112 protein-coding genes (2 of these 112 cut by a window edge) are annotated in these 114,153 nt (G+C 74.7%); 42 read left to right on the forward strand and 70 right to left on the reverse strand.

Annotation, left to right across the window (positions count from 1 at the left end; translation table 11 throughout):
• The 4 genes from EV188_RS18820 to EV188_RS18835 all read right to left on the reverse strand — a co-directional run.
• Positions 1-1,182 carry the 5' portion of an MFS transporter gene (locus EV188_RS18820; RefSeq protein WP_133827850.1) on the reverse strand. The gene continues 252 nt to the left of window position 1, outside the view, so the window shows 1,182 of its 1,434 coding nt (coding positions 1-1,182); it begins with the start codon at positions 1,180-1,182; the stop codon falls past the left edge of the window.
• Positions 1,179-1,784, reverse strand: coding sequence for a TetR/AcrR family transcriptional regulator (locus EV188_RS32660; protein WP_243741821.1), 606 nt, complete (start codon positions 1,782-1,784; stop codon positions 1,179-1,181). Before EV188_RS32660 ends, EV188_RS18820 begins: the two co-directional genes overlap by 4 nt.
• Before the next feature lie 94 nt (positions 1,785-1,878).
• Positions 1,879-2,733 carry an amidohydrolase family protein gene (locus EV188_RS18830; protein ID WP_133827851.1) on the reverse strand — a complete coding sequence of 285 codons (855 nt, stop codon included), beginning with the start codon at positions 2,731-2,733 and terminating at the stop codon, positions 1,879-1,881.
• Positions 2,734-2,756: 23 nt separating this feature from the next.
• Positions 2,757-3,584, reverse strand: coding sequence for a class II aldolase/adducin family protein (locus tag EV188_RS18835; protein WP_133827852.1), 828 nt, complete (start codon positions 3,582-3,584; stop codon positions 2,757-2,759).
• Between the two features lie 89 nt (positions 3,585-3,673).
• Between EV188_RS18835 and EV188_RS18840 the strand changes: the two genes are divergently transcribed.
• Positions 3,674-4,147 (forward strand): group II truncated hemoglobin, encoded by a 474-nt coding sequence (locus EV188_RS18840; protein ID WP_133827853.1) that lies wholly within the window; start codon positions 3,674-3,676, stop codon positions 4,145-4,147.
• 1 nt (position 4,148) lies between these two features.
• On the opposite strand, the gene EV188_RS18845 is transcribed toward EV188_RS18840, so the two are convergent.
• From EV188_RS18845 to EV188_RS19005, 33 genes are all read right to left on the reverse strand, one after another.
• Positions 4,149-4,961: an SGNH/GDSL hydrolase family protein gene (locus EV188_RS18845; RefSeq protein WP_208114274.1), complete on the reverse strand. Its 813-nt coding sequence runs from the start codon at positions 4,959-4,961 to the stop codon at positions 4,149-4,151.
• Positions 4,954-5,340, reverse strand: a complete 387-nt coding sequence (locus EV188_RS18850) for a VOC family protein (protein ID WP_133827854.1) — start codon at positions 5,338-5,340, stop codon at positions 4,954-4,956. The genes EV188_RS18845 and EV188_RS18850 overlap by 8 nt, the downstream gene beginning before the upstream one ends.
• A gap of 28 nt (positions 5,341-5,368) precedes the next feature.
• Positions 5,369-8,917: a DNA polymerase III subunit alpha gene (gene dnaE, locus EV188_RS18855; RefSeq protein WP_133827855.1), complete on the reverse strand. Its 3,549-nt coding sequence runs from the start codon at positions 8,915-8,917 to the stop codon at positions 5,369-5,371.
• Positions 8,918-9,214: 297 nt separating this feature from the next.
• Positions 9,215-9,850 (reverse strand): hypothetical protein, encoded by a 636-nt coding sequence (locus EV188_RS18860; protein ID WP_133827856.1) that lies wholly within the window; start codon positions 9,848-9,850, stop codon positions 9,215-9,217.
• 153 nt (positions 9,851-10,003) lie between these two features.
• Entirely contained in the window at positions 10,004-10,846 is an 843-nt protein-coding gene (gene dapA / locus EV188_RS18865) for a 4-hydroxy-tetrahydrodipicolinate synthase (RefSeq protein WP_133827857.1), read from the reverse strand.
• A 33-nt stretch (positions 10,847-10,879) separates the two neighbouring features.
• Positions 10,880-11,260: a cupin domain-containing protein gene (locus EV188_RS18870; RefSeq protein WP_208114275.1), complete on the reverse strand. Its 381-nt coding sequence runs from the start codon at positions 11,258-11,260 to the stop codon at positions 10,880-10,882.
• A 28-nt stretch (positions 11,261-11,288) separates the two neighbouring features.
• Positions 11,289-12,269: a malate dehydrogenase gene (locus EV188_RS18875; protein WP_133827859.1), complete on the reverse strand. Its 981-nt coding sequence runs from the start codon at positions 12,267-12,269 to the stop codon at positions 11,289-11,291.
• A 98-nt stretch (positions 12,270-12,367) separates the two neighbouring features.
• Positions 12,368-13,648 carry an NAD(P)/FAD-dependent oxidoreductase gene (locus EV188_RS18880; protein ID WP_133827860.1) on the reverse strand — a complete coding sequence of 427 codons (1,281 nt, stop codon included), beginning with the start codon at positions 13,646-13,648 and terminating at the stop codon, positions 12,368-12,370.
• 163 nt (positions 13,649-13,811) lie between these two features.
• Complete coding sequence (locus EV188_RS18885; protein WP_133827861.1) at positions 13,812-14,447, reverse strand: hypothetical protein; 636 nt, start codon at positions 14,445-14,447, stop codon at positions 13,812-13,814.
• Between the two features lie 80 nt (positions 14,448-14,527).
• On the reverse strand, positions 14,528-15,457 hold the full coding sequence (locus EV188_RS18890; protein ID WP_133827862.1) for an RluA family pseudouridine synthase: 930 nt from the start codon (positions 15,455-15,457) through the stop codon (positions 14,528-14,530).
• Complete coding sequence (gene lspA, locus EV188_RS18895) at positions 15,454-15,999, reverse strand: signal peptidase II (protein ID WP_208114276.1); 546 nt, start codon at positions 15,997-15,999, stop codon at positions 15,454-15,456. Before lspA ends, EV188_RS18890 begins: the two co-directional genes overlap by 4 nt.
• The gene (locus EV188_RS18900) at positions 15,996-17,546 is read right to left on the reverse strand and encodes a potassium/proton antiporter (RefSeq protein ID WP_133827863.1); all 1,551 of its coding nucleotides are present in this window, start codon (positions 17,544-17,546) and stop codon (positions 15,996-15,998) included. The genes lspA and EV188_RS18900 overlap by 4 nt, the downstream gene beginning before the upstream one ends.
• A gap of 109 nt (positions 17,547-17,655) precedes the next feature.
• Positions 17,656-19,026 (reverse strand): hypothetical protein, encoded by a 1,371-nt coding sequence (locus tag EV188_RS18905; RefSeq protein ID WP_133827864.1) that lies wholly within the window; start codon positions 19,024-19,026, stop codon positions 17,656-17,658.
• Between the two features lie 68 nt (positions 19,027-19,094).
• On the reverse strand, positions 19,095-20,039 hold the full coding sequence (gene wag31, locus EV188_RS18910) for a DivIVA-like cell division protein Wag31 (RefSeq protein WP_133827865.1): 945 nt from the start codon (positions 20,037-20,039) through the stop codon (positions 19,095-19,097).
• A 515-nt stretch (positions 20,040-20,554) separates the two neighbouring features.
• The gene (locus EV188_RS33235; RefSeq protein WP_424922940.1) at positions 20,555-21,184 is read right to left on the reverse strand and encodes a cell division protein SepF; all 630 of its coding nucleotides are present in this window, start codon (positions 21,182-21,184) and stop codon (positions 20,555-20,557) included.
• Between the two features lie 338 nt (positions 21,185-21,522).
• The gene (locus tag EV188_RS18920) at positions 21,523-22,245 is read right to left on the reverse strand and encodes a YggS family pyridoxal phosphate-dependent enzyme (protein ID WP_208114277.1); all 723 of its coding nucleotides are present in this window, start codon (positions 22,243-22,245) and stop codon (positions 21,523-21,525) included.
• Positions 22,242-22,934: a peptidoglycan editing factor PgeF gene (gene pgeF, locus EV188_RS18925; protein ID WP_243741855.1), complete on the reverse strand. Its 693-nt coding sequence runs from the start codon at positions 22,932-22,934 to the stop codon at positions 22,242-22,244. Before pgeF ends, EV188_RS18920 begins: the two co-directional genes overlap by 4 nt.
• Positions 22,935-23,019: 85 nt before the next feature.
• Positions 23,020-24,384 carry a cell division protein FtsZ gene (gene ftsZ / locus EV188_RS18930; protein WP_133827867.1) on the reverse strand — a complete coding sequence of 455 codons (1,365 nt, stop codon included), beginning with the start codon at positions 24,382-24,384 and terminating at the stop codon, positions 23,020-23,022.
• 281 nt (positions 24,385-24,665) lie between these two features.
• A complete protein-coding gene (locus EV188_RS18935; protein WP_166659970.1) occupies positions 24,666-25,556 on the reverse strand; it encodes a cell division protein FtsQ/DivIB in 891 nt (296 codons plus the stop codon).
• 10 nt (positions 25,557-25,566) lie between these two features.
• The gene (gene murC, locus EV188_RS18940; RefSeq protein WP_208114278.1) at positions 25,567-27,057 is read right to left on the reverse strand and encodes a UDP-N-acetylmuramate--L-alanine ligase; all 1,491 of its coding nucleotides are present in this window, start codon (positions 27,055-27,057) and stop codon (positions 25,567-25,569) included.
• A 2-nt stretch (positions 27,058-27,059) separates the two neighbouring features.
• Entirely contained in the window at positions 27,060-28,163 is a 1,104-nt protein-coding gene (gene murG, locus EV188_RS18945) for an undecaprenyldiphospho-muramoylpentapeptide beta-N-acetylglucosaminyltransferase (RefSeq protein ID WP_133827869.1), read from the reverse strand.
• 32 nt (positions 28,164-28,195) lie between these two features.
• On the reverse strand, positions 28,196-29,515 hold the full coding sequence (gene ftsW / locus EV188_RS18950; RefSeq protein ID WP_208114279.1) for a putative lipid II flippase FtsW: 1,320 nt from the start codon (positions 29,513-29,515) through the stop codon (positions 28,196-28,198).
• Positions 29,512-30,972, reverse strand: coding sequence for a UDP-N-acetylmuramoyl-L-alanine--D-glutamate ligase (gene murD / locus EV188_RS18955; RefSeq protein WP_133827870.1), 1,461 nt, complete (start codon positions 30,970-30,972; stop codon positions 29,512-29,514). The genes ftsW and murD overlap by 4 nt, the downstream gene beginning before the upstream one ends.
• Complete coding sequence (gene mraY / locus EV188_RS18960; RefSeq protein WP_133827871.1) at positions 30,965-32,032, reverse strand: phospho-N-acetylmuramoyl-pentapeptide-transferase; 1,068 nt, start codon at positions 32,030-32,032, stop codon at positions 30,965-30,967. Before mraY ends, murD begins: the two co-directional genes overlap by 8 nt.
• Positions 32,029-33,501 (reverse strand): UDP-N-acetylmuramoyl-tripeptide--D-alanyl-D-alanine ligase, encoded by a 1,473-nt coding sequence (locus tag EV188_RS18965; RefSeq protein WP_133827872.1) that lies wholly within the window; start codon positions 33,499-33,501, stop codon positions 32,029-32,031. Before EV188_RS18965 ends, mraY begins: the two co-directional genes overlap by 4 nt.
• On the reverse strand, positions 33,498-34,982 hold the full coding sequence (locus EV188_RS18970; protein WP_424922935.1) for a UDP-N-acetylmuramoyl-L-alanyl-D-glutamate--2,6-diaminopimelate ligase: 1,485 nt from the start codon (positions 34,980-34,982) through the stop codon (positions 33,498-33,500). The genes EV188_RS18965 and EV188_RS18970 overlap by 4 nt, the downstream gene beginning before the upstream one ends.
• Positions 34,983-35,205: 223 nt before the next feature.
• Positions 35,206-37,122, reverse strand: a complete 1,917-nt coding sequence (locus tag EV188_RS18975; protein ID WP_133827873.1) for a peptidoglycan D,D-transpeptidase FtsI family protein — start codon at positions 37,120-37,122, stop codon at positions 35,206-35,208.
• Entirely contained in the window at positions 37,122-37,835 is a 714-nt protein-coding gene (ftsL, locus tag EV188_RS18980; RefSeq protein ID WP_133827874.1) for a cell division protein FtsL, read from the reverse strand. Before ftsL ends, EV188_RS18975 begins: the two co-directional genes overlap by 1 nt.
• On the reverse strand, positions 37,832-38,833 hold the full coding sequence (gene rsmH / locus EV188_RS18985) for a 16S rRNA (cytosine(1402)-N(4))-methyltransferase RsmH (RefSeq protein WP_133827875.1): 1,002 nt from the start codon (positions 38,831-38,833) through the stop codon (positions 37,832-37,834). Before rsmH ends, ftsL begins: the two co-directional genes overlap by 4 nt.
• 227 nt (positions 38,834-39,060) lie before the next feature.
• Complete coding sequence (mraZ, locus tag EV188_RS18990; protein ID WP_133827876.1) at positions 39,061-39,492, reverse strand: division/cell wall cluster transcriptional repressor MraZ; 432 nt, start codon at positions 39,490-39,492, stop codon at positions 39,061-39,063.
• A gap of 584 nt (positions 39,493-40,076) precedes the next feature.
• Positions 40,077-40,475, reverse strand: coding sequence for a DUF3040 domain-containing protein (locus EV188_RS18995; RefSeq protein WP_133827877.1), 399 nt, complete (start codon positions 40,473-40,475; stop codon positions 40,077-40,079).
• 128 nt (positions 40,476-40,603) lie between these two features.
• Entirely contained in the window at positions 40,604-41,914 is a 1,311-nt protein-coding gene (dinB, locus tag EV188_RS19000; RefSeq protein ID WP_341770780.1) for a DNA polymerase IV, read from the reverse strand.
• Entirely contained in the window at positions 41,911-42,657 is a 747-nt protein-coding gene (locus EV188_RS19005; protein ID WP_243741822.1) for a class I SAM-dependent methyltransferase, read from the reverse strand. The genes dinB and EV188_RS19005 overlap by 4 nt, the downstream gene beginning before the upstream one ends.
• A gap of 93 nt (positions 42,658-42,750) precedes the next feature.
• Between EV188_RS19005 and EV188_RS19010 the strand changes: the two genes are divergently transcribed.
• A complete protein-coding gene (locus EV188_RS19010; protein ID WP_133827879.1) occupies positions 42,751-43,587 on the forward strand; it encodes a ParA family protein in 837 nt (278 codons plus the stop codon).
• A 7-nt stretch (positions 43,588-43,594) separates the two neighbouring features.
• On the opposite strand, the gene EV188_RS33010 is transcribed toward EV188_RS19010, so the two are convergent.
• Both EV188_RS33010 and EV188_RS19020 read right to left on the reverse strand, forming a co-directional pair.
• The gene (locus EV188_RS33010) at positions 43,595-44,164 is read right to left on the reverse strand and encodes an SAV_6107 family HEPN domain-containing protein (RefSeq protein WP_279536757.1); all 570 of its coding nucleotides are present in this window, start codon (positions 44,162-44,164) and stop codon (positions 43,595-43,597) included.
• Positions 44,165-44,227: 63 nt separating this feature from the next.
• Complete coding sequence (locus tag EV188_RS19020; protein WP_133827880.1) at positions 44,228-44,521, reverse strand: hypothetical protein; 294 nt, start codon at positions 44,519-44,521, stop codon at positions 44,228-44,230.
• 316 nt (positions 44,522-44,837) lie between these two features.
• On the opposite strand from EV188_RS19020, the gene EV188_RS19025 reads away from it, so the two are divergent.
• Positions 44,838-45,458: a GNAT family N-acetyltransferase gene (locus EV188_RS19025; protein ID WP_133827881.1), complete on the forward strand. Its 621-nt coding sequence runs from the start codon at positions 44,838-44,840 to the stop codon at positions 45,456-45,458.
• A gap of 35 nt (positions 45,459-45,493) precedes the next feature.
• Positions 45,494-46,207 carry an LppM family (lipo)protein gene (locus EV188_RS19030; RefSeq protein ID WP_208114280.1) on the forward strand — a complete coding sequence of 238 codons (714 nt, stop codon included), beginning with the start codon at positions 45,494-45,496 and terminating at the stop codon, positions 46,205-46,207.
• Between the two features lie 34 nt (positions 46,208-46,241).
• Here EV188_RS19030 and EV188_RS19035 read toward each other — a convergent pair whose 3' ends face one another.
• Positions 46,242-47,129, reverse strand: coding sequence for a methylenetetrahydrofolate reductase (locus EV188_RS19035; RefSeq protein WP_133827882.1), 888 nt, complete (start codon positions 47,127-47,129; stop codon positions 46,242-46,244).
• A gap of 132 nt (positions 47,130-47,261) precedes the next feature.
• Between EV188_RS19035 and EV188_RS19040 the strand changes: the two genes are divergently transcribed.
• The 4 genes from EV188_RS19040 to EV188_RS19055 are packed head-to-tail and all read left to right on the forward strand — an operon-like array spanning position 47,262 to position 51,220.
• Complete coding sequence (locus tag EV188_RS19040) at positions 47,262-48,410, forward strand: polyprenyl synthetase family protein (protein ID WP_133827883.1); 1,149 nt, start codon at positions 47,262-47,264, stop codon at positions 48,408-48,410.
• Positions 48,407-49,894 carry a phytoene desaturase family protein gene (crtI, locus tag EV188_RS19045; RefSeq protein WP_133827884.1) on the forward strand — a complete coding sequence of 496 codons (1,488 nt, stop codon included), beginning with the start codon at positions 48,407-48,409 and terminating at the stop codon, positions 49,892-49,894. The genes EV188_RS19040 and crtI overlap by 4 nt, the downstream gene beginning before the upstream one ends.
• A gap of 7 nt (positions 49,895-49,901) precedes the next feature.
• Entirely contained in the window at positions 49,902-50,864 is a 963-nt protein-coding gene (locus tag EV188_RS19050; RefSeq protein ID WP_133827885.1) for a phytoene/squalene synthase family protein, read from the forward strand.
• Positions 50,861-51,220 (forward strand): hypothetical protein, encoded by a 360-nt coding sequence (locus tag EV188_RS19055; RefSeq protein ID WP_133827886.1) that lies wholly within the window; start codon positions 50,861-50,863, stop codon positions 51,218-51,220. Before EV188_RS19050 ends, EV188_RS19055 begins: the two co-directional genes overlap by 4 nt.
• Here EV188_RS19055 and EV188_RS19060 read toward each other — a convergent pair.
• Both EV188_RS19060 and EV188_RS19065 read right to left on the reverse strand, forming a co-directional pair.
• Positions 51,189-51,554: an Rv2175c family DNA-binding protein gene (locus EV188_RS19060; RefSeq protein WP_243741823.1), complete on the reverse strand. Its 366-nt coding sequence runs from the start codon at positions 51,552-51,554 to the stop codon at positions 51,189-51,191. The two genes, EV188_RS19055 and EV188_RS19060, sit on opposite strands and share 32 nt — an antisense overlap.
• A gap of 51 nt (positions 51,555-51,605) precedes the next feature.
• Entirely contained in the window at positions 51,606-52,280 is a 675-nt protein-coding gene (locus EV188_RS19065; protein WP_133827887.1) for an alpha/beta fold hydrolase, read from the reverse strand.
• Between the two features lie 92 nt (positions 52,281-52,372).
• Between EV188_RS19065 and EV188_RS19070 the strand changes: the two genes are divergently transcribed.
• Positions 52,373-53,659: a protein kinase domain-containing protein gene (locus EV188_RS19070; protein WP_208114281.1), complete on the forward strand. Its 1,287-nt coding sequence runs from the start codon at positions 52,373-52,375 to the stop codon at positions 53,657-53,659.
• Between the two features lie 67 nt (positions 53,660-53,726).
• Here the strand turns inward: EV188_RS19070 and EV188_RS19075 are convergent, their stop codons facing one another.
• The 3 genes from EV188_RS19075 to EV188_RS19085 form a co-directional block, all read right to left on the reverse strand.
• Positions 53,727-55,127 (reverse strand): class II 3-deoxy-7-phosphoheptulonate synthase, encoded by a 1,401-nt coding sequence (locus EV188_RS19075; RefSeq protein WP_133827888.1) that lies wholly within the window; start codon positions 55,125-55,127, stop codon positions 53,727-53,729.
• Between the two features lie 75 nt (positions 55,128-55,202).
• Positions 55,203-55,715: a polyadenylate-specific 3'-exoribonuclease AS gene (locus tag EV188_RS19080; RefSeq protein WP_133827889.1), complete on the reverse strand. Its 513-nt coding sequence runs from the start codon at positions 55,713-55,715 to the stop codon at positions 55,203-55,205.
• Positions 55,716-55,739: 24 nt separating this feature from the next.
• A complete protein-coding gene (locus tag EV188_RS19085; RefSeq protein ID WP_133827890.1) occupies positions 55,740-56,429 on the reverse strand; it encodes a lysophospholipid acyltransferase family protein in 690 nt (229 codons plus the stop codon).
• A gap of 269 nt (positions 56,430-56,698) precedes the next feature.
• Between EV188_RS19085 and EV188_RS19090 the strand changes: the two genes are divergently transcribed.
• Positions 56,699-57,508, forward strand: coding sequence for an alpha/beta hydrolase (locus EV188_RS19090; RefSeq protein ID WP_133827891.1), 810 nt, complete (start codon positions 56,699-56,701; stop codon positions 57,506-57,508).
• Complete coding sequence (locus EV188_RS19095) at positions 57,505-58,077, forward strand: DUF308 domain-containing protein (RefSeq protein ID WP_133827892.1); 573 nt, start codon at positions 57,505-57,507, stop codon at positions 58,075-58,077. Before EV188_RS19090 ends, EV188_RS19095 begins: the two co-directional genes overlap by 4 nt.
• 1 nt (position 58,078) lies before the next feature.
• On the opposite strand, the gene EV188_RS19100 is transcribed toward EV188_RS19095, so the two are convergent.
• From EV188_RS19100 to EV188_RS19120, 5 genes are all read right to left on the reverse strand, one after another.
• Positions 58,079-59,023 (reverse strand): ROK family protein, encoded by a 945-nt coding sequence (locus EV188_RS19100; protein WP_133827893.1) that lies wholly within the window; start codon positions 59,021-59,023, stop codon positions 58,079-58,081.
• The gene (locus EV188_RS19105) at positions 59,017-60,219 is read right to left on the reverse strand and encodes a hypothetical protein (RefSeq protein ID WP_133827894.1); all 1,203 of its coding nucleotides are present in this window, start codon (positions 60,217-60,219) and stop codon (positions 59,017-59,019) included. Before EV188_RS19105 ends, EV188_RS19100 begins: the two co-directional genes overlap by 7 nt.
• Positions 60,216-61,448, reverse strand: coding sequence for an ArsA family ATPase (locus EV188_RS19110; protein ID WP_133827895.1), 1,233 nt, complete (start codon positions 61,446-61,448; stop codon positions 60,216-60,218). The genes EV188_RS19105 and EV188_RS19110 overlap by 4 nt, the downstream gene beginning before the upstream one ends.
• The gene (locus EV188_RS19115) at positions 61,449-61,877 is read right to left on the reverse strand and encodes an SRPBCC family protein (RefSeq protein WP_133827896.1); all 429 of its coding nucleotides are present in this window, start codon (positions 61,875-61,877) and stop codon (positions 61,449-61,451) included.
• Between the two features lie 108 nt (positions 61,878-61,985).
• On the reverse strand, positions 61,986-62,381 hold the full coding sequence (locus EV188_RS19120) for a polyketide cyclase / dehydrase and lipid transport (RefSeq protein WP_243741825.1): 396 nt from the start codon (positions 62,379-62,381) through the stop codon (positions 61,986-61,988).
• Between the two features lie 135 nt (positions 62,382-62,516).
• Between EV188_RS19120 and EV188_RS19125 the strand changes: the two genes are divergently transcribed.
• Positions 62,517-64,307 (forward strand): AMP-dependent synthetase/ligase, encoded by a 1,791-nt coding sequence (locus EV188_RS19125; protein ID WP_133827897.1) that lies wholly within the window; start codon positions 62,517-62,519, stop codon positions 64,305-64,307.
• 119 nt (positions 64,308-64,426) lie between these two features.
• Here EV188_RS19125 and EV188_RS19130 read toward each other — a convergent pair whose 3' ends face one another.
• From EV188_RS19130 to EV188_RS19150, 5 genes are all read right to left on the reverse strand, one after another.
• Positions 64,427-65,572: a glycosyltransferase family 4 protein gene (locus tag EV188_RS19130; protein ID WP_133827898.1), complete on the reverse strand. Its 1,146-nt coding sequence runs from the start codon at positions 65,570-65,572 to the stop codon at positions 64,427-64,429.
• A gap of 50 nt (positions 65,573-65,622) precedes the next feature.
• Positions 65,623-66,507 (reverse strand): alpha/beta fold hydrolase, encoded by an 885-nt coding sequence (locus tag EV188_RS19135; protein ID WP_133827899.1) that lies wholly within the window; start codon positions 66,505-66,507, stop codon positions 65,623-65,625.
• A gap of 53 nt (positions 66,508-66,560) precedes the next feature.
• Positions 66,561-67,601 (reverse strand): C40 family peptidase, encoded by a 1,041-nt coding sequence (locus tag EV188_RS19140; RefSeq protein WP_133827900.1) that lies wholly within the window; start codon positions 67,599-67,601, stop codon positions 66,561-66,563.
• Between the two features lie 239 nt (positions 67,602-67,840).
• Entirely contained in the window at positions 67,841-68,182 is a 342-nt protein-coding gene (locus EV188_RS19145) for a hypothetical protein (RefSeq protein ID WP_243741826.1), read from the reverse strand.
• 38 nt (positions 68,183-68,220) lie between these two features.
• Positions 68,221-69,606: an NYN domain-containing protein gene (locus EV188_RS19150; RefSeq protein ID WP_133827901.1), complete on the reverse strand. Its 1,386-nt coding sequence runs from the start codon at positions 69,604-69,606 to the stop codon at positions 68,221-68,223.
• A gap of 73 nt (positions 69,607-69,679) precedes the next feature.
• Here EV188_RS19150 and EV188_RS19155 point away from each other — a divergent pair, with 73 nt between their 5' ends.
• Together EV188_RS19155 and EV188_RS19160 are read left to right on the forward strand one after the other, a co-directional pair.
• A complete protein-coding gene (locus EV188_RS19155) occupies positions 69,680-71,422 on the forward strand; it encodes a DEDD exonuclease domain-containing protein (RefSeq protein ID WP_133827902.1) in 1,743 nt (580 codons plus the stop codon).
• Positions 71,423-71,471: 49 nt separating this feature from the next.
• Entirely contained in the window at positions 71,472-71,750 is a 279-nt protein-coding gene (locus EV188_RS19160) for an Lrp/AsnC family transcriptional regulator (RefSeq protein ID WP_133827903.1), read from the forward strand.
• Here EV188_RS19160 and trpD read toward each other — a convergent pair.
• The gene (trpD, locus tag EV188_RS19165; RefSeq protein WP_243741827.1) at positions 71,747-72,826 is read right to left on the reverse strand and encodes an anthranilate phosphoribosyltransferase; all 1,080 of its coding nucleotides are present in this window, start codon (positions 72,824-72,826) and stop codon (positions 71,747-71,749) included. The genes EV188_RS19160 and trpD overlap by 4 nt on opposite strands.
• Positions 72,823-73,203, reverse strand: coding sequence for a response regulator (locus tag EV188_RS19170; RefSeq protein WP_243741828.1), 381 nt, complete (start codon positions 73,201-73,203; stop codon positions 72,823-72,825). Before EV188_RS19170 ends, trpD begins: the two co-directional genes overlap by 4 nt.
• Positions 73,204-73,480: 277 nt before the next feature.
• Between EV188_RS19170 and ctaE the strand changes: the two genes are divergently transcribed.
• The 4 genes from ctaE (at position 73,481) to qcrB (ending at position 77,957) form a co-directional block, all read left to right on the forward strand.
• Complete coding sequence (gene ctaE, locus EV188_RS19175) at positions 73,481-74,104, forward strand: aa3-type cytochrome oxidase subunit III (protein ID WP_133827905.1); 624 nt, start codon at positions 73,481-73,483, stop codon at positions 74,102-74,104.
• Between the two features lie 168 nt (positions 74,105-74,272).
• Positions 74,273-75,043 carry a cytochrome bc1 complex diheme cytochrome c subunit gene (qcrC, locus tag EV188_RS19180; RefSeq protein WP_243741859.1) on the forward strand — a complete coding sequence of 257 codons (771 nt, stop codon included), beginning with the start codon at positions 74,273-74,275 and terminating at the stop codon, positions 75,041-75,043.
• Positions 75,040-76,281 (forward strand): cytochrome bc1 complex Rieske iron-sulfur subunit, encoded by a 1,242-nt coding sequence (gene qcrA, locus EV188_RS19185; protein ID WP_424922936.1) that lies wholly within the window; start codon positions 75,040-75,042, stop codon positions 76,279-76,281. The genes qcrC and qcrA overlap by 4 nt, the downstream gene beginning before the upstream one ends.
• Complete coding sequence (qcrB, locus tag EV188_RS19190; RefSeq protein WP_279536758.1) at positions 76,278-77,957, forward strand: cytochrome bc1 complex cytochrome b subunit; 1,680 nt, start codon at positions 76,278-76,280, stop codon at positions 77,955-77,957. Before qcrA ends, qcrB begins: the two co-directional genes overlap by 4 nt.
• Before the next feature lie 639 nt (positions 77,958-78,596).
• On the opposite strand, the gene EV188_RS19195 is transcribed toward qcrB, so the two are convergent.
• Together EV188_RS19195 and ctaC are read right to left on the reverse strand one after the other, a co-directional pair.
• Positions 78,597-78,995 carry a cytochrome c oxidase subunit 4 gene (locus EV188_RS19195; protein ID WP_133827907.1) on the reverse strand — a complete coding sequence of 133 codons (399 nt, stop codon included), beginning with the start codon at positions 78,993-78,995 and terminating at the stop codon, positions 78,597-78,599.
• 7 nt (positions 78,996-79,002) lie between these two features.
• Positions 79,003-79,893, reverse strand: a complete 891-nt coding sequence (ctaC, locus tag EV188_RS19200; RefSeq protein WP_481726161.1) for an aa3-type cytochrome oxidase subunit II — start codon at positions 79,891-79,893, stop codon at positions 79,003-79,005.
• A 319-nt stretch (positions 79,894-80,212) separates the two neighbouring features.
• Between ctaC and asnB the strand changes: the two genes are divergently transcribed.
• Positions 80,213-82,120 carry an asparagine synthase (glutamine-hydrolyzing) gene (asnB, locus tag EV188_RS19205; RefSeq protein ID WP_133827908.1) on the forward strand — a complete coding sequence of 636 codons (1,908 nt, stop codon included), beginning with the start codon at positions 80,213-80,215 and terminating at the stop codon, positions 82,118-82,120.
• 95 nt (positions 82,121-82,215) lie between these two features.
• The gene (locus tag EV188_RS19210) at positions 82,216-83,202 is read left to right on the forward strand and encodes an adenosine kinase (RefSeq protein ID WP_133827909.1); all 987 of its coding nucleotides are present in this window, start codon (positions 82,216-82,218) and stop codon (positions 83,200-83,202) included.
• Positions 83,203-83,268: 66 nt separating this feature from the next.
• On the opposite strand, the gene EV188_RS19215 is transcribed toward EV188_RS19210, so the two are convergent.
• Entirely contained in the window at positions 83,269-83,640 is a 372-nt protein-coding gene (locus tag EV188_RS19215; RefSeq protein WP_133827910.1) for a HesB/IscA family protein, read from the reverse strand.
• A gap of 180 nt (positions 83,641-83,820) precedes the next feature.
• A complete protein-coding gene (locus tag EV188_RS19220) occupies positions 83,821-85,017 on the reverse strand; it encodes a glycerate kinase family protein (protein ID WP_133827911.1) in 1,197 nt (398 codons plus the stop codon).
• A gap of 45 nt (positions 85,018-85,062) precedes the next feature.
• On the opposite strand from EV188_RS19220, the gene EV188_RS19225 reads away from it, so the two are divergent.
• From EV188_RS19225 to EV188_RS19240, 4 genes are read left to right on the forward strand one after another with little or no spacing between them, the layout of a single operon-like run.
• Positions 85,063-85,719 carry a DUF3043 domain-containing protein gene (locus tag EV188_RS19225; RefSeq protein ID WP_133827912.1) on the forward strand — a complete coding sequence of 219 codons (657 nt, stop codon included), beginning with the start codon at positions 85,063-85,065 and terminating at the stop codon, positions 85,717-85,719.
• The gene (gene cobU / locus EV188_RS19230) at positions 85,716-86,243 is read left to right on the forward strand and encodes a bifunctional adenosylcobinamide kinase/adenosylcobinamide-phosphate guanylyltransferase (protein ID WP_133827913.1); all 528 of its coding nucleotides are present in this window, start codon (positions 85,716-85,718) and stop codon (positions 86,241-86,243) included. Before EV188_RS19225 ends, cobU begins: the two co-directional genes overlap by 4 nt.
• Before the next feature lie 23 nt (positions 86,244-86,266).
• Positions 86,267-87,265: a nicotinate-nucleotide--dimethylbenzimidazole phosphoribosyltransferase gene (locus tag EV188_RS19235; RefSeq protein WP_243741831.1), complete on the forward strand. Its 999-nt coding sequence runs from the start codon at positions 86,267-86,269 to the stop codon at positions 87,263-87,265.
• Entirely contained in the window at positions 87,262-88,017 is a 756-nt protein-coding gene (locus EV188_RS19240; RefSeq protein ID WP_243741832.1) for an adenosylcobinamide-GDP ribazoletransferase, read from the forward strand. Before EV188_RS19235 ends, EV188_RS19240 begins: the two co-directional genes overlap by 4 nt.
• 64 nt (positions 88,018-88,081) lie before the next feature.
• Here the strand turns inward: EV188_RS19240 and EV188_RS19245 are convergent, their stop codons facing one another.
• Positions 88,082-89,182 (reverse strand): branched-chain amino acid aminotransferase, encoded by a 1,101-nt coding sequence (locus tag EV188_RS19245; RefSeq protein ID WP_133827914.1) that lies wholly within the window; start codon positions 89,180-89,182, stop codon positions 88,082-88,084.
• Positions 89,179-90,540, reverse strand: a complete 1,362-nt coding sequence (locus EV188_RS19250; RefSeq protein WP_133827915.1) for a PLP-dependent cysteine synthase family protein — start codon at positions 90,538-90,540, stop codon at positions 89,179-89,181. Before EV188_RS19250 ends, EV188_RS19245 begins: the two co-directional genes overlap by 4 nt.
• A 29-nt stretch (positions 90,541-90,569) precedes the next feature.
• On the opposite strand from EV188_RS19250, the gene EV188_RS19255 reads away from it, so the two are divergent.
• Both EV188_RS19255 and EV188_RS19260 read left to right on the forward strand, forming a co-directional pair.
• Positions 90,570-91,229, forward strand: a complete 660-nt coding sequence (locus tag EV188_RS19255) for a DUF2461 domain-containing protein (RefSeq protein WP_133827916.1) — start codon at positions 90,570-90,572, stop codon at positions 91,227-91,229.
• Positions 91,230-91,269: 40 nt separating this feature from the next.
• Positions 91,270-91,848: a VldE C-terminal domain-containing protein gene (locus EV188_RS19260; RefSeq protein WP_133827917.1), complete on the forward strand. Its 579-nt coding sequence runs from the start codon at positions 91,270-91,272 to the stop codon at positions 91,846-91,848.
• Here the strand turns inward: EV188_RS19260 and EV188_RS19265 are convergent.
• Both EV188_RS19265 and gcvT read right to left on the reverse strand, forming a co-directional pair.
• The gene (locus tag EV188_RS19265) at positions 91,843-92,355 is read right to left on the reverse strand and encodes a cupin domain-containing protein (protein ID WP_133827918.1); all 513 of its coding nucleotides are present in this window, start codon (positions 92,353-92,355) and stop codon (positions 91,843-91,845) included. The two genes, EV188_RS19260 and EV188_RS19265, sit on opposite strands and share 6 nt — an antisense overlap.
• A 10-nt stretch (positions 92,356-92,365) precedes the next feature.
• The gene (gene gcvT, locus EV188_RS19270) at positions 92,366-93,472 is read right to left on the reverse strand and encodes a glycine cleavage system aminomethyltransferase GcvT (protein WP_243741833.1); all 1,107 of its coding nucleotides are present in this window, start codon (positions 93,470-93,472) and stop codon (positions 92,366-92,368) included.
• Positions 93,473-93,544: 72 nt separating this feature from the next.
• On the opposite strand from gcvT, the gene EV188_RS19275 reads away from it, so the two are divergent.
• The 6 genes from EV188_RS19275 (at position 93,545) to lipB (ending at position 101,632) form a co-directional block, all read left to right on the forward strand.
• Positions 93,545-95,062, forward strand: coding sequence for a leucyl aminopeptidase (locus EV188_RS19275; RefSeq protein ID WP_133827919.1), 1,518 nt, complete (start codon positions 93,545-93,547; stop codon positions 95,060-95,062).
• Positions 95,063-95,194: 132 nt separating this feature from the next.
• Complete coding sequence (gene lpdA, locus EV188_RS19280) at positions 95,195-96,571, forward strand: dihydrolipoyl dehydrogenase (RefSeq protein ID WP_133827920.1); 1,377 nt, start codon at positions 95,195-95,197, stop codon at positions 96,569-96,571.
• Between the two features lie 31 nt (positions 96,572-96,602).
• Positions 96,603-98,522, forward strand: a complete 1,920-nt coding sequence (gene sucB, locus EV188_RS19285; protein ID WP_133827921.1) for a 2-oxoglutarate dehydrogenase, E2 component, dihydrolipoamide succinyltransferase — start codon at positions 96,603-96,605, stop codon at positions 98,520-98,522.
• A gap of 166 nt (positions 98,523-98,688) precedes the next feature.
• Positions 98,689-99,582 carry a TIGR01777 family oxidoreductase gene (locus tag EV188_RS19290; RefSeq protein ID WP_133827922.1) on the forward strand — a complete coding sequence of 298 codons (894 nt, stop codon included), beginning with the start codon at positions 98,689-98,691 and terminating at the stop codon, positions 99,580-99,582.
• Entirely contained in the window at positions 99,579-100,886 is a 1,308-nt protein-coding gene (locus tag EV188_RS19295; protein WP_133827923.1) for an NAD(P)/FAD-dependent oxidoreductase, read from the forward strand. Before EV188_RS19290 ends, EV188_RS19295 begins: the two co-directional genes overlap by 4 nt.
• Entirely contained in the window at positions 100,883-101,632 is a 750-nt protein-coding gene (lipB, locus tag EV188_RS19300; protein WP_133827924.1) for a lipoyl(octanoyl) transferase LipB, read from the forward strand. The genes EV188_RS19295 and lipB overlap by 4 nt, the downstream gene beginning before the upstream one ends.
• A gap of 22 nt (positions 101,633-101,654) precedes the next feature.
• On the opposite strand, the gene EV188_RS19305 is transcribed toward lipB, so the two are convergent.
• Positions 101,655-102,302 carry a TetR/AcrR family transcriptional regulator gene (locus EV188_RS19305; protein ID WP_166659971.1) on the reverse strand — a complete coding sequence of 216 codons (648 nt, stop codon included), beginning with the start codon at positions 102,300-102,302 and terminating at the stop codon, positions 101,655-101,657.
• Between the two features lie 111 nt (positions 102,303-102,413).
• On the opposite strand from EV188_RS19305, the gene EV188_RS19310 reads away from it, so the two are divergent.
• Both EV188_RS19310 and EV188_RS19315 read left to right on the forward strand, forming a co-directional pair.
• The gene (locus EV188_RS19310; protein WP_133827926.1) at positions 102,414-103,070 is read left to right on the forward strand and encodes a cysteine hydrolase family protein; all 657 of its coding nucleotides are present in this window, start codon (positions 102,414-102,416) and stop codon (positions 103,068-103,070) included.
• 94 nt (positions 103,071-103,164) lie between these two features.
• Complete coding sequence (locus EV188_RS19315; RefSeq protein WP_133827927.1) at positions 103,165-104,157, forward strand: LLM class flavin-dependent oxidoreductase; 993 nt, start codon at positions 103,165-103,167, stop codon at positions 104,155-104,157.
• Here the strand turns inward: EV188_RS19315 and EV188_RS19320 are convergent.
• Positions 104,154-105,104: an LLM class F420-dependent oxidoreductase gene (locus EV188_RS19320; RefSeq protein WP_133827928.1), complete on the reverse strand. Its 951-nt coding sequence runs from the start codon at positions 105,102-105,104 to the stop codon at positions 104,154-104,156. The genes EV188_RS19315 and EV188_RS19320 overlap by 4 nt on opposite strands.
• Positions 105,105-105,197: 93 nt before the next feature.
• Between EV188_RS19320 and lipA the strand changes: the two genes are divergently transcribed.
• Together lipA and EV188_RS19330 are read left to right on the forward strand one after the other, a co-directional pair.
• A complete protein-coding gene (gene lipA, locus EV188_RS19325; protein ID WP_133827929.1) occupies positions 105,198-106,208 on the forward strand; it encodes a lipoyl synthase in 1,011 nt (336 codons plus the stop codon).
• A gap of 47 nt (positions 106,209-106,255) precedes the next feature.
• Positions 106,256-107,002: a DUF4191 domain-containing protein gene (locus EV188_RS19330; RefSeq protein ID WP_208114283.1), complete on the forward strand. Its 747-nt coding sequence runs from the start codon at positions 106,256-106,258 to the stop codon at positions 107,000-107,002.
• 4 nt (positions 107,003-107,006) lie between these two features.
• Here the strand turns inward: EV188_RS19330 and EV188_RS19335 are convergent, their stop codons facing one another.
• Positions 107,007-107,516: an RDD family protein gene (locus EV188_RS19335; protein WP_208114284.1), complete on the reverse strand. Its 510-nt coding sequence runs from the start codon at positions 107,514-107,516 to the stop codon at positions 107,007-107,009.
• A gap of 229 nt (positions 107,517-107,745) precedes the next feature.
• Here EV188_RS19335 and glnA point away from each other — a divergent pair, with 229 nt between their 5' ends.
• Positions 107,746-109,167, forward strand: a complete 1,422-nt coding sequence (gene glnA / locus EV188_RS19340) for a type I glutamate--ammonia ligase (RefSeq protein ID WP_133827931.1) — start codon at positions 107,746-107,748, stop codon at positions 109,165-109,167.
• A 57-nt stretch (positions 109,168-109,224) separates the two neighbouring features.
• Here glnA and EV188_RS19345 read toward each other — a convergent pair whose 3' ends face one another.
• Both EV188_RS19345 and EV188_RS19350 read right to left on the reverse strand, forming a co-directional pair.
• Positions 109,225-109,422 carry a hypothetical protein gene (locus tag EV188_RS19345; protein WP_133827932.1) on the reverse strand — a complete coding sequence of 66 codons (198 nt, stop codon included), beginning with the start codon at positions 109,420-109,422 and terminating at the stop codon, positions 109,225-109,227.
• Between the two features lie 25 nt (positions 109,423-109,447).
• Positions 109,448-109,792 carry a hypothetical protein gene (locus EV188_RS19350; RefSeq protein ID WP_133827933.1) on the reverse strand — a complete coding sequence of 115 codons (345 nt, stop codon included), beginning with the start codon at positions 109,790-109,792 and terminating at the stop codon, positions 109,448-109,450.
• A gap of 184 nt (positions 109,793-109,976) precedes the next feature.
• Between EV188_RS19350 and EV188_RS19355 the strand changes: the two genes are divergently transcribed.
• The 5 genes from EV188_RS19355 to EV188_RS19375 form a co-directional block, all read left to right on the forward strand.
• Positions 109,977-110,402, forward strand: a complete 426-nt coding sequence (locus EV188_RS19355) for a DUF6069 family protein (RefSeq protein WP_243741834.1) — start codon at positions 109,977-109,979, stop codon at positions 110,400-110,402.
• Positions 110,403-110,434: 32 nt separating this feature from the next.
• Positions 110,435-110,782 (forward strand): YciI family protein, encoded by a 348-nt coding sequence (locus tag EV188_RS19360; RefSeq protein WP_243741835.1) that lies wholly within the window; start codon positions 110,435-110,437, stop codon positions 110,780-110,782.
• Between the two features lie 45 nt (positions 110,783-110,827).
• Positions 110,828-112,024, forward strand: coding sequence for an RNA polymerase sigma factor (locus EV188_RS19365; protein WP_133827934.1), 1,197 nt, complete (start codon positions 110,828-110,830; stop codon positions 112,022-112,024).
• Positions 112,025-112,137: 113 nt separating this feature from the next.
• Positions 112,138-113,472, forward strand: coding sequence for a S1 family peptidase (locus EV188_RS19370; RefSeq protein ID WP_133827935.1), 1,335 nt, complete (start codon positions 112,138-112,140; stop codon positions 113,470-113,472).
• 173 nt (positions 113,473-113,645) lie between these two features.
• Positions 113,646-114,153, forward strand: partial view of a Uma2 family endonuclease gene (locus tag EV188_RS19375; RefSeq protein WP_208114285.1) — the 5' portion only. The gene runs 50 nt beyond the window's last position; the window shows 508 of its 558 coding nt (coding positions 1-508); it begins with the start codon at positions 113,646-113,648; its stop codon lies off the right edge, out of view.

A 114,153-nucleotide genomic window follows, 5' to 3' on the forward strand; every position in this document is an offset into this window, starting at 1 on the left:
GGAGCCGGTGCCCCACCGGTGCGCCGGGAGCGCCACGCCGACCACCGACGACAGCGCGGGCAGGATCAGGCCGACCCCGAGGCCCGTCGCGATCTGCCCCGGCAGCATGCCGACGGCGTAGTCGGGGGCGGCGGTGAGCCACAGCGCCCACCACGTCGGCCCCGCGGCGAACACCAGCCCGCCCACGACGACGACCCGCCCGATCCCGAACCGCCCCGTGAGGCGGCCCGACAGACGCGCGACCCCGACGACCACGGCGGGTCCGACCGCGAGCGCGATCCCCGCGAGCGGCGGCGACCAGCCCCAGGTCCCGGTCAGGAACAGCACGTTGGCGACGAGCATGCCCGCGAAGCCGGTGGTGAACGCGATCATCGCCAGCGCCGCGAACCCGACCACCGGCGTGCGGACCACGGCCAGGTCCAGCGCCGGGACGGGGTGGCGCCGCGACCGCAGGACCACCCCGGCGAGCCCGAGCGCCGCGACCGCCAGACCGGCGAGCACCGGCACCGAGCCCCATCCGAGGTCGGGCGCGCGGACCAGCGCGAAGGCGAGCGCGCCCACCCCGACGACCAGGCCCACGGCGCCGAGCACGTCCGGGAACCCGGTGTTGCGCAGCGGCGGCCCGGCCGGCAGCACCCGCAGGCCCGCGACCAGCGCGACCACGCCGACCGGCACGTTGACGAGGAACACCCAGTGCCACGACGCCTCGACCAGCAGCCCACCCAGCGGCGGACCGAGCGCCGCCGCGACCGCGCCGATCGAGGCCCAGACCCCGACCGCGTGGGACCGGCGCTCGGCGGGGAACGCCGCGAGCAGCAGGGACAGCGAGGTCGGCGTCAGGAGCGCCGCGCCGAGGGCCTGCACCGCGCGGGCGGCGACGAGCAGCCCGACCGACGGGGCCACCGCACAGGCCGCGGACGCGAGCGTGAACACCGCGAGCCCGGTGAGGAACACGCGGCGGTGGCCGACGCGGTCGGCGAGGCGCCCGGCGAGCGCCAGGAACGCCGCGAACACCACGGTGTAGCCGTTGAGCACCCAGGAGATCGCGCCGAGGTCGCTGCCCGGGAAGTCGGCGCGGATCGCGGGGAAGGCCAGGTTGACGATGAAGAGGTCGAGGCTCGCGAGGAACGCCGCGGCCGAGGTGACGAGCAGGACCTGGCGCGGGCTCGGGGCGCTGCTCACGAGGCGCGCTCGTCGACGAGCCGGCGGGCCAGGTCCACGGCGGCCTCGCCGGCCACGTGGGCGTCGAACCGGTCGCGGTACGCGGCCTGCAGGTAGAGCCCGTCCACGATCAGCCAGAGCTCCTCGGTGAGGCGGTCGGGGTCGGCGACGCCCAGGGCCGCGACGAGGCCGGCGAGGTCGCGGTGGGTCGCGTCGAGCACGTCGCGCGCGACGCCCGCCGGCGTGGGCGTCCCGGCGTCGCCGAAGTCGGCGTCGTCGGGGAACTCCGCGAGGTAGTTGCGGAACGCGCAGCCGCGGAAGTCGGGGCGCGCGGTCGTCGTCGCGACCTCCTCGACGAGGGCGAGCAGCTGGGCCCGCGGGTCGTCGGCGGCTCCCTCCCGCGCGCGGCGGGCCCGCGCGGAGCGGATCTCGCGGGCGCGGTCGAGGTAGGCCGCGACGAGGTCGGTCTTCGTCGGGAAGTGCGAGTAGAGGAGGTTCTTGCCGGTTCCCGCCTCGCTGATGACCTGGTTCATGCCCACGGCACGGACCCCGTGCTCGTAGAACAGGCGCGTCGCGGTCGTCAGGATGCGATCCCGGGTGCCGGGTGCGGGCGTCCGTGCCACCACGGCTCCCTTCGTGCCGGAGTCGGACCATGCGGTCCCGGACCGATCGGTCCCCCCAGCCACACTACCCCGGCGCGCGGCCCCGCGGCGAGGGCTACGTCCGCGACGGTGGATCGACCAGCCCGGGGTAGACCTGCAGGGCGTGGCCGCCGAGCAGCCCGTCGGTGAGCTCGTCACCGAGCCCGAGCTCCCGGACCGCGGCGATGTTGCGGGCGGGGTCGGCGGACGGCGCGTCGGTGCCGAAGACCGACTTCGTCGCCACGCGCTCGAACCCGAACCGCTCGTAGTAGACGGGCAGCTTGTGCGGCGGCAGGCCGGCGAGGTCGAGCCAGACGTCCTCGCGGGTCAGGGCCAGCGAGGCGGCCGCCTCGTAGCTCCACCCGCGCCCGCCGTGGGCCAGCACGAGGGTCAGCCCCGGGAAGTCGCGCAGGACGTCGTCGAGCATCACCGGGTCGCCGTACTTGCCGGACGCGCCCGGGAACACCGACGGCCCGGTGTGCACGATCACCGGGACCCCGCGCTCGAGGCATCGCGCGTACGCCGGGTAGAGCTGGGCGTCGTTGGGCGCGATGCCGGCGTGCACGGGGTGCACCTTGAGCGCCACGGCGCCGAGGTCGAGCTGGCGGTCGACCTCGGCGGCCACCGGGTGGTGCACGTGCGGGTTGACGTTGGCGACGATGCGGAAGCGCTCGGCGTCCGCGTCGACCAGCGGCAGCATGTCCTCGATCGTCTGCCACCCGGTGGCCTTCGGGCTGTACTCGCAGAACAGCAGGACGCGGTCGACCCCGGCGCCGGCGAACAGCGCCGAGACCTTCTCGGGGATCGCGGCGCCGTCGCTGTCGTAGCAGGCCGACCACGCCTCACCGGTCCCGGCCGGCCCGATCCACTGCTCCCACGGCACCTTGAGGCGGGCGAGGTGGGCGACGTGGACGTGGGCGTCGACGATCACCGGGTCATCTTCGCCCGCGCGGGCTAGTCGAACAGATCCGGGTCGGTCCGGACGACCTCGTCCCACAGCGGCTGGTAGGAGAACCAGCCGGCGTAGGGCGTCCCGGTCTGCTCGGCGGTGAACTTGGCGTTCTGGTGGTCGATCTGCGTCGGCGTGCCGGCCGCCTCGGCGAGCAGCGCCGCCTGGCAGTTGCGCTCGGTGTTGATGAACCACCACGCGGCCTCGGCCACCGTGTCGCCGACCGCGAAGATGCCGTGGTTCTGGTGGAACACCATCCGGCGTCCGGTCAGCCCCGTGGCGAGCGCGCGCCCGACCTCGGGGTCGAGCACGACGGCGCCGCGTCCCTCGGTCACCACGCCGTGGTTCTCGTAGAGGGTGCAGGCGTCCTGGGTGATCGGGTCGAGCGGGCGGGCCAGCGACGACCACGCCTTGCCGTACACCGAGTGGGCGTGCGCAGCGGCGACGACGTCGGGGTGGGCGTGGTGCACCGCGGAGTGGATGACGAACCCGGCCTGGTTGACGGGCCGGTTGCCGTGCACGATGTCGCCCTCGTGGTTCACGGCGATCAGATCCGAGACACGGATGTGCCGGAAGCTCATCCCGAACGGGTTGACCCAGAACATGTGCGGGTCCTCGGGGTCGCGCACCGTGATGTGGCCGGCGATCCCCTCGCCGAACCCGAAGCGCCCGAAGATCCGGAACGCGCCCGCGAGCTGCTGCTTGCGGTGCAGGCGCTCCTCCGCGCTCGTCGCGAACGTCGGCGGCTGCGGCATCACGATGCCCTCCTGGGAGGGCCGGAACGCCGGCATCTGGTCGTCGGAGCTGCGGGTGTCCTGCGTGGGGGCGGCCATGACTCGACCGTGCGCCCGGTCACGGGCCCGGGTCAAGGCCTCGCTGCACGCGGCTTCCGCGGCGGCGCCGGCGAGGCCAGGCTCGACGGATGGGTGCTGCCCCGTCGTCCGGGCGACCGTCGGTGTTCGACGCCGTCGGTGGCGAGCAGGCGTTCCTCGCCCTCGCGCGGGCGCACCACCGTCGCTGCCTGGCCGACCCCGAGCTCGAGCACCCCTTCTCGAAGCTCGACCAGCACCCGCAGCACGTCGAGCGGCTGGCCGCGTACTGGGCCGAGGTGATGGGCGGTCCGCCGCGCTACTCCCGGAGCGGTGCCGACCAGTCCCACGTGCTGTGGCTGCACAGCGGCAACGGCGAGATCGACGACCTCGGCCGGCGCTTCCTCGCGTGCTTCCTCGCCGCGCTCGACGACGCCGGCGTCCCCGCCGACCCGGAGCTGCGCGCCTGCCTGCGGGCCTACATGGAGTGGGCCGTCGCCGACGTCCTCGCGTACTCGCCGACCGACGCCGTCGTCCCGGACGCCGCGCCGATGCCGCGGTGGGGCTGGGAGGGGCTCGTGCGCTGAGCTACAGGTGCTTGGCGACGAGGGTGGCGACCGCCGCCATGCCCGCCGCGGTCGGGTGGAACGCGCGCAGGCCCCCGAGCCCCGGCAGGCCCATCGCCAGGCCGCCGACCCACGGGTCGGGCGCGCCCACCCCGTGGTCCTCGCTCGCCGCGGACACCGCGACGAGGTCCGCGCCGGCGTCGGTCGCGCTGGCCGCGAAGCTCGCGGCGAGACCCGCGGCGACCTGCCGGCCCCCGGCGATCTGGTCGGCGGTCAGCGGCACGGTCCCGGGCGTCGCGTGCGTGCCGAGGACGGTGAGGTAGTCGACGAGGACGACGCGGGCGCTCGGGGCCCGCCGGCGGACGTCGTCCACCAGCGCCGTCAGCGACGCCCGGACCTCGGCGAACGCCTCGGGCGGGGGCACCTCGACGGTGTAGCCCAGGCGCCGCCGGACCGGGACCGGCAACCACGGCAGCCGCGCGGTGAGGGTGCCGCGCACGCCCGCCGAGATGAGCATGCCGAGGTAGCCGACGTCGTTGCCGCCCGCCGTGACCGTGACCAGCGTGGTCTCCGGGGTCACCGCCTCGATCTGCGGCGGGACCGGACCGGCGAGCGTCGGCTGCCGGTCGTGGCGCAGCTGCGCGGTCGTCGCCCCGGAGCACGAGACGTCGACCAGCGGCAGCCCGATCTCCTCGGCGAGCAGGCTCGGGTAGTTGCGTCCGGAGCGCAGCGCCCCCCGGTCGACCTGGGGCGGGATCCCCGGGCCCGCGGCGAACGAGCTGCCGAGCGCGACGTAGATCCCGTCAGCGATCCCGTCGGCGATCCCGTCAGCCACCCGCGGTCTGCCACAGGCCGATGACGTTGCCCTCCGGGTCGTGGAAGTAGGCGGCGAAGCCCATCTCGCCGACGGGCATCTTCGGCGCGGCGACCTTCCCGCCCTGCTCGGCGACCTGGGCGAGCGCGGCGTCGATGTCGTCGACGTCGACGACGAGGACCGGGCTGCGCGGCTCGTCGCTCCCCCGCTGGAACATGCCGCCGTTGATGTAGGCGTTCCCGGTGGGCATGCCGTCGTCGCCGACCGGGCCCGTGACGGCGATCGTGTAGTCCATGCCCGGCATCTCCTGCAGGTGCCAGCCGAACACCCGCGAGTAGAACGCCCGGGCGCGGTCGCCGTCGTCGAACGGGACCTCGAAGTGCACGACACGACCGGTCATGATCGGCTCCTCACGCCGACGACGGGGTTCACCCCAGACAGCGTGGACCCAGGAGGGCCTTGAGGTCACCCATCAGCGCGCCCGAGTTGGTGACCTTGAGCCCGTCGTCGAGCCGCAGCACGTGGCTCGCCCCGTTGGCCGCGAGCAGCGTCAGGTGGACCTCGCTGGGGCCCGGGTGGGCGACGAGGACCTCCTTGAGCTTGCCGACCCGCTCGGGCGTGCACCGCGCGCTCTCGATGACGACCTTCACCGGCGCGCCGCCGACGCCCCCGGAGAGGTCGGGCACCGCCAGGTCCTCGACGAACAGGCTCACCCGGTCGTCCCGCTTGTTGACCTTGCCCTTGACCAGCACGATCGCGTCCTCGGCGACGTCGATCGACACCGCGGCGTAGGTGCGCGGGAAGAACAGCACCTCGATGCCGCCGGCGAGGTCCTCGATCTGCGCCGACGCCCAGGGCTCGCCCTTCTTGTTCACGCGCCGCGTGACGCTCGCGAGGATGCCGCCGACCGTGACCTGGGCGCCCTCGGCGACGTCGCCCTCGAGAATCTTCGTGATCTGGGTGTCGGCCCGGCTGGCGAGGACCTGCTCGATGCCGTTGAGCGGGTGGCCCGAGACGTAGAGGCCGAGCATCTCCCGCTCGAGCGCGAGGCGGTGCTTGGACTCCCACTCCCCCTCGGGCACCTTGACGTCGAACATGCCCGTGGTGTCGGCGGAGTCCTCGTCCGGCCCGTCGAAGCTCCCGAACAGATCGAACTGCCCGTCCGCCTCGGCCTTCTTCGTGGTCATCACCGCGTCGACGGCCTCGGCGTGCACCAGCGCGAGGCCCTTGCGGGGGTGGCCCAGCGAGTCGAACGCGCCGGCCTTGATGAGCGACTCGACCGTCTTCTTGTTGCAGACCTGCTGGGGCACCTTGCGCAGGAAGTCCGAGAAGTCGGTGAACCCGCCCTTCTCGCGCCGGGTCGCGACGATCGCGTCGACCACGTTCGTACCGACGTTCCGGATGGCGCCGAGGCCGAAGCGGATGTCGTCGCCGACCGGGGCGAAGTTGAGCACCGACTCGTTGACGTCCGGCGGCAGCACCGTGATCCCCATGCGCCGGCACTCGGCGAGGTAGATCGCGGCCTTGTCCTTGTCGTCACGGACGCTCGTGAGCACCGCGGCCATGTACTCGGCGGGGTAGTTCGCCTTGAGGTACGCGGTCCAGTAGGAGACGACGCCGTAGGCCGCGGAGTGCGCGCGGTTGAACGCGTAGTCGGAGAACGGCAGCAGGATGTCCCACAGCGTCTTGATCGCCGCGGCCGAGTAGCCGTTGTCCTTCATGCCCTGGGCGAAACCCTCGTACTCCTTGTCGAGGATCTCCTTCTTCTTCTTGCCCATGGCGCGCCGGAGAAGGTCGGCCTTGCCCAGCGAGTAGCCCGCGAGCACCTGGGCGATCGCCATGACCTGTTCCTGGTAGACGATCAGGCCGTACGTCTCGCCGAGGACCTCCTTGAGGGGCTCCTCGAGCTCGGGGTGGATCGGCGTGACCTCTTGGCGCTTGTTCTTCCGGTCGGCGTAGTCGTTGTGGGCGTTGGCGCCCATCGGACCCGGCCGGTAGAGCGCGCCGACGGCGGAGATGTCGTCGAACTCGGTGGGCGCCATGCGCCGCAGCAGGTCGCGCATCGGACCGCCGTCGAGCTGGAACACCCCGAGCGTCTCACCGCGCGACAGCAGCTCGTAGGTCGCCCTGTCGTCGAGCCCGAGGTTGTCGAGGTCGAGCGGCTCCTTGCCGTTGAGCGGGATGTTGTTGAGCGCGTCGTCGATGATCGTGAGGTTGCGCAGGCCCAGGAAGTCCATCTTGAGCAGCCCGAGGGTCTCGCAGACCCCCATGTCGAACTGCGTGATGATGGCGCCGTCGGCCTCGCGCCGCTGGATCGGGATGACGTCGATCAGCGGTTCCTTGGACATGATCACGCCGGCGGCGTGCACGCCCCACTGCCGCTTGAGGCCCTCGAGGTCCTTGGCGGTGTCGACGATCTCCTTGACCTGCGCGTCGGACTCGTAGAGCGCCCGCATCTCGGCGGCCTCGGAGTAGCGCTTGTGGCTGGGGTCGAACACGCCCGAGAGCGGGATGTCCTTGCCCATGACGGCGGGCGGCATCGACTTGGTGATGCGGTCGGCCACCGCGTAGCCCGGCTGCCCGTAGAGGACGCGCGCGGAGTCCTTGATCGCGGCCTTCGCCTTGATCGTGGAGTAGGTGATGATCTGCGCGATCTTCTCTTCGCCGTACTTCTCGGTGACGTAGCGGATCATCTCGCCGCGCCGGCGCTCGTCGAAGTCCATGTCGATGTCGGGCATGGAGACGCGCTCGGGGTTGAGGAACCGCTCGAAGATCAGCTTGTGGTGGATCGGGTCGAGGTCGGTGATGCCCAGGACGTAGGCCACGAGGCTGCCCGCCGCGGACCCGCGACCCGGGCCGACGCGCAGGTTGACCGAGCGCGCGTAGTTCAGCAGGTCGGCCGTCACCAGGAAGTAGCCCGGATAGCCCATCTGCATGATGACCGACACCTCGTAGTCGGCCTGCTTGCGGTACTTCTCGGAGAAGCCGTTCGGGAAGCGCCAGTGCAGCCCCCGCTCGACCTCTTTGACCAGCCAGCTGCCCTCGGTCTCGCCCTCCGGCACCGGCGCCACCGGCTGGAGGTCGCGGCCCTCGGTGAACTCGACGTTCACCCGCTCGGCGATCGCGAGGGTGTTGTCGCAGGCCTCGGGGAAGACGCCGTCCCACTGGGCGCGCATCTCCTGCGCGCTCTTGAGGTAGAAGTCCTGCGCGTCGAACCGGAAGCGGTTCGGGTCGTTCATCGTCTTGCCGGTCTGCACGCACAGCAGGACCTCGTGCGGCTTGGCGTCCTTCGCGTACGTGTAGTGCAGGTCGTTGGTGGCGAGACCGGGCAGGTCGAGCTTCTTCTTGAGGTCGTAGAGGTCGTCGCGGACCCGGCGCTCGATCTCGATGCCGTGGTCCATCAGCTCGCAGAAGAAGTTGTCCGCGCCGAAGATGTCCCGGTAGTCGCTGGCGGCCTGGCAGGCGCCGTCGAAGTCGTCCTGCTGCAGGTAGCGCGCGACCTCGCCGGACGGGCACCCGGTGGTCGCGATGATGCCCTTGCCGTAGGTCTCGAGCAGCTCGCGGTCCATGCGGGGCTTGTAGTAGTAGCCCTCGAGGCTCGCGAGGCTGGAGAGCCGGAAGAGGTTGTGCATCCCCTCCGTGTTCTCGGCCAGCAGCGTCATGTGGGTGTACATCTGGCCCGGGTTGTCGTCGCTGATGACCTGGCCGCCGAGCGTCGCGCGCTTGCGCTCGTGGCGGCTGCCGGGCGCGAGGTAGCCCTCCATGCCGATGATCGGCTTGACCCCGTGGGCCTTCGACTTCTTCCAGAACTCGTAGGCGCCGAACGTGTTGCCGTGGTCGGTCATCGCCAGGGCCGGCATGCCCATCCGCGCGGCCTCGGCGAACAGGTCGTCCAGCCGCGCGGCACCGTCGAGCATCGAGAACTCGGTGTGCGTGTGCAGGTGGACGAACGAGTCGCCGGTCACGTCGCGGGACATCCCTTCCAGGGCCGGGATCGGGGTGCCGTCGACCCGCCCCGGCGGCGCGGGACGTGGTCGGCGTGCAGGTACACGGTAGCCGCGCCCCCCGACAGCGCGGCCCCTCCCCGAGGGCCTCGTCCGTCGTCGCTGCTCACCTCCGGCGACCCGGCGTGTCGCCCGGATCCGGGCTCGTCACAGGAGTCACGGGCGTCCCTTCCGTAGCGTGAGGACGGGGCGTCGGAGCAGGAAGATCACCGTTTCGGTGACGATCCCCCACGGATCTGCGGGGGATCGTCACCGAGATCGTGATCATGGTCAGCGGTGGTCGTCGGCGAGCAGCAGGTCGACGACGGCGTCGTCGGTGCTCGGCGCGATCACCGCGGCGAGCAGCCAGATGCGGGCGATCGAGACGTCGTCGGGCACCCGGAGGAAGTGCTCGCGCAGCGCCGCCGGCGCTTCTGGCCCGAGCAGGCGCGCCGCGTCCTGCACCGCCTGCCCGGCCTCGCCGAGGTGCGCGGCGACCCACGCGACGGCCTGGCTCGGCAGGGCACGCTGCGGGAAGCGTCGCCGCGCCTTCGCGAGCCAGGCGCCGACGACGACGTCGACGAGCACGCGCTCGCGCCAGCCGACGGCCGCGCGCGCGATCTCCGGGTCCCGCTGCTCGACCGTGGCCACGACGATCTCGCGGATGCGCTCCCGGAGCTCGTCGAGGGCGGCGTCGTCCTCCTCGTCGTCGTCCTCCTCCTCGTCCCAGAGGTCGAGCTCGTCGTCCCAGTCGTCGTCGAACGCGTGGGGGAACTGCTCGATGAGCTCGCAGTCGCTCAGCAGCGGGGCCGTGACCCGCGACTCCGCTCCCCGCGTCGCCCGGGTGTGCGGCGGGCGTGTCCGCCGCAGCCGCCGTGCCTCGACCTTCGCCGCCCGTCGCTGCCCGTCGCGCCTGCGCCTGCCCATGACTCCTCCTCGGGTCGTCCCGCCGAGGAGCATGCAACGGACCCCCGACAACGCCGGGGCGCGCGGAGATCAGGAGCGCATCCACGCACCCCGCCGGCGCCACGACGTGCACCACGTCGCCCCTGATCACGGGACGAGCGCCGGCGACCGGCGTCAGAGCAGCCCGGCGCCCGCGAGCGCCGAGCGGACGACGTCGCGCTCGTGCTCGTCGGCCTCGAGGAGCGGGAGGCGCAGGCCGCCGACGGGGTGGCCGAGCAGGTCGAGGGCCGCCTTGATCGGGATCGGGTTCGTCGTCACCCCGAGGGCGTCGAAGACCGGCTTGAGCGACGCCTCGATCTCGGCGCGCTGGTCGGGCTCGTCGACCATGCGGCGCATCTCGTTCCCGACGACGTGGCTCGCGACGAGGATGCCGCCGCAGCCGCCCATCTCGAGGACCGAGCCGAAGAGGTCGTCGTTGCCGGCGTAGATCCCGAGGCCGTCGACGGGCGCGAGGTTGGCGTTGTTGGCCTGCTTGACGTAGTCGATCCGCTCGATCTGGGCGAGCTCGGCGAGCAGCTCGTTCGGCAGGTCGACGACGCAGCGCGAGGGGATGTTGTAGAGGACGACGGGCTTGTCGGTGGCCCGCGCGACCGCGCCGAAGTGCGCGAGCATGCCGCGCCGGTTCGGCTTGTTGTAGTACGGGGTCACCGACAGGATCGCGTCGGCGCCCAGCTCGGTGGCCCGCTCGGTCATCTCGCACGCGTGACGGGTGTCGTTCGACCCCGTGGACGCGACGACCGTCTTCCCCGCCGGCTTGTGCTCGACGGCCAGCTCGACGAGGCGCAGGTGCTCGTCGGTCGACAGCGTCGACGCCTCGCCGGTGGTCCCGCACACCACGAGCCCGTCGGAGCCGTTCGCGTACAGCCGGGCCATGAGGTCGACGAAGGCCTTCTCGTCGACCGCACCGTCGGGGGCGAACGGGGTCACGATGGCGGTGAGAACGGCTCCGAGCGTCATGACCTCAGGTTGCCCCACCGGCACCGGAAAGGTCTACGCCGGGTCCGGCCCGTCGACGTTGACCGTCGGCGGGCCCTCGCCGGCACGCCCGATGACGGCCGTGGACCGCTCACCGGTGGGGTTGGACTCGCGGTGCACGGTGTGCGGCGGGACCCGCAGGAAGTCGCCGGGGCCGGCCTCGACGACGTCCCCGCCGCCGGGGCCGAACTCCAGCCGCATCGCCCCGCGCACCACGTACAGGCTCGTCTCGTGCTCGCCGTGGTGGTGCCACCCGGAGGCGGCGCCGGGCTCGGTGTGGACGAGGCCCGCCCACAGCGCGTCCGACGAGAACGCCACCTGGCGCCGCATCCCGGGCGTCGGGTCGCCCTCGGCCAGGGCGTCGCCGGGGAAGACCTCGACCGGTTCGCTGCTCACGGCGAGGAGACTGTCAGACCCCCCGGGATCAGACGAGGCCCAGCTTCTGCACCGCATCGCGCTCCTCGGCGAGCTCGTTCACCGAGGCGTCGATGCGCTCGCGGGAGAAGTCGCTGATCTCCAGGCCCTGGACGATCTCGAACCTGCCGTTGGCGGCGGTGACCGGGAACGAGGAGACCAGGCCCTCCGGCACGCCGTACGAGCCGTCGGACACGATCGCCGCCGACGTCCAGTCGTTCGGCTTGGTGCCGTTGACCCAGGTGTGGACGTGGTCGATGGCCGCCGCGGCCGCCGACGCCGCCGACGACGCGCCGCGCGCCTCGATGATCTCCGCGCCGCGCTTGGCGACCCGCGGGATGAACTCGTCGGTGAGCCAGCTCTGCTCGACCTGGTCGGCGATCGGCTTGCCGTCGACCTCGGCGTAGGTGACGTCGGGGTACTGGGTGGCGGAGTGGTTGCCCCAGATCGTGAGCTTGGAGACCGAACCGACGCGCACGCCGAACTTGGTGGCGAGCTGCCCGACGGCGCGGTTGTGGTCCAGGCGCGTCATGGCGGTGAAGCGGTCGGCGGGCACGTCGGAGTTCGAGCGCGCGATGAGGGCGTTGGTGTTCGCCGGGTTGCCGACGACGAGGACCTTGACGTCGTCCGCGGCACCGTTGAGCGCCTCGCCCTGCGGCTTGAAGATGCCGCCGTTGGCCTCGAGCAGGTCGCCGCGCTCCATGCCCTTGGTGCGGGGCCGGGCGCCGACGAGCAGGCCGACGTTGGTGCCCTCGAAGGCCTTGGTGGCGTCGTCGTAGACGTCGATGCCGTCGAGCAGCTCGAACGCGCCGTCGGTGAGCTCCAGCGCGGTGCCCTCCGCGGCCTTCACGGCCTGCGGGATCTCCAGCAGCCGCAGCCGGACCGGCACGCCCTCCCCCAGCAGGTCGCCGGCGGCGATGCGGAAGAGCAGCGCGTAGCCGATCTGTCCGGCCGCGCCGGTGACGGTGACGTTGACGGGGGTGGGCGCCATGCCTTCGCTCCTGCAGTCGTCGAGGGAGATTCGGTCGGGGAGCCTTGCACGTCGTGACCGGGCACGCGTAGCCAGGCCGCCCCGTCCGGGGTGTGATGTCAGTCGTCGCCGACGACCATGACCCCGCGCCGCTGCGCGAGGTACCGGAACGCCAGCCCGAGCGACACCATGATCCGGTTGCGGTTGCCCAGCAGCGCGAAGATGTGCACGAACATCCACGTCAGCCAGGCCAGGACGCCGACGAGCTTCGGGCCGTGCGCGATGTCGGCGACGGCCGAGAGGCGCCCGATGGTCGCCATCGTGCCCTTGTCCTTGTAGCGGAACCGCTCGGTCGGCTCCCCCGCGATGAGGCGCGCGATCGTCCGGCCGGCGTGCCGCCCCGTCTGGAGCGCGGGCTGCGCGAGCTGGGGCAGCGCGTCGTCGTCGATCACGCCGATGTCGCCGGCCGCGAGGATCTCCGGGTGCTCGGGGACCCGCAGGTCGCCGCCGACCACGATGCGTCCGCCCTTGCCCTGGGGCAGGCCCCAGCTCTTGACCCGGTCGTGCGCGGCGACGCCGGTCGCCCACACCGTCATCTGCGCCGGGAGCTCGGTGCCGTCGGCGAGCAGCACCGAGTCGGGCCGCACCTCCTTGACCGCGGCCTCGAGGCGCAGCTCCACGCCGCGGGCGCGCAGCTGCTCGGCGGCGTACTCGCGCAGCCGGGGCGCGAAGGGCGGCAGGACCTTGTCGGTCATCTCGACGAGCACGACGTGGACCTCGCTCGGGTCCAGGTCGGGGTAGCGGCTGGGCAGCACGGTGTTGCGCAGCTCGGCGAGCGTGCCCGCCATCTCCACGCCGGTGGCGCCGCCGCCGACCACGACGACCGACGCGCCGCGGGCCTCGCCGGTGGCGGAGATGTGGTCGAGGTAGCCGGTCATGCGGTCGCGCACGGCCAGGGCCTCGGCGCGGGTGTAGATCGGGAAGGCGTGCTCGGCCGCGCCCGGGACACCGAAGTAGTTGGTGGTGACGCCGTTGGCGACGACCAGGTAGTCGTAGTGCAGGTCGGGGCCGACGTCGAGCGAGACCGTGCGGGTCTCGGGGTCGACCGTGGTGACCTCGCCCTTGCGGAAGAACGCGCCGGTGTGGGCGGCGAACCCGCGGGCGCCGTAGGTGATGTCGCCGGGGTTCAGCGCACCCGTCGCGACCTGGTAGAGCAGCGGCTGGAACGTGCTGTAGCTGTGGCGGTCGACGAGGGTGACCCGCACCGGGGCCTTGCGCAGGGCGCGCACGGCCGAGAGGCCGGCGAAACCGGCGCCGAGGACGACGACGTGCGGCCGCGGGTCGGCATCCGTGATCGACGTGCCCGTGGGCTCGTCGCGGGACGACGCGTCGGCGGTCATGGGGCCCGCACTCCTCTCGCGTTGACCCGTCGGTGCTGGCCGTGACGATTCAGGGCCGGGCCGGCGGGCGGTTCTTCATCGCTCTACCCGCCATCGTCCTCCGTCACGCGGGCCCTGGGGAGCCGACCCCGGTGCGTGACCTGTCGGCTCCGTCACGAGCGATCTACGGCGGGGGCACCGGCCCGTCGTCCGGCACGGGCCCGACGGTGTCCGTCTGCTCGGGCAGCAGCGGCGACACCGCGAGCGCCCCGATCCGGGCCCCGGCGGGCGCCACCTCCACCGCGCGCACCCCGGGCCGGGCCGCCAGCGCGGGGGCGAGCGCCGGGTCGACCTCCACGACGACCGCGAGCGTGCACGCGCACCCCGCGGCGAGGCGCGCCGACTCGGTGGCGGCGATCGTCGCGGCGCGTCCCGTCGAGGTCCGGGCCTGCTCGCCCGCCCGGTTCGCGGCCTGCGCCTCGGCGAGGCGCAGCGCGTCCGCCGGGGCGGCCGTCCCGAGCGTGACCTGGCGCAGCGCGGTCTGCACCCGCGGCAGCGGCACCCGGAACACCGCCTCACGGGGGGTCGCGCCGTCGACGAGCCGGGCCGCGGAGGCGACGTCCTGCTCGGCGGCGAAGGTGACCAGCGCCGGACGGGGGCCCGGCGGCCCGGGCGGCACGGCGCGGACGCGGTCGAGGTAACCGGCAACGGTCTCCCCCGCCGCGGGCCCGAGACGCGTCGCGTCGGTGCTCCCGGGGACGCCGCCCGACGGCCCCGACGCCCCGGACCCGGCCACCCACGCCGTCACCAGCGCGACCACGAGGACGACGGCGAGGACGATCGCGGCGGTCGGCCAGCGCAGGCGGGGCCCCTCGTCGTCCGGGTCCTCGTCCGGCGTGCTCAGCTCGCCGCCCGCAGCGTCTCGAGCGCCTGCGCGAGGTCGGCCGGCGGCTCGCTGACGAACTCCACCCAGCGCCCGTCGGCGGGGTGGTGGAAGCCCAGGCGGTGGGCGTGCAGCCACTGCCGGGTGAGCCCGAGCGTGCGCGCGAGCACCGGGTCGGCGCCGTAGGTGATGTCGCCGACGCAGGGGTGACGGACCGCGGAGAAGTGCACGCGGATCTGGTGGGTGCGCCCGGTCTCGAGCTCCACCTCGAGCAGCGACGCGGCCCGGAACGCCTCGAGCGTGCGGTAGTGGGTGACGCTCGGGCGCCCGTCGCGCATCACCGCGAAGCGCCAGTCGTGCTTGGGGTGACGGTCGATGGGCGCGTCGATCGTGCCCTCGCTCGGGTCGGGGTGGCCCTGCACGGTCGCGAGGTAGACCTTCGACACCGTGCGCTCGCGGAAGGCGTCCTTGAGCACCGAGTACGCGCGCTCCGACTTCGCGACCACCATGACCCCGGTGGTGCCGGCGTCGAGGCGGTGCACGATGCCCTGGCGCTCGGCGGCGCCGCTGGTGGCGATGCGGATGCCGAGTGCGGCGAGCCCGGCGACGACCGTCGGGCCCGACCAGCCGGGGCTCGGGTGGACGGCGACGCCGACCGGCTTGTCGACGACGACGATCTCCTCGTCCTCGTGCAGCACGACCAGGCCCTCGACGGCCTCGGCGGTGACCACCAGCGTCGGCTCGGCGGGCTCGGGCAGCTCGACCTCGAGCCAGGCGCCGGCGACGAGCCGGTCGGACTTGCCCGCCGTCGACCCGTCGACGCGGACCGCGCCGTCGGCGGCGAGCTCGGCCACGACCGTGCGCGACAGGCCCAGCATCCGGGCGAGCCCGGCGTCCAGGCGCATCCCGTCGAGCCCGTCGGGGACGGGCAGGGTGCGGAGGCTCATGCGGCGTCCTCGGCCTTCGAGGGGGCCCGCGTGCCGTCGAGGTCGCGGCCGAGCAGGGCCAGCAGCACGAGCAGCACGCCGCCGACCGTGATCGCCGAGTCGGCCACGTTGAACACCGGGAACCAGCCGACCGACACGAAGTCGACGACGTGGCCCTGCATCGGGCCCGGCCCCCGGAAGAAGCGGTCGACGAGGTTGCCGAGCGCCCCGCCGAGCACGAGGCCCAGCGCGAGCGCCCAGCCCTTGGAGCGCAGCCGCCGGGCGAAGCGCGCGATCCCGACGACCACGGCGACCGCGACGAGGGTCAGCACCCAGGTCATGCCGGTGGCGAAGGAGAAGGCCGCGCCCGGGTTGCGGACGAGGGTGAACGACACGAGGTCGCCGATCAGCGGCACCCGCTCGCCGTCGGCCAGCCAGGACACCATCACGATCTTGGTGGCGAGGTCGAGGAGCACGATCGTCACCGTGATCGCCACCAGCATCCCGATGCGCTTGGGTGGCCGGTCCGCCTCGGGCGGACTGTCGGTCGGTGCGCTGCTCACCGTCCCATCGTCCCAGGGCCGCCGCCGTCCCTCGGCGGGGTGCCACGCTCACCCGAGCGCAGGTTCGGTGTGCCACCGGTGTCGCCGCGCCACCGGGCCAGGCGCCCGGAGCGGTCGACGGAGCGCAGGCGCTCCTCGGCGGCGTCGCGGGCGGTCTCGGTGGTGACGACGAGCAGCTGGTCGCCCTCCTGGATGCGGCTCTCCCCCTGCGGCGTGAAGCTCGTCCCGTTGCGGACCACGAGGCTCAGGCCGGAGCCCTCGGGCAGGCGCAGCTCGCGGACGTAGACGCCGTGCATCCGCGAACCGATCGGCACGGTCATCTGCAGGAGGTCCGCGCGCAGGGTGTCCAGGGGCGCGGCGTCGACCTCGATCTCCTCGACCCGCGAGTCACCCGCGAGCCCGAGCTTGCGCGCGACGAACGGCAGCGTCGTGCCCTGGACCAGCACGAGCACCACGACCAGCACGAACACCGCGTCGACGAGCGCCCGCGCACCGGGCAGCCCGGAGGTGAGCGGGACGAGGGCGAGCACGATCGGCACGGCGCCGCGCAGCCCCGCCCACGACAGGAAGATCTGCTCGCGCCAGGGCACCCGGAACCCGATCGACGCCGCGGCGACCGACAGCGGGCGGGCGGCGAAGAGCAGGACGGCGCCGGCGATGAGGGCGGGCACCACGGAGTCGGTGAGGCGCTCGGGCGACACGTACAGCCCGAGGAGCACGAAGAGCCCGATCTGGGCGAGCCAGCCGAGCCCCTCGGCGAACGACCGGGAGCCCTCGCGGTGGGGCAGCGTGGAGTTGCCGAGCACCAGGGCGGCGACGTAGGTCGCGAGCAGGCCCGACGCGTGCAGCAGCTGGCCGGAGGCGAAGGCGAGGATGCAGACCGCGAGCGTCGCGAGCGGGTAGAGGCCCGTGGCGGGCAGGGCGGCCCGGCGCAGGCCGAGCGCGCCGACCCGCCCGAGCGCGGCCCCGAGCAGGCCGCCGACGAGCAGCTCGTAGACGACGAGCAGCGGGTCCGTCCAGCTCAGGGCCGTCGTCGACGACAGGAGCACGACGGCGAGGAACACCGGGGCGTCGTTGAGCCCGGACTCGAGCTCGAGCGAGCCGACGAGCCGCCCGCTGAGACCGAGGTTGCGCAGGACGCTGAACACGGCGGCGGCGTCGGTGGACGACAGCACGGCGCCCCAGAGGAACGCGACGCGCAGGTCGAGGCCGAGCAGCGCCCAGAGCGCGAGACCGGTGACGCCGATGCTCACGGCCACCGCGACGGTCGAGAGCGCGATCCCGAGTCCCAGCGCGGGCCGCACGGTGTTCCAGCGGGTGGAGAGCCCGCCGTCGGCGAGGATGAGGACCAGGGCGGCCACGCCGAGCGCCTGGGTGAGGCCGGCGTCGTCGAAGCGGATGCCGAGCCCCGACTCCCCCAGCAGCACGCCGATCCCGAGGTAGATCAGCAGCGAGGGCAGCCCGACCCGTGTGGAGACCCGCACGGCGAGCACGGAGACGAGCACGACGGCCGCGCCGATCCCGAGCAGGAAGGGCAAGTCGTCCATGCGTCGTCCCCCCTCCCCTGGTGGAGGGGACGACCCTAGCGAGCAGGAACGCCCGGAATGGCCCGGGATCTCCGGTCGGTGAGGCGGTTCACCGCCGGCGGTCCGGGCGTCAGCGGCGGCTGTCGGCGCTCTGCGCGCCGGTGAGCGCCGCGACCGGCGTGCACCAGGAGCAGCCCGTGAACCCGAGGTCGACGGCCTCGCCGACCGGCAGCGGGATCACCTCGCGGCCGTACAGGTAGCTGCACCGCCCGAGGTGGAACAGCGGCTCCTCGTCGATGACGAGGACCTCGTCGTCGAGGCCGGTGACCGCCTGGCGGGTGGCGTCGTCGACGACCTCCTCCTCCGGCTGCGCGGCCGGCGGCGGGGGCGGCGGGGCGCCGGGGGGCGGTCCACCCGGGCCGCCCGGTCCACCTGGGCCACCCGGAGGACGACCGCCGGGAGCCTGGCCCGGCGGGACCTGGCCGAACGGCGGCGCACCCGGCGGGGGCTGCCCGGGCGCGCCCTGCGGCGGCCGGCCGGGGCCGCCGTTGGCCGGCGCGCCGTTGGCCACCGCGCCGTCGGCGGGCCCCTGGCGCCTCCGGGAGATCTCGCTCATGTCGATGCGGGTGGTCGCCGCGTCGTCGCCGGCCTCGCCGCCCGGTGTCCTGGTGACGGGCGGGGCCCCGGCCGGCGTCCCGCCGAGGCGGGCCTCCGCGGGCGTCCCCGGCATCGGCAGCATCCCGAGGATGCGCGAGCCCTGCGGGGCCCCGGACACGCGGGAGGGTTCGTTGCCCGGACGGGCCGTGGCGGTGGCCCACCGGGCGCTCTGCGGGGCGCCCGGTCCCTGGGGCGGAGCCGGGGGCGGCCCCTGGGGTGCGGACGACCGGGACGCGGCACCGGCCGCCAGACCGGCGGCGCCGAGCGCGGCGGCACCGCCCGCCACGGCCGCTGCGCCCGGACGACCACCGTTGCGGTCGCCGGCCGGCCCCTGGGACGGCGAGCCGTCGCCGTCGGGGCCGTGCTGTCCGTCGACGCCGGCGCCGTCGCGCGAGGCGTCCGCCGGAGCGCTCTGGGGCGCCCCGACCGGCGTGCCCTGCTGGCCCGGACCCTGCGGCCCGGGGTGCTGGGGGCCCTGCTGGCCGGGCGTCTGACCGGGTGCCTGACCCGGTCCGCCCGCGGGTGGCGCCGATCCCGCGGGAGCCGGCGTCGACGTCGCCTCCGGGGAGCCCTGTCCCGGGCCCGAGGAGTGCAGGCCCGGGGCGATCCCGGAAGACGAACTCGACGCGATCGGCCCGGAGGACCCGGACGCCGCCGGTGCGGCGGCCTGGCTGCGGGCGTCGCGCTCACGCCGGCGTCGACGGACGACGTCGGCGACGAGCAGCCCGGCGGCCAGCAGGCTGGCCACCACCGAGCCCCAGGCCCACGTGGCCACCGACGTGACCACGGCGACGGCCAGGAGCCCGAAGGCGATCAGCACGCAGAGCAGGACGAGGAGCAGCAACGGTCGGACCCCCGATCAGGGCCACGAGCCCGCCCCGCACATGGCGGGGGCGGGCTGCGCGGCGTCCGTCAGCTGCCGGCTTCGGCGCGCGAGCCGTAGCCGCTGGTGGCGTACCCGCCGGTGCCGTTGCGGCCGTTGTCCGGCGCGGCCGAGCCCCGGCCGTCGAGGTCGCGGAGCTGCGACTCGAGGTAGGTCTTGAGCCGTGTCCGGTACTCGCGCTCGAAGGTGCGCAGCTCGTCGATCTTCTTCTCGAGCCCGCCCTTCTGCTGCTCGATGAGGCTGATCGTCTCGTTGTGCTTGCGCTGCGCGTCGCGCTCGAGGGTCGAGGCCTTGTCACGGGCCTGCCGCTCGAGGGTCTCGGCGCGGGTGCGCGCGTCGTTCAGCATCGTCTCGGCGCGGGTGCGCGCCTCGTTGACCATGCTGTCGGACTTGGTGCGCGCCTCGGAGAGGAGCTGCTCGGACTTGGTGCGCGCGTCGGCGAGCATCCCGTCCGCCTCGGACTTGGCCTCGGCGGTGAGCCGGTCGGCCATCTCCTGGGCGAGCCCGAGGACCTTGGCGGCCTGGACGTGATGGTCGCCACCGCCCGCGGCGCCCCCGCCCTGCTCCGACATCCCGAACGGCGGCGGCACGACGGCCTGCTGCGTCTGGGGGGGCATCGGGGGCTGCTGCGGCTGCTGCGGCGGCATCGGCTGCTGCACGGTGCGCGGCGCGTCCTCGACGGGCCGGCTCGGCGGCGGGGCCGAGACCTGCGTCTGCGGGCCCGAGTTGGCACCCGCGCCCTGCGCCGCGCCGGCCTTGCTGCGCGCGTCGTCGAGGTCGGCGTGCGCCGACGAGAGCTGCTGCTCGAGCTGCTCGACCTGCTCGCGGAGGTCGTTGTTCTCTTCCAGCAACCGACCCAGCTCGGCCTCGACGAGGTCGAGGAACGCGTCGACCTCGTCCTCGTTGTAGCCCCGTTTCCCGATCGGTGGCTTGCTGAACGCGACGTTGTGAACGTCGGCGGGGGTCAGCGGCATCGGATCTCCTCAAGCACTCCTCGGCTGCGGAACCCCAGGTACATCGGGCTCTTCGAGCTCCGCCACCCGCAGAGTATGACCTCTGCGAGCGACAGAACCATAATGGACGGGTCCAGTGACGCGCTGCCCTCGCCGCCCAAATGGTGACGCAGCGCCACGAGCGGGGTCGCGGAAACCCACAGACCTACCGATTTCCGGAGCCCGCGGCGATCCGCCGGTCGGGTCGTGACGCTTCGTGACCCTCTACGTGCGGTGACAGGAGCGAATCCTGGGCCCGCCGGGCTCCGGGTAGCCGGAACGGCACGCTCGGCGCACAGGAGAGGCCATCCGGCGCGCCATGTCGATCGTCGCCCGTTCGGCCGCGTGGCGCGGCATCCGTGCGGAGCACCGGCGCCCCTGCGACGCCTCGTGATCTCCATCGCTCCCCGGCCCGCGGATGTGAGCCGGTTCCGACGATGAGACGTGCAACGTAGCGGCTGCTCCGGAAACGAAGTCGCCCGGGTCGGCGCCGAGGGTCAGGACGTGGAGGCGTAGTTGGTCTCCGCGAGCTTCCGGCGCTCGGTCGCCGAGACCTCGACGTTCGGCGGTGAGAGCAGGAACACGCGGTTGGTGACCTTCTCGATCGACCCGCGCAGCGCGAAGGCCAGGCCGGCGGCGAAGTCGACGAGACGCTTGGCCGCGACGTCGTCCATCTCCGTCAGGTTCATGATCACCGGGATGCCGTCGCGGTAGCGCTCGCCGATCACGCGCGCCTCGTTGTAGCTCTTCGGCTGCAGCGAGGTGATCTCGGCGGGCGAGCTCGGCGGATCCGCGTCCGCCGGGGTGCTCTTCGCGGCCGTGGCCGGGGCGGACGGGGCCGCCGCCGCGCTCGTCGAGGAGGAGCCCCCCGAGGACGAGGAGGACGCCGACGACAGCGACGGCGGGGTGCGCGGCGTGGTCGGGCGCACCGAGGTGTGCCCGGGACCGCCGGCGGCGGCCCAGCTGCGCCCGCGGCCGGCGCGCGACAGCGCGTCGGTCGCGTCCTCGTCGCGCCGGATCTCGGTGACCTCCGGGTCGCGCGGGCGCGGCGTGCGGCGCTCCCGGGAGTCCTCGTAGCGGTCGTAGCGGTCGTACCGGGACTCGCGCGCCTCGCGGGCGTCGCGCACGTCCCGGACGTCCTCGGCGGCCCGGCCGCGGCCGTAGTAGCCGCCGTCGTAGCCGTCGCGGGCCTCGCGACCCTCGTACCGGTCCTCGAAGCGCTCGTCGTACCGGTCGGCGCCGTAGCGGTGCCGGTCCCCCGAGTGCCGCTCGGCCGGCAGCCGGTCGCGGTCGTAGCGCTCGTCGTCGTAGCCGTCGTAGTCGTCCAGCTCGTCGGCCGGGACCATGCCGAAGTACGCCTTCACGCGGTGCAGAGTGGTCATGGCCGTCTCCCCTGTCCGACGGGGACCCCGCGCGCCACACGCGGTGAGTCACATCCGTGTCGTTCACTCACACGGAACGCTAGCTACCGACGGCCGAGCAGCGCCGTTCCGACACGCACGCACGTTGACCCGTACGCGACCGCGGTCTCGAGATCCCCCGACATCCCCGCCGACAGCGTGACGGCGCGCGGGTGCGCCGCGCGTACCCGCTGCGCCAGCTCCCACACCGTGGCGAAGGCCTCCTCCGGCGCGACGTCCTGCGGGGCGACGGCCATGACGCCGCCGAGGTGCAGGTGCTCGCACGCGGCCACCCGGTCGGCCAGCTCCTCGACGTCGTCGACGGGCGCGCCGCCGCGGCCGGGGTCGGCGTCGACGCTGATCTGGACGAGGACCTCGAGCGGCTCGACGCGCTCGCCGGCGTCGAGGGCCTTGCCCGCGGCGGACTCGAGGGCGTCGACGAGCCGGGGCGAGTCGACCGACTCCACGACGTGGGCCCACCGCACGAGGCTGCGCGCCTTGTTGCGCTGCAGCCGGCCCACGACGTGCCAGCGCGGTGCGGCGTCGGGGCGCAGGTCGGCGAGCTCGGCGGCCTTGACCGCCCCTTCCTGCTCCTTGTTCTCCCCGAACGCCGCGAGCCCGAGGTCGGTGAGCAGCGCGACGTCCGACGCGGGCCAGGTCTTGGTCACCGCGAGCAGGCCGACCTCGCCGGGGTCGCGGTCGGCGGCCCGGGCGGCGTCGGCCACGCGCCCGCGCACGGCGGCGAGGGCGTCGGCGAGCTCGCCGCGGCGCTCCTCCTGGTCCGTCACGGCCGGGCGTACTCCCACCACGTCACCGCGGCGAGCCGTCCCGTGGGCTGGGCGCGCCGGTGGCTGAAGAGCTGGTCGTCCTCGAAGGTGCAGCGGCCGTCGGTGTCGACGCGGGTGACGCCGAGGTCGGCGAGACGGCGGCGCAGGCCGGCGCGCAGGTCGAGCGACGGCGTCCCGATCCGCGTCTGCGACGCGCTGCCCGGGAGCACCGCGTCGACCTCGTCGCGCATCGCGGCGGGCACCTCGTAGTCCTCGCCGCAGATCGCCGGGCCGAGCAGCACCTCGACCCGTCCGGTCTCGGCGCCCAGCTCCGTCATGGCCTCGAGGGTGCGCTCGAGGATCCCGTCGGCGGCCCCCCGGCGCCCGGCGTGCGCGGCCGCGACCACGCCGGCACCCGGGTCGGCGAGGAGCACCGGCACGCAGTCGGCGACGACGACGGCCAGCGCCAGGCGCGGGCGGTCGGTGACGAGCGCGTCCGCGGTCGGCGTCTCGCCGCCCGCGTCCGTGACCACGGCGACGTCCGTGCCGTGGACCTGGTTCATCCACGCCACGCGCTCCGGGCCCAGCCCGATGCCCTCGCCGAGGCGGCGGCGGTTGGCGGCGACGGCGTACGGGTCGTCGCCGACGTGGTCGCCGAGGTTGAACCGGTCGTACGGCGGCGCGGAGCGGCCCCCGGCGCGGGTGGTCAGGACACGCCGGACACGGACCGACGGGGCGGGACCGCCGCCGTCGGCGCCGTGTGCGGTCGCGGATCGGGAGCCGGCAGCCACGACCTCAGCGTCTCATGAACGACGGGACGTCCACGTCGTCCTCGTCCGCGCTGCGGACGGCCGGCGTCTCGGTGGTCGGGGCGGTCGCCGACGCCGCGGACGTCTCGGACGCGGCCGCGGCCGTCGAGGTCTCCGGGGGCTTCGACGCCGCCGCGGCGCCCGCGGGGTCGCTCGGGGCGGGCGCGCCCGAGCCGGCGCCGTTGGTGCTCGCGCCGTTCGTGGTGCCGCCGGCCGGCCTGTCGAGCGTGCTGCGGTCGACGGCCGGCGCCGCCGGCACCGTGGGGGCCGAGGACGGGGACGGGTTGCCCGCGGTGACCGGGGGCCGCTGGACCTGCCCGGCCTGCGCGGAGGCCGTGGCGGTCGAGGAGCCGTTCGGGGTCGCCGACGCGAGCGCCTGCGGCTCGAGCTTCTTGTGGGTCGGCGAGCCGGAGTCGAAACCGGCGGCGATCACGGTGACCCGGACCTCGTCGCCGAGCGAGTCGTCGATGACCGTCCCGAAGATGATGTTCGCCTCGGGGTGCGCGGCCTCCTGGACCAGCGAGGCGGCCTCGTTGATCTCGAAGAGTCCGAGGTCCGACCCGCCGGCGATGGAGAGCAGCACCCCGTACGCGCCGTCCATGCTCGCCTCGAGCAGGGGCGAGTTGATCGCCTTGCCCGCGGCCTCCACGGAGCGGCTCTCGCCCCGCGCGGCCCCGATGCCCATCAACGCGCTGCCCGCCCCGGACATGACGCTCTTGACGTCGGCGAAGTCGAGGTTGATCAGACCCGGCGTGGTGATGAGGTCGGTGATGCCCTGGACACCGGAGAGGAGCACCTCGTCCGCGCTGCGGAAGGCGTCCATGAGCGAGAGGCCCACGTCGCCGAGCTGCAGGAGGCGGTCGTTGGGGATCACGATGAGCGTGTCGCACTCGTTGCGCAGCTCGGTGATGCCGTTCTCGGCCTGGGTCGCGCGGCGCTTGCCCTCGAAGTTGAAGGGCCGGGTGACGACGCCGATGGTCAGCGCGCCGAGCTTGCGGGCGATGCTCGCAACGACCGGCGCGCCGCCGGTGCCGGTGCCGCCGCCCTCGCCCGCGGTCACGAAGACCATGTCGGCCCCCTTGAGGACCTCCTCGATCTCCTCGCGGTGGTCCTCGGCGGCGCGGCGACCCACGTCGGGCGCCGCGCCCGCGCCGAGCCCGCGGGTGAGCTCACGGCCGACGTCGAGCTTGACGTCGGCGTCGGACATCAGCAGCGCCTGCGCGTCGGTGTTCACCGCGATGAACTCGACGCCCTTGAGGCCGACCTCGATCATGCGGTTGACGGCGTTGACGCCGCCGCCACCGATGCCGACCACCTTGATCACGGCCAGGTAGTTGTGCGGGGGCGTCATGTGTTCGCCTTTCGAGCTGGGTCTGGCGACGGTCCTCGTCGTCGGGTCCGGCGTGTCGCCAACCCTCGACCTCGAGTCGAAGTTTAAGGTGAGGGTCCCTGGCGACATGCGCACGGTAGGCAGGCGGAGCAGCGCATTTCCACGAGGCGCGCCGGGCGTGTCCCCACCTCATGGCACCCGTTCGCCGGGTGGTCGTCACGCGTTCGCGAACTCTCGACCACCCCTCGATGGTTCGCGTGCTGTCGCGAGTAGCGCCCAGGGATTCCGAGCGAAGGGCGGGGTCAGCGGACGACGGCGAGGTCCGGGGTCGAGACGTCGTACACCGAGCCGGGGCGGGTGAGCAGGGCGGCGAGGACCGCGGCCTTGCGCTCGTTGTCCGCGTCGGCGCCCCAGCGGACCTCGCGGTCGCCGGTGAGGACGAACGCGACGTCGTAGGGACCGTTCGCCCGCACCTCGACGAGGTCCGCGCGCAGCGACGCCGGGAGCGCGACGACGACGTCCGCGGCCGCGCGGGTGCCGGGCTCGTCGGGCGACGGGAGCATCCCGGGCGGCAGGGTCAGCGCCGGGACGCCCGCCGGCCGGTCGGGCATCGTGCGGTAGCCGAAGCCCGTGGCGTCGACCAGCACCACCCCGCCGCCGGGAGCGGGCGCGGCGAGCACCGGCTCGCGCTCGGCCACGGTGACGACGAGGGTGCCGGGCCAGTCGCGCGACACGTCGACCGTCGCGACGCGGGGCAGGCCGCGCACGCTCTCGGCCACGCCGTCGGCGTCGAGCCACAGCAGCGACGTGCCGGGCTCGACCGCCGCCGCGCCGCGCACCGCCTCGACCTGGTCGGGCGCGGCCCCGACGACCTGCACCTCGCGGACGTCGAGCAGCGGCGACCAGACGGTGAGGTACACGAGCGCGGCGACGACCAGGAGCCCGACCGCGAGGCCGATCCACACCCCCCGGCGGCGCCGGGCCTGCCCGGTGACCGCGGGACGGGGTCGGCGCGCGCGTCCCGGTGAGCCGGCCGCGGCCCCCTCGGGGCGGGCGCCGGCACCGCCGGAGCGCCGGTCGGTGCGCTCCGCCTTCTCCGGGCGCGCGCCCCGTTCCGTGCGGCCCGCCCGCCCCGACCGGCCCGCCCGGCCGGTGCGGCCGGGTCGTCCGGTGGGTCGGGCTGGGCCGGTCACGCGGGGCCGCTCACTCGGGAGCGGCCTCTGCGTGGGCGGCCCGCCGCTCGATCTCCGAGAGCACCTCGGGCCCGAGGACGGTGATGTCGCCCGCACCCATCGTCACGACGAGGTCGCCGGGCCGGGCGAGGTCGGCGAGCAGCGCCGGGACCTGGCCCCACGAGGGCTCGTAGTGCACGTGCTCGCGGGGCAGCGTGAGCTGGCGGGCGATCAGCTCGCCGTTGACGCCGGGCTCGGGCTGCTCGCGGGCGCCGTAGACGTCGAGCACCACGACCTCGTCGGCCAGCGAGAGCGCGGCGCCGAACTCGGCGGCGAAGTCCCGCGTGCGCGAGTACAGGTGCGGCTGGAACGCGACGATGAGGCGCCCGCTCTCCCCGAGCACCGGGCGGGCGGCGCGCAGCTGGGCGGCGACCTTGGTGGGCGCGTGGGCGTAGTCGTCGTACACCCGCACCCCGGACGCGGTGCCCCGGTACTCGAAGCGGCGGCGCACCCCGTCGAACCCGGCGAGCCCGCCGAGCAGGCCGTCGATCGGCGCGCCGAGGTCGAGGCCCGCGAGCAGGGCGGCGCAGGCGTTGAGCGCCTGGTGCTCCCCCGGCACGCCGAGGCGCAGCTCGTGCTCCTGGCCGGCGAGACGGATCCGCAGGATCCCGGCGGAGCCCTCGGCGCGGTAGTCGAGGACCTGCACGTCGTCGGGGCCCGTCGCCGCGCGACCGTAGCGGCGCACGCGCACCCCGGCCTCGGCGGCGCGGTCGCCGAGGGTCGCCGAGCCGCCGTCGTCGGCGCAGACCACGAGCGCGCCGCCGGGCTCGATGCGCGCCGCGAACGCGTCGAACACGGCCATGTACGCCTCGGCGGTGCCGTGGTGGTCGAGGTGGTCGGGCTCCACGTTGGTCACGATCGCGACGGCCGGGGAGTACGCGAGGAACGAGCCGTCGCTCTCGTCGGCCTCCGCGACGAAGACGTCGCCCAGGCCGTGGTGGGCGCTCGAGCCCGAGGCGAGCAGGTCGCCGCCGATCATGAACGACGGGTCCTCGCCGCAGGCCTGCAGCGCGACCACGAGCATCGAGGTCGTCGAGGTCTTGCCGGCGCTGCCCGAGACGCAGGCGGCGCGGTGGTCGGCCATGAGCTCGGCGAGCACCGCCGAGCGGTGCAGCACCGGGATGCCGCGCGCGGCGGCCTCGAGCAGCTCGGGGTTGTCCGGGTCGGCCTGGTGCACGGCCTTCGTGGTGACGAGGCACGTCGGGCCGCCCGGCAGCAGGTCCAGGTTGTGGGCGTCGTGGCCGACGGTGACCTCGGCGCCGAGCGTGCGCAGGGCGAGCACGGCGCGGGAGTCCTTGGCGTCCGAGCCGGACACCATCGCGCCGCGCGCCAGGAGGATCCGCGCGATGCCGCTCATCGCCGCCCCGCCCGCGCCGATGAAGTGCACGCGCGAGAGCAGGTTCGGCAACGGGGGCACCCCGGAGTCGGTCCCGACCTGCCGCTCGACCTCGGTGGGGCTCATGCCTACGTCCTCCCCGTCGCGCTCGCGCCCACGTGACCCGCCACGTCGAGCACCGTCCGCGCCAGTGTCTCGTCCGCCCCCGCGTGGCCCGAACGCCGGGCCGCCTCCGCGGTCGCGGCGAGGCGCGCGGGGTCCTCGACGAGCCCGGTGACGAGCTCGGCGACCTTCTCCCCGGTGAGCTCGGCGTCCGGCACGATGACGCCGCCACCGGCGTCGACCACCGGCTTCGCGTTGAGCTCCTGCTCGCCGTTGCCGTGCGGGAGCGGGACGTAGACCGCGGGCAGCCCGACCGTCGAGACCTCGGCGACGGTCATCGCGCCCGACCGGCACAGGGCGACGTCCGCGGCGGCGTAGGCGAGGTCCATCCGCTCGAGGTAGGGCACCGGGACGTAGCCGGGCGCCTCGACCGTGGGCTCGTTCTTCGGCCCGTGCGCGTGCAGCACCCACACCCCGGCGGCGGTCAGCGCGGGCACGGCCGCCGACACGGCCTCGTTCAGCGAGCGCGCGCCCTGCGAGCCGCCGAACACCAGCAGGACGGGCGCCTGCGGGTCGAGCCCGAAGTGCTCGCGGGCCTGCGCGCGCAGGCCGGCGCGGTCGAGGTCGGTGATGGCGCGGCGCAGCGGGATGCCGATGACGCGCGCGCCGGCGAGCCCGCTGCCGGGCACGGCGGCGAGGACCTCGCGCGCGAACCGGGCGCCGACCTTGTTGGCGATGCCGGCGCGGGCGTTGGCCTCGTGCACGACGATCGGGAGGCGCATCGAGGCGGCGGCGAGGTAGGCGGGCAGCGCGACGTAGCCGCCGAAGCCGACGACGACGTCGGCGCCGACCTCGCGCAGCACCTCCCGGGTCCGGCGCACCGAGCGCACGACCCGGTAGGGCAGCCGGGCGAGGTCGGCGTTGGGCTTGCGGGGCAGCGGCACCGGCGGGATCAGCTCGAGCGGGTAGCCGCGCGCCGGGATCAGGCGGGTGTCGAGGCCCTTCTCGGTGCCGAGGGCCGTGACCCGCGCGTCCGGGCGCAGCCTGCGCACCGCGTCGGCGGTGGCGAGGGCGGGCTCGACGTGCCCCGCGCTGCCGCCGCCGGCCACGACCACCGAGAGGTTGTCCATCCCCCCATGGTCCGGATCGCCCGCGGCGCCCGTCACCGGCCCCCTCCCCGCGGCCCGGTGCGCGGCGTCGGGCGCGAGGCGACCTCGGGCTCGGGCAGGCGCAGGGCCCGGGCGAGCCGGCCCTGGCCGTGGGCGCGCAGCACCCGCGCCGCCTCCGGCTCGTGGCGCGCGAAGTTCGCGAGCAGGCCGCCGGAGAGCAGGGCGAGCGCGAGCGACGTGCCGCCCGAGGACACCAGCGGCAGCGGGATGCCGGTGACCGGGAGCAGCCCGACGACGTAGCCGATGTTGATGCAGGCCTGCGCGACCAGCCAGACCGTGAGCGTCGAGGCGACGACGCGGATCCACGGGTCCGCGCTGCGCACCGCGATCCGCAGGCCCACGTAGGCGAGCGTCGCGAACAGGGCGATGACGGCCGCCGCCCCGACGAACCCGAGCTCCTCGCCGATGATCGCGAAGATGAAGTCGTTGTCGGCGTTGGGCAGGTAGTCCCACTTCGCGCGGCCCTGGCCCAGCCCGGCGCCGAACAGGCCGCCGTCGGCGAGCGAGTACAGCGCCTGTCGGGCCTGGTAGGCGGGGCCGAGCGGGTCGGCCGCCTCCGGGTTGAGGAACGCGGTGATGCGGCTCTGCCGGTAGGTGGCGACGATCCCGAGCACCACCGAGGCGACGACGCCGCTGGACACGATGAACGCCATCAGACCGAGCGGCGCGCACGCGAACCAGAGCAGCGCGAACACGATGATCATCAGCGAGATCGTCGTGCCGAGGTCGGGCTGCGCGAGCACGAGGCCGAGCACCGCCAGCGACACCGGGAGCAGCGGCATCAGCGCGGCCCGCCAGGTCCGCGGGTGCGGGCGGTGGCGCACGAGGACGTGCGCGCCCCACAGCGCCAGCGCGATCTTCGTCAGCTCCGAGGGCTGCAGCGAGAGCCCGGCGACGCGGAACCAGCTGCGCGACCCGTTGACGACCGCGCCCAGCCCCGGGACGAGCACGAGCACGAGCAGCACCAGGCAGCCGGCGAGGAGCCAGGGGCTCGCGGCGCGCAGCTTGCGCGGCGGCACGCGCAGGCCGAGCCAGAACAGCGCGAGGCCGATCAGCGCGAACACGGCCTGGCGGAAGAACACCCCGTACGACGAGCCGCCCGCCGCGTACGACGACACCGCCGACGCCGAGAGCACCATGACCAGGCCGAGCGCGGTGAGCAGCCCGAACACCGCGAGCACGAGGTGCAGCGAGGTCAGCGGGCGCTCGAGCCACTGGTGCAGCGTCGTGCGGGCGGCGGCGAGGACGCCGGGACGGGACGGACCCCGCCCCGCGCGACCCTGCCGGCCCGGACCGCGGGCCGGCGCGCTCACGTCTGCGGGAGGGTCTCGACGTCGGGGGTGGTCGCCGCCCCGTGGGGGCCGACGCCGCCCGCGACCGTGCGCGCCGCCGCGGCGAACGCGTCACCGCGCGCTGCGTAGTCGCGGAACATGTCCATCGACGCCGCGGCGGGGGCGAGCAGCACCGTGTCGCCGGGCCGCGCCAGGGTGGCGGCGGCCCGCGCGGCGCGCAGCATGCCGTCGGTGCCGTGCTCGGGTTCGCTCACCGCGCCATCGTCACCCCCGCCCACGTCCAGGACGGGGACCTCGGGGGCGTGTCGCGCCAGCGCGGCGGCCACGACCGCCCGGTCGCGGCCCAGGACGACGGCCCCGGCGAGGCGCCCGCGGTGGGCCACGACGACGTCGGTGACGTCCGCGCCCTTGAGCAGCCCGCCCGCCACCCAGACGACGCCGGGGTGCGCGGCGAGCGAGGCCGCGGCCGCGTGGGGGTTGGTGGCCTTCGAGTCGTCGACCCAGCGGATCCCGCCGGCCTCGGCCACGACGGCCCCGCGGTGCGGGCCCGGCGCGACCGCGCGCAGCCCGGCGGCCACCGCCTCCGGGGACACGCCGTGGGCGCGGGCGAGCGCCGCCGCGGCCAGCGCGTTCGCCTCGCCGGGCGGTCCGGGCGGGGCGACGTCGGTGATCTCCGCCAGCGTGACCCGGTCCCCGAACGCCCGGTCCACCAGGTGACCGTCGACGATCCCCAGCTCGCCGGGCGCCGGCTCGCCGCGGGTGAACCCGACGTGGCGCGGGGCGGGCGACGCGAGCAGCAGCGCCGCCGCCTCACGGTCGTCGAGGCCCCCGACGGCGACCTCCCCGCGCAGCACCCGGGCCTTCGCCGCGCCGTAGGCGGCCATCGAGCCGTGCCAGTCGAGGTGGTCCTCGGCGAGGTTGAGCACCGCGCCCGCGAACGGGCGCACCGACGGCGACCACTCGAGCTGGAAGCTGGAGAGCTCCACGGCGAGCACCCGGTGCCCGGCGCGCAGCGCGTCGACGATCGGCAGCCCGATGTTGCCGCAGGCGACGGTGTCCTCCCCCGCCGCGCGCAGGATCGCCTCGAGCATCGTCGTCGTCGTGGTCTTGCCGTTCGTGCCGGTGACGGCGAGCCAGCGCGGCGGGCCGTCCGGGCACACCGCCGGGTCCTCCCCCAGCCACCAGGCCAGCTCGGGCTCGCCGACCATCGGCACGTCGGCGGCCCGCGCGGCCAGCGCCAGCGGGGAGTCGGTGCGGAAGCCGGGGCTGGTGACGACGAGGTCGCAGCCCTCCGGCAGGGCGCTCAGCTCGCGGGTCCTGGCCACCGGCCGGTCGCCCAGCGTGTCGAGCTGGGCCGGGTCGCCGTCGGCGACGGTCACGCGCGCGCCGAGGTGCAGCAGCACGTCCACGGCGGAGAGCCCGGTGCGCCGCGCCCCGGCGACGAGGACGTGCCGCTCGGGCCAGGCCTGCTCAACCACCCGACGCCGCCAGCCATTCGCTGTAGAACAGCCCCAGCCCCAGCGCGCAGCAGATCGCCGCGAGCAGCCAGAACCGGATGATGACCGTGGTCTCCGCCCAGCCCGCCAGCTCGAAGTGGTGGTGGAACGGCGCCATCCGGAACGGCCGCCGTCGCGTGGTCCGGAAGACCGCGACCTGGATGACCACCGACAGCGCCTCGACCACGAACACGCCGCCGAGCACCACGAGCAGCAGCTCGGTGCGCGTCACCATGGCCAGGCCGGCGAAGAGCCCGCCGAGCGCGAGCGACCCGGTGTCGCCCATGAAGATCCGTGCCGGGGCCGCGTTCCACCACAGGAACCCGATGCACGCCCCCATCGCCGCGGCCGCGACGAGCGTGATGTCGAGCGGATCTCTGACCTGGTAGCAGCCCGCCTCGATCTGCACGCCGCAGGCGTTGCGGAACTGCCAGAACGACACGATCAGATAGGTCGCCAGCACCATCGCCGAGGTGCCCGCGGCGAGGCCGTCGAGCCCGTCGGTCAGGTTCACCGCGTTCGAGGCCGCCGTGACGATCAGGTAGCAGAACAGCACGAACCCGACCGCGCCGAAGCCGACCACCGCGATGTCGCGCACGAACGAGAGGTTCGTGGACACGGGTCGCAGGCCCTGTTCGTCGGGGAACTGCAGTGCCAGCACCGCGAACACCACGGCGCTGACGAACTGGCCGACGAGCTTCGCCGTCTTGTTCAGGCCCAGGTTGCGCTGCCGCCGGATCTTGATGAAGTCGTCGAGGAACCCGACGACCCCCAGCGCCGTCATCAGCATCAGCACCAGCAGCGCCGACGCCGAGATCGCGACGTCGCCGACGAGGTGCGCGGCGAGGTAGCCGACCCAGACCGCCGCGAGGATCGCGACACCGCCCATGGTCGGCGTGCCCCGCTTGCCGCGGTGGCTCTGCGGACCCTCCTCGCGGATCTCCTGCCCGAACCCCTGCTTGATGAACAGGCGGATCACGTACGGGGTCAGGAGGATCGACACGGCCAGCGCGACCCCTGCCGCCACCAGCACGCCCCTCATCGGGCTCCTCCCTCGATGGTCCGGCTCCGCTTCGCTGCGCGTCCCGCGTCGACCAGGACCTCGGCCACCTTCTCCAGCCCCGCGGACCGCGACGCCTTGATCAGCACGACGTCGCCGGGGGCCACGCCGGCGGTCACGAGCTCGGCGGCCGCCGCGGCGTCGGGCACCAGACGGGAGTCGACGCCCTCCGACGCCGCCGCCTCGTGCAGCGGCCGGGCCGCGTCCCCCACGACGATCAGGCGCTCCACCCCGGTGCGGGCGACCTCGCGCCCGATCTCGGTGTGGGCGAGGGGGCCGTCGTCGCCGAGCTCGGCCATGGCGCCGAGCACCGCGGTGTGGCGCCCGCCCATGGCCCCGAGCGTCGCGAGCGCGGCCCGCATCGACTCGGGGTTCGCGTTGTACGCGTCGTTGAGCACCCGCACGCCGTCGGCGCGCTCGGTGAGCTCCATCCGCCAGCGCGACCGCGGCGCGGCAGCGGCGAGGCGCTCGGCGATCTGCGCGACGCCCAGGCCCGCCTCGAGGGCGACCGCGGCGGCGGCGAGGGCGTTGTCGACGTGGTGGGCGCCGTGCAGCGCGAGCCGGACCGGGGCCTCGCCGACCGGGGTGACCAGGCGGAACGCGGCGCGCCCGGCGTCGTCGAGCGTCACGTCGACCGCCCGGACCGACGCCTGCGGCGCCCGCCCGGCGTGCACGACGCGCGCGGCGGTGCGGCGCTCCATCACCGCGACCACCGGGTCGTCGGCGCCGAGGACGGCGACACCGTCGCTCGGGAGGGCCTCCACCAGCTCGCCCTTGGCCTGCGCGATCGCCTCGCGGGAGCCGAACTCGCCGAGGTGCGCCGACCCGACGTTGAGCACCACGCCGATCCGCGGCGGCGCCACCCGGCACAGCGCGGCGACGTGGCCGGGCCCGCGCGCGGAGAGCTCGAGGACGAGGTGGCGGGTGCTCGTCGTGGCCCGCAGCGCGGTCCACGGGTGGCCGAGCTCGTTGTTGAACGACCCGGGCGGCGCGACGGTCTCGCCGAGCCCTTCCAGGAGGTGCGCGGTGAGGTCCTTGGTGGAGGTCTTGCCCGACGAGCCGGTGATCCCGACGACGAGCAGCCCGTCGGCGGTGAGGACGTCGACGACGTGGCGCGCCAGCAGGGCCAGCGCCGCGAGCACCCCGGCGCCCGCGCCGCCCGCGTCGGCGGCGAGGACGTACGGGCTCGAGACGGTCTCCACCGGCGGCACGATCACCGCCGGCGCGTCGACCTCGCGGGCGGCGAGCACCCCGGCGGCGCCGGCCGTCATGGCGGCGCCCACGAAGTCGTGCCCGTCGACGCGCTCGCCGGGCAGGGCGACGAACAGGCCGCCGGGCGTGACGGCGCGGCTGTCGAACTCGACGGAGCCGGTGACCCGCTCCTCCCCCGTGGCGGCGTGCAGCCGTCCCCCGGTGGCGCGGGCGACGTCGGCGAGGGTCAGCTCGATCACGGGCGACCCCCCGTGACGAGCGCGCGCTCCAGCTCCTCGACGTCGGAGAACGGGAGCTTCTCGTCGCCGACCTGCTGGCCGGTCTCGTGGCCCTTGCCGGCCACGACGACGACGTCGCCCGGGCGGGCCTCGGCGACCGCGGCCGCGATGGCGGCGCGCCGGTCGCCGATCTCGTCGACGACGGCGCCCGCGACGTCGCGGGCACCGGCGAGCACCTCGGCGCGGATCGCGGCCGGGTCCTCGGAGCGAGGGTTGTCGTCGGTGACCCAGAGGTGGTCGGAGAGCTGGGCGCCGAGGCGGCCCATGACGGGGCGCTTGGCGCGGTCACGGTCGCCGCCGCAGCCCAGGACGGTGAGCAGGCGCCCGTCCGTCCCGGCACGCAGCGTCTCGAGCAGCGCCTCGACGGCCGCCGGCTTGTGGGCGTAGTCGACGACCGCGAGGAACGGCTGGCCCGCCTCGACGCGCTGCATCCGGCCCGGCACCCGGACCTCGGCGAGGCCGCGGGCGAGCACGGCCGGGTCGTACCCGGTGGCGGCGCCGCAGGCCAGCGCGAGCAGGGCGTTGGTGACGTTGAAGGCGCCGGGCAGGCGCACGGCCACCGGCAGCACGAGCCCGTCGGGGCCGTGGACGGTGAAGCGCTGGGTTCCGTCGGGCAGGGCGACGACGTCCTCGGCGCGCCAGTCGGCGTCGGGGGCCCCGACCGTGACGGTGCGGTCCGTCACCAGCCGCCGGCCCCAGGGACCGTCGACGCAGACGATCTCGCGCTGCGAGCGCCCGTCGAACAGGCGCGCCTTGGCGGCGAAGTAGTCCTCCATGTCGGCGTGGAAGTCGAGGTGCTCGGCCGAGAGGTTGGTGAAGGCGCCGACCGCGAACCGTGTCCCCGCGACACGGCCCAGCGCGAGGGCGTGGCTGGAGACCTCCATGGCGACGTGGGTCGCGCCGTCGTCGGCCATCCGGGCGAGCAGGGCCTGCAGGTCGGGGGCCTCGGGCGTCGTGAAGGCGCTGGGCAGGCGCCGCCCGCCGAGCCGCGTCTCCACGGTGCCGATGAGGCCCGTGGTGGCGCCGGCCGCCGCGAGCGCCGCCTCGAGCAGGTAGACGGTGGTGGTCTTGCCGCTGGTGCCGGTGACGCCGAGGACGTCGACGCGCGTCGAGGGGTCGCCGTAGACCAAGGCGGACGCCGGGCCGATCGCGGCGCGCGGGTCCGCGTGGACGAGGACGGGAACGCCGGCGTCCTTGACCGCGGCGCGCTCGGCGCCTGCCGTGTCGGTCAGCACCGCCACCGCGCCGCGCTCCAGCGCCTGGCCCGCGAAGTCCGCGCCGTGGGCCCGGGCGCCGGGCAGCGCGGCGAACAGGTCGCCGGGCCGGACCTCGTGGGCCCGCAGCGTGGCCCCGGTGACGCGTGCGCCGGCGTCGCCGACGATCTCCACCGGCCCGTCGTCCGGGCGGGCGGAGCGGATGCGCTCGGCCAGGGCAGTGATCACGACGGGCTCCGTCCGACGGGGCCGCAACGGGCCCGTGTCGGTCTCCTCGGGGACGCCCCCGCTGTCGCCCCCGGAGGCATCACCGCCGACCCGCCCCCGGGCGGGCCCGGCGGCGTCGTCGAAGGTCCTCGGCGGTGCGGCGGGCACGATCGCGCAGGCTACTCACCGTCTCCGCGGCCGCTCCGCGGGCCCTGTGGCCTGCGGGGCGGCTGAGACCCGTGGGTCAGGGGAGAGTGAGCGGCACCTCGCGCGGCGGGGCGGTCGACACCGGCACGGCCCCGTGCTGGGCGAGGTAGCTGCCGATCTCGTGGAACAGCGGCGCCGCGGAGTCGCCGCCCGGCGGGCGGTCGAGCATCAGCGCGACGATGTAGCGCGGGTCCTGCGCGGGGAACATGCCCGCGAAGGTGATCCAGTAGTTCGACTGCGAGTAGCAGCCGCAGCCCGGGTCGACCTGCTGGGCGGTCCCGGTCTTGCCGGCCACCGGGTACCCGGGCATCGCCGCCGCGGGCCCGGTGCCCCGGTTGCCGCCACGGCCGTCCTGGGTCACCGACTGCAGCATGTCGCGCATCGTCCGGGCCGTCTCCGGGCTCATCGCCCGCACGCCCTCGGGCGCCGGCGACGGGATGCGCACCCCGTCCCCGCCGACCTCGGCCTCGACCACTCGCGGCGGCACGCGGACGCCGTCGTTGGCGACCGCCTGGTACATGCTCGCCATCTGCAGGGTCGTCATCGACAGGCCCTGACCGATCGGCAGGTTGCCGAACGTCGAGCCCGACCAGTCCTCGCGGGCCGGCACCGACCCGGGGCTCTCGCCGGGCAGCTCGATGCCCGTGCGCTGCCCGATCCCGAGCGCGCGCAGCATCGCGTTGAAGCGATCCGGTCCGAGGCGCTGCGCCGTCATCAGCGTGCCGACGTTCGACGAGCGGCCGAGGACGCCGTTGAGCGTGAGGTTGATCGTCCCGTGCGACCAGGCGTCGCTGATCGTCCGGTCGGCGACCCGGATGCTGCCCGGGACCTGCAGGACGTCCTCGGGTCGGGCGACGCCGTTCTCGATCGCGGCGGCCATCGTCACGAGCTTGTTGACCGAGCCCGGCTCGAACGGCGAGGTCACCGACGGGTTGCTCAGCTGCGCACCCGCCGCGCCCGGCGCCGCCGGGTTGAAGCCCCCCGAGTTGGCCATCGAGAGCACCTGGCCGGTGTGCGCGTCGAGGACGACGGCGCTGCCGTTGCGCGCCCCGACCCGCGCGGTGTAGTCGCGCAGGCGCTGCTCGACGGCGTACTGCAGGTCGGTGTCGAGGGTGAGGACGACGTCGCGGCCCGCCTGCGCGGGCTGCTCGGCGCGCGTGGTGCCCGGGATGACGGCGTCGCTGCCCTCGGCGGTGTCGACGACCCGGAACCCGTCGGTGCCGGCGAGCGTCGTGTCGAGCGCGCTCTCCAGGCCGATCGAGCCACGGATCTTCTGGCGGTCCATGTTCCAGGAGGCGCTGCCGACGACGGTCGACGCGACGTCGCCCGCCGGGTACTGGCGCGACTCGCGGTCCTCCTCGGCGATCTCCGGGAACGCCTCGCGCACCTGGCGGGCCGCGCCCGGGTCGACCAGCGGGGCGAGCACGACGTAGGCGCGGTCGGAGGTCAGCGACGCGAAGATCGGGCCGGGGTCGAGGCCGAGGATGCGGCCCATGCCGACGGCGATCGCCGACTTGCGCTGGTCCGGCGTCGGCGCGCCCGGCTGGGAGCGCACGGCCGGGTCGTTCCAGTCGTCCGTGATCCGCCGCGGGTTCGCGACGAGCGCCTTGGCCTCGACGCTGAACGCCAGCGGCGTGCCGTAGCGGTCGAGGATCGCGCCGCGCTCGGCCGGCACGTTGAGCCGCGTGGTGCGCTGCTGCGCCGCGTCCGCGGACAGCTCGCCGGCGCGGATGCCCTGGACCTCGACCAGCTTCAGCGTGCACAGCAGCAGCACGGCCACCAGCAGCACCCGGCCGACGCGCAGCCGGCGCCGCGGGTCCGGCGGGCGCGACGCGGGGCGGCGGGCGGGGCGGCGCGGCGGCGGGGGCGGCGGCGAGGGCCGGCGCCCGCTCGGGGCGCGGCCACCGGGCGCGCGGGCCGGCGGCCGGCTCAGGGTCGGCGCGCTGCGCGCCATCACTGCCCGACCGGGGTGGCGGCGGTGTCGTCCCGGGGCTGGTCGTCCCGGGGCCGGTCGTTCTGGGCCTGGTCGTTCTGGGGCTGGTCGTTGCTCGGGACCGCGGCGAGGTGGTCCTCGGCCGCCGCGGCGCCGGCGGGGGCCGGGGCCGGCTGCCCGTCGGTCGCTGCCTGGGCGCCGTTGGCGTTCGGCGCGGGCTGGGCCGGCGCGGCGGGCGTGGGCGGCGGGGCGGCCGCCTGTGCGGGCCGGGCGTCGCCGATCACCTGCGAGGTCCCGTCCGGCGCGACCAGCAGCACCGCGGGCTCGCCGGCGGGGACCATGCCCTGCGCGCGGGCGGCGGCAGCCAGTGCGGGCGCGGACTGCGCGGCCGCGACGTCGCGGTGCAGGCGCTCGGTCTGCTCGGAGAGGTCGCGGGCGACCTGGCGGGCCTCGTCGAGGCGGTAGGAGTCGGCGGCCGCGGCGGTCGAGAGCCACAGGGTCGCGACCAGGCCGCCGGTGAGCAGCACCATGATCAGGAGCACGAACGGCGCGGTGCCCCCGGAGCGGGCGTCGGCCGGGGCGGTCGTCGCGGCGGGGCGGGTCGACGCGGCCGGGCGCGTCGACGTGCCGCTGCGGCGCGCGGCGTCCCGCCCGGTGTCCCGGCGGGGTTCGGTGCGCGTGGTCGTGCGCGTGCTCGTCCCCGTGCGGGGCTCGGTCAGGGTCGCGCTGCTCATGCTGCGGCCTCCCGCACTCGCTCGGCGGCACGCAGCCGCACCGACGCCGCTCGGGGGTTGGCGGCGATCTCGTCGTCGTCGGCCTTCTCCGCGCCGCGGGTCAGCAGGCGCAGTTCGGGCTCGTCCTCGGGGCGCACCACCGGCATGTCCGGTGGAGCCTTCGAGCGGCTGTGCTCGGCGAGCACCCGCTTGACGATGCGGTCCTCCAGGGACTGGTAGGACATGACGACCACCCGGCCGCCCACCGCGAGCGCGCGGACCGCGTCCGGGACGGCCGTGGTCACCGCGTCGAGCTCGCCGTTGACCTCCACCCGCAGCGCCTGGAACGTCCGCTTCGCGGGGTTGCCGCCGGTGCGGCGCGCCGCGGCCGGGATGGCGCTCTCGAGGAGGGCGACGAGCTCCGCGCTGGTCCGCAACGGAGCCCGCCGCCGGGCACGCACGACGGCCTCGACGATGCGCCGGGCCGCACGCTCCTCGCCGTAGTCGTGGAGCACCCGGATCAGGTCGCCGGGTGCGTAGGTGTTGAGGACGTCCGCGGCGGTCGGGCCGGTCGTCGGGTCCATCCGCATGTCCAGGGGCGCGTCGCGGGAGTAGGAGAAGCCGCGCTCGTCCTCGTCGAGCTGCATGGAGGAGACGCCGAGGTCGAACAGCACGCCCTGGACGGCGTCGTAGCCGAGGTCGTCGAGCACCTCGGGCAGCGCGTCGAAGACGGCGTGGACGAAGTGGGTCCGATCGGCGTAGGGCGCGAGTCGCGTTCGGGCAAGCCGCAGCGCCGATTCATCTCTATCAACACCCACAAGAGTGAGTCTCGAGTGCTGAGAAAGGAGCGCGGCGGAGTGGCCGCCGGCCCCCAGGGTGGCGTCGACGAGGACGGCGTCGCGATCGGCGAGGGCGGGGTCGAACAGGGAGACGATGCGGTCGAGCAGGACCGGGACGTGGCGCTCGCCCGCGCCGCCCGGGGCCGCCCCCGGGGGCTCCTCCGCCCCGTGCTCGTCCACCGCACGCCCTCCACCGACTCGTCGCCCACCGTGTGCAGGGACCACGGGCCGAGTCGGCCCGTGGTCCCGGGGGCCCGATGTCGTCACGTCCCGGTCCGCAGATCGACGGACCTGGCGCCGGGGAAGGTGCGCCAGGGCCGTCGCCCTGCGGGCCGGGGCCTCACGGCACCGGACCGTGCGCCCCGCGCGGGGCGCCGCCTGTTCGCTTGTCGTCGGTGCGGTCGGCGTCAGAAGACGCCGGGCAGCACTTCCTGCTGAGCCTGGGCGTAGCCGGCCTCGTGCTCGTCCTGGTAGCGGCTCCACGCGGCGCTGTCCCAGATCTCGAGGCGGCTGACCGCACCGATCACGGTGCAGTCCCGCTCGAGCCCGGCGTAGCGACGCAGTTCGGCCGCGATCGGGATGCGGCCCTGGGAGTCGGGGCGCTGCTCGTCGGTGCCGGCGAACAGGTAGCGCTGGTACGCGCGCACCCGCTCGTCGGTGAACGGCGCCTCGGCCACCTTGCGGGCCATCTGCTCGAACTCGTCACGGGGGAACACGTAGAGACAGTGGTCCTGGCCCTTCGTGATCATCAGCCCCCCTGCGAGCTCGTCGCGGAACTTCGCGGGCAAGGTCAACCTGCCCTTGTCGTCCAACCTCGGGGTATGGGTGCCGAGGAACACGGCCCCCACCTCCCCGGTGAGGCCCCGTTCGCCCCACTGCTCACCACCATACCCCACCTGGCCCCACAACCAAACCATCCTGCGAGCGTGGTGATCCCCGATCGAGGGAGTTCTCGCTGGTCAGCGACGGTGGGGAGCGGTGGGGGAACCGCGCGTGACCCTGACGGCTCCGGGCCCCGCGAGTCCACCGACACGCCGTTCCGGGGCCGTTTCCCGCCGCTGAGCAGGGCGGATGGCGCGCGGTGGGGGGAGGTGGGGGGCGTGCGACGCCCTCGGTGGGGCGACGTGGGGGCGCGGGTGGGTGGGAGTGGAGCGCGGGGTGGGGCGGGGTGGGGAGCCCGGGCCCGTGCCGGAGATCAGGAGCGCGCTGTGCACCGCTGAGGCGCGTCGGAGGTCCATCTCGCGCTCGTGATCACGGTGCCGGCTCACTCGGCTCGCCCGCCCGCCCCGCGACCGGGGACTTCCGACGCGTCGAGGCAGCGAACACCACGTTCGCTCCCGACCCCGAGACCCGCGGAAACGACGACGCGCCGCCGACCACGAGGGTCGACGGCGCGTCGGGGGAAACCGGGGAGCGGAGCGATCTACTCCTGCTCGAAACGGCGGCGGAAGCGTTCCTCCATGCGGGAGGTGAAGCGGCTGCGCTCCTTCTCGGTGGCGGCGCCCTGCGCGGCGTCGCCCTCGGCGGCTGCCTCTTTCTTGCGGGCGCCGAACGAGGTGATCGCCAGGACGGCACCGCCGAACATGGCGAGGAAGCCCACCACGCTGACGATGATGCCCGCCGTGGAGGTACTGAACAGCACGACGCCGAGCACCAGCATCACGACGCCGATCACGAAGAGCGCGACGCCCTGGATGCGGCGGCGACGTGACGGGCGTCGGAGCTTGCCTCCCCGAACCGTGGACGCGAACTTCGGGTCCTCGTCGTAGAGAGCGCGCTCGATCTGCTCGAGCAGACGCTGCTCGTGCTCGGAGAGCGGCATGATTCTCCTCCGGCACCGGAATGGAAAATTCGCCCGACCCGTCAGGGTCTGGCGGGCATCGTCCTGATGACCCAGCACCATCCTACGAGTCCGTCGGCAGTCCGACTACCCGGACCGGCGTGTTGCCGTCACTGATCATCCGTTCGGCGCCGGTCCGTCGTCGCAGGGGAACCAGCCGGATGCGGTCGGTGACGGTTCCGGTCGGGGTCCGCGGCCTCCCGCGGAGATCGCGCACGCTCCGGGTCCGGACCGCCGAGCAGGCTCGCCGGGCGGATCGCCGCAACGCCGAAGCGGGATCGCGCCAGGTCAGCGGCGCGCTCGGCGTCGGACCACCCGTGCTCGGGCTCGCCGAGGACGATCTGTTCGGGCGCGCGGTCGGCCGGCACGAGACCTTCACCACGCACGCCGAGCAGCCGGACCGGGGCGATGGGGCCCAGCGCGTCGAGGAGGTCGACCGCGGTGGCGTGGAGGTCGCGGGCGAGATCGGTGGGCGCCGGGAGCGTCCGCGCCCGTGTGATCGTCGTGAAGTCGTCGAAGCGGACCTTGAGCGCGACCGTCCGCGCGCGCATCCCGCGCTGCCGCAGCATCCGGGCGGCGCGGTCCGCGAGGCGCAGCAGTTCGCGGCGCCGGAGGGCCGGGTCGACGAGGTCGTGGGCGAAGGTCTCCTCGGCGCCGGCGGACTTCTCGCGACCGTGCGGGTCGACGCGGCGCTCGTCGACGCCGTGCGCCAGGGAGATCAGGTGCGCGGCGTGCGCCTCCCCCACCGCGCGTCGCATCGTCGTCGGCCCGGCCGCGGCGACGTCGGCGACCGTGGTGATCCCGTGGCGGCCGAGCACCTCCTCGGTCCGCGCGCCCACACCCCACAGGGCACCCACCGGCAGCGGGTCGAGGAACGCGCGCACGCCGTCGGCGGGGACGAGGTGCACCCCGTCGGGCTTCGCGACCCGGGAGGCGAGCTTGGCGACGAACATCGTCGAGGCGACGCCCACCGAGCACGTGATCCCCTGGCTCGCCTCGACCTCCGCGCGGATCGCGGCGGCGACGCCGAGCGGCGTGGTGCCGAGGCGGCGCAGCGCGCCGGACACGTCGAGGAACGCCTCGTCGAGGCTCAGCGGCTGCACGAGCGGGGTCACCGAGCGGAACACGGCCATGACCGCGCGGGACACCTCGGCGTACGCGGCGAAGTCGGGCGGGAGGAACACGGCCTGCGGGCAGAGCCGGTGCGCCCGGGCCGAGGGCATCGCCGACCGGACGCCGAAGGCGCGCGCCTCGTAGGTCGCCGAGAGCACCACCCCGCGCTCGGGCCCTCCCCCGACGACGACCGGGCGCCCCCTCAGCTCCGGGCGCGACCGGACCTCGACCGCCGCGTAGAAGGCGTCCATGTCGACGTGCAGGACACCGCACCCGGCGTCGGCGCCCGCGGGCGCGGATGCGCTCAGCCCGGCCGCCGGGCGAGGACGTGCAGGCGGGCGGCCATGTCGCGCAGCGGCGGGGTGCCGGCGGCGATGTCCTCGAGCTCGGCGAGCGGGTCGGACGGGCCGGACTCGAGCACCCCGTCGGGGACGAGGTCGGCGAGCACCCGGTGGCCCTGCACCCGCTCGACCGCGAGCTGCCCGCCGGCCTCGACCAGCGTGCGGATCTCCTCGACGTCCATGCGCCGACGCAGCGGGTCGCCCGGGCCCCAGCGTCCGGTGGGGTCGACGAGCACCTGGCGCGCCTCGACCAGCCGGCCGGCGACGACCCGCGAGAGCACGGCCGCGAAGCGCCCGGCGACGAGCAGCGAGACCGCCCCGCCCGGGGCCGCGGCGCCGGCGAGCGCGCGGCACGCCTCGGCGGGGTCGTCGACGTACTCGAGCAGCCCGTGACCGAGGACGAGGTCGGCCTCGCCCTCGCCCACCGACTCGGCCAGCGCGTCGACGTCACCCTGGATCGCGCGCACCCCCGACGCGACCCCGGACTCGCGGGCACGGCTCTGGAGCACGGCGAGGGCGTTGGCGCTGGAGTCGACCACGGTGACCTCGCAGCCGTCCGCGGCCAGCGGCACCGCCCAGGTACCGCTGCCCCCGCCGACGTCGAGCACGCGCGGCGCGGCGCCGTCGCGCCGGGAGCGTGCCGCGGTGAGCTCGACGCGCAGGGTGCGCGCGACGACGTCGACCGGGGCGAACGACGCGGCACGGGTCACCGCGACACCGTAGAACGTGTGACGGGTGCTCGGCGCCACAGGATCAGCGGTCCGGCTCCGGCAGGCTCCGCGTCCGGCCGGTACGTTCACCGCGTGCACGTCACGGCGGTCCTGAGTCTCAAGGGCGGTGTCGGCAAGACGACCGTCGTCCTGGGCCTGGCCGGGGCGGCGCTCCGGGCCGGTCTGCGCACCCTGGTGGTCGATCTCGACCCCCAGGGCAACGCGACGACGGCGCTCGAGCCCGAGGGCACCGAGACCACGATCGCGCAGGCGATGGAGCGGCCCTCGGCGGCCGTGCTCGCGTCCTCGATCGGCGTCAGCGCGTGGGGCGACGAGGTCGACGTCCTCGTCGGCTCGGAAGAGGTCGAGCGGCACAACCACCCCGACCCGAACTCGCAGCGCCTCGGGCGGCTCGCGCGCCTGCTGTCCGCCATCCCCCGCAACGGCGACGAGCCGGACACGGGCGTCCCCGCGTACGACCTGGTGCTCATCGACTGCCCGCCCTCGCTGGGCCAGCTGACCCGGTCCGCGCTGGTCGCGGTGGACCGCGCCGTGCTGGTGACCGAGCCGACGATCTTCGCGGTGTCGGGGGTCCAGCGGGCGTTCGAGGCAGTGCAGGCCGAGCGCGAGCACAATCCGGACCTGCAGCCGCTGGGTGTGCTGGTGAACAAGTACCGCTCGCGGTCGTCGGAGCACGAGTTCCGCGTCGGCGAGCTCCGGGAGCTCTTCGGCCCGCTGGTGCTCTCCGGCGTGCTGCCCGACCGCAGCGCCGTGCAGCAGGCCCAGGGCGCCGGGGTGCCGATCCAGCGCTGGGACACCCCGGGCGCCCGGGAGATCTCCAGCCAGTTCGACGGCCTGCTCGGCCGGATCGTCCGGTCGCGCTCGGGCCGCTCGCACCGGGCCCGGGCCCGCCAGGCCCCGGACGCCTGAGCGCCCCTCAGTGCCTCCGGCCCGCCACGGTGCGGGTGACGAGGGCGAGGAACAGGTCGGCCTGGCGGACCATGTCGTCGGCGTCACGCTGTGACACGCGACCCCGCACGCCGGCCTCGACCGCCGAGCGCGTGGCCGAGTGCGCCGCGAAGAACGCCGCCCACTCGCCGTACTCCGGGGCCACCGAGGCGAGCAGCGTCCAGGCGTCGGTGGGGCGCGAGGCGCGCTTGGACCGGGCCCGTAGCGCGAGCACGGCCGCCGCGGCGCGCAGGGCCCCGAGGTGGGCCGAGCGGAACCGCTCGGCGGGCTCGTCCTCGGCCTGGGCCGCCCGCAGCTCGTCGCGCGCCGCCCCGAGCAGCTGCACGACCGTCTTCGAGGGCGGTGGCGGCGGCGGGGCGGCGGGCCCCGGGAACGACTCCGTGGACCGGCCGGTGGCCCCGCGCGTGGCGGAGCGCACCGGGCGGCCCTCGCGTCCCGGGGCGGGGGTCGGGACGGTCGGCGGGGTGGACGTGGGGCCGGACTGCCGGTCGCCCGGGGTGGTGTCGAACAGTCCGGGCATCGCGAGGGCGCTGGTCACGGTCGGTCTCCTCCGGGACGGGACGGGCAGGGACGGGGCGGGCGGGAACGGGGCGGGCAGGGGTCAGGCATCGGCCCAGCGCAGGTCCCACACGCCGGGCCCGGAGCGCATGCGCAGCACGAACTCGCCGGGCGGCAGGTGCGGCTCGTCGGACCGGGAGGCGAGCACCCGCCAGCACCGGCACCGGTCGCCCCCGACGGGCATGGCCGAGAGGAACGGCCACCGGGACTCCTCGATCCAGCGGTCACGGACCTCGGTGACCAGGTAGTGGCTGTCGCGCCGGTTCGGGCGGCGATGGAACTCGACGGGGTCGCCGTCCGCGCAGCGGACCTGGACCGGCGAGGGACTGCGAACCACGATGCGTCCTCCACGGCGGGCTCGTGCTCCCCGGCCCGTGGCTCGGGCCGGGTGGGTGCCTGCCACCGTGGGGAGCCGGCGGCACTCCCGGGCGACGGGGCGCTTCCCCCGCCCCGCCGCCCGAGTCATCGAACATGTGTTCGATGCGGACCAGTGAACCCGCTCGGTCCGACGCCGTCAAGTCGCCTCGAGGGGGTGTCGGACGGGTCGCGAACGGGTGGCCCCGCGGGCCGCATCGCGGTGTGCGGTCGTGGTGAGATGGCGGGGTGCCGCACCCCGCCGCGTCAGGTCCCGGGGCAGGTCCGGGAGCCGGCCGGTGACCGCCGCCCCGGCCCGGGCGTCCGTCGTCGACCTGACGCCCGACGATCTCGCGGCGCGGCTCGACGAGGCGCTCACCGTCTACGTCCGCGCGATGGGCTATCCGGCCGGCACCGTGCGCCAGCGCCGCCCGATGTGGGTGGAGCACTCCCGCCGCGCGGGCTGGCACGCGGCGGCCGCGATCGGGCCCGACCGCTCGCTGTGGGGCATCGCGTACGGCTACCCCGGCGCCCGCGGGCAGTGGTGGTACGAGGAGGTGCGGCGGGGCCTGCTGGCCTCCGGCGCCGCCGGCCGTGAGCTGGCCGAGACCGTCCTGGGCGACTACTTCGAGCTCACCGAGCTGCACGTGCGCCCGGACGTCCAGGGCGGGGGCGTCGGCGAGGCGCTGGCCCGCCGGCTGCTCGCCCACCCCGCCGACCGGCACGTCCTGCTCTCCACCCCGGAGGCCGACAACCCGACCCGGGCGTGGTCGCTCTACCGGCGCCTCGGCTTCCGCGACGTCCTGCGCCACCACCGCTTCACCAGCGACCCCCGCCCGTTCGCGGTGCTCGGGCGCCCCCTGCCGCTCGACCCGCCGGAGACGCCGGGCACCCGGGACGCTCCCCCGGGCCGCGCCTGAACGGCACCGTCGGGGGCGCCTGGCACCATGCGCGGGTGCCCGACACCGCTCCCCTCCCGACCGCCGAGCCCGTGAGGACGGTCGGGCCCCGCCGCCGCGCCCTGGTCCTGCTGGCGGTCGTCCTCGCGCTCGTGGGCACGCTGGGCGCCGGGTGCGTGCGGGTGCGCGCCGGCATGGCCGTCTCCCCCGACGACCGCGTCTCGGGCGTGGTCGACATCGCGACGCCCGACGGGGCGCCGGGCGGGTCGGGCCCGCCGCTGCAGGTGCCCGACGAGCTCAGCGGCGACGTGTCCGTCGAGCGCTACGAGCAGGACGGCTACATCGGCTCCCGGCTGCGCTTCGACGACCTGACGTTCGACGACGTCACCCGGGTGCTGCCGGCCATCAGCCCGTCGACGGGCCAGGCGATCCGCGTGCAGATGCGCCGCTCCGGCGACCGCGTGGTGGTCACCGGCCAGGTCGACCTGACGCGCGTGTCGCCGGAGAGCTCCGACGTCCAGCTCAAGATCGCGTTCCCCGGCGAGATCCGCCAGACCGACGGCACCGCCGCGGGCGGCGTGATCAGCTGGACGTTCAACCCCGGCACGGTCACCGACGTCAACGCGGTCGTCGACTACCCGGACCCCGACGCGCCGTCCTGGGTCCTCTGGGCGCTGCTGCTGCTCGCGGTCGTCGCGGTCGCCGTGGCCATCGTGTTCCTGCTGGCCAACTCGTCGCGCACCCAGGTGCACACGCGCGCCCGCCGCTGACCCCGCCCCGGGAGGACGGGGTCAGCGGGGACCGTCAGACGCTCGGCCGCGCCGCGATGCCGAGCCGCTCGACGACGTCCACGACGGCGGGCGAGCGGTTCATGCTGATGTAGTGGATGTTGGTGACGCCCTCGTCGAACATCCGCTGGGACAGCTCGACGCAGAGGTCGATCCCCGCGTCGCGGTAGCCGGCCTTGTCGTCCTTCAGCGGGTCGAGCCGCTCGCTCATCACCGACGGCAGCGGCGCGCCCGCGAAGTCCGCACCCCGCTCGGCCGACTTCGGCGTGGTCACCGGCATGAGCCCCGGCATGATCGGGATGTCGCAGCCCGCGGCGGCGATCCGGTCGCGCATCCGCAGGAACTGGTCGGCGTCGTAGAACATCTGGGTGATCGCGAACTCCGCCCCCGCCTTCACCTTCTGGATGAAGAAGCGGGTGTCGGAGTCCTCGTCGACCGACCGCGGGTGCAGGTAGGGGAAGGCCGCGACACCGCAGCAGAAGTCGCCGAGGCGGCGCACCATGTGCACCAGCTCCTCGGTGTAGCTCAGACCGGCGGGGTGGGGCACCCAGTCGGCGTCCTTGTCCCCGGGAGGGTCGCCCCGGATCGCGAGCACGTTGCTGATCCCGGCGGCGGCGTAGGAGCCGATCACCTGACGGAGGTCGTCGAGGGAGGCGTCCACGGCCGTGAGGTGGGCCATCGCCGTCAGCGTGGTGTCGGTGGCGATGCGCCCCGTGGTCCGCACGGTGCGGTCGCGGCTGGAACCGCCCGCCCCGTAGGTGACCGACACGAAGGCCGGGTCCAGGGGCTCGAGGTCACGGATGGTCCGCCAGAGGGTGGCCTCACCCTCGTCGTCCTTGGGCGGGAAGAACTCCGCCGAGAACGTCGGCACCCCGCGCTGGATGCGCTCCGTCACAGTAGCCATCCGGCGACCCTACGGTGACAGGGCGTTCACGCGGGGGGTGCTTGTGACCGGGACCGCCCGATCAGCCGGTTCCGCCGGACGCCCCTACGCTCGTTCCCATACACGGCGGACGTCCTGAGGGGAAGAGCGCGTATGACGGTGGGCGGAGCCTCGACGACGATCGGGCACGGGCCCGCGGACCCGTTCGACACCGACGGCCGGTACGACCTCGCCTCCCTCGAACGCGACCTGCCCGCGGCCGTGACGGCCGAGCTCGCCGACTACCTGGCCGGGCGCCGGCAGGACACGCTCGACGTGGCCGAGGAGTTCGCCGAGGCCACCGACGACCTGACGCGGTTCGTCCTCGCGGGCGGCAAGCGCCTGCGCCCGACGTTCGCGTGGTGGGGCTGGCGGGCCGCGGGCGGGCTGGACGACCCCGGGACCGTGCTGCGGGCCGTGAGCGCCCTGGAGCTGATCCAGGGCTGCGCGCTCGTGCACGACGACCTCATCGACGACTCGGCCACCCGCCGCGGCCAGCCGACCGTGCACGCACGGTGGTCGTCGCGGCACACCGGCGCGGGCTGGGCGGGCGACCCGACCCGGTTCGGCGCGGCGGTCGCGATCCTGCTCGGTGACGTGGCGCTGGCCTGGGCCGACGACATGCTCCACGACGCCGGCCTCGATCCCACGGCGATCCGGCGCGCCCGCCCCGTGTGGCAGGCCATGCGCACCGAGGTCCTCGGCGGGCAGTTCCTCGACGTCAGCGGGCACGCCTCGTCGGACTCGCGGCCCGAGACCGCGCTGCGGATCAGCCGCTACAAGACGGCGGCCTACACGATCGAGCGGCCGCTGCACCTCGGGGCGGCGATCGCCGGGGCCGACGACGCCACCGTGCGCGCCCTGCGCCACTACGGCCGCGACCTCGGCATCGCCTTCCAGCTGCGCGACGACGTGCTCGGCGTGTTCGGCGACCCGGCCGTCACCGGCAAGCCCGCGGGCGACGACCTGCGCGAGGGCAAGCTCACCCTGCTCGTCGCCCTCACCCGCAACCACCCCGACCGCGCCACGGCCGCCGTCGTCGAGCGCACCCTCGGCAAGCCCGACCTCACGGCCGACGACGTCGCCGCCGCGCGCGAGGCGATGCAGACCCTGGGTGTCGTCGACGACGTCGAGGCGCGCATCGCCGACCTCACCGCCTCGGCGCTCGACGCCGTGCGGGGCACCGACGCCCCGGCCCTCGTGCCGCCGGCCCCGGAACGGCTCGCCGACCTGGCCGTCGCGGCGACCCGGCGCGCCCGGTGAGCCGGACCGTCCGGTCCCCCACCGACCACGTCGTCGTCGTGGGCGCGGGCCTCGCCGGGCTGGCGACGGCGCTGCACCTGCTCGGCGCGGGCCGTCGCGTCACCGTCGTCGAGCGCGACCCCACCCCGGGCGGCCGGGCAGGCCGGCTCGACCTCGACGGATTCCGCCTCGACACCGGCCCGACCGTCATCACGATGCCCGAGCTCATCGAGGAGGCCCTCGGCGCCGTCGGGGAGAAGCTCGGCGACCGCCTCGAGATGGTCGACCTCCACCCCGCCTACCACGCGCGGTTCGCCGACGGGTCCGCGATCGACGTGCACACCGAGCCCGGCGCGATGGAGCAGGAGATCCGCGAGAAGGTCTCCGCCGCCGACGCCGAGGGCTACCGGCGGCTGCGGGCCTGGCTCACCGAGCTCTACCGGGTGCAGATGGCGACGTTCATCGACGCCAACTTCGACTCCCCGCTCGACGTCCTCTCCCCCGACCTCGCCCGCCTGGGCGCGATGGGCGGCTTCGGGCGCCTCGGGCCGCGGATCGGGAAGTACCTCGCCGACGAGCGGCTGCGGCGGATCTTCTCCTTCCAGGCGCTCTACGCGGGCGTCCCGCCGGCCCGCGCCCTCGCCGCCTACGCCGTGATCGCCTACATGGACACGGTCGCCGGCGTCTCCTTCCCGAAGGGCGGGGTCCGCGCGCTGCCGCAGGCCCTGGCCGACGCCGCCGCCGACGCGGGGGCCGAGTTCCGCTACGGCACGACGGTGACCGGGCTGGAGCGCTCGGCGGGCCGCGTGCGGGCGCTGCGGACGGTCCCGACCGGCGAGCCGGGGGCCGACGGCGACCGCCTCGCCGCCGACGCCGTCGTGCTGACCTGCGACCTGCCCGTCGCCTACGGCCTGCTCGGGCGCACCCCGCGGCGGGTGGTGCCGACGCGCTGGTCGCCCTCGGCGTACGTCTGGCACGCGGGGGTCCCGGCCGGTACAGGCCTGGGCCACCACACCATCTCGTTCGGCGACGCCTGGGCGAGCACGTTCGACGAGATCATCACCGACGGGCGGCTGATGTCCGACCCGTCGTTGCTGGTCACCCACCCCACGGCGACCGACCCGTCGCTCGCGCCCGCGGGCCACGAGCTGGTCAGCGTGCTGGCCCCCGCCCCGAACACCGACCTCGCCCCGCTCGACTGGGAACGGATCGGGCCGCGCTACCGCGACGAGCTGCGCGGGGTCCTCGCTGGCCGCGGGATCGAGCTCGGCGAGCCGGTCGCGGAGCACATGATCACCCCCGACGACTGGGGCCGCCTGGGCCTCGCCGCGGGCACGCCGTTCTCGGCCGCGCACACGTTCGCCCAGACCGGCCCGTTCCGCGCCGGCAACCTCGTGCGCGGCGAGGGCAACGTGGTCCTCGCGGGGTCGGGGACCACGCCGGGCGTCGGCGTCCCGACGGTGCTGGTGTCCGGGAAGCTCGCCGCGGCGCGGATCACGGGATGAGCCGGTCGTGAGCACCGCCGAGCTCGACGCCGCCGGGATCGCCGACCCCGCGCTCCGCGACGCCTACACCCGCTGCCGCGGGCTCAACGCCGCCCACGGGCGCACGTACTTCCTGGCCACGCGCCTGCTCGCCCCGGCCCAGCGGCCCGCGATCCACGCGCTCTACGGGTTCGCGCGGATGGCCGACGACGTCGTCGACGACCCCGAGGCGGACGCCTCGCCCGCCGCCGTCGCCGCCCGGCTGGAGGAGGTGCGGGCGCGCATGCGCCGCGGGCTCGCGGGCACCGACCCGCGCGCGCTCGTGGCCGAGGGCGAGCCGGTGGTCGCGGCGCTGGCGGACACCGTCGCCCGCTACGGCATCGAGCACCGCCACCTCGAGGACTTCATGGACTCGATGGCCATGGACCTCACCGTCACCGACTACCCGACCTTCGACGACCTCGCCCGCTACGTGCACGGGTCGGCGGCGGTGATCGGGCTGCAGGTGCTGCCCGTGCTCGGCACGGTGGTGCCCCGCGAGGAGGCCGCGCCGTTCGCCGCCGACCTCGGCGTGGCGTTCCAGGTCACCAACTTCCTGCGCGACGTCGGCGAGGACCTCGACCGCGGGCGGGTGTACCTGCCCCGCGACGAGCTCGCCGCGTTCGGCGTCGACCGCGAGCTGCTCGCGCACGGCCGCGCGACCGGGCGCACCGACCCGCGGGTGCGCCGGGCGCTGGCCCACCTCGTCGCCCGGACGCGCGCCGTCTACCGGCGCGCCGAGCGCGGCATCGCCCTGCTCCACCCGGTGTCGCGGCCGTGCGTGCGGACCGCGCACGTGCTCTACGGCGGGATCCTCGACGAGATCGTCGCCGCCGACTACGACGTCCTCGCCCGGCGCGTCGCCGTCGGGAACGGGCGGCGGGCCGCCGTCGCCCTCCCCCGCCTCGCGCACGCCGTCGGCACGCGCTGGCGGCACCGGGTGACGGCGTGAGCGAGCTCGTGCTCGCGTTCGACGCGGCGTGCACGCGCTGCCGGGCCGTCGCGGCCGCGGTGGCGGACACCGTCGGGCCCGACCTCGACGTGCTCCCGCTCGCCGACTACCGCGTGGCCCTGTGGCGGGCCGAGGCCGGCGTGGAGCGCGACGGGCCGACGCTCATCGAGATCACGGCGACCGACGGCGACGACCGGGTCCGCGCGTGGACCGGGCCGGCGCTGGGGCCCGCACTCGTCCGCCGGCTCGGCGCCGGGCGCACGATGCGTCTGCTGCGGGCGCTGCGCGCCCACGGCGTCCTGGGGGACGCGACCCGCGGGATGCTCAGAACGCCATCGCCTGGGCGCGGCGCTTGACCTCGCGCCCGCGGTCGGAGCGCAGGGCGTCGATGGGCATGCCGGGCAGCGACTCGTCGTCCGCGAAGAGCCAGCGCAGGATCTCGGCGTCGGCGTAGCCGCCGTCGCGGAGCACCTGGATGGTGCCGGGCAGCCCCTTGACCACCCCGTCGGTGGTGAGGAACGCGGCGGGCACCACCCACCGGTCGTCCTCGCGGACCCCCAGCAGCTGGCCCTGCTTGATCATCTGACTGACGCGTGTGCGCGGCACACCGAGACGCTCGGCGACCTGGGCGAGCGTCTCGACCTCGATGTCGTGCCCCACGATGGCGGCGACGGCGGCGGACTCGGACACGCGGTCACTGTGCCAGAGCAGCGGCGCTTTCGGACCCCGTACGCGCCGGGCTCAGAGCGCGTTGATCAGCGCCTCGGCGAGACCGTCCGGGTTGGCCAGCGCCAGCAGGTGCCCGCCCGGGATCACCACCGGCTCGACCCCGGCGCGCTCGCGGGCCAGGCGGACCTGGAAGTCGGCGGGGAAGAACCGGTCGTCCCGACCGACGACGACCGTCACCGGCACGTCGGGCCACGCCGGCAGCGACCAGCCGTCGCGGAACGGGCCGTCGGTCTGCTCGCGCTGGTGCTCGGCGCCGGCCGCGGCGACGTCGGCCGGGACGTCGTGCAGGAACTCCCAGGCCTCGTCGAACCCGGCGTCCTCGCGCCCCGCGGCGCGGATCGCGGCCTCCTTGGCCTCCTCGTGTCCCGACGCCGTCCACCAGTCCCCCGGGTTCTCCCCGACGGCCGGGATCATCGCGTTCGTCAGCACGAGCCGGCGCACGGGCCTCGTGCGGGCGATCTCGGTGGCGGTGGGCCCGCCCAGCGACTGGCCGACGACCACCACGTCGCGCCGGTCGCCCAGGGCGGCGAGCGCGACCTCGACGTAGCGCGGGACGCCCGCCGCCGGGTCGTCGGCCGGCAGGTCGGGCGCGACCACCTCGTCGCCGCGGGCGTGCAGCCGCTCCGCCACCAGGTGCCAGTACCACCCCGCGCCGCCCGCGCCGGGGATCATCAACCACGTCGTCACGCCGGTCACCCTAGGGCCGTCACCCGACAGGGCCGGGCGCGTCGCGCGCGAGGATCCCCGCAGGTCATCACCCTCCTCGTAGCATCGCGCGCATGGCCGCTCCCACCGCGCACCCCGAGGGGACGGTGCTGGAGGGCCGCTACCGGGTGGACGGGGTGCTCGCACGCGGCGGGATGTCGGTGGTGCACCGGGGCGTCGACCTGCGCCTGGAGCGCCCGGTGGCGATCAAGATCCTGGACCGCTCGCTGGCCTCGGACCCCGCCTTCGTCCGGCGGTTCGAGCGTGAGGCCCGGGCGGCCGCCCGCCTCGCGCACCCGGGGATCGTCGCCGTCCACGACCAGGGCCGCGACCCCGACGGCACCGTCTTCCTCGTCCTGGAGCTCGTCGAGGGCGGCACCCTGCGCGACGTCCTGCGCGACCAGGGGCGTCTGCACCCCGCGGCGGCGCTGACGGTCGCCGAGCAGATCGTGACGGCGCTGCAGGTCGCCCACGACCGCGGGCTGGTGCACCGCGACGTGAAGCCGGAGAACGTGCTGATCGGACGCGACGGGTCGGTCAAGGTCGCCGACTTCGGGCTGGTCGCGGCCGCGTGGGAGACCGACCCCGACGACTCCGGCGAGATGGTGCTGGGCACCGTCGCCTACCTCGCGCCCGAGCAGGTCACCGACGGCCGCGCCGACGCGCGCAGCGACGTCTACGCCACCGGGATCGTCCTGTTCGAGCTGCTCACGGGCGTCCCGCCGCACGGTGGCGGAGACGCGGTGTCGGTCGCGCGCCGTCACGTGCAGAACGACGTCCCGCCGCCGTCGTCCGTGGTCGGCGGCGTCCCGCGGGCGCTGGACCGGCTCGTGATCGCCGCGACGCACCGCGACCCGGAGACCCGCCTCGCCGACACCGCCGCGTTCCTCGCCGCCGCCCGCGGCGTGCGGATCGACGCCGACCTGCCCTTCCACCCGGTGCCGCTGCCGCCGCGCCGCGCGAGCACCGGTGGCTCGCGGCCGCTGCGGGGCACGCGGCTGCTCGACCTCGACGGGGACCAGGTCTCCGACGTCACCGACCGGTCGCGGACCCGCCGCCCGCCGCGGGAGGAGCCCGAGGAGCCCGACGACGACACCTGGGAGGGCGAGGCCTGGGAGGAACTCCCGGACGAGCCCGACGACGAGGACGACGTCGACGTCGACGACCTCGAGCACGACGACGACCAGCCCGCCCGCCGCCGCACCGACACGGTCGACGACATCGACGTCGCCATCGAGCAGATCGAGCGCCGGCGCGCGCGGTCCCGCTCGCGCCGGCTGCTCGCCGCCTGGCTCCTGCTCGAGGCGATCGCGACCGTGGCGGCCGGGGCCGCCGGGTGGGGCCTCGGCCTCCCGGGTTAGCCGCCCTCGTGCCGGAGACGCAGAGCGGCGCGACGCAGGAGCGCCGACCTGCGCCTCCTCGGCGCGGTCAGCCTCTGAGCATCTCCGCCACCAGGAACGCCAGCTCCAGCGACTGCTGGGTGTTCAGGCGCGGGTCGCAGGCCGTCTCGTAGCGGCCGGCGAGGTCGGTGTCGGAGATGTCCTGCGCGCCGCCGAGGCACTCGGTGACGTTCTCGCCGGTGAGCTCGACGTGGATGCCGCCGGGGTGGGTGCCGAGGCGCTGGTGGACCTCGAAGAAGCCCTGGACCTCGTCGACGACCTGGTCGAAGTGCCGGGTCTTGTAGCCGGTGGACGCCTCGACGGTGTTGCCGTGCATGGGGTCGCACTGCCAGATGACCTGGTGGCCCGACGCCGTGACCTTCTCGACGATCGCCGGGAGCACGTCGCGCACCTTGCCCGCGCCCATGCGGGAGATCAGGGTGAGGCGGCCGGCCTGCCGGTGGGGGTCGAGGCGCTCGACGTACTCCACGGCCTGCTCCGGGGTGGTGCCCGGCCCGATCTTGAGACCGATCGGGTTGGCGAGCAGCTCGGCGAACGCGATGTGCGCGCCGTCGAGGGCGCGGGTGCGCTCGCCGATCCAGAGGAAGTGGGCGCCGAGGGAGAACAGGCGCGCGTCCTCGCGGCTGGTGGCCTCGACCCGCGAGTCGAGGCGCAGCAGGGCCCGCTCGTAGTCGAGGACGAGGGCCTCGTGGCTGGCAAAGATCTCGGTGCCGTGCAGCGAGTGGTCGGTGACCCCGGCCGCGGACATGAACCGCAGCGCCCGGTCGATCTCCGCCGCGACGGCCTCGTAGCGCTCGCCCGCCGCGCTGGTGCGGACGAACTCGCGGTTCCACTCGTGGACCTCGTGCAGGTCGGCCATGCCGCCGGAGGTCAGCGCGCGCACCAGGTTCATGGCGGCGCCGGCGTTGGCGTACGCGCGGATCATGCGGCCCGGGTCGGGGATGCGGCGCTCCGCGTGCGCGGCCAGCGAGTTGACCATGTCGCCGCGGTAGCTCGGCAGGCCGAGCGCGTCGGTGGCCGACGAGCGGGGCTTGGCGTACTGCCCGGCGATCCGCCCGATCTTCACCACGGGCAGCGACGCCCCGTAGGTGAGCACCACGGCCATCTGCAGCAGCGTGCGGATGTTGCCGCGCAGGTGCGGCTCGGTGTTGTCGGCGAAGGTCTCGGCGCAGTCGCCGCCCTGGAGCAGGAACGCCTCGCCGCGCGCGACGGCGGCCAGCTGCGTCTGCAGCCGGTCGACCTCGGCGGGCACGGTGATCGGCGGGACGTGCTCGAGCACCGTGCGCACGTCCGTCACCGCCTGCGCGTCGGGCCACTCCGGCTGCTGCAGCGCCGGGCGCGACAACGCGTCGTCCAGGCGGTCACGCAGGTGGGAGGGCAGCGGGGGCAGGCCGGGAAGAGCATCCACGGGAAGGTCGACGGACCACACGACACATCAGCGTAATGGTGCGGTCCGAGGCGCCGGCTGTGTTCCCCGTGACGACCTCCTCGCGAGGCGTGTCGCCTACTCCGGGACGCCGCTGCCGACGCGGCGCTGCCAGGCGGCGTCGATCACCTGCCAGCGCGCGAGGTTGTGCCGCGCGTCGGCGAGGGCGTCGTGCGCGTCGGCGGGGGCGGGCGGCAGCTCCGGCCTACCGACGTCGTCCCAGCGCTGGCGCAGGTCGCGGGTGAAGCGCGGCAGGGCGCGCGGCAGGTCGGGCATCGCGCCCCACAGCTGGGCGATCGCGACGTGGTCGTAGGCGGCGTACCAGGCCCAGAGCTCGACGGGGCCCTCGCCGGCGGTCACGAACTCGTAGAACGCCTCGCGGATCGCGAGCCTGCTCTTCCAGGCGGGGTCCGACATCGAGGGCAGCTTGTCGAGCACGTTCTTCCGGACCCACGGCCCGGCGCGCATCGGGTCGAACTGGCGGGAGATCGCGTAGAACTCGTGGCCCTGCTCGTCGACCGCGCCCACGGAGACCAGCTCGATCGTGGTCCCGTCCTCGATGAACTCGCAGTCGTAGAAGTACCGGGCCACTCCCCCATTGTCGCGGGCGGCCCGTCAGGCCGCCTGCGGGGTGCCCTGGTCCTTGACGGTGCTGGCGTAGACGTCGACGTACTCCTGCTCCGAGAGCACCCGCACGGCGTCCATGATCTCGTCGGTCATCGCCCGCTCGACCTGGCGGTCGTCGGTGATGCCGGCGTAGCGCGAGAAGTCCAGCGGCGGCCCGATGCGGATGCCGATCCGGCACGGACGCCAGAAGCGCGATCCGACGGGGTTGGCCCGGTCGGTGTCGATCATCGCGACCGGGACGACGGGCACGCCGGCCTCGAGCGCCATCCGGGCGACGCCCGTGCGGCCCTTGTAGAGCCGCCCGTCGGGCGAGCGGGTGCCCTCGGGGTAGATGCCGAACAGCCGGCCCTCGCGCAGCACGCCGATGCCGGTGTCGAGGGCCGCGCGCGCCGCGCGCCCGTTGCCGCGCTCGATCGGCACCTGGCCCATGCCGGTGAAGAACCAGCGCTTGAGCGTGCCGACGAGGCCGGGCTGGGTGAAGTACTCGGCCTTGGCGGGGAACGCCATGCGCCGGGGCACCATCAGCGGCAGGACGAACGAGTCGATCACCGCGAGGTGGTTGGACGCGACCAGGGCCCCGCCGTGGCGCGGGAGGTTCCCGGCGCCCACGACCCGCGGCCGGAACGCCACGCGCATCAGCGGCCCGAGCAGGGCGTACTTCATGATCCAGTAGAGCACCGGGCCTCCGTTCGTCCGCCCCCGCCGGCGGCGACGAGCCTAGGGCGTGGGGCCCGGGGACGGCACCGCCGCGCGACGGGGTCACACCCCCTGGTGACCCCGGGAACCGGACACGGGGCACCCGGTTCGCCGCAGGCGGGGACCGTCCGGCGCGACACGGGCACCGGCGCGTGACCCGACCGTGTGGGACGTGCCACGATAGGGATCCCGAACCGCTCCCCGCCCCCGTGGCGGCCTGACGCCGCGCCGTCCGGCGCTCGGAGGACCCCGTGCCGCTGTTGCCCGGAGCCGAGCCTTTCGCCTCCGACCCCGGCGACGGGACGCGCGAGATCGGGGTCGTGCTCAGCCACGGGCTCACCGGGACGCCGCAGAGCATGCGGGCATGGGGCGAGCACCTCGCCGCGGAGGGCATCGGCGTCCGCGGTCCCCGCCTGCCCGGGCACGGCACGCGCTGGCAGGACCTCAACCGCACCCGCTGGCCCGACTGGTACGCCGAGGTCGAGCGCGCCGTCGACGACCTGCGGCGCGAGTACCGCTCGGTGTTCGTGTTCGGCCAGTCGATGGGCGGCACGCTCACGCTGCGCCTCGCCGAGGAGCGCGGGGACGACCTGGCCGGGATCGCGCTGGTCAACCCCTCGGTCACCACGCTGCGCAAGGACGCGTCGATCGCGCCGTACATCCAGTGGGTCGTGCCCTGGGTGCCCGGCGTCGCCAACGACATCAAGAAGCCGGGCGCCACCGAGCTGGCCTACGACCGCCTGCCCACCCGCGCGGCGGTGTCGCTCACGGCCTTGTGGCGGCTCGTGCGCCCCGACCTCGGGCGGGTCCGCTGCCCCGTCCTGCTGTTCCGGTCGCCCACCGACCACGTGGTCGAGCCGATCAACAGCACGCTCGTTCTCGACGGCGTCGCGTCCGAGGACGTCACCGACGTCGTCCTGCACGACAGCCACCACGTCGCCACGCTCGACAACGACGCCCCCCGCATCTTCACCGACAGCGTGGCGTTCGTCCGCCGCGTGCACGCCGCCCGGCACTCGGTGACGGACCCCGCCGGCTCCACCTCAGGGACCACCGCATGACCGCGCCCGACCCCGACGCCACCGGACCCGACGGGCTGCGCCCCGACCCGGCCGGCCGGCGCCCCGACCTCCCCGAGGACGTCGACGCCGCCTTCGCCTCGATCGTCGCCGACTGGGCCGCCGACGGCGCCCCGCGCTGGCCCGACGAGGAGTCCGGCCCCGTCGCGCCGGAGGCCCGCTCCGACGACGGGCCGCCCGCCGGCACCGGGACGGTGACGCCGCCGCAGGGTCAGCGCGCGCCGTCGTCCGACGCGCCCGTCTCCCGCCCGCGCGCCCACCCCGCCGAGGGCCACCGCCGCCACGTCCCGCCGACACCCCCCGAGGACGAGCACTACGTCCCGCCGGAGCCGCCGCCGCTCCCGCGTCTGGGTCTGAGCAGCCTGCTCGGCCTGGCGCTGCTCGTCGTCGGCGTGGTCCTGCTCGCGGTGCCCGGGCTGCTCGGCGGGCCGGTCGGGCTGGGCATCGTGCCCGGCCTCCTCGCGATGACCGCGGGCCTGGGCTGGCTCGTGTTCGGGCTGCGCCGCCACCGGGAGCCCGAGGACGGCCCGGACGACGGGGCGATCCTCTAGATCACGTTCGCTGGGCGCGCTCGCGCGCGTCCAGGGCGGCGCCGATCACGCCGGCGCGCCCGCCCAGCATCGCCGGGCGGACCTCGGCCAGGCGGCGGTGCCCGGTGCCGGTGACCTCGTCGGCGTAGCGCCGCCGGGCCCGGTCCAGGTACAGGGGTGCCGACGCCGACACCTCCCCGCCGATCACCACGACGTCCGGGTCGAACACGTCCGCGACCAGGGCGAGCGCCTGGCCCAGCCACTCCCCGAACTCGTCGACCACCCGGCGGGCCAGCGCGTCGCCCGCCTCGGCCGCGCGCGCGACGTCGCGCCCGGTGACCGGCTCGGCGCGCTCCCACGTCGCCCGGAGCACCGAGAAGTCCTCCGAGGCGGCGATCAGCTCCTCCGCCGAGCGGCCCAGCGCGGTGCCGCTGCAGTAGCGCTCCAGGCAGCCGTGCTTGCCGCACGGGCAGGGGCGCCCGCCCCGGACGACGGTGAGGTGCCCGAGCTCCGGCGCGACGCCGTACGCGCCGCGGTACACGGCGCCGTCGACGAGCAGGGCCGCCCCGATCCCGGTGCCCAGGGCCACGAGGACGGCCACCGTGGCGCCGGCCGCCGCGCCGACCCGGTGCTCGGCGAGGCCCGCGGCGTTCGCGTCGTGCTCGAGGACCACGGGCAGGCCGAGGCGCTCGGTGAGGCGGTCGACCACGGCGTCGTCGCGCCACGGCAGGTGCGCGCCGAACGCCACGCTGCGCCGGTCGGGGTCGACGAACCCGGCGACCGCCAGCCCGACCGCGCCGACGGACCGCCCGGCGGCCAGGTCGCCGACGAGCTCGGCGACCGTGTCGTCCAGCTCCCCGGCGGACTCGGGGGTGGCGGCGGACGCCTCGGCGAGGACCGTCCCGTCGGGCTCGACGACGGCGGCGCGCACCGACGTGCCGCCGATGTCGACGCCGACGGTCAGCACGACGCCTGGCCGCCGGGCGGACCCTGCTCGGGACGGGTGCCGCGGCGGCCCGGGCGCTCGGGGCGGCGGATCGCGATGCGCTGCACCGAGGGTCGCGCAGAGGCGGCGGTCGGCGGAGCCGCGGGCGGCGTGCCGGTCGTCGACGAGGCCGTCGTGGCGGTCGTCGGCGGCGCTGTCGTGGCGGTGGTCGGCGGGGCTGTCGTGGACGCCGTCGTGGACGCCGTCGTCGCTCGCCGCGGTGCGGGGCGGGGGGCGCCGCCGGTGCCCCGGGCGGCGGAGCGCGGGGCCGACGCGCGCGGGTCGTCCGCGGCCGTCCCGGCCTGCTCGGCGGTGGCGTTGGCGGTGGTGTCGCCGGCGGTCGTGTCGCCTTCGGTCGTGCCGTGCGCGGTGGTCGCGGCCGTCGCGGCCCGACCGGCGGTGGTGTCGCCGGTCGCAGTGGTGTCGCCGACGGTCGTGTCGCCTTCGGTCGTACCGTGCGCCGTGGTCGCGGCCGTCGCGGCCCGGCCGGCGGTGGTGTCGCCGGTCGCGGGGCCGTCGGCGGATGCCGCGTACTCGGCCGTCGCGGGCGCGGTGTCGCGGAACGCGGCGGAGCGGGGCGAGGCGCGACGGATCGGCACCTGGCGTCCCGCGGGTCCGCTCGCGGCGGTCCGGCGGGTGCGCGGCGTCGGCCGCGGGGCCGCCGTCGGCGGCTCCGCAGCGGACGGCGTCCCGACCGGGTCGTCCCCCTCGTCGCCGGCGCCGGCCTCCGGCGCACCCGCACCCCAGCCGTCCCACGCGCCCCACTCGGCGGGCCAGCCGGCCGGGGGCGCGTCGCTCGTCGGGGCCTGCGTGTGGTGGGCGTGGCCGTGCGACGGGTCCTGGTGCGCCTGCACCATGAGCCGCACCAGCGCCATCAGCCCCGACGCCTGCTCGGCGAGCTTGGCGGTGAGCTCCGGCTGCTCGCCGCGCAGGGCCGCGACGAGCGCGCAGACCGGGCACCACGAGCACGGGCCGGGACTCTGCGGCGGGCGCATCCCGAGCCGCGAGCGTCCGCTCCGCGTCGGTCCCGGGGTCGTCCCGTGCGTCCCGGCCGCCGACGCCTCGACGCGCGCGCCCAGCCAGTCGATCAGGGCCGACGCCGTCGCGCGGGCCTCCTCGGTCAGGCGCTCCTGCGCGGCGCGACCGGCGTCGCCCGCCCCTCCCCCCGGCGCGCTCACCGCATCCACACCGCGGGGTCCGGGCGGAAGACCACCGAGAGCAGGTCGTCGTCCAGGTCGGCGCCCGTGACCTCGCAGCGCCGCAGCACCGGGGGCAGCGCGACCGCGCGGCGGCGGCCGTCGACGGTGACGGCGAGCTCGTCGCCGATGCGGGCGAGGTCGACCTCGGCCTCGCCGATGCCGGAGACGTGCAGGTCGAGCACGAACTCGCTGTCGGGCTCGGTGCCCGTGCCCGCGGTGCGGCGCACGGCGACGAGCGCGCGGCCGACCGGGCCGTCGAGCGGGTCGTCGTCGCCGTAGAGGGTCTCGGCCAGCGTCGCGAGGGCCTCGACGCCGACGGGCTCGCCGGCGTGGTGGGGCACGCGGCGGACCGGGACGTCGCCGCCGGCACCGGAGAGGTCGGCGAGCACGGCCTCCTGCTCGGCGCGCCGGGCGCGGACCCAGGTCGCGGCCTCGCCGCGGCCCTTGCCGGCGTCGGGCACGAGCCGGTTGGCGACCATCCCGTCGACGTGCAGCCCGTGCAGCGCCAGCGCGGTCAGCGTGCGCCGGGTCTCCGCCGCGACGACCCGCTCCGGGGTCAGGACCAGGCGGATCGTCGTCGTGCGGTGGTCGGCGAGGAGGTCGCGCAGGCCCGCGAGCTGCTCGGCGAGCCGGGAGAGCGACGCCGCGGCGGCGTCCCACTTCGCGACGGTCGCGCTGCTGCCCGCGAGCCCGGCCAGCACGCCGCGCACGGCGCGGCGGTGGGTCGGGAAGAGCCGCTCGAGGTAGGAGCCGAGCGCCTCGGGCAGGGCCAGGAGGCGCAGCGTCTCGGCGGTCGGCCCGCAGTCGACGACGACGACCTCCCACGGCCCGTCGATCGTGGCGCGGCGCACGTCCTCGAGGGCGAGCAGCTCCTCGACGCCGGGCAGGACGGTCAGCTCGTCGGCGACCATCTCGTCCACACCCGCGCCCGCGAGCAGCGTGCGGAGCTGGGTGCGCAGCGGCTCCCACGCCTCGTCGACGAGCGCGCGGGTCTCGATGTGGGCGGCGAAGAGCCCGGGGTAGAGCTCGGGGGCGATCTCGCGGGGCGTGCCGTCGAGGCGGGCGGCGAGCGCGTCACCCAGCGAGTGCGCGGGGTCGGCCGAGAGGGCGAGCACCTTGCGCCCGCCGCGCGCGAGCGCCACGGCCGTCGCGGCCGCCGTGGTCGTCTTCCCGACCCCGCCCTTGCCGGTGAACAGCAGGACCCGCACTCAGCCCTCCACGCGACGCTTCAGCCCGGTCAGCGCTTGGTCCATGATCCGCTTCTCGGCCCGGCGCTTGAGCAGGCCGGGCAGCGGCACGGCGAGGTCCACCGAGAGGGTGTACGTGACCTCGGTGCTGTCGCCGCCGTCGGCGACGCGGTAGCGGCCGCGCTGGGAGCGCTGCATCTGCCCGGACACGAGGTCCCAGGTGACGCCGTCGTCCACCCAATCGTAGGCCAGCACGTAGTTGTCCTTGATCGGGCCGGCGTCCAGGTTGAACCGGACCTGCTCGGGACGACCTTCGTCGTCGTGGGTGAGCACCGTGGCCGACGTGATCGAGTCCGCCCACTCGGGGTAGGCCTCGAAGTCGGCGATGACCCCGAGCACGTCGGAGGCCGGCGCCGCGATCGTGATGGATTGGGTCGACTCGTCGGCCATGGCGCGAGAGGTTACCGCCGCCGCCCGCGACGGGGGCACGCCCGGTGCGACCCCGGCCGACGGGGCGTGATCAGGCCCTCATCGGGCGACGCCGACGTGAGCGGGCCCTCAGCTCCGCGGGTGCTCGGCCGGCGGCACGCCCGGCGGACGGCCCGCCTCGAGCCGGTCCTTGAGCCCGAACGCCAGCGCCTTGGCCGCCCGCTGGCGCCGGACGGCCTCCTTCGTGGCGGCGCGCGCGGACATCGGCTCGCCGACGGGGTCGACGCGCAGGAAGTAGTGCAGCACGGTGCCGTCGCCGACGGCCTCGAGCCAGACCTCCATGCTCCCCCGCCACGCGTCGCCGACGACGCTCCAGCGCACGCCCTTCTCGCCGCGGTCGGTGAACACGCGCAGCGCGAGGTCGGGCCAGAGCCGGCGCCACGCCGCCGGGTCGGCGAACTCGGTGGCCAGCCGCCCGGGCGGCACGGCGAGGAACGTCTCGTCCACCACGTCCACGGTCGCCACGGGGCCCAGCTTCTCAGGCCCGCCCGGGAACCGTTCCGCCGCCGCCGTTGGGCGGATTGTCCGGCTACCCGGAAGTAGTCCCCCGCGACTAGGGTCACAGCCGACGCAGAGCGGCGCGGTCAGGAGTGGTGGCAGATGCAGCAGTACACGGAGCCGGCGGTCGGCAAGGTCGCCGACGACGACAACCTCACGTCCGCGCCGTGGGCCAACGCCGACGCGCACGGCGGCGACGTCGCCTACCGGCGCCTGGTCGACGACACGTGGCACGACGTCACGTTCGCGACGTTCCGCGACGAGGTCGCCGCCGTGGCCAAGGGGTTCATCGCCGCGGGCCTGCAGCCCGGCGACCGTGTGGGGCTGATCTCGAAGACCCGCTACGAGTGGACCCTCGTCGACTACGCGCTCTGGGCCGCGGGCGCGGTCACGCTGCCGATCTACGAGACCTCCTCGTCGGACCAGGTCGAGTGGTGCCTCTCCGACTCGGCCGCGCGGGGCGTCGTCGTCGAGTCCGACGAGCACCGCGGAATCGTCGACGCGCTGCGCGAGAAGCTCCCCGAGCTCGGGCACGTGTGGCAGATCGACGCCGACGCGGTGGGCACGCTGCGCGAGGCCGGCGCCGGCGTCGACGACGCGACGCTCGAGGCGCGCCGCACCGCCGTCCACGCCGACGACCTCGCCACGCTGATCTACACCTCGGGCACCACCGGGCGCCCCAAGGGCTGCGAGATCACCCACCGCAACCTGCTGTTCGAGGTCCGCGCCGTGGCCGACACCTTCGGCGACCTCATGCAGCCCGGCAACAGCACGCTGCTGTTCCTCCCGCTGGCGCACATCTTCGCGCGCGTCATCCAGTGCGCGGCCCAGGAGTACCGCTACACCGTCGGCCACTTCGCCGACACGAAGAAGCTGACCAGCGAGCTCCCCCGGTTCCGGCCGGACTTCCTGCTCTCGGTGCCCCGGGTGTTCGAGAAGGTCTACAACGGCGCGAAGGCCAAGGCCCACGGCGACGGCAAGGGCCGGATCTTCGACATGGCCGAGGCCACCGCGGTCAGCTACAGCAAGGCCCTCGACAGCGGCGGCCCCGGCATCGCCCTGCGGCTGCAGCACACGCTGTTCGACAAGCTCGTCTACGGGAAGCTCCGCGCCGCGCTCGGCGGGAAGGTGATCGGCGCGGTCTCCGGCGGCTCGGCGCTCGGCGCCCGCATCGGCCACTTCTTCCGCGGCATCGGCGTCCCGATCCACGAGGGCTACGGCCTCACCGAGACCAGCGCCGCGATCACCGCGAACCCCAACGGCGCGATCAAGGTCGGCACCGTCGGCAAGCCGATCCCCGGCGTCACGATCGCGATCGCCGAGGACGGCGAGGTGCTCGCCAAGGGCGACGTCGTGTTCCGCGGCTACTGGAACAACGCGGAGGCGACGTCCTCGACGATCGTCGACGGCTGGTTCCACACCGGCGACCTCGGCGGCCTCGACGACGACGGCTACCTGTCGATCACCGGCCGCAAGAAGGAGCTGATCGTCACGGCCGGCGGCAAGAACGTCGCCCCCGCGGTGCTCGAGGACCGGGTGCGCGCCCACCGCCTCGTCAGCCAGGCCCTCGTCGTCGGCGACAACCGCCCCTACGTCGGCGCGCTGATCACCCTCGACCCCGAGGCCCTGCCGGGCTGGAGCACCGAGCACGGCAAGGACTCGTCCGACCCGGCCGCCCTCGCCGACGACCCGGACATCCGCACGGAGATCTCCGCGGCCATCGACGACGCCAACCGCGCGGTCTCCAAGGCCGAGGCGATCAAGCAGTGGCGCATCCTGACCAGCGACTTCACCGAGGAGAGCGGCGAGCTCACCCCGACGATGAAGCTCAAGCGCAACATCATCGCCGAGAAGCGCGCCGACGACATCGAGGCGGTCTACGAGCAGCGCTGAGCCTCGCGCGCGCCCCGACCTGACGAACGAACGGCGCTTTCGCTGCTTCAGTAGCAGCGAGAGCGCCGTTCGTTCCCCGGGGCGGCGCGCAGGCGGAGCAGCGGCGTGCGCCGGGCGGGTCAGCCGGCGGCGAGAGTGCGCAGGCGCGCGGCGCGGGCGTCCCACGTCCAGTCGGCGCGCATCCACCGGCGCCCCGCCTCCCCCATCGCGCGAGCGGCGTCGGGGTCGGCGAGGACCTCGGCGAGGACGGCGGCGACGTCCGCTGCGCTGCGCCCGTCGACGAGGCGCCCGGTCTCGCCGGGCCGCACCGTCTCCGGCGCGCCGCCCGACCGACCCGCGACGACGGGCACCCCGCACGCCTGGGCCTCGAGCAGCACGATGCCGAGGCCCTCGACGTCGAGGCCCCCGCCCAGGGTCCGGCACGGCAGCGCCGAGACGTCGGCGGCGGCGTGGTGCGCCGGGACCTCGTCGGGGGACATGGGGCCGGTGAACACGACGTGGTCGGCGACGTCGTGGTGGCGGGCGAGGCGACGCAGGCGGTCGCGGTCGGGCCCGTCGCCCGCGATCAGCAGCGCGGCGCCCGGGACGGCCCGGCGCAGGGCCGGCAGCGCCGTGATCAGCACGTCCTGGCCCTTGCGGCGCACGAGCCGCGACACGCACCCGACGACCGGCCGCTCCCCCAGCCCGTAGCGACGCCGGATGTCCTCGCGCGCGCCGGGATCGGGCCGGAACCGGGAGGTGTCGATGCCCGAGGGCAGCGGCTCGAGGGCGGCGTCGGGCCCGAGCGCCGCGGCGATCCGTCCGCGCGTGTACCTGCTGACGGTGGTCACGACGTCGCTGTCGCGCCCGATCCGCGCGAGGAGCTGGCGGCTTCCCGGCAGCATCGACCAGCCGACCTCGTGCCCGTGGGTGCTCGCGAGCACCCGCCCGGCGCCGGCCCGCCGCAGCGCCGGCGCCATGAGGCCCAGCGGGGCCGCAGCGCCGAACCACACCGTGCGCGCCCCGTGCGCCCGCACCAGCTCCGCCGCCCGCCGGGTCGCCCCCGGGGTCGGCAGCATCATCGCCGTGGGCAGGCGGTGGACCTCGAACGGCTGCTCGGCGTCGAAGCGCCGGCACGCCTCGCGGGCCTCGTCGGTGCGCTTCCAGGTGGAGGCGAGGACGACGAGCTCGCCCGGCGGCAGGTGGGTGGCGAGCGCGTGCAGGTAGGACTGGATGCCGCCGGGGCGGGGCGGGAAGTCGTTGGTGACCAGCAGGGTGCGCGCCACGGCCGGAGCTTCGCACGGGCGCGCCGGCCCGTCGGCACCGACCGTGACGGCTACGCCCAGCGGCCGATGAACTCCACGACGGCCCTGTCGACGACCTCCGGGTGCGAGGCGCTGAGGAAGTGCCGGCCGCCCTCGACGACCTGCAGATCGGCCTGCGGGGAGCGGGTGAAGCGCCCGATCTCGTCCTGCGCGTTGGCGACCGAGTACACGGGGTCCGCGGTGCCGTGCAGCCACAGGACCGGGCAGCGGACCTCGTCGAGGCGGCCGTGCAGCCCGTCGCGGTCCCGCAGGTTGATCGAGCTGGTCCGCAGCCGGCGGCGTCCGGCGTCCCCGGTGTAGTTCTGCTGGTGGGTGGCGTGCCAGAACGCGCGGGTCTCGTCGTCCACCTCGCCGAACCCCTCTGCCAGGACGGCGTCGACCAGGTCGGTGGGGATCACCCAGCCGTCGCCGACCGGCTCGGCGAGGGCGTCGATCGCCGGGCTGAGGAACGCGATGCCGTCCCAGCAGCCCAGCTCGCGGCTGCGCGGGCTCTCGAAGTCCATCGAGGTGCCGAGCGGGACGACGCCCTGGACGACGTCCGGGGCGAGCAGGGCCATCCGCACCGCGATCCAGCCGCCCTGCGAGGTGCCGAGGGCGAACGCGCGCTCGATGCCGAGGGCGTCGAGGACCTGGAGCGCGGCGACGGCGGTGTCCCAGTAGGTGTAGTCGGCGTAGCCGGCGCGGGTGCTGCCGTGGCCGTACGGCTCGATCGCGAGCAGGTTCGCGGTGCGCCCGAGCTCCTCGTCGTCGAACTGCGGGCGGTACAGGTCCACGGACGTGGTGAACGAGTTGACCATGACCAGCGTCGGGAGCGACTCGTCGAAGGGCTCGCTGAGCGCGTAGCCGACGTGCGAGGAGCCGAGGTGGGGCACGGTGATCGTGCGAGCGGCGCTCATGGAGCGGAGCGTGTGGCGTGGACCACCAGCGTGTCAATCAGCCTCCCGACCGCTCAGAGCACGATGCGCCGCACCCCGGTGAGGCTCGAGCGGACCTGGGAGACCTTGACGACGTCGCCGGACTGCGGGGCTTCGAGGAACTTGCCGTCGCCGACGTAGAACCCGACGTGGGTGACGGGGTCGTTGAAGAACAGCAGGTCGCCGGGGCGGGCGTCGGCCATCGACACCGGCACCCCGACCAGGGCCTGCTGGCGCGACACCCGTGGCAGCCCGACCCCGACCTGGCGGTAGGCCCACTGCACCAGCCCCGAGCAGTCGAAGGTGCTCGGTCCGGTGGCGCCCCACAGGTAGGGCTTGCCCTGCTGGGTCAGCGCCGCGCGCAGCGCCTCGATCGCGATCCCGGAGCCGGGGATGTTCGTCGGGAAAGCCGTGGTGCCCCCGCGGCGCAGCGCGGCCAGCGTGGCCGGGGAGGCGTCGTCGAGCGCTTGCTCGGCGGCGGCGACCTCGCGGTCGGCGTCGGCCTGGCGGCGTGCGGCGTCGTCGGCGGTGCGCTGGGCGTCGGAGGCGGAGCGGTCGGCGTCCAGCGCGCGGGCGGCCGCGTCGCGCTCGGCGGTCTCGGCGGCGGCGGTGGCGTCGAGGAAGCGCTGGACGAAGGCGCGGTTCTCGGTGGTGATCGTGTCGAGCAGGCTGGTGCGCTCGAGGTAGGCCTGCGGGGACTCCGACCCGAGCACCGCGGCCAGCGCGTCGAGCTGCCCGCCCTGGTAGGCGGCCCGAGAGATCTGGTCGACGTCGGCGAAGGCCCGGTCGCGCTCGCCGCGGGCCGCGTCGGCGGTCTTCTGGGCGGCGCGGGCGTCGCGGCGGGTGCGGTCGGCCTCCGCGCGGCGCACGCGCAGCTGTTCGGCCGCGTCCAGCGACGCCTCGGTGGCGTCGGCCGCGCGCCCGTTGGCCTGCGCGAGCGCGGTCACGGCGTCCGACGCCCCCGGCGGCACGATCGGGTCGGCCGTCGCGGGCGGGGCGGACGACAGCCCGGAGGCGAGCAGGGCCACCACGACACCCGCACCCAGGACATGGGCGATGCGGCGGGACGACACCACGTTCTCGTCGGGTCCTCTCTGCACCGACCGGCAGCGCCGTGCCCCCGGCCCCGTGGGAGGACCTCGCGGACCGCCCTCGCGCCGGACGCCTCGGCCCCGACGGCCACGATCCGGAGCCCGCGTCGGCGCCCCCGACACCTCGCGAGTGAGCGAACCTTACCGACGCGTAGTCCGCCCCTTGCACCGACCGGTGGGCGCCCGGGCGGCGGCCGGCCCGGCGTGCTGCCGGCGGCGGGCGCTCACCCAGCGTCTCGGGCCCGACGCGCGGCCGGGCGCCCGCGTGGCGCCGGCTCCGGTGTCGGCGGCACCAGCCGCAGCCGCGGGATCAGCCCGTGGTCGGCGAGGACCTCGAGCGCCCGCTGCTCGACGGGCCCGAACTCCAGCGGCAGCGGGCCGCCGGGCGCGGCGTCGGACGGGCGGACCGTCCCCTCGCGGGCCGAGGGGACCGAGGGCGTGCCGAGGAGCACGCCGACCACGCAGTCGTGGCAGGCCACATCGCGGACGGTGCAGGTGTCGCAGTCGATCAGCACGGGAGCCTCCGAGGACTCGCTCCCCGGCCGGTCCGGGGTGTTGGTGGGCACGCTAGGAGCGACCCCCGACAACGCCGCGTCTCCGCAGGTCAGATGCGGGACAGCCGCGCGAGCAGCACGCTCGACGGCACCGGGTGGGCGCCCTGGCGGCGCACCGAGTCGACGACCGCGCGGTCCGAGGTCACCACGACCAGCGGGCGGCCCTCCGGCTCGGCGCCTACCAGCGAGCGGATGAGGTCGTCCGCGATCACCCCGGGCTCGCTGAAGAGCACCCGCACCCCGCGCACCGAGTGCGTCGGCACCCCCGTGATCCCGGCCCCGTCGAACACGAGGGTCGTCTCGGCGCCCGTCCGCGCGGTGAGCGGGGCGAGCGCCGCCACGAGCCGCTCGCGCTGCGCGGCCAGCGACAGCTCGGGCCACCCGGTCTTCGTGACGTTGTAGCCGTCGACCATCAGGTGGACCTCGGGGAGGGCGAGCAGGCGGTCGAGCGCGGCGGGGTCGGTGACGCGGGCCTTGGGCGTCGTCCCGGAGCCGGCGCCGACCAGCTCGGCGGGCCGCGAGCCGGTGTCCCCCACCCGCAGGCCGAGCTCCTGGCGCAGGCCCTCGGCGGCGCCCGCGACGGTGTCGACGAGCAGCGCGAGCCGCGCGTCGTCGGCACGCCGGGCCTCGACCGACGCGCGCCGGGCGTGCGCGAGGTCGTCCGCGGCGCGCCGGGCACGGTCGTCGGCGGCGGCCGCGAGCTCGCGCTGGCGGTCCCGGTCGCGGCGCAGCTCCTCCAGCTCGGCACGCAGCCCGCCGTCGCCGGCCTCGCGGGCGGCGCGCAGCTCGGCGGCCTCGTCCTCGGCGCGCCGGACGCGGGTGCCCTGCTCACGCAGCCGCGCGCGGAGCTTCGCGATCTCGTCCTGGTTCGCCTCGGCGGCCGCGTCGACGGCGGCGCGGGCCCGGTCGCGCTCGGCGGTGAGGCGGCGCACCTCGGCCTCGAGGCGCTCGGCCTTCGCCAGCGCGGCGTCCCGCTTCGCCCGCGCGCGCCCGGCGTCGGCGCGCTCCCCGAGGTCGCGGACGAGCCCCGAGCCCTCCTCGCGCCCCTCCAGCACCGCGACGGCCGCGGCGTGCACCGGGTCGGGCGCCGGGGGCCGCCAGTCGGCCGGGCGCTCCTCGGTCCACCAGTCGACGACGAGCGTCGCGAACCCCTGGGCGCTGCCCAGCGCCCCGAGCAGCGGCCCGGCCCCCGCGCGGGCGCGTTTGGCCGGCGCGAACCGGGCGACCGGACGGACCGGCGGCGGGAGCTCGGTGACCGGCAGGTTCCCGACGGCCACCGCGACCAGCTCGGCGACCTTCGCGCGCACCGTGTCCGGGGCGGCCTCGAGCAGCCGGAGACGCACGGCGGACCGGGCGGCGGCGTCGTCCTCCTCGGTGCCCTCGGCAGGCGAACAGGTGGGCGCGCCGTCCCCCGCCGCGGCGTCGCCCTCCTCCATGACCGGTCAGGCTAGACCCGACCGACCGTCATCACCCGGGGCTGTCGGGGGTCGCCTCTAGCGTCCGCCGGCGATGGACGCCCCCGCTCGTCCGGTCACCGGGCCGGACCCCCAGCTCTCGTTCGGCGAGCTCGGCACGCCGCTCTCGGCGGTCACGTTCGTCGTGCTCGACCTGGAGACGACGGGCGGGCCGCCCGACTCGGACGCGATCACCGAGATCGGGGCGGTGAAGGTGCGCGGCGGCGAGGTGGTCGGCGAGTTCGCCACGCTCGTCGACCCGGGCGTCGCGGTGCCCCCGCAGATCGTCTCGCTCACCGGCATCACGACAGCGATGGTGCGCGACGCCCCGCGCCTGCCCGCCGTGCTCGGCGCGTTCCTGGAGTTCTGCGCGGGCGCCGTGCTCGTCGCCCACAACGCCCCGTTCGACATCGGCCACCTCCGCGCGGCCTGCCGTCGCCACGGGCCGTCGTGGGCGCGTCCCGCCGTCGTGTGCACCGCGCGGCTGGGCCGGCGCGTGCTCACCCGCGACGAGGCCCCGTCGTGCCGCCTCTCGGCGCTGGCGACCCTCTTCCACGCGCGGACCCGCCCGATCCACCGCGCCCTCGACGACGCCAAGGCCACCGTCGACGTGCTCCACGGCCTGCTCGAACGGGTGGGCGGGCGCGGGGTCTCGACGCTCGAGGACCTCCTGGCGCTCCAGGTCGAGGTCAGCCCCGTCCAGCGGGCCAAGCGCCACCTCGCCGACGCCGTCCCCGAGGAGCCCGGCGTGTACCTCTTCCGCGGGCCCGGCGACGAGGTGCTCTACGTCGGCACCAGCGGCGACCTGCGACGACGCGTGCGCTCCTACTTCACCGGCGGCGACAAGCGGGCGCGCATGAAGGAGATGATCGGGCTCGCCGAGCGGGTCGACTGGGTCGTCTGCTCGAACGCGCTCGAGGCCGAGGTCCGCGAGCTGCGCCTGCTCGCCGGGCACGCGCCGCGCTACAACCGCCGCTCGCGCTTCCCCCACCGCGGCTGGTGGGTCGCGCTCACCGACGAGCCCTTCCCCCGTCTCTCGGTGGTCCGCACGCCCCGCGCCGACGCGATCGGTCCGTTCGGGCGCCGCCCGGACGCCGTCAGCGCCGTCCAGGCGCTCCAGGACGCGGTGCCCCTGCGCCCGTGCACCCAGCGCATCCCGGCCCGCGGGGCGTCGGGCACGCCGTGCGCGCTGCACGAGATGGGCCGCTGCGGCGCGCCGTGCGCCGGGCACCTCGACGTCGACGCCTACCGACCGGTGGTCGCCGACGCCCGGGCGCTCGTCCGCGGCGCCGACGACGCCGGGCTGCGGCGGCTCTCGGCGACGGTCGGCGCGCTCGCGGAGGCCGAGCGCTTCGAGGACGCCGCCGCCCACCGCGACCGTCTCGCCGACCTCGCCACCGCGCTCGGCCGGGTCCAGCGCCTGTCGTCGGTCGCCGGCGCACCCGAGATGATCGCCGCGCGCCCCGACGGCGCCCGCGGCTGGGACCTCGCGGTCGTGCGCCACGGGCGCCTGGCCAACGCCGGACGGGCGCGGCGCGGGACGCCGCCGATGCCGGTCGTCGAGGCCCTCGTCGCCTCCGCCGAGACGGTGGTCCCCGGCGACGGCCCGCTGCGCGGCGCGCCGCCCGAGGAGGTCGCCGTGGTCACGCGCTGGCTCGAGCGGCCGGGGACACGCATGGTGCGCACCACGACCCCGTGGGCGATGCCGGCGGCGGGCGCCGGGGCGTGGGCCGGGTGGGTCGGGCGCGCCCGCGACGCGCGCCGTGATCCCGCCGGGGCGCCCGGCGAACCGCCCTAGACTCCCCCGGGCCACCCCGCCCGAGCACCCGAGCCACCGAGGAGCGCCCGTGATCACGGCCTTCGTGCTGGTCCACGCCGACGCCGACCGCATCCCCGAGACCGCACAGGCCATCGCGGACCTCGAGGGCGTCGCGGAGGTCTACTCCTGCGCCGGCGACGTCGACCTCGTCGCCGTGGTGCGCGTCCGCGAGCACGAGCAGCTCGCCGACGCCATCGCCGGCGGCCTGTCCAAGGTCGAGGGCGTGCAGAGCACGACCACCCACATCGCGTTCCGCTCGTACTCCTCGCGCGACGACGCGTCGGCGTTCTCGGTGGGGCTCGACTAGCCGCCCGTCTGGTCCCGCACCGCCCGGGCCACCGCCGACCAGCGCTCCAGCAGCGCGGTCGCCGCTCCCGAGTCGACGGCCTCGGCCGCCCGGCGCTGCCCTGCGGCCACGCCCTCGTGCAGGTCAGTCATCGCCGTCCCGGTGACGGCCTCCTCGTAGGCGGCGAGCGCCGCCCCGGCGTTGAGCACCACCGCATCGCGGACGGGGCCGGGCTCGCCGGCGAAGACCGCCCGGGCCACCGCCGCGTTGTGGGCGGCGTCGCCGCCGCGCAGGTCGCCCGGCCCGGAGGTCGGCACGCCGAGGGCCGTCGGGTCCAGGGTCTCGACGCGCACGCCGCCGGGACCCGCGTGCCAGACGGTGGTGGTCGTCGCGGTGGTGACCTCGTCGAGCCCGTCGTCGCCCCGCACCACCACCGCGCGGTCGCCGCGCGCGGCGAGGACCTCGGCGAGGATCGGCGCGAAGCGCACGTCGGCGCACCCGATCAGCGCCGCGCCCGGCCGCGCGGGGTTGGTCAGCGGGCCGAGCAGGTTGAACGCGGTGGGCACGCCGAGCTGTCCGCGCACGGGGCCGGCGTGACGCATCGCCGGGTGGAACACCTGGGCGAAGCAGAACCCGATCCCCACCTCGGCCACGCAGCGCGCCACGGCGTCGGGACCGAGGTCGACCGGCACCCCGAGCGCCTCGAGCACGTCCACCGACCCGCTCTGCGACGACGCGGCGCGCCCGCCGTGCTTGACCACCCGGGCGCCCGCCGCGGCCATCACCACGGCGGACATGGTGGAGATGTTGACCGTGTGCGCCCCGTCGCCGCCGGTGCCGACGATGTCGACGACCGGGCCCGGGACCTCGACCGACCGCGCGTGGGCGAGCATCGCCGTGGCGAGCCCGGCGATCTCGGGGGCCGTCTCGCCCTTGGCGCGCAGCGCGACGACGAACCCCGCCACCTGCGCGGGCGACGCCTCCCCGGCCATCACCTGGTCCATCGCCCACTCGGTGTCGTCCGCGGCCAGGTCCTGGCGCGCGAGCAGGCGGCCGATGAGCGCGGGCCAGCCGGGAGCGCCCACGGGGGCCGTCACCCGCGGACGGCCGGGAGGGTGCGCTCGCGCAGGACGGTGGCCACGGTCTCGGCCGCGGTCACCGGATCCAGCGGCTGCACCAGGACGGCGTCGGCCTGCGACCACGTCGCGAGCCAGTGGTCGTCGCGGCGGCGCACGACGACGATCACCGGCGGCGGGTCGTCGCTCTCGTTCTTGAGCTGGCGGCAGACACCCATCCCGCCGGTGGGCTGCGCCTCGCCGTCGAGCACGGCGAGGTCGATCTCGCCGGCGTCGGCCGCGCCGAGCACGTCCGCGACGTGGGCGGCCTCCACGAAGCGCAGACGCGGGAGGTCGGGCGCCGGCCGGCGTCCGACGGCCCCGGCGATCGCCTCGCGGACCTCCGGTCGGTGGCTCATCACGACGACCGTGAGCGTCGGTGTCGGTGTCGTCATCGGATGCTGCGCTCCCTGTCCCGCATGCGCCGGATGCTAGCGGGCGGCACGCACCGTCACGACCACCTGCCGACGACCCGCGGGATCGGTACGACGGTCCGACGTACGACGACGGGTAGGAGAACACGCAGGTGAGAGGCGGTGCAGGTCGGCGCGGGTCCCGACCCCCTCACGGGAGCGGCCGCGGAGCGACACGTCCGGGCCTCGCCCCGACGGGCTGGTGTCGGCCGGAGGTGTCATCATGTCGCCCGTGACGACCGCCCAGGGTGCGCCGGCGCCTTCCTTCAGCGCGAGGATTCACTCCCTCAACCGGCCCAACGTCGTGAGCGTGGGGACCATCATCTGGCTCTCCAGCGAGCTGATGTTCTTCGCCGGGCTGTTCGCCATGTACTTCGTTGCACGGGCGAACGCCGTCGAGGGCTGGCCACCGGAGCCCACCGAGCTCGACGTGCCGTACGCGCTGGTCAACACGATCATCCTCGTGGCCTCGTCGTTCACCTGCCAGTACGGCGTGTTCGCGGCCGAGCGCGGGGACGTGTTCGGGCTGCGGCGCTGGTACGCGATCACGTTCACGATGGGCCTGATCTTCGTGCTCGGGCAGGTGTTCGAGTACCACACGCTGGTCACCGAGCACGCGACGACGATCTCGAGCAGCTCGTACGGCTCGGTCTTCTACATCACGACCGGCTTCCACGCGCTGCACGTGACCGGCGGGCTGATCGCGTTCATCCTGTTGATAGCGCGCACGTTCCTCAGCCGGTTCACGCCGGCGCAGGCGACCGCCGCGATCGTCGTCTCCTACTACTGGCACTTCGTGGACGTCGTCTGGATCGGGCTGTTCGCCGTCATCTACTTCATCCGCTGACCGATGGCCGCGACCCCGCAGGACGACACCCCGCACGACCGCCAGGACCACCACCCACGGCGAGGAGAGCTCGAGGTTGGGCACCCGATGAGTGACGAGAAGACCCGCCCGCGGGCCCAGGACACGGGTCGAGCTCCGCTGCGCTCCGTCTCCCGGCGCGGGTCGAAGATGCGCCGGCGCCTGTCCGGGCTGCTCGCCCTGGGCGTGGCCCTGGTCGCCGTCGGCGGCCTCTACACGGTGTTCACCCCGGAGCCGGACCAGGCGATCGCGGCGGACCCGGCGATCGTCCGCGAGGGTCAGCAGATCTACGACAACTCCTGCATCACCTGCCACGGCAGCAACCTGCAGGGCGTCGGGGGCCGTGGCCCCAGCCTCGTCGGCGTCGGCGAGGCCTCGGTCTACTACCAGGTCTCCACCGGCCGGATGCCGCTCGCGGCCCAGGGTGCGGCCGCGGAGCGCAAGCCCCCGCGCTACGACGAGCGCCAGATCGACGCGCTCGGCGCCTTCATCCAGGCCAACGGCGGCGGCCCCGTGCTGCCCGCCGAGAGGGGCGAGGCGCTGCGCGGCGAGGAGCTCGGCCGCGGTGGCGAGCTGTTCCGCCTGAACTGCGCCTCGTGCCACAACTTCACCGGCCGCGGCGGCGCCCTCTCGCAGGGCAAGTTCGCGCCGAACCTCGACCCCGCGAACGAGTCGCAGATCTACGCCGCGATGCTCTCGGGCCCGGCGAACATGCCCACGTTCGCGGACTCGCAGCTCTCCCCCGAGGAGAAGCGCGACATCATCGGCTACATCAAGTCGGTGTCGAGCAACAACACCGGCGCGAACCCGGGCGGCAACGGCCTCGGCGGGTTCGGCCCGGTGCCCGAGGGCATCGTGGCGTTCTTCGTCGGCCTCGCCGCCCTGATCGGTATCTCCCTCTGGATCGGAAGCCGCCAGTGAGCACGCGTCCCGCCGAGTCGCAGTCCCAGCAGTCGGGCCACCAATCGGACGGCTCGCCGCGCATCCCGTCGGACGAAGAGCTCGCGCAGATGAGCACCGACGACCTCGTCGACCTGGGCAACCGGATCGACGACATCGAGGTCGTCTCGTCCCGCGAGCGCTTCCCGGTGCCCGGGACGCGGGCCGAGAAGCGCGCCGAGCGCCAGGTCGCCGGGTGGTTCATCCTCGCGGCGATCTCCGCGATCGTCTTCATCGTCGCGTTCATCGCGTGGCCGTGGGAGTACCGCTCGCCCACCGAGGAGGGCGCGTGGATCTACGCGCTCTACACGCCGATCATCGGCGTCACCTTCGGCCTGGCCGTCTTCGCCGTGGGCATGGGCGTCATCGCCTACTCGAAGAAGCTGCTGCCTGAGGACCTGACGATCCAGCAGCGCCACGACGGGCGCTCGCCGGAGATCGACCGTCGCACCGCGGCGGCGCGCCTGGTCCAGACCGGCCAGCAGAGCGGTCTGTCCCGCCGCAAGCTGATCTACCGCTCCATGGGTGCGGCCGGCGGCGTCCTGGGCCTCGGGGTCCTCGTCGCGGCGTTCGGCGGCCTGGTCAAGAACCCGTGGAAGGAGGGGCCGAACTCGCCGCTCCTCGTCACGGACTGGAAGTCGAAGGGCGGCGAGCGGGTCTACGTCCGCAAGTTCAACGGCAACGCCCGCGACATCGTCCTGGTGCGCGCCGGCGACCTCGAGCCCGGCGCCATGGAGACGGTCTTCCCGTTCCACGCGAGCGAGGTCAAGAACCCGGCCGTGTTCGAGGAGTTCCTGGTGGCCGGCGCCACCGGCGGCCAGGCCGTCCTCAACGAGGAGGACCTCGTCGACCCGGAGCACGTCGCCGAGACCGTCCGCTCCTCCGACTCGCCGGTCATGCTCATCCGCCTCCGGCCGAACGTCGCGGTCATCAAGCGGGCGGGCCAGGAGGACTTCAACTACGGCACGCTGTTCGCCTACTCGAAGATCTGCAGCCACATGGGGTGCCCCACGTCGCTGTACGAGGACCAGACGAACCGCATCCTCTGCCCCTGCCACCAGTCGCAGTTCCAGGCGAACGAGTACGCGAAGCCGGTCTTCGGGCCCGCGACCCGTCCACTGGCGCAACTGCCGATCGCGGTGGACGATCTGGGGTATCTGTACGCACGCAGTGACTTCATCGAACCGGTGGGTCCGGCGTTCTGGGAGCGCAACTCATGAGCTCGATCACCACACCCACGCGTAAGGGTGGCGGCCTGGCGATGAAGCTCGCCGGCACCGCCGCCGACGAGGTCGACAGCCGCGTCCACCCCGCGGGCGGCATCCGTCGTCAGATCAACAAGGTCTTCCCGACGCACTGGTCCTTCATGCTCGGCGAAGTCGCGATGTACAGCTTCATCGTGCTGCTGATCTCGGGCACCTGGCTGGCGGTCTTCTACGACCCGTCGATGGCCGAGACCACGTACGAGGGCAGCTACGCCGGCCTCCGTGGCGTCACGGTGTCCATGGCCTACGAGTCCACCGTGAACATCTCGATGGACGTGCGCGGCGGCCTGTTCATCCGCCAGGTCCACCACTGGGCGGCGCTGCTGTTCGTCGCCGCGATGATCGCGCACATGATGCGGACGTTCTTCACCGGAGCGTTCCGCCGCCCGCGCGAGACCAACTGGGTGCTCGGCGTCGTGCTGCTGCTCACGGGCATGATCGAGGGCTTCCTCGGCTACTCGCTGCCGGACGACCTGCTCTCCGGCACGGGCCTGCGCACCGGCCTCTCGGCGATCGTCCTGTCGATCCCGGTCATCGGCACCTGGCTGCACTGGGCGATCCTCGGCGGCGAGTTCCCCGGGACGATCATCATCCCGCGCCTCTACATCGTCCACGTGTTCCTGCTGCCCGGGATCATCACCGCGGTCATCGCGGTCCACGTGGCGCTCGTGTGGTTCCAGAAGCACACGCAGTTCCCCGGTCCCGGTCGCACCGAGCGCAACGTCGTCGGCGTCCGCATCCTGCCGACGTTCGCCACCAAGGCCGGCGGCTTCATGGTCGTCTCGGTCGGCGCGATGGCGATGATGTCGGGCATGTTCCAGATCAACCCGATCTGGAAGCTCGGCCCGTACGACCCGACGCAGGTCTCGGCCGGCTCGCAGCCCGACTGGTACATGGCGGTGTTCGACGGCGCGGTCCGGCTCTGGCCGTCGTGGGAGATGTACCTGTTCGGCCGGTACACGATCCCGGCGATCTTCTTCCCGGCCGTGATCGGGATGGGCATCCTCACCACCCTGCTGGCGCTCTATCCGTTGATCGAGCGCAAGCTGACCGGCGACGACGCCCACCACAACCTGCTGCAGCGTCCGCGCGACGTCCCGGTCCGCACGGCGACCGGGATGATGGCCATGACGTTCTACTTCTGGCTCGTCCTGGCCTGCGGCAACGACATCTTCGCCTACACGTTCGACATCTCCCTGAACGTGATGACGTGGATCGGGCGCATCGGCCTGCTCATCCTGCCGCCGTTCGTGTACTTCGCGACCTACCGCATCTGCCTGGGCCTCCAGCGCAGCGACCGCGAGGTGCTCGAGCACGGCATCGAGACCGGGCACATCAAGCGGCTGCCGCACGGCGAGTTCATCGAGGTGCACCAGCCCCTCGGCGGCGTCGACGAGCACGGGCACGCCATCCCGCTCGAGTACCAGGGCGCCAAGGTGCCCAAGCGGATGAACGACCTCGGCTCCGCCGGCACGCCGCTCAAGGGCGGCTGGTTCCGCCCCGACCCGCCCGAGGAGCAGGACGCCCTCGGCGGCGGCGGCGGCAAGGACCCGCTGCAGGTCGAGCCGGGCGGCGACCGCGAGCTCGCCGGTCGCCCGGACGCCGGTCGTCCGCGCGACATCCAGGAGTAGGCACCGAGCACGACCCTCGACGGGCCGGGAGCGTCACCGACGCTCCCGGCCCGTCGTCGTTCGTTCGGGGGTGCGCGTGTCCCGGTGCGAGCGATGCGGCATCGCTGACGTGTGACGCCAGGATCGCCACATGCTCACTCGCGCGACACGCCGCGAGGAGCGCCTAACGCACGGGGTGGTGTCAGCGTGGCGGCCACGCTGACGTTCAACGTCAGGGAATCCGCCGGCTCGATCGGCGCACGAGGGCCTCGAGGACACGCGCTCCCCCGTGACGTGGGGCCCGACAGCCATGATCAGGGGCGTCCTGGTGCACATGTCGCGGCGCGCGAGGTCGATGGCGTCGCCCTTGATCTCCGGCAGACTGGTCGCTCGTCCCTCGTCGCGCCCACGAGCATCGCGTCACCCAGGCCCCAGCCAGTGGAGCGAACGCGCCGTTCGCTGCTTCTCGGCGAGCGAACGGCGCGTTCGCTCCCACCCGGCATCCGCGAAGCCTCGCCAGCACCGAGGGGCAAAACCGACACCCCGCGAGCCCCGCCGGCCCCGCAGAACGCATCTCAGGCCCCCGGACGACGCCCCCGGACACACGACGGCCCCGCTCCGACGGGCGGAGCGGGGCCGGGCGTCAGGAACGACCGAGGCTCAGTGCGCCTCGGGCCCCGCGTGGTACTCGAAGACGAGGCCGCAGATGGCGATGATCAGGCCGATGCCGGCGAGGACAATCAGCCACCACTGCCACAGGGCGATGCCGAGGCCCGTCATGGCGGTGCCGCCGGCGACGGCGATGGGCCAGTAGCTGCCGGGGCTGAAGAAGCCCAGGTCGCCGGCGCCGTCGGAGACCTCGGCCTCCGGGTTGTCCTCGGGGCGCTCCTCGAGGCGGCGCGCCACGAAGCGGAAGTACGTCCCGATGATCAGGGTGAGGCCGCCGGTGAGCGTCAGGGCGACGATGCCGACCTCCTCGCCCGAGAGGATGCCGTAGACGATCGCGCAGACGAAGCAGAAGACGGTGAGGATCTCGAAGATGCGGGATTCGACTCTCATCGGGTCCTCACTTGACGGCGATCTGCGACGTGGGGCTCTGGTCGAACGTCGGCGTCGTGATGGCCTGCGGGGCGCACAGCTCGCCGCAGTTCATCGCCGCCAGGGCGTCCGGGGTGGTGTAGCCCTGCCCGGTCTGCGGGTTGACCTGGCCGCGCAGCCGCAGGAACTGGTCGAACTGTGCCGGCGGCAGGGCGCGGACCTCGAAGTTCATCATCGAGTGGTACGCGCCGCAGAACTCGGCGCACCGGCCGACGAAGGCACCGGGGCGTTCGATCCGGTCGATCACCCAGGTGTTCTTCTGGTCGTTCTCCTCCGGGTTCGGCATGACGTCGCGCTTGAACAGGAACTCCGGCACCCAGAACGAGTGGATGACGTCCTGCGAGTGCTGCGTGAACGCGATCGGCCGGTCGGTCGGCAGCACGAGCAGCGGCACCTGGGTGGTGGAGCCGACCACGGAGGCCGGTTCCCCGTTCGGGGCCGGGGTCTCGGGGTAGGCGAACTCCCAGTTCCACTGGAACCCGATGACGTCGATCTTCAGCTCGTCGCCCGACGCCTCCCGGTCGACCACGTTCTGGACGACGACCGTGAAGTAGAAGAGCACCGCGACGATGACCAGCGGGACGACCGTGAGCACCAGCTCGAGCGGCAGGTTGTACTGGAACTGCCGCGGGAGGTCGGACTCGCCGGCCTTCTTGCGGTGGAACGCGACGGTCCAGGCCGTCGCCCCCCAGACGAGGACGCCGACGATGAGCGCGGCGACCGCGGCCCAGGTCCACAGGGTGCGCATCTGCGTGGCCTCGGGCGTCACGCCGACGGGCCAGCCGAAGCGCAGGACCTCGTCGACGGAGCAGCCGGAGGTGGTCAGGGCAACGGCCACGGCCGCCACGGCGAGGCCCACGGCCCGGCGCGCGCGGCCGGTGCTGCTCCGGACCGGCGTCCCATCTCGGCGCACTGCTGGCTGCCTTCCTTCTCGGGCGGTGCCCCCACGTCCGCGCTGGTCGTACAGCCCGGCGTCGGCGTGGTGAGCGGCCCGGCGGACCCGGGCCCCGACGTCGGTGCGGAGACTAGCCGAGCCAGCCACTACGCGCTGTCGGAGGGGCGCGGCGCGTCCCCCCGCAGGGCGTCACCGGAGCGATCACGCGGGGTCGTCATACTGGCCCGGGCCCGGCCCGTCCGGGTGCCAGGGCGACCCCGGAACCGGAGGTGTCAGCGGACGCGTGTGCGGCCTGATGGGATTGATCACGTCCGACGGTGAGGCGCCGGCCCGCGCGGAGGCGGTGCGGGAGAGCCTCACGTGCATGCGCCACCGCGGCCCGGACGAGTCCGGCGAGTGGCACGACGGCGACGTGGTGCTCGGCTTCAACCGGCTGTCCATCATCGACGTCGAGGGCTCGCACCAGCCCCTGACGTACGCGAGCGACCGCTACCGCATCGTCTTCAACGGCGAGATCTACAACTACCTCGAGCTGCGCGAGGAGCTCGCCCGCGACCACGGCGCCCGGTTCGTCACCGACGGGGACACCGAGGCCATCGTCGCCGCGTACCACGTGTGGGGCGCCGACGCGGTCCGCCGGCTGCGCGGCATGTTCGCGTTCCTCATCTGGGACACCCAGGAGCGCGTCCTGTTCGGCGCCCGCGACCCGTTCGGCATCAAGCCCCTCTTCGTCGCCGCCGGCCCGCACGGGGTCGCGTTCGCGAGCGAGAAGAAGAGCCTCCTCGAGCTGGCGACGGCGCTCGGCGAGCCCACGACGGCGCCGGACCCGACCGCCCTGCAGCACTACCTGCAGCTCCAGTACGTCCCCGAGCCCCTTACGCTGCACCGCACGATCCGGCGCGTCGAGTCCGGGACGAGCTTCACGGTCTCCCCCGGCGAGCCGATGACCGCCGAGCGCTACTTCGTCCCGCAGTTCGACGAGAAGCCCGTCGACGACGAGACGCGCCTGCACCACGAGATCACCGAGGTCCTCCGCGACTCGGTGGCCAAGCACATGCGCGCCGACGTCACGGTCGGCGCGTTCCTCTCCGGCGGCGTCGACTCGACGGCCATCGCGGCGCTCGCCCGCGAGCACAACCCGGACCTCATCACCTTCACCACCGGCTTCGCGCGCGAGGGCTACTCCGAGGTCGACGTCGCGCGCGAGTCCGCCGAGGCGATCGGGGTGCGGCACGTCGTCCGGGAGGTCACCGCCCAGGAGATGATGGACGCGCTGCCGCTCATCGTCTGGTACCTGGACGACCCGGTGGCCGACCCCGCGCTGGTCCCCCTGTGGTTCGTGGCCCGCGAGGCCCGCAAGCACGTCAAGGTCGTGCTCTCCGGCGAGGGCGCCGACGAGCTCTTCGGCGGCTACACCATCTACAAGGAGCCGATCTCCCTCGCGCCGTTCGAGAAGCTGCCCGGGGCGGTGCGCAAGCTCGCCGGCGCGCTCTCGTCCCGGCTGCCCGACGGCATGCGCGGCAAGGACCTGCTGCGCCGCGGCGCGCTCCCCCTCGAGGAGCGCTACTACGGCAACGCGCGGATCTTCCGCAAGGACCAGCTCGCGGCCGTCCTGCGCGGCCACGACCCGGGCCTGTCCCACGTCGACGTCACCGCCCCGCTCTACGCCGACTCGGGCACCTGGGACCCGGTGGCGCGGATGCAGCACGTCGACCTGTTCACGTGGCTGCGCGGCGACATCCTCGTCAAGGCCGACAAGATGACGATGGCCAACTCGCTCGAGCTGCGCGTGCCGTTCCTCGACCGCGAGGTGTTCGAGGTCGCGTCGCACCTGCCCACCGAGCAGAAGGTCGCGCACGGCACCACGAAGTACGCGCTGCGCCGGGCGATCGACGGCATCGTGCCCCCGCACGTGCTGAACCGGCGGAAGCTCGGGTTCCCGGTGCCGATCCGCTACTGGCTCGCGAACGACATGCTCGACTGGGCGCGCCAGATCGTCCGCGACTCGCAGACCGACGCGATCCTCGACAAGGCGGCCGTCCTGCGGCTCATCGACGAGCACCGCGCCGGCCCCGTCGACCACTCGCGCCGCATCTGGACGCTGCTGGTGTTCATGCTCTGGCACGGCATCTTCGTCGAGCAGCGCATCCGCCCGGAGATCCCGGAGCCCAACTACCCGGTGTATGCGTGAACGTGCGCCACGCAACGGTCCGGTCCCGGTCGCGCTGAGTTTCACCTAGGGTCGCAGGTTGGTCCGAAGGACGTAGTGCGATTCGAGAGGTAGGCATGGACGTACTGGGGATCGGCAACGCCATCGTGGACGTGCTGTTCCGCACGGACGACGACACCATCCGTGCGCACGAGCTGCCCAAGGGCGGCATGACGCTCATCGACGAGGCCCAGGCCGAGAAGCTCTACACCGAGGCCGGCGACACGACGGAGCGTTCGGGCGGCAGCGTCGCCAACACCATCGCCATCGCCGCTGCCCTGGGCGCGGACACCGGCTACGTCGGCAAGGTCTCGGACGACCGTCTCGGCACCTCGTTCACCGAGTCCATCCGCTCGCACGGGGTCAAGTTCACGACCCCCGCGCTGTCCGGGAGCCCCGCCACCGCGCGGTGCCTGGTGATGGTGACGGGCGACGGCGAGCGCACCATGAGCACGTTCCTGGGCGCCTGCACCGCGCTCGGCCCGGACGACATCGAGCAGGACGACGTCGCCGGCAGCAGGGTCAGCCTCATCGAGGGCTACCTCGCCGACACCGAGCAGGCCCGCAGGACCATCGGCAAGATCGTGGACGCCGCGTCGAAGAGCGAGGCCCGCGTCGGCCTCACGCTGTCCGACGCGGGCTGCGTGGACCGTCACCGCGAGTACTTCCGCGAGCTGACCCGCGAGAACGTCGAGATCCTCATCGCCGACGAGGACGAGGTCGCGGCGCTGGTCGGGGACGACCCCGTCACCTCGCTGCTGCGCGGCCACGGCGGCAACTGCGAGGTCGTCGTCGTCACCCACGGGCCGAAGGGCTCGACGGTGTACGACGCGGACGGCAGCGTCGAGCAGGTCGGGGTCCGCGACGCCGACGAGCTCGTCGACACCACCGGCGCGGGCGACGCCTACGCCGGCGGGTTCCTGTACGGCTGGAGCCGCGGGCTCGACCACGCGACGTCCGGGCGCATCGGCGCCGTCGCGGCGTCGCACGTCGTGGCCCAGCTCGGCGCCCAGCCCCCGGAGGGCCTGCGCGACAAGGTCGCCGCCGAGGTGCCCGGCATCTGACGCCCTGCACACACCACGGCCCCGGACCTCTGCGAGGTCCGGGGCCGCGTGTCGTTCAGGGGGCGATCAGTTGAAGCTGTCGCCGCAGGCGCACGACCCACCCGCGTTGGGGTTGTCGATGGTGAAGCCCTGCTTCTCGATGGTGTCGACGAAGTCGATGACCGCACCCTGGAGGTACGGCGCGCTCATGCGGTCGACCGACACGGTCAGGCCGTTGAAGTCGACCTGGAGGTCGCCGTCCAGGCTGCGGTCGTCGAAGAACAGCTGGTAGCGCAGGCCCGCGCAGCCACCGGGCTGCACGGCGATCCGCAGCGACATGTCGTTGCGGCCCTCCTGGTCGAGCAGGGCCTTCGCCTTCCCTGCCGCGGAGTCGGTCAGCTCCACGCCGTGCGGCTTGGTCTCGGCCTCGGTCGGCGCGGCGGGGTTCTCGACGGTCATGGTTCTCCCTTGAGCTCCCGGGACGGACGTTGTGCACTCGCTCGACGGGCACAACCCGGTCGCGGTGCCGTGTGTTCCCTCGGGGTCCGGATACCCGGCCCCGCGGCCTGATCCCATCGTCGCACACCGTGGGCGGTGCTTCATGCGAGCGCGCTCACGCACCGTCTCTCGGGGTCGAGCTCACGCTTCGCTTCGTCTCCCGTCACCCGGGGGTCTGTTCCCCCACTTCCGCGCGACACCCGCCGCCAGGTCGGCCAGCCGCGCGGCGGGTTCCTCCAGCGCTGCCTCCACCGATCCCGCGTCGGCAGCCACCGAATAGGCGCCCTCGAGCCCGGCCTCGAGCGCCTGGTTGCCACCGATGTGCACCTGACCGGCCAGCGCGATGCACGGCACGCTCCGCTCGCGGGCGCGGGCGGCGACGACCGAGACGAGCTTGCCGTGCAGCGACTGCTCGTCGAGGGCGCCCTCGCCGGTGACGACGAGGTCGGCGCGGTCGAGCTCCGCGTCCAGCCCGGCGACGTCGCGGACCAGCTCCCCGCCCGGCACGCGGGTCGCCCCCAGCGCCGCGAGGGCGGCGCCCAGCCCGCCGGCCGCGCCCGCGCCGGGCTGCGTCGCGAGCCCCGGGAGCCCGCACTCCTCCCCCAGCACGCCGCCCCACGTCGTCAACGCCGCGTCGAGGGCCGCGACGGTGTCCTCGTCGGCGCCCTTCTGCGGCCCGAACACGGCCGCGGCGCCCTGGGGCCCGGTCAGCGCGTGGTCGACGTCGGCCGCGACGACCAGCTCGACGCCGGCGAGGCGCTCGCGGACCCCGGGCAGCCCGACCAGGCGCGCGACCGCCGCCAGTGCGCCCCCGCCGTCGGGCAGCGGGTCGCCGCGGCCGTCGAGGGGCACCGCGCCGAGCGCGGCGAGCATCCCGGCGCCGCCGTCGGTGCAGGCCGAGCCGCCGAGACCGACGACGACCCGCGCGGGCCCCGCCGCGACCGCGGCCCGGACCAGCTCGCCCACGCCCCGGCTCGTCGCGTCCGCGGCCGTCCGCGGGGTGCGCTCGGGCACCAGGTGCAGGCCGCACGCCGACGCCGACTCCACGTACGCGGTCCTGATGGTCGAGCTCCGCTGCGCTTCGTCTCCAGGCCCGACGAGCTCCAGCCACGTCGCCGTCGTCGGCTCCCCCAAGGGGCCGGTGACCTCGACGTCGTGCCGGGTGCCGCCACGCGCGGTGTGCAGGACCTCCACGAAGCCCGTGCCGCCGTCGGCGAGCGGCAGCAGCACGGTCCGGTCGTCGGGGTGCGCGCGCGCCCAGCCCTCCGCCATCGCGGTCGCGGCCTCGGCGGCGGTGAGGCTGCCGCCGAAGGAGTCGGGGGCGAGCAGAACGCGCATGCCGATCACGGTAGGGGGTACGCCGCATGTCCTATCCTGGACGGCGTGAAGTTCCTCCGCCGCGGCACCGCCTCCTCCGAGTCCACCGACGCCTCCGTGTCGGACGCGACCGAGGAGCGTGAGTCCGTGGTGGTGGGCGAGCGCGTGCGCTCGCAGACGGCCGGCAAGGGCCGTCCGACGCCGTCGCGCCGCGACGCGGAGGGCAAGAAGCGCGGCCCCGTGGCGCCCGCGCCGAAGACCCAGCGCGAGGCGATCAAGCGCGCCAAGTCGCTGCGCGGCAGCAAGGAGGAGCGCCGCAACGCCTCCGCCGACCGCCGCAAGCGGATGATGGCCGGCGACGACGCGGTGCTCATGCCCCGCGACCGCGGGCCCGCCCGGGCCTACGCGCGCGATCTCGTCGACGGCCGCCGCAACCTCATGGGCCTGTTCATGCCGCTCGCGGTGGTCATCTTCGCCACCGTGATCATCCCGGTGCCCGCCGTGCAGACCGCGGGCAGCCTGATCTGCCTGATCATGCTCGTGATGATGGCGCTCGAGGGCGTCCTGCTCGGCCGGCACGTGGTCTCGAAGGTGCGGGCGAAGTTCCCGGACGAGCAGGTCGGCGGGCTGTCGTACGGCTGGTACGCGTTCACCCGCGCCACCCAGATCCGCAAGCTGCGGATGCCGGCGCCGCGGGTCGCCCGCGGGACACAGGTGGCCTGATCCCCCGGATCCTGGTCCTCGGCGGGACGCGCTCGGGCAAGTCCGCGTACGCCGAGGGGATGCTCGACGCCGACGCGCCGGGCCTCTACGTGGCGACGGCCCGCGGCGTCGACCCGGCGGTCGACCCCGAGTGGGCCGACCGCGTCGAGGTCCACCGCGCCCGCCGCCCCCGGCACTGGCGCACCGCCGAGGACGTCGACCTCCCCGCCCTGCTGGCCGGCGCGCCGTCCGAGCCGGTCCTCGTCGACGACCTCGCCACCTGGGTCACCGGCCTGCTCGACGACGCCGCCTGGGAGCGCGACGCGCCGTCCGTGGCGGCCGCGCGGGTCGACCTCGTCGCCGCCGTCGGCGGGTTCGCCGGGACGCTCGTGCTGGTGTCGGCCGAGGTCGGGCTCGGGGTCGTGCCCTCGACGAGCGCCGGGCGCCGCTTCCGCGACGAGCTGGGCGCGCTCAACCAGGAGCTCGCGGCCGTCTGTGACGAGGTCTGGCTGCTCGTGGCCGGGGTGCCCCTCCGGCTGCGGTGAGCCCGCTGGATACCGTCGACGGCGTGCAGCCCGCGACCTCGACCGCCTCGTCGAGCACCGTGGCGCCCCCGGACGAGACCGCCCGGCGCGAGGCGCTCGCGGCGCTGGCCGACGGGACCTACGGGCGCCTCGAGGAGCTCGCCGCCTGGCTCGCCGCCTGCCAGGGCCGTGCGCCGGCCCGCGCGCCGCGCCGGGTGCGGGCGGTGCTGTTCGCGGCCGACCACGGGATCGCCGCCGCCGGGGTGTCCGCCCACGCGCCGTCCGAGACCGCGGCCCGGGTCGCCGCCGTGCGTGACGGGTCGGCGCCGGTCTGCCGCTTCGCCGAGACGGCGGGGGCCGGGCTGCGGGTCGTCGACGTGGGCCTCGCCGCACCCGCCGCCGGGGACGCCCGCGACGACCGGGCCGTCGTGCGGGGCGGCGGTCGCCTCGACGTCGAGGACGTGCTGACCGAGGAGCAGGCCGCCGCCGCGGTCCGGGCCGGCCGCGAGGTGGCCGACGAGGAGGTCGACGAGGGCGCCGACCTGCTCGTCGTCGGCGAGCTGGCCGTCGGCGTCAGCACCCCGACCGCCGTGCTCGCCGCGTCGATGACCGGCCGCGAGCCGGTGGCCGCGGTGGGGCGCGGCAGCGGGATCGACGACCGGGTCTGGATGGTGAAGGCCGCCGCGGTGCGCGACGGCCTGTGGCGCGCCCGCTCCGTGCGGCGCGACCCGCAGGGCCTCCTGCGCGTGACCGGCGGGGCGGACCTCGCGGCGCTCGTCGGCTTCCTCGCCCAGGCCGCGCGCCGGCGCACTCCCGTGGTGCTCGACGGCGCCGCGACGTCCGTGGCCGCGCTGCTCGCCGACACCGAGGCACCCGGCGCCCGCGCCTGGTGGGTCGCGGGATCGCGGTGCACCGAGCCCGCGCAGGCGCTCGCGCTCGACGTCCTGGGCCTCGACCCGCTGCTCGACCTGCAGATGCGGGCCGGTCAGGGCACGGGCGCGCTCACGGCGGTCGGTCTGGTGCGCGCGGCCGTCTCCGTGTGAGCACCGTCCGCGCCGGTCTGGCGCTCGCGGTCGCCATGTTCACGGTCGTCCCGGCGCGCGAGTCGCGGATCGACCGGCCGGCGGCGGGCGTCGCGCTGGCCGTGGTGCCGCTGGTCGGCGTGGTGCTGGGCGCGCTGCTCGGGGCGGCGGCGACCGGGCTCGTCGTCCTCGGGGCACCGGGCCTGCTCGGGGGCCTCGTGGCCGTGGGGCTGGGCGCGCTGGCCACCCGCGGCCTGCACCTCGACGGGCTCGCCGACCTCGCCGACGGCCTCGGCAGCCACGGCGACGCCGCCCGCACGCTGGCGGTGATGCGCGACCCGGGCACCGGGGCGTTCGCGGTGGTGTGGCTGGTGATCGTGCTCGGCGTGCAGGCGACCGCGGTCGGCGCGCTGGCGGAGCGGGGCCTGCCTGCCGCGGTCGTGGGCGGCGCGCTCGCCCTGGGTCTCGGGCGCGCGGCGTTCGCGTGGATCGCGCGCCGCGGCGTGCCGGCGGCGTCGCCCGACGGCCTCGGCGCGCTCGTCGCGGGGACCCAGCCGGCGTGGGTGGCGCCGGCGTGGACCGTGGTGCTGGCGGCGGCCGCGTTCCCGGTGCTGGGCTGGCGCGCGCCGGTCGCGGCCCTGCTCGCCGCCGTCGTCGTCGTCCTCGTGACGGCCCACGCGCGCCGGCGCCTCGGCGGCGTGTCCGGCGACGTGTTCGGCGCGTGCGCGGAGCTCGCCGCGACGGCCGCGCTGATCGTCCTGGCGACCGACTGAACGGGGTTACTGGCTGGTATGCCTCGCTGACCGAGAGATACCAGCCAGTAACCGGCCTTGACGGTCAGGCGAGCTTCGTCATCCACCCGCGCGGGTCGGGAGCCGCGCCGCGCTGGATGGCGGTGAGGCGGTCGCGCAGGCGGTGGGTCATCGGGCCGGGCGTGCCGTCGCCGATGTCGTAGCCGCCGCCCTCGTGCTTCACCGTGCCGACCGGCGTGATCACCGCGGCCGTGCCGCACGCGAACACCTCGGTGAGCGTGCCGGCGGCGACCTCCTTCTCCACCTCCTCGGTGGAGATGCGGCGCTCGGAGACCGTGGCGCCCTCCTCGGCGGCCAGCTCGAGCAGCGAGCGGCGGGTGACGCCGGGCAGCAGCGAGCCGGTGAGCTCCGGGGTCACGACCTCGACCGCGCCCGACGAGTCGGTGAACACGAAGAAGAGGTTCATGCCCCCCATCTCCTCGATCCACCGGTGCTCGAGCGCGTCGAGCCACACGACCTGGTCGCAGCCCTGCGCCGACGCCTGGGCCTGCGCGGCGAGCGAGGCCGCGTAGTTGCCGCCGCACTTCGCCTCGCCGGTGCCGCCGGGCACCGCGCGCACGTAGTCGGTGGACAGCCACACGGTGACCGGGGCCAGGCCGCGCGGGAAGTAGGCGCCCGCGGGCGAGGCGATGAGCAGGTAGAGGTACTCCTCGCTGGGCCGCACGCCGAGACCCGTCGACGAGCCGATCATGAACGGCCGCAGGTACAGCGCGTCCTCGCCGCCCGCCTCCGGGACCCAGCGGTGGTCGACCGCGATGAGCTCCTCCAGCGAGCCGAGGAACAGGTCCTCGGGCAGCGGGGGCATCGCGAGGCGCTCGGCCGACCGGGCCATCCGCTGCGCGTTGGCCGCCGGGCGGAAGGCGTGCACCGAGTCGTCGGCCCAGCGGTACGCCTTCAGGCCCTCGAAGATCGTCTGGCTGTAGTGCAGCACGACCGCGGCGGGGTCCATGGACAGCGGGGCGTACGGCCCGACGGTGGCGTCGTGCCAGCCGCGGGCGGCGTCCCAGGAGATCGTGACCATGTGGTCGGTGAAGAACTTCCCGAACCCGGGCGCGGCCAGTACCTCCGCCACACGCTCCGCGGACGCCGGGGCGGGGTGCGGGGTGTGGGCGAAGGTCGTACTCATGCGCTCAGCGTAGACGTTCGGGGAAGGCCGAGGGCCGCGCGTGTCAGGAGACCGGTCACCCGCCCGTCACGCACCACCCAGGCCGCCTCGGAGTCCCCGACGATCGCGCGCGCGGCCTCGATCCCCTCCCCCGCGCCGACGCTCGGCGCCACCGGGCGGACGTGGTCGGCGACGGCGTCGTCGGCGGGCAGACCCTCGAGGTCACGGGCCGTGAGCGCGCCGAGGATCTCCGACGGCGCGGCGGCGCCGGCGTCGCGGTCGTGGGACACCGGCACCGGGCCGGGGACGCCGTCGAGAACCTCGCGGGCGCGCGCCACCGTCCACGACGCGCGCAGCACCGGCAGGTCGACCGCCAGCTCGCCGACCGACCCCGGCTCCTCCTCGGTGAACCCGAGCCGGCGCAGCCACCCGTCGTCGAAGTACTTCGAGAGGTAGGCCCGCCCGGAGTCCGGCGCGATGACCACGACGACGTCGTCGGGACCGAGGTCGCGGGCGACCTGCAGCGCCCCGGCCACGGCCGTCGCCGACGACCCGCCCAGCAGCAGGCCCTCCTCGCGGGCCAGGCGGCGGGCGGTGACCATGGTCGTGCGGTCGTCCACGCGCACGATCTCGTCGGCGACCGAGCGTTCCCAGTTGGCGGGCCACGGGTCGTCGACGGTGGCGGGGTGGCGGTAGTGCCCGATCGCCTCGACGTAGTACGGGCTGCCGTCCCCGCCGCCGTAGGCCGAGGTCGCGGGGTCGACGCCGACCACCCGCACCGGGCCGCGTTCCTTGAGCGCCGACCCCGTGCCCGAGATCGTGCCGCCGGTGCCGATGCCGGCGACGAGGTGGGTGACCGCCCCGCCGGTCTGCTCCCAGATCTCGGGTGCGGTGGTGTCGCGGTGGGCCTGCGGGTTGGCGGCGTTGCCGTACTGGTCGGCGAGCCAGCCGCCGGGGATCTCCGCGGCGACGGTCGCGGCCAGGTTGATCACGTGCCGCGGGTCGTCGCGCGGGAGCCCGCCCGGGGTCAGGCGCACCTCGGCCCCGTAGGCCCGCAGGGCGGCGATCTTCTCGGCGGCGGTGGTGTCCGGGACGACGATCACCGTCCGGTACCCGAGCACCCCGCCGACCAGCGCGAGCCCGATCCCGGTGTTGCCCGACGTCCCCTCGACGATCACCCCGCCCGGCGCCAGCGCCCCGGACCGCTCGGCCGCGCGCACCATCGCCAGCGCCGCGCGGTCCTTCACGCTGCCGCCGGCGTTCTGCCACTCGGCCTTGAGGTAGATGCGCGGGGCCAGCCCGTCGCTCACCCGCCGCAGGCGGATCAGCGGGGTCGCCCCGATCGCGTCGAGCACCGACTCGTGCACCGCACCGGACACGAGTCGTGTCTACACGTCAGGATGGCGTCGTGACGTTCCCGGGCTTCGGCGAGGCGGTCGTCGACTTCTACGAGGGCCTCGAGGCCGACAACACGAAGGCGTACTGGACCGACAACAAGGCGGTCTACGACGAGCAGGTGCGCGCACCGATGGTCGCGCTGCTCGCCGACCTCGAGCCGGAGTTCGGCGCGGGCAAGGTGTTCCGCCCCTACCGCGACGTGCGGTTCGCGGCCGACAAGACGCCGTACAAGGTGCAGTGCGGGGCCACGGCGGGCCCGCACTACGTCCAGGTCTCCGCCGACGGGCTGATGGCGGCCGGCGGCTACTACCGGATGACCTCGGCGCAGGTCGCGCGCTACCGGGCGGCCGTGGACGACGACCGGCACGGCCCGGCGCTCGAGGAGATCGTCGAGGGCCTGCGCTCCGAGGGGTTCACGGTCGGCGGCGAGCAGCTCAAGTCCCGCCCGCGCGGCGTCGACCCCGACCACCCGCGCCTCGGGCTCCTGCGCCACAAGAGCCTCTTCGCCTGGTGCTCCTGGCCGCCGTCGGACGAGCTGCACGAGCCCGGGCTCGCCGACCGCGTCGCGACGACCTGGCGCCGCCTCGCGCCGCTCGGGCAGTGGCTCGACGACCACGTCGGCGTCGACCTCGACGACGCCGCCGAGCGCCCGGGCGGCCGGCGCCGCTGACTCACCGTCACCACGCCCCGGCGCGCCTAGCCTGATCTCCGTGCAGGCGAGGACCCGGGTGGCCGTCGGGACGGGCGTGCTGCTGGTCCTCGCGCTGCTCGCCGGGGTCCTCTGGTGGGCGGCGTCGGAACGCGTGCCCCGCGCGCTGTGGGAGGTCGTCGACCCACCGCCACCGGAGCCGTGCAGCGAGAGCGACCCGACGACGTCCGGCTGCCTGACCCCGACGGCCCTGCGCGTGCACGACGCGGCCGTCGCCCGCTTCGGCGCCCCGGGCCGCGACGCCCCGATCCGCTCGATCACGTGCTGGTCCGAGCACGCCTGGAACCCCTCGAGCGACCACCCGCACGGACGCGCCTGCGACTTCTTCCCCGCCCGGTCCGGGCAGTTCCCGCAGGGTGACGACCTCGCCGCCGGGTGGGCCGTGGCGCACTGGCTGCGGGCGGACGCCCAGCAGCTCGACGTCCGCTACGTCATCTGGCAGGGCCGCATCTGGTACCGCGGGAGCTCCGACGCGGCCGACGGCTGGGGCCGGCCCTACCGGGGCGGTGGCGTGTACGACCCGGAGGACGCCACCGGCGGGCACTACGACCACGTGCACGTCAGCGTGGGGCGCTCATGACGGGATCGGGCCGCTCTCCCAGTCGCGCAGGTTGACCTGGTCGCACTCGAGGGCGAACTCGTCGATCTCCTCCGGCGACGCGCCGCGGGCGAAGCGTTCGGCGAGGCCCCGGAAGTAGTGCTCGCGCGGGTACCGGGAGGCGGGCGACCCGGGCACGAAGAGGATGAGGAACCGGGCCCGCTCGTCGCCGACCGCCGTGAACGCGTGCACGCCGTTGACCGGCACGTGGGCGAAGTCGCCGCTGCCCAGCACCTGCCACTCCCGCCCGCTCATCACGCCGAGGCGCCCGGAGATCACCCAGAACGCCTCGCTGAACCCGGTGTGGAAGTGCGGGACGGCGCCCATCCGCCCGGGTTCCGCGGCGCTCTCGAACAGCCCGTAGCCGCCGCCCGTGACGTCGCCGGGCGCCAGGAAGATCGCCGGGCCGGCCTGCTCGGCCTCGGAACGGAAGCGGAAGACGCCGGGGTCGGAGGCGGGGATCCCGGGACTCTCCGTGGGGAAGCTCACCCCCGCATCCTCACCGCACGTGCGAGGCCACGAAAGGCGGCTTCACGATCTCGCACTCGAGCGCCCGGCCGCGCACGTCGATCGCCACGACGTCGCCCTCGTCGAGGCCCGCGGCGGTGTCGAGCAGGGCGAGCGCGATGCCGGTCTTCAGCGTCGGCGAGAAGGTGCCGGAGGTGGTCTCCCCGACGACGTCGTCGCCACGACGGACGGTCATGTGCCCACGCGGCACCCCGCGCCCGGTGGCCCGCAGGCCCCACGACCGGCGCCGCGGCCCGGCCTCGCGCTCGGCGGCCAGCGCCTCGCGGCCCCAGAACGCGTCCTTCTTCCAGCCGATCGCGAACCCGCACCGCGCCTGGAGCGGCGTGATGTCCGGGCCCAGGTCCTGGCCGTGCAGCGGGAGGCCGGCCTCGGTGCGCAGCGTGTCGCGCGCGCCGAGCCCGGCGGGCAGGCCGCCCTGCTCGCCGACCGCCGCGGCCAGCGCGTCCCACAGCTCCCCGGCGCCGTCGGCCGGGGCGATCAGCTCGTAGCCCCGCTCGCCGGTGTAGCCCGTGCGGCAGACGCGCACCGGGCGACCGGACCACTCCGCGTCGACGAAGGACATGTAGTCCTGGTCCACCGGGAGACCCACGGCCGTGAGGACCTCCGGCGACCGCGGCCCCTGCACCGCCAGCACCACGTGCGCCTCGTGCTCGTCGGCGACCGTGATCCCGTCCGGCGCGACCGCGGTGAGCTGCCGGCCGACGCCCGCCGAGTTGGCGGCGTTCGGGACGGCGAACACCTCGTCGGCGCCGACGAGGTAGAGGATGAGGTCGTCGACGACGCCGCCGTCCTCCGCGCAGCACAGCGTGTACTGCGCCTGGCCCGGGCCGATGCGCGAGAGGTCGTTGGTGAGGCACCGGTCGACGAACGCCGCCGCGGCCGGGCCGCTGATGCGCACCTTGCCGAGGTGGCTCACGTCGAACAGGCCGACGGCCTCCCGGGTGGCCGTGTGCTCGGCCACCGTCCCCGAGTACTGGACGGGCATCTCCCACCCGCCGAAGGGCGCGAAGGAGGCGCCGAGGGCGACGTGGTGATCGTGCAGCGGGCTGCGCCTGGAGTCGGTCACGGTGTCGGACACCCGCGGCACGGTAACCGAGCGCGTCCGGTCCTAGCATGTGATCGACACCGCCGACCTGGGGAGAGACCGCACGTGAGCAGCACCCCCGCCCTCGAGCTCCTCGGCGCCGCGCCGGGTGCCGACGCCCTCTCCGACGCCGACGCGCTCGTCGTCGGCGTCCGTCCCGGGGAGGGTGGTGCGGACCCCGTCGTGGCCGGCGACACGGCCGTCCTCGGCGACCTGGCGGGCGAGCTGCCCGCGCTCGTCGCCCTCCTCGGCGGCACCGGGAAGGCCGAGGAGGTCGTCCGGGTGCCGACGCGCGGGGCGATCGGGACGCCGCTGGTGCTCGCCGTGGGGCTGGGCAAGGAGGCCGCCACGGCGTCCGCCGGCGAGACCCCGGACGTCGCCGAGCAGGTCCGCCGCGCCGCCGGCGCCGCCGCGCGCGCCCTGCACGGGCACGCCGCGCACGTCGTCACCACGCTCTCGACGCTCGACCTCGCCGCGACGATCGAGGGCACGCTGCTCGGCGACTACGCCTTCACCGACTACAAGAAGGCGCCCGAGACGGCGCCGACCGAGCTCGCCCGCGTCGGCCTCGTCGGCGACGGCGACGAGGCGGCGGTCACCCGCGCGGCGACGATCGCCCGGGCCGTCCGGAACGCCCGGGACCTCGTCAACACCCCGCCCAACGACCTCTACCCCGACGCCTTCGCGCAGCGGGCGAAGAGCCTCGCCGAGGCGGCCGGCGTCACCGTCGAGATCCTCGACGAGTCGCAGCTCGCCGAGGGCGGGTTCGGCGGCGTGCTCGGCGTCGGCGGCGGGTCCTCGCGGCCGCCGCGGCTGGTCCGGCTGACCTACAGCCCGGCGAACGCCCGGAAGAAGGTCGCGCTCGTCGGCAAGGGCATCACGTTCGACACCGGCGGCATCTCGATCAAGCCGGCGGCGAACATGGACCACATGACCTCGGACATGTCCGGGGCCGCCGGCGTCGTCGCCGCGACGTGCCTGGCCGCCGAGCTGGGGCTGGACGTCGAGGTCGTCGCCACCGTCCCGATGGCCGAGAACATGCCCTCGGGCACCGCCTACCGCCCGGGCGACGTGCTCACGATGTACGGCGGCACGACCGTCGAGGTCCTCAACACCGACGCCGAGGGCCGCCTCGTCCTCGGGGACGCGATCGCCCGCGCCTGCGAGGACTCCCCCGACTACCTGCTCGAGACCTCCACGCTCACCGGCGCCCAGACCGTCGCCCTCGGCGCGTGGACCCCGGGCGTCATGGGCACCGACGAGTTCCGCGACCGGGTCGCCGGGCACGCGGTGGCCGCCGGCGACGGCGGCTGGGCGATGCCGCTGCCCGAGGAGCTGCGCGGCGACCTCGACTCGCGCGTCGCCGACCTGGCCAACGTCACCAACCACCGCTTCGGCGGGATGCTCGTCGGCGGGATCTTCCTGCGCGAGTTCGTCGCCGACGGCGTGCCGTGGGTGCACCTCGACATCGCCGGCCCGGCCTTCAACACCGGCGGCCCGCACGGGTACACCCCCAAGGGCGGCACCGGAGTGCCCGTCCGGACGATCGCGGCGGTGCTGGATGACATCGCGCACCACGGCTGATCGGCGCCGACGGGGTACAGGGCGAGGTGGAAGGATGAAGCCGGACATCGCCTCCCCGGTGCCACAGCCATCACGAGTGGCGGGCCGGGCCGGGGCCGCCGCACGCCACACGCCGACGCGGGAGAAGCAGCAGTGAGCGACACGTACGACGTCATCATCCTGGGAGCGGGGTCGGGCGGGTACGCCTGCGCGTTCCGGGCCGCGGAGCTCGGCCTCTCGGTCGCGCTGGTGGAGAAGGACAAGGTCGGCGGCACCTGCCTGCACCGCGGCTGCATCCCCACCAAGGCCCTCCTGCACGCCGCCGAGGTCGCCGACTCGGCGCGCGAGGGTGAGCAGTTCGGGGTGAAGAGCTCGCTGTCGGGCATCGATATGAGCGGCGTGAACTCCTACAAGGACAACGTCGTCGCCCGCCTCTACAAGGGCCTGCAGGGCCTGGTGAAGGCCAACAAGGTCACGCTGATCGAGGGCGCCGGCAAGCTCGTCGGGCAGGACACCGTCGAGGTCGACGGGCAGCGCTACCAGGGCCGCAACATCGTCCTGGCCTCCGGCTCGTACTCGAAGACGCTGCCCGGCCTCGAGCTCGGCGGCCGCGTGCTGACCTCCACCGAGGCGATCAACCTCGACTACGTGCCCGAGCGGGTCGTCGTCCTCGGTGGCGGCGTGATCGGCGTCGAGTTCGCCAGCGTGTGGAAGAGCTTCGGCGCCGAGGTCACCATCGTCGAGGCGCTGCCGAACCTGGTGCCCAACGAGGACGAGTTCCTCTCCAAGCAGCTCGAGCGCCAGTTCCGCAAGCGCAAGATCGCGTTCAAGACCGGCACCAAGTTCACGGGCGTCTCGCAGACGTCGGACTCGGTGACGATCTCGCTGGAGACCGGCGAGCAGATCGAGGCCGACCTCCTGCTCGTCGCCGTCGGCCGCGGCCCCAACACCGCCGACCTCGGCTACGAGGAGAACGGCGTCACGCTCGACCGTGGCTTCGTCCCGACCAACGACCGGCTGCACACCGGCGTCGGCAACATCTACGCCGTCGGCGACATCGTCCCCGGCCTCCAGCTGGCCCACCGCGGTTTCCAGCAGGGCATCTTCGTCGCCGAGGAGATCGCCGGGCTGAAGCCGCCGGTGATCGACGAGAAGGGCATCCCGCGGGTCACGTACTGCGAGCCCGAGGTCGCGTCGGTCGGGCTCACCGAGGCGCAGGCCAAGGAGCTCTACGGCGACGTGGCGACGCAGGTCTACGACCTCGCCGGCAACGGCAAGTCGCAGATCCTCAAGACCGCCGGGGCGATCAAGCTCGTCAAGGGCGGCACGGCCGCGGACGCCCCGGTGGTGGGCGTCCACATGATCGGCACGCGGATGGGCGAGCAGGTCGGCGAGGCGCAGCTGATCTACAACTGGGAGGCGCTGCCCGACGACGTCGCCACCCTCATCCACGCCCACCCCACGCAGAACGAGGCCCTCGGGGAGGCGCACCTCGCGCTCGCCGGCAAGCCCCTGCACAGCCACTCCTGACCCCGAGATCTCAGCGAGGAGTTCGAGCACGATGGCCCACTCCGTCCAGATGCCTGCTCTCGGGGAGAGCGTCACCGAGGGCACCATCACCCGGTGGCTCAAGCAGCAGGGTGACCACGTCGACGTCGACGAGCCCCTGCTCGAGGTGTCCACCGACAAGGTCGACACCGAGATCCCGTCGCCCGTCGCCGGCACCGTCCTGGAGCTCAAGGCTGGCGAGGACGACACCGTCGAGGTCGGCGGCGAGCTCGCCGTCATCGGCGAGGAGGGTGAGTCGACCGGCGGCGGTGCCGCGGCGCCGGCGCCGGAGCCCCAGGCGCAGCCCGAGCCGGAGCCTGCGCCGTCGCAGCCAGAGCCCGAGCCGGCGCCGTCCCAGCCCGCCGAGCCCGCCCAGCCCGCGCCCGCCGCGGCGTCGTCCGGGGGCTCCTCCGGCGGCACGACCGTCGAGATGCCCGCGCTCGGCGAGTCGGTCACCGAGGGCACGGTGACGCGCTGGCTCAAGGCCGTCGGCGACACGGTCGACGTCGACGAGCCGCTGCTCGAGGTGTCCACCGACAAGGTCGACACCGAGATCCCGTCGCCCGTCGCCGGCACCGTGCTGGAGCTCAAGGCCGGCGAGGACGACACGGTCGAGGTCGGCGGCGCGCTCGCCGTCATCGGCGACGCGTCCCAGGCCTCCGGCGGCGCCTCGGCCGCGCCGGCGGCGCAGCCGTCGCCGGAGCCCGCGCCGGAGCCCGCACCGGAGCCGGCCCAGCCCGCGCAGCCGGCTCAGCCCGCCGAGCCCGTCGCGGCGTCCGGTGCCGACGACTACGTCTCGCACGAGACCGAGCAGCCCACCACCGCGAGCGGCCCGGCCAACGCCGGCGCGCTCGAGCCGCGTGGTGGGGGCAACGGCACGTCCGCCGCGGCCGACACGGAGGGCTCGGGCAGCACCCCGTCGGGCTCGCCGTACGTCACGCCGCTGGTCCGCAAGCTCGCGGCCGAGCGCGGCGTCGACCTCTCGTCGCTGACCGGCACGGGCGTCGGCGGGCGGATCCGCAAGCAGGACGTCGTCAAGGCGGCCGACGAGCAGGACCAGCAGCAGGCGGCCCCGGCCGGCGACGCCCCGGCCCAGGCCGCCCCGTCGGGCGGGTCCGGCGGCGGCACCGTGCACGGCGGCGAGGTGCAGAAGCCGGCCGCCGCGGGTGCGCGCGGCTCGGCGGGCGCCCCCGCCCCGGACACCTCCGGGCTGCGCGGCACCACGCAGAAGATGTCGCGGCGCCGGCAGACCATCGCCAAGCGCATGGTCGAGTCGCTGCAGGTCTCGGCGCAGCTCACCACCGTCGTCGAGGCCGACGTCACGCGGATCGCGCGGCTGCGCGACCGCGTGAAGGGCGAGTTCCAGAAGCGCGAGGGCGTGAAGCTCTCGTTCCTGCCGTTCATGGCGCTGGCCACCGTCGAGGCGCTCAAGGCCCACCCCGGCGTGAACGCCTCGATCGACACCGAGAAGAGCGAGGTCACCTACCACGGTGCCGAGCACCTCGGCATCGCCGTGGACTCGCCGGCCGGGCTGATCGTGCCGGTCATCCACGACGCCGGGGACCTCAACCTGGCCGGGCTCGCCCGCAAGATCACGGACGTGGCGGACCGCACCCGCGCGAACAAGATCACCCCGGACGAGCTCGCCGGCGGCACGTTCACGATCACCAACACCGGCTCGCGCGGCGCGCTGATCGACACGCCGATCATCAACCAGCCCCAGGTCGCCATCCTGGGCACGGGCGCCGTCGTCAAGAAGCCGGTCGTGCTCCAGGACGACTCCGGCGGCGACGTCATCGCGGTGCGCTCGATGGCGTACCTGTGCCTGTCGTACGACCACCGGATCGTCGACGGCGCCGACGCGGCCCGGTTCCTGGGCACCGTGAAGGACCGCCTCGAGGGCGGCGCGTTCGAGGGCGAGCTGGGCCTGTAGTCCCCCCGGGGCAGGCGGCTGGACCGGTCGCTGCGCTCCACGGAGAACGAACGGCGCTCCCGCTGCTTCGCAAGCAGCGAGAGCGCCGTTCGTTCGTTCCCGGCGTTCCGACCCTCGCGCACCACCCCGGGTCGCGGCGGGCCGGACACTCCGCGACGATCACCCCATGCGCGTCGTCATCGCCGGGTCCTCCGGGCTCATCGGCTCCGCCCTGGTCCCCCGCCTGCGGGAGACGGGCCACGAGGTGGTCCGCCTGGTGCGCCGGACCCCGCAGGCCCCCGACGAGCGGGGCTGGGACCCCGCCGCCGGCCACCTCGCGCCCGGTGCCCTAGAGGGTGCCGACGCCGTGGTCAACCTGTGCGGCGCGGGCATCGGGGACAAGCGCTGGACCGGGGCGCGCAAGCAGGAGCTCCGGGACAGCCGCATGATCCCCACCGACGTGCTCGCGCGCGCCGTCGCCGAGCACGGCATCCCGACGATGGTCAGCGGGTCGGCGGTCGGCTGGTACGGCGACACCGGCGCGATGGCCGTCGACGAGACCGCCCGCCGGGGCCAGGGGTTCCTCGCCGACCTGTGCCGCGACTGGGAGGCGGCCACCGCGCCGGCCGCCGAGGCCGGCGCCCGCGTCGTGCTCGTGCGCACCGGTCTCGTGCTCTCGCCGTCGGGCGGGCTGATGGGGCGGATCAAGCCGCTGTTCCAGTTCGGGCTCGGCGGGAAGCTGGGGTCCGGCTCGCAGTTCTGGCCGTGGATCTCCCTCGACGACGAGGTCGGCGCGATCGTCCACGCGCTCGAGCACGACACCGTCGCCGGCCCGATGAACGCCACCGGCCCCGACCCCGTCACCAACGACGAGTTCACCCGCGTACTGGCCGCGCAGATGCACCGCCCCGCGCCGTGGCTCGTGCCCGGGTTCGCGATGCGCGCGGCGCTGGGCGAGTTCGCCGACGAGGGCGTGCTGGTCAGCCAGCGCGTCATGCCCGGCGTGCTGGAGCGGGAGGGGTTCGCGTTCCGGCACGCCACGCTCACCGAGGCGCTGTCCGCCGTCCTCGACGGATCATGAGCGGGGACCCGGACGCGGAGCGCAGCGGAGCCGGACCGTCGACACTGCCCGACGCCGTCGACGTCGTCGTGGTCGGCGCCGGGCTCGCGGGCCTGCGCGCGGCGCAGACGGTGGCGCGCGCCGGGCGCTCGGTGGTCGTGTGCGAGGCGGGCGACGGGGTCGGCGGGCGGGTGCGCACCGACGTGGTCGACGGCTTCCTCGTCGACCGTGGGTTCCAGATCCTCAACACCTCGTACCCGGCGCTGCGCGCGGCCGTCGACCTCGACGCCCTCGACCTGCGCCGCTTCGTGCCCGGCGCGGCGGTCCGGGACGGCGACGGTCGCCTGCACCGCCTCGCCGACCCCCGCCGCGTGCCGACCTGGGCCCCGCGGACCGCGCTCGACGGGCTGCTCGGACCCGGCGACAAGGCCCGGATCGGCGCGCTGACCCTGCGCGCGCTCACGGTCCCGCCGAAGCGCCAGGCCCGGGCGCCGGAGCGCTCGACCGCCGACGAGCTGGCGCGCTGGGGCCTCGGGGGCGCGCCGACCGAGACGTTCCTGCGCCCGTTCCTCGCCGGCGTGCTGGGCGACCGGGACCTGGGGACGTCCTCGCGCGTCTTCTCGCTGTTCTGGCGGAGCTTCGCCCGCGGCGACCTGACGCTGCCCTCGCGCGGCATCGGCGCCGTCACCGCCCAGCTCGCGGCGCGCCTGCCCACCGGGACCGTCCTGCTCGACACCCCCGCCGAGCAGGTGACCCCCGGCGCCGTCCGGACCCCGCGCGGCACCGTGCGGGCCGGCGCGGTGATCGTCGCGACCGAGGGCACGTCCGCGGCGTCGCTGCTCGCGGGGCGGGTGCCGCCGCCGCGCACGTTCGCGCTGACCACGCACTTCCACGTCACCGCCGACCCGCCGACGCGCCAGGCGCTGCTGCACCTCGACGGGACGGGTGGGCCCGTGGTCAACACCATGGTGCTGACGGCCGCCGCGCCGTCCTACTCCCCCGACCACCGCCATCTCGTCGCCAGCACCGTCCTCGGCGCCGAGCCGCTGCGCGACGTGGCGCTGCGGGCCGAGCTGACGCGGATCTGGGGCACGCCGGTCGGGGCGTGGGACGAGCTGACCACGGTGCGCGTGCCGCACGCCCTGCCCGCCGCGGTGCCGCCGACCCCGGCGGGCCTGCGCCGCGCCGTCGACGTCGGCGACGGCCTGTTCGTCGCCGGCGACCACCGCGACACCCCGTCGGTGCAGGGCGCGCTGGTCAGCGGGCGGCGTACGGCACAGGAGGCGCTGCGGTACCTCGATGCGGGGGTAGCGTCGCGGGCGTGAGTCGCTCCAGTCGCGCCGCCGGCGAGCCCGTCGAGGTCCACGAGCTCGGCACCGTCGACTACCTCGAGGCCTGGGAGCGCCAGCGCGCCCACGCCGACGCGCGGGTCGCGGGCACCGGCCCGGACGTCCTGATGCTGCTCGAGCACCCGTCGGTGTACACGGCCGGGCGCCGCACGCTGCCCGAGGAGAAGCCGCTCGACGGCACGCCGGTGATCGACGTCGACCGCGGCGGCAAGATCACCTGGCACGGACCGGGGCAGCTCGTCGGCTATCCGATCATCCGGCTCGCCGAGCCCGTCGACGTCGTCGAGCACGTCCGGCGCCTCGAGCAGGCGCTCATCGCCGTCTGCGACGGCTACGGCCTGACCGTCGGGCGGATCGACGGCCGCAGCGGCGTGTGGCTGCCCGCCGACGACCGCGGGCCCGCCCGCAAGATCGCCGCGATCGGCGTGCGCGTGGCCCGCGGGACCACGCTGCACGGCTTCGCGCTCAACGCCGACCCGGACCTCGCCGCGTTCGGCGCGATCGTGCCGTGCGGGATCCGCGACGCCGGGGTCACCAGCCTCACCGCGGAGCTCGGGCGCCATGTCGGCGTCGACGAGGTCCGCGACGACACGCGAGAGGCGGTCCTGGCGGCGCTCGACGGCACGCTGGAGATCACCGACCGCACGCTCCCGACGCCCGCCGACGAGGCGCACGACGTCACCGTCGGCGGCCTGACCGTCCGCGTGGGCGCCGCGCGCTGATCAGGGCGTCGGCGGATCGGCCTCACGGATCGAGCAGGAGCCGGGTGAGGCTGTCGGCGAGCCAGGTCTGGAAGTCGTCCGCGCTCCAGCCGTGGTCGACGGTCAGCAGGGCGAACGTGCTCGGATTGGCCAGGGCCGAGTAGGTCGCCGCCGCCCGCTCGGCGGTGAGGTCCGCACGCAACGGGCCGTTGACCAGCAGCATGTCGATGTAGACGGCCTGGACCTCGCGCCGCCGGTCGCGGTCCCGGCGCTCCAGCTCGGCCGCGCCGGTGTCGACCGCGGCGGCGAGCGCGAGGATGTGCTGCACCGGAGCAGCACGTTCGAGCAGGGTCCTGGAGAACTCCGCGAGCAGCCGGACCTGTTCGCGCTGGTCCGAGCGAGCGCGGATGGCGGCGATCGCGGGCAGCTCGAGGATGTCGAGGCCCTGGTCGTTGCCGACCACCGCGGGTTCGAGCACCGCGTTCAGGACGCCCGCCTTGTTCCGGAAGCGGGAGTAGACCGTCTCGACCGCCACGTCGGCCCGATCGGCGATGGCGGTGATGGTGGTGGCGGCGTATCCCGGATCGCCGAACAACTCGGTCGCGGCGCCGACGATCCGGTTCCTGGTCTCCGCGGCCTGCTGCTCCCTCCGGGTGCGCGGCGGACGCTGCCCCTTGACCGACGATGCCATCTCACTACAGTAGCACTGCATTGAAACAGTAACGCTGTACGGGACACCGCCACCGCTGCTCAAGCGGTCGACATCGCCGCCGACAGCGCCGGACTCCTCCTGGAGGCACCCATGTCCGACCTCATCCCGCCGCAGAGTGAGCTCGTGATCGACCCCGCTCGCACGGCAGTGATCAACGTGGACATGCAGCGCTGCTTCGTGGAGAACACACCGCTGGCCGCTCCCGACGGGCCGGAGGTGCTCCGGCGGATCAACAGGCTCGTCGGCGCCTGTCGCGCGGCGGGTGCTCTCGTCGTGCACACCCGCGGCTGGATGCGCCCGGACCGGACCAACGTCGGGGCGGTCATGGACCGGCTCGTCCCACCGTTCATCGTCGCGCTCTACACCGCCGGGACCGACACTGCCGAGCTGCACCCGGATCTCGACGTCGACGAGCGGGACATCGTGCTCGACAAGCCCCGCTACGGCGCCTTCCACGCCACCGAGCTCGAACTGGTGCTGCGCCAACGCGGCATCGACACAGTGATCATCACCGGGATCGCCACCTCGATCTGCTGTGAGACCACGGCCCGAGAGGCCGCCGTCCGCGACTTCCACGTCCTCTTCGCCGACGACGCCACGGGCACCCAGGACATGGCCGGGGTCGACGCCGCCACACTGCACCGGGCGACGTGCGCGAGCCTGAGCATGGTCTTTGCGCGCATCGTCTCCACCGACGAGGTCATCCGGACCGTGACCGACGAGGCCGCGGCGCTCCTCGCTCGGTAGCCCGCCCCCTGGACAGGGTGCTCTGCGACGTCTTGACACGGTCAGCGCAGCGACGCGACGGTGCCCGCGATCACACCGTCGTGAGGAGACCGCCGTGGACGTGTCCGTCGCCTTCCCGACCGCGCTGAGCTCGCCCGACGACATCGCCCTCGCCGACGAGCTGGGCTACGCGCGGGCCTGGGTCTACGACACGCCGCAGCAGAGTCCCGACGTCTGGATGACCCTCGCGCTCGCGGCCGAGCGCACGGAGCGGATCGGGCTCGGGCCCGGTGTCCTCGTGCCGACCCTGCGCCACCCGATGACCAACGCGGCCGCCACCGCGACCCTCGCGGCGCTCGCCCCGGGGCGCGTCGCCGTCGCCTTCGGCACCGGCTTCACCGGCCGTCGCGCGATGGGCTACCGGGCGATCCCGTGGTCGTTCATGGACGCCTACATCCGCACCTACCGGGCCCTGCTGCGCGGCGAGGTCGTCGAGTGGGAGGGCGCGCAGATGCAGATGCTCCACCCCGACGGCCACGCCCCGGCGCGGCCCGTCGAGGTCCCGATCCTCGTCGGGGCGCTCGGGCCGAAGGGCGAGGCGGTGGCGCGCGAGCTCGGCGACGGGCTGTACGTCACCCTCGCGCAGCCCGAGTTCATGTCCGCGTACTCGTGGGTGCCGTACCTGGCGTGGGGCACCGTGCTCGACGACGACGAGGCGCAGGACTCCGACCACGCGAAGGCCACCGCGGGCCCGGGGTGGGCGCTCGCCTACCACGGCGCCTACGAGTTCGGCGGGCCCGACGCCGTGCGCGAGCTGGTCGGGGGCGACGCGTGGATGGACACGGTCGAGAAGGCCTCCGACGGCCGCCGGCACCTCGCCGTGCACGTCGGGCACTGCGTGGACCTCAACGACGCCGACCGCGCGGCCTGGGACGCCGGCGGGCACGCGATGCTGCGCGACGCCACGCTGTCCGGGACCCGCAGCGAGGTCCGCGACCGTCTCGACGAGCTCGCCGGGAACGGCGTCACCGAGATCGTCTTCCAGCCCTGCGGACCCGACACCCGCCGCGAGCTCGAGCGCTTCCACGACGCCGCGACGTCACGCTAGGACCTGCGCTGGTCCCGGAGCTGCGGGGCCACCTCGGCGGCGACGAGGTCGAGGTGGTCGAGGTCCGAGAGGTCGAGGACCTGTAGGTACACCCGCTCCACGCCCGCGCGCTCCCGGAGGCTCCCGAGCTTGTCGACGAGCTCGGCCGGCGTGCCCGCGATCCCGCTGGCGCGCAGCTCGGCCGGGTCGCGGCCGATGGCGGCGGCGCGCCGGGCGACCTCGGCGTCGTCGCGGCCCGCGCAGAGCACCTGGGCGGTCGAGCGGCCCAGGGTCGCGGGGTCGCGGCCGATCTCGCGGCAGGCCGCGTCGGCGCGCTCCTGCCCCGCGACGAGGTCGTCGAGCCCGGCGAACGGCATGTTGAACTCGGTCGCGTAAGTAGCCGCGAGCGCCGGGGTCCGCGCCGGCCCGTTGCCGCCGACGATGATCGGCGGGTGCGGGGTCTGGGCGGGCTTGGGCAGGCCGGGGCTGTCGTCGAACGTGTAGTGCTCGCCGTGGTGGGTGAACTTGACGCCGACCGGCGTGCGCCACGACCCCGTGAGGATCTCCAGCTGCTCGGTGAGCATGCCGAACCGCTCCCTCAGCGAGGGGAACGGGATGCCGTAGGCGCGGTGCTCGGCCTCGTACCACCCGGTGCCGATGCCGAGCTCGACGCGCCCGCCCGACATCTGGTCGACCTGCGCGACCGCGATCCCCAGCGGGCCGGGCATCCGGAACGTCACCGCCGTCATCAGCGTCCCGAGGCGGATGGTGCGCGTCTCACGGGCGAGTGCGGCGAGCGTCACCCAGGCGTCGGTCGGCCCGGGCAGGCCGTTGGCCTCGCCCATGGCGAGGTAGTGGTCCGAGCGGAAGAAGGCGTCGAAGCCGGCGTCCTCCGAAGCCCGGGCGACGCGGAGCAGGTCATCATAGGACGCGCCCTGCTGCGGCTCGGTGAAGATCCGGAGGTCCACACGATCAGGGTAGTCATCCCGTCACCGTCCGAACCGTCCCCCCGGGGGTCGCGTGCGACGACCGCGTGCGCCGTGCGGCGTAGGGTCGACGGCGTGACGGTCGCTCCCGAAGGTCGGAAGATGTTGCGGCTCGAGGTCCGCAACGCCCAGACGCCCATCGAGCGCAAGCCGGAGTGGATCCGGACGCGCGTGGCCACCGGACCCAACTTCACCGAGCTCAAGGGCCTGGTGAAGGGCTCCGGTCTCGCCACCGTGTGCGAGGAAGCCGGCTGCCCGAACATCTTCGAGTGCTGGGAGGACCGCGAGGCCACCTTCCTCATCGGCGGCGAGCAGTGCACCCGTCGGTGCGACTTCTGCCAGATCGACACCGGCAAGCCTTCCCCGCTCGACACGCTCGAGCCGCGCAAGGTCGCCGACTCGGTCCGCCAGATGGGCCTGCGCTACTCCACGATCACCGGCGTCGCGCGCGACGACCTCGACGACGGCGGCTCCTGGCTCTACGCCGAGACCGTGCGCCAGGTGCACGACCTCAACCCGGGCACCGGCGTCGAGCTGCTCATCCCCGACTTCGACGGGCGCGCCGACCAGCTCGGCCCGGTCTTCGACGCCGCCCCCGAGGTGCTCGCGCACAACCTCGAGACCGTCCCGCGCATCTTCCGGCGCATCCGGCCGGGCTTCCGCTACGAGCGCTCCCTCGACGTCATCCGCCAGGCGCGCGACGCCGGGCTGGTGACCAAGTCGAACCTCATCCTCGGTATGGGCGAGACCCCCGAGGAGGTCACCGCCGCCATGCGGGACCTCGTCGACGCCGGCTGCGAGCTGCTCACGCTCACCCAGTACCTGCGCCCCAGCGTGCGCCACCACCCCGTGGAGCGGTGGGTCAAGCCCGAGGAGTTCGTCGAGCACCGCGACGCGGCGATCGCGATGGGCTTCCCCGGCGTCATGGCCGGCCCGCTGGTGCGCTCGTCGTACCGGGCGGGACGCCTGTACGCGCAGGCCAAGCTCGCCCGCGGCGAGGAGCTGCCCGAGGGCATGGCCGAGCTCGCCGAGGAGGGACCGGCCCGTCAGGAGGTCGGCGAGGTCCTGGCGCGCACCAGGAGCTGAACGTCCGGCGACGAACCGTGAGGCCCCCGTAGGGCAGAATGGGCCGCATGGCGAAGCAGGGCTCCGGCGCGGCGAGCAAGGAAGAGAAGAAGGCCGCGAAGCAGGCCGCGAAGGCGGCGCGCCGCGAGCGCTTCAGCCAGATCTGGCAGGCGTTCCAGATGCAGCGCCGCGAGGACAAGCTGCTGCTCCCGCTCATGATCGGCGCGGTCGTCGTCACCGCGCTGGTCCTGTTCGGCATCGGCCTGCTCATCGGCCAGCAGTGGTTCCTGCTGCCCACCGGCGTGCTGCTCGGCATCCTCCTGGCGGTGATCATCTTCGGTCGCCGGGTGCAGAAGAACGTCTACGCGAAGGCCACCGGCCAGCCCGGTGCCGCCGGCTGGGCGCTCGACAACATGCGCGGCCAGTGGCGCGTCACCCAGGCCGTCGCGGGCACCACCCAGCTCGACGCCGTGCACCGCGTCATCGGGCGGCCGGGCGTCGTCCTCGTCGCCGAGGGCGTCCCGCACCGCACGAAGAGCCTGGTCGCCCAGGAGAAGAAGCGGGTCTCGCGCATCATCGGGCAGGTGCCGATCTACGAGGTCCTGGTCGGCGAGGAGGAGGGCCAGGTCCCGCTCTCCAAGCTCCAGCGGCACATGACGAAGCTGCCGCGCAACATCGACAAGAACCAGATGGAGACCGTCGAGAAGCGCCTCGCCGCGCTGGCCAACCGCTCCGGGCCGGCCATGCCCAAGGGCCCGATGCCGCGCAACGCCCAGCAGCTCAAGGGCATGCAGCGCACCGCGCGCCGGCGCTAGCCCGTCACCGCGACCTCACCACGACCGTGCGGCTCGCGCGGTCCTGGATGCCGCGCGAGTCGTGGTCGACGATCAGCGCGGGGATGACGAAGAACACGGACGCCGTGCGCACGAGCGCCCACAGCGGGCCGACGCCCGGCCGCTCGGGGCGGTCGAGGCGCACCACGCGCATGCCCAGCAGCACCATCGCGGGCGTCGCGCCGACCACGGCTACCGGCACGACCATGAGGATCGCCCAGGTCAGCAGGCTCCAGTTCTGCGGCAGCGCCGGGTAGGTGAACAGGGCCGCGAGCACGCCCGCGAGCACGGCGTCGAGCAGGAACTGGGCACCGCGCCGACCCAGCGTGGCCACCGAGCCGGGCCCCTCCTCGGGCAGCCCGAAGCGCTGACCGGGGTAACCCTCCTCGGTGATCTCGGGAGGCGGTGTGCGCTGCGTCTCGGCCGCCTCCGGCGTGGCCGCCGTCGTCCGCCCCTCGCCGCCCGAGCCCTCGAGCCATTCCCGAAACCACGCCACCGTGACAGGCTACGGCGGCCGGGAGCAGGGGCGGTGGGTCGCCGTCCGACCACCCAGCGCTCGTTAACTGCTGTGAAACATGCCGGTGACGACCGAGCAACAGCACCGACCTAGCGTCGGGTTCACCAGGATCGGTCACGGTCGACACCCCCGATCAGTGGGTACTGTGCGGCCCGCTGACGACTCGACCCCCGTCGTCCCCGGCAAGTGTGTGAAGGAGCCACCGAGGGTGTTCAACAACCAGGACGAGGTCTTCAAGTACATCTCCGACGAGGGGGTGAAGTACGTCGACGTCCGTTTCTGCGACCTGCCGGGGCAGATGCAGCACTTCACCGTGCCGGCGTCGGAGTTCGACGAGGACGTGTTCACCACCGGCCTCGCCTTCGACGGCTCGTCGATCACGGGCTTCCAGAGCATCAACGAGTCGGACATGACGCTGCTGCCCGACGTGGCGACGTCGCGGATCGACCCGTTCCGGGCGCAGAAGACGCTGAACGTCAACTTCTTCGTCCACGACCCGCTCACGCTCGAGGCCTACAGCCGCGACCCGCGCAACGTCGCCCGCAAGGCCGAGAAGTTCCTCTCGACCGTCGACGTGGCCGACACCTGCTTCTTCGGCCCCGAGGCCGAGTTCTACATCTTCGACTCGGTCCGCTACGAGTCGAAGGCGAACGGCACGTTCTACGAGGTCGACTCGATCGAGGGCCACTGGAACACCGGCCGCGACGAGCTCGGCGGCAACAAGGGCAACAAGGTCAGCATGAAGGGCGGGTACTTCCCCGTCGAGCCGACCGACCAGAGCTCCGACCTGCGCGCCGCCATCGGCACCAACCTCATGAACTCCGGCTTCGAGCTCGAGAAGCTGCACCACGAGGTCGGCACCGGCGGCCAGGCCGAGATCAACTACAAGTTCAACACCCTGCTGCACGCCGCGGACGACCTGCAGCTGTTCAAGTACATCGTCAAGAACACGGCGTGGCAGGCCGGCAAGTCGGTCACCTTCATGCCGAAGCCGCTCGCCGGCGACAACGGCTCGGGCATGCACTGCCACCAGTCGCTGTTCAAGGGCGGCGAGCCGCTGTTCTACGACGCCAACGGCTACGCGGGCCTGTCGGACCTGGGCCGCCACTACATCGGCGGCATCCTGCACCACGCCCCGAGCCTGGTGGCCTTCACCAACCCGACGGCGAACTCGTACCACCGCCTGGTGCCCGGCTTCGAGGCCCCGATCAACCTGGTCTACTCGAACCGCAACCGCTCGGCGTGCGTGCGCATCCCGATCACCGGTGACAACCCGAAGGCCAAGCGCCTCGAGTTCCGCTGCCCCGACTCCTCGGGCAACCCGTACCTGGCCTTCGCCGCCATGATGATGGCGGGCCTCGACGGCATCCGGAACAAGATCGAGCCGCCGACGCCGGTCGACAAGGACCTCTACGAGCTGCCCCCGGAGGAGGCCGCCGAGATCGCGCAGGTCCCGGCCAGCCTCGACGCCGCGATCAACAACCTCGAGGCCGACCACGACTACCTGCTCGAGGGCGGCGTGTTCACCTCGGACCTCATCGAGAAGTGGGTCGAGCTCAAGCGCGACGACGTGACGGGCCTGCGGCTGCGTCCGCACCCGTACGAGTTCGAGCTGTACTACAACTGCTGACCCGACCAGCGCCGATCGGCCCGGTCACCCTCGTGGGTGGCCGGGCCGTCGTGCGTCTCAGCTCGTCTGCTTGCGGACGCGCAGCACCGCGAGGGTGACGAGGACGATCCCCACGACGCCGACGGCGAAGAGCACGATCCCGGGCACGGGGTTCGGCGTGAACGTGAAGACGAGGCCGGCGACCAGCAGCACGGCGCTGATCACCCAGCCGATCACACAGCCGCGCATCGTGGTGAGACCGAGAGCCGAGAACATGCCCGCCATGCTGGCACGAACCCCGTCACCTCCTCGGTGGTCCGTCGTGTGATCTCTTGTCCGGCACGTCCTCGCGCGGGGACAGGGCGGCCGCGACGACGTACTGGTAGACGTAGCGGATCTCCTCGCCGCGCCGCACCGGCAGGCACACCCAGCCGACCCACTCCCCCGTCGTCGTGCGCCGCCAGGCCAGGAGCTCGCCGGGGACGCGGCTCTGGAGGTCGACGCCCTCGGGCATCGGGCGCACGGGCCGCTCCTGCGGCCGCGGGTAGGCGATCGCGAGGTCGACCCAGACGCGCTTGACCTCGTCGCGCTGCAACGCCCCGGAACGGTCGTTGCGGCGCTGCGCCGGCCCCCGGTCATCGAACACGTGTTCGATCGTCGGTCATCAGCGCCCGACACGCCACCCACACGACCGCGTGTCTCCGGAGATGGCGGTACAGCTCACGGCGCCGGGAAAATTCTCCGGCGGTGGTGTCGAAAGACGTCGTGCGAGTTCGTCGCGTCAGTGAGGGACCGGCACGGAGCCGGTCACCAGACACCCGGAGGCCACGATGTCCGTCACCACCGACACCCCCACCGTCACCACCACCACCGCGCCCGCCGGCCGCGCCCTGCCCCTGGTCCGCGACGGACTGGCGGCCACCGCCGTCGCCGCCGTGGCGACCGCGGCCGTCGCCGCCGCCGGCGAGATCGCGGGGATCGGCGCCGTCGTCGGCGGCGCGCCGATCCCCGCGACCGGGTTCGCCGTGCTCACCGCCGTCTTCTCCGTGGTGGGCGTGCTGCTCGCCCTGGGGATGTCCCGCTGGGCCCGCCGGCCGCGCACGACGTTCGTCCGCACGACGATCGTGCTCACCGTGCTGTCGCTGGTGCCCGACGTGCTCGCCGACGCCTCGGTCACCACGAAGGTCCTGCTGATGCTGACCCACGTCGTCGCCGCTGCCATCGTGATCCCGGCCGTTGCGCGCCGGCTGTCCTGACCGACCGTTCCGCCAGACGAGAGGGGTGCGCCGTGCACTACCTGATGGGTGTCCGGATCGACGAGAGCGAGCTCCCGTACTCCGACGAGGAGATGGAGGCGTCGTTCGCCCGGGTCGGGGCCGTCAACGACGAGATGAAGGCGGCCGGGGTCTGGGTGTTCGGCGGCGGGCTGCGGCCCTCCGACAGCGCCACCGTCGTGCGCGTCGAGAACGGCCGGACGGCCATGACGGACGGCCCGTTCGCCGAGACGAAGGAGCAGCTCGGCGGGTTCTACGTGATCGAGGTCGACGACCTCGACGCCGCGCTGGCCTGGTCGGAGAAGGTCGCGGAGGCCTGCCGCGTGCCGATCGAGGTGCGCCCCTTCGACGGCATCGCCTGAGCTGATCCGATGGTCGAGCTCCGCTCCGCCGCGTCTCCCGACCCGATGGATCTCACGGAGGTCTACCGCGCCGAGTACGGCCGCTGCGTCGCCACCCTGACCCGCCTCCTCGGCGACATCGGGCTCGCCGAGGAGGCCGTCCAGGACGCCTTCGCGGTGGCGATGGAGAAGTGGGACTCGTCCGCCGACGGGCCGCCGCGCAACCCGGGCGCCTGGATCGTCACCACCGCCCGCCACCGGGCCCTCGACCGCTTGCGCCGCGAGTCGACCCGCGAGGCCCGCCACACCCAGGCGCTGTTGCTGCAGACCCCCGACGAGACCGAGGAGGTGGGGCCGGTGCGCGACGACCAGCTCCGCCTGATCTTCACCTGCTGCCACCCGGCGCTCTCGCCGCTCGCGCAGACGGCCCTGACCCTGCGCCTGCTCGGCGGGCTGGAGGTCCCCGAGATCGCGCGGGCCTACGTGGTGCCCGAGGCCACGATCTCCCAACGGATCGTGCGGGCGAAGAAGAAGATCCGCGACGCCGGCATCCCCTACCGCGTGCCCGGGGCCGCCGAGCTCCCCGACCGCCTGGCGCCGGTGCTCACCGTGCTCTACCTCGTGTTCAACGAGGGCTACACGGCCACCTCGGGCGAGCTGGTGCGCACCGACCTCTGCCGCGAGGCCGTCCGGCTGGCGCGGGCGCTCGCCGAGCTGATGCCCGACGAGCCGGAGGTCCTCGGGCTGCTGGCGCTGCTGCTGCTCACCGAGGCCCGCCGACCGGCCCGGGTCGGCCCGTCGGGCGAGCTGGTGGTGCTCGCGGAGCAGGACCGCACGCTCTGGGACCGGGACCTGATCGCCGAGGGCCACGCGCTGGTGCGGCGGTGCCTGCGCCGCGGACAGCCGGGGCCCTACCAGCTGCAGGCCGCCGTCAACGCCGTGCACACCGACGGGCCGGCGACCGACTGGACGCAGGTGCTGGCCCTCTACGACCAGCTGCTCGCGCACACGCCGACCCCGATCGTCGCGCTCAACCGCGCCGTCGCCGTCGCCGAGGTGCACGGACCGGAGGCGGCGCTCGCCGCGGTCGAGGCGCTCGACATCCCGGGCTACCACCTGCTGCCCGCCACCCGCGCCGACCTGCTCGCCCGCCTCGGGCGCACCGCGGACGCCGTCGCCGCCTACGACGAAGCCATCGCCCTGGCCACGAACGACACCGAGCGCGGGTTCCTCACGACGCGACGGGCCGCGCTCGTCCCCTGAGGAAACCCCTGCTCCCACCGGGTATCTCTACGCATACCGGACACGGCTGCGCTTCGTAGTTTCGGTGTCACCGCAGGTCAGACCGCGGACGACACCCAGAGAAGCGAGCCCCCATGACCCGACCGTGGACCCGATCCTGGAACACCGTGCTCGCCGGCGCCGTCGCCGGCACCGCCCTCCTCCTCAGCGCCGGCCCGGCGCACGCCGCCGAGCCGTCCCGGCCCCGCGAGCGCGTCGTCGCCGAGGTGCTGCCGGCCGTCACCTACCTCGAGACCCGGAGCGAGGCCGTCGTGCGCGAGCGCGGCACCGGCCGCGAGATCGGCACCGTGGCGGTCACCGGCAGCTGCTCGGGGGTGGTCGTCTCGAACGACGGGCACATCGCCACCGCCGGCCACTGCGTGCATCCCGACGACATCCGCAACACCATGGCCCGCGACCTCGCCACCCGGCTCGAGGCCCGCGGCGTCGGGCCCCGCGACCGGCTCTACGCCTTCATCCTCATCCGCTACGAGTTCCAGGGGCGCACCCCCGGCACCCCGATCGACCGGACGGTCACCGCGATCCGCGCCGACGGCGGCACGGGGACGCGGATGCCCGCGCGCATCGTCGACGCCGAGCCGAACCGCCGCGGCGACGTCGCCCTGCTCGACGTCGACGGCACCGACCTCCCCGCGGCCACCCTCGCGCCGGCGGGCGAGCTGACGCCGGGCACGCCCGTCACCAGCGTCGGCTACCCCGCCGAGCGCGACCGCGCGCTGGACCCGAGCCGGGACCCGAGCTGGAAGGACGGAACGGTCAGCTCCGTGCAGACGCGCGGCGGGATCCCGTTCGTCGAGGTCAGCGCCGCGATGGCACCGGGGATGAGCGGCGGACCGGCCGTCGACGGCGAGGGGCGCGTGATCGGGCTGAACAGCATGGGCATCGGCGACTCCGGCTCGTTCAACGTCGTCGCGCCCACCTCGACGCTGCGCACGATGCTCGACCGTCACGGGGTGCGGACCGAGCCGGGTCCGGTGGACCTCGCCTACCGCGCCGGGCTCGACCACCGCGTGACCGGCGAGAACGCCGACGCCGTCGCCGCCTTCCGCGAGACCCTGCGCCTGCGTCCGGACCACGGCAGCGCGCAGGACCAGCTGCGGCGGGCCGAGGCCGCGTACGCCGCCGACGGTGACGTCAGCGAGCAGCGGGCGATGGTGTGGGGCATCTCCGGCGGGGCGCTCCTGCTGCTCCTCGTCGTCGGCGCGGCCGTCGCGGTGATCGTGGTGCGGCGCCGGCGTCCGACGGTGCCGGTGGATCCGCCGACCGGCCCGATCCCCCCGCTGACGTGGCCGCACGGGCCCGCTCCGACGCCGCCGGTCGTCTCGCCCTTCGGCACCGCGCCGACCGCCCCGGCCCCGCGGCCGTCGTCGCCCGAGGTGCCGCCGTCGAAGGCCGACACCGTCTGCTGAGCGCGCCCCGGGGGACACGAACGGCGCTCTCGCTGCTTCGCCAGCAGCGAGAGCGCCGTTCGTTCGTCTGCGGGGCGGACGATCGGCGGAGGGCGCCCCGAGTTGGCCGACGCTGTCGGGGGTCGGTGGGACGGTGCGACCATCGCCGCAGCGAGCACCCGGGAGGAGGAGCCGTGGCCGCACCCGAGCCCCAGATCGATCCTTTCGCCCACGACGGTCCGTGGACGGAGGCGGACGTGCTCGCACTCCCCGTCGATCGGCACGTGGAGCTGCTCGACGGGAGCCTCCTCGTCAGTCCGACGAGCTCGAACAGGCACCAGTGGCTCTCCAGCCGCCTGTGGGTCGCCCTCAACGAGGCAGCTCCACCGGACATGCGCGCACTCGAGGCCGTCAACATCCGAGTCGGTACGGACCGACTGCTGATCCCGGACCTGGCGGTCATCCGGCAACCGGACATGTCCGCGCTCGTCACCGACGCCCTCGCCGTGCGCCTCGTCCTCGAGATCGTGAGTCCGAGCAACGCCTTCATGGATCGCGCCGTGAAGCCGCAGCTGTACGCGCAGGCGGGCATCCCCGTCCACGTGCGCGTGGAGCTGGGCACCGACGAGCCGGTCGGCCACGTCCTCGCCCTCGACGAGACGGGCGCCTACCGCGAGACCACGAGCGGGACGACGATCACGC

Source organism: Actinomycetospora succinea, from assembly GCF_004363095.1.
GTDB lineage: Bacteria > Actinomycetota > Actinomycetes > Mycobacteriales > Pseudonocardiaceae > Actinomycetospora > Actinomycetospora succinea.

Bases quoted from the DNA above. Each gene is read 5' to 3' on its own strand.
- EV188_RS18835 (WP_133827852.1), bottom strand. From the start codon at position 3,584: ATGGCCGCCCCCACGCAGGACACCCGCAGCTCCGACGACCAGATGCCG.
- EV188_RS18840 (WP_133827853.1), top strand. From the start codon at position 3,674: ATGGGTGCTGCCCCGTCGTCCGGGCGACCGTCGGTGTTCGACGCCGTC.
- EV188_RS18850 (WP_133827854.1), bottom strand. From the start codon at position 5,340: ATGACCGGTCGTGTCGTGCACTTCGAGGTCCCGTTCGACGACGGCGAC.
- dnaE (WP_133827855.1), bottom strand. From the start codon at position 8,917: ATGTCCCGCGACGTGACCGGCGACTCGTTCGTCCACCTGCACACGCAC.
- EV188_RS18860 (WP_133827856.1), bottom strand. From the start codon at position 9,850: ATGGGCAGGCGCAGGCGCGACGGGCAGCGACGGGCGGCGAAGGTCGAG.
- dapA (WP_133827857.1), bottom strand. From the start codon at position 10,846: ATGACGCTCGGAGCCGTTCTCACCGCCATCGTGACCCCGTTCGCCCCC.
- EV188_RS18875 (WP_133827859.1), bottom strand. From the start codon at position 12,269: ATGGCGCCCACCCCCGTCAACGTCACCGTCACCGGCGCGGCCGGACAG.
- EV188_RS18880 (WP_133827860.1), bottom strand. From the start codon at position 13,648: ATGACCGCCGACGCGTCGTCCCGCGACGAGCCCACGGGCACGTCGATC.
- EV188_RS18890 (WP_133827862.1), bottom strand. From the start codon at position 15,457: ATGAGCCTCCGCACCCTGCCCGTCCCCGACGGGCTCGACGGGATGCGC.
- EV188_RS18900 (WP_133827863.1), bottom strand. From the start codon at position 17,546: ATGGACGACTTGCCCTTCCTGCTCGGGATCGGCGCGGCCGTCGTGCTC.
- wag31 (WP_133827865.1), bottom strand. From the start codon at position 20,039: ATGCCGCTGACCCCCGCCGACGTTCACAACGTCGCGTTCAGCAAGCCA.
- ftsZ (WP_133827867.1), bottom strand. From the start codon at position 24,384: ATGACGCCCCCGCACAACTACCTGGCCGTGATCAAGGTGGTCGGCATC.
- murC (WP_208114278.1), bottom strand. From the start codon at position 27,057: ATGAGCCCCACCGAGGTCGAGCGGCAGGTCGGGACCGACTCCGGGGTG.
- murG (WP_133827869.1), bottom strand. From the start codon at position 28,163: ATGGACAACCTCTCGGTGGTCGTGGCCGGCGGCGGCAGCGCGGGGCAC.
- mraY (WP_133827871.1), bottom strand. From the start codon at position 32,032: ATGAGGGGCGTGCTGGTGGCGGCAGGGGTCGCGCTGGCCGTGTCGATC.
- EV188_RS18975 (WP_133827873.1), bottom strand. From the start codon at position 37,122: ATGGCGCGCAGCGCGCCGACCCTGAGCCGGCCGCCGGCCCGCGCGCCC.
- ftsL (WP_133827874.1), bottom strand. From the start codon at position 37,835: ATGAGCAGCGCGACCCTGACCGAGCCCCGCACGGGGACGAGCACGCGC.
- EV188_RS18995 (WP_133827877.1), bottom strand. From the start codon at position 40,475: ATGCCGCTCTCCGAGCACGAGCAGCGTCTGCTCGAGCAGATCGAGCGC.
- EV188_RS19035 (WP_133827882.1), bottom strand. From the start codon at position 47,129: ATGGCTACTGTGACGGAGCGCATCCAGCGCGGGGTGCCGACGTTCTCG.
- EV188_RS19040 (WP_133827883.1), top strand. From the start codon at position 47,262: ATGACGGTGGGCGGAGCCTCGACGACGATCGGGCACGGGCCCGCGGAC.
- EV188_RS19070 (WP_208114281.1), top strand. From the start codon at position 52,373: ATGGCCGCTCCCACCGCGCACCCCGAGGGGACGGTGCTGGAGGGCCGC.
- EV188_RS19095 (WP_133827892.1), top strand. From the start codon at position 57,505: ATGACCGCGCCCGACCCCGACGCCACCGGACCCGACGGGCTGCGCCCC.
- EV188_RS19115 (WP_133827896.1), bottom strand. From the start codon at position 61,877: ATGGCCGACGAGTCGACCCAATCCATCACGATCGCGGCGCCGGCCTCC.
- EV188_RS19125 (WP_133827897.1), top strand. From the start codon at position 62,517: ATGCAGCAGTACACGGAGCCGGCGGTCGGCAAGGTCGCCGACGACGAC.
- EV188_RS19135 (WP_133827899.1), bottom strand. From the start codon at position 66,507: ATGAGCGCCGCTCGCACGATCACCGTGCCCCACCTCGGCTCCTCGCAC.
- EV188_RS19150 (WP_133827901.1), bottom strand. From the start codon at position 69,606: ATGGAGGAGGGCGACGCCGCGGCGGGGGACGGCGCGCCCACCTGTTCG.
- EV188_RS19155 (WP_133827902.1), top strand. From the start codon at position 69,680: ATGGACGCCCCCGCTCGTCCGGTCACCGGGCCGGACCCCCAGCTCTCG.
- EV188_RS19170 (WP_243741828.1), bottom strand. From the start codon at position 73,203: ATGAGCCACCGACCGGAGGTCCGCGAGGCGATCGCCGGGGCCGTCGGA.
- ctaE (WP_133827905.1), top strand. From the start codon at position 73,481: ATGTCGCCCGTGACGACCGCCCAGGGTGCGCCGGCGCCTTCCTTCAGC.
- qcrC (WP_243741859.1), top strand. From the start codon at position 74,273: ATGCGCCGGCGCCTGTCCGGGCTGCTCGCCCTGGGCGTGGCCCTGGTC.
- qcrB (WP_279536758.1), top strand. From the start codon at position 76,278: ATGAGCTCGATCACCACACCCACGCGTAAGGGTGGCGGCCTGGCGATG.
- EV188_RS19195 (WP_133827907.1), bottom strand. From the start codon at position 78,995: ATGAGAGTCGAATCCCGCATCTTCGAGATCCTCACCGTCTTCTGCTTC.
- EV188_RS19210 (WP_133827909.1), top strand. From the start codon at position 82,216: ATGGACGTACTGGGGATCGGCAACGCCATCGTGGACGTGCTGTTCCGC.
- EV188_RS19215 (WP_133827910.1), bottom strand. From the start codon at position 83,640: ATGACCGTCGAGAACCCCGCCGCGCCGACCGAGGCCGAGACCAAGCCG.
- EV188_RS19220 (WP_133827911.1), bottom strand. From the start codon at position 85,017: ATGCGCGTTCTGCTCGCCCCCGACTCCTTCGGCGGCAGCCTCACCGCC.
- EV188_RS19245 (WP_133827914.1), bottom strand. From the start codon at position 89,182: ATGAGTACGACCTTCGCCCACACCCCGCACCCCGCCCCGGCGTCCGCG.
- sucB (WP_133827921.1), top strand. From the start codon at position 96,603: ATGGCCCACTCCGTCCAGATGCCTGCTCTCGGGGAGAGCGTCACCGAG.
- EV188_RS19290 (WP_133827922.1), top strand. From the start codon at position 98,689: ATGCGCGTCGTCATCGCCGGGTCCTCCGGGCTCATCGGCTCCGCCCTG.
- EV188_RS19295 (WP_133827923.1), top strand. From the start codon at position 99,579: ATGAGCGGGGACCCGGACGCGGAGCGCAGCGGAGCCGGACCGTCGACA.
- EV188_RS19305 (WP_166659971.1), bottom strand. From the start codon at position 102,302: ATGGCATCGTCGGTCAAGGGGCAGCGTCCGCCGCGCACCCGGAGGGAG.
- EV188_RS19310 (WP_133827926.1), top strand. From the start codon at position 102,414: ATGTCCGACCTCATCCCGCCGCAGAGTGAGCTCGTGATCGACCCCGCT.
- EV188_RS19330 (WP_208114283.1), top strand. From the start codon at position 106,256: ATGGCGAAGCAGGGCTCCGGCGCGGCGAGCAAGGAAGAGAAGAAGGCC.
- EV188_RS19345 (WP_133827932.1), bottom strand. From the start codon at position 109,422: ATGTTCTCGGCTCTCGGTCTCACCACGATGCGCGGCTGTGTGATCGGC.
- EV188_RS19355 (WP_243741834.1), top strand. From the start codon at position 109,977: ATGTCCGTCACCACCGACACCCCCACCGTCACCACCACCACCGCGCCC.
- EV188_RS19365 (WP_133827934.1), top strand. From the start codon at position 110,828: ATGGATCTCACGGAGGTCTACCGCGCCGAGTACGGCCGCTGCGTCGCC.
- EV188_RS19370 (WP_133827935.1), top strand. From the start codon at position 112,138: ATGACCCGACCGTGGACCCGATCCTGGAACACCGTGCTCGCCGGCGCC.